The organism is Candidatus Microthrix subdominans (assembly GCA_016719385.1).
Taxonomy (GTDB): domain Bacteria; phylum Actinomycetota; class Acidimicrobiia; order Acidimicrobiales; family Microtrichaceae; genus Microthrix; species Microthrix subdominans.
Genome location: JADJZA010000008.1, coordinates 1 through 114,962, shown reverse-complemented (window position 1 = coordinate 114,962; position 114,962 = coordinate 1). Strand labels below are relative to the sequence as shown.

Here is a 114,962-nt window from a genome sequence, read left to right as displayed (position 1 = left end):
AAGGGCCGCAAAGAATCGGATCGACACTCTCGCTCGCGTTGCGACTGCGCTCGATCGGCCCTTGATGCTGTCGTTCCCCGTGAGATCCCGGATCAGATGACCGACGCTATTCAGGTTGCCTGATCACGTGGGGCGCCGCCTTGTCTCTGTACCTCGTCGGGCCCATAAACCGAAGGTCGCAAATTCAAATTCTGCCAGTATTACCAACGACATCGGCTGAAAGCGTGGAATCTAAACGGTTCAAGACTATCTCTATCTTCATAAGCATTCGGTGCCTAGCTGGCCGATTCACCATATGTCAAACCTGTGTCAAGCCATCCTGGGGGCGCAGAAACTTCCGGCCTTTAGATAGATCGATGTGCTGTCGTTGGGTGGACCTCTAACGACAGACCTAGCGATGCTCCCATAGCCCCGGATGCCCCGGCTTGCATGGAGGAGCTTCTGCCACACCCGTGCCGGTTCCGTGACGCCCTGGCTGTCCTGCGCCCCACCTCCGTGGCCCGAGGAGAGGTCGCCGCATGCCCAAAGGTTGCGAGACCGGCAACCCCGCTCGCCATGTAGCGTCTGAACATGACAGAGCAGTCTCCTGCCGGCTGGCACCCCGACCCATTGGGGCGCCACGAACTTCGATACTGGAATGGCGGTCAGTGGTCGGAGCACGTGTCAACCAGTGGGCGGCAGGCGATCGACCCTCCGGTCCAACCACAACCCCGGGCGGCGGGTAAGCATGGCCGAAAGGTTACGAAGCAACTACGCAAATTGGGCGTCTCGGCAAGTGCGCAACCTGGGGGCGGCACGTTGTTCACGGAGCGGGTGCTGGTCTTCAACCAAAACGCCAAGCTCCTCGAGGTCAACGCTGAGTACACCATCTACAGCCAAGGCGGCACGGTAGTCGGCGCTGTTCGCGAGGTTGGACGGACGTTCATGAGCAGGACATCAGGACCCTCTCGTAACCGGCAATCGCACAACTTCGAGGTCGTCGACACGCACGGCAAGGTGCTCCTTCGTCTGAACCGTCCGGCGAAGGTTCTCAGGTCAAAGATGTCCGTGTTCAGTGAAGACGGCGAGGCCATCGGCGAGATCGCTCAAAAGACGCTCGACTTCGCTGGATTCTGGAGCTTCGGCACGAAATTCACCCTTGAGTCCCACGGCCACCCGGTGGGTTCGATGATCTCGGACGGCCAGGAGGGCTGGGAATGTGTCATCGAAGACCCAGCCGGCAACCAGGTCGCGCAGATTACACGGTCCTGGGCGGGCATGACGAAGGAGATGTTCACCAAGGCCGACAATTACGTACTGCAATTCCGTCGGCCGCTCGAGGAACCCCTGCGCTCCCTCGTGATCGCCGGCGCCGTTGCTCTCGACACAGCGTTCAGGCAGAAATAGAGCTCTCCTGCTCGTGGGTGCCGAGCGAGGCGAGCAGTGACCACGGTACGGGGGCCGCACCCATTTCGAGTGCCCTAGTTGTTCGGGTCCTTCGCGACAAGGATGGTGCTGTCTTTTGGTGGGCGCCGGTGACGACGGCTCCCTCGTCGGGCTCATAACCCGAAGGTCATAGGTTCGAAGATTGCCCCCGCCGCTGACGAGAAGGCCCGGAGCTCGTTGGGATCTCGCCCGTTCTGGTTCCCCACCTCGACGACTTCCTCGTGCATCAACTCGCGCTCAGTTCCGAGGTCTTGGGCGACCAAAACGTCTAGGGACGACTCAATGCGACAACCTGATCTGGTGACAGGCTGACCTCGAGGGGCGTGTCCACCCACGGGTTGGGAATGTTTGGCAATACATGTTGATCAAGCTGTTCGACAAGGGCCTTGATTACCGAGTGTGCATGTTCAGTTCGGTTTCCCATAAGTGGAACTTTGTCCCGAAAGCTCTTTACGGGTTCATGGATCGCCAACGGTTTCAGTCGATTGTGGAGATCGAAGAACTCCGAGCGGAGTTCCTTCGCGCTACTGTCCAGCATCCGCATTGCGACTTCAGAGCTGCCCTCTTCCGCTAGGCATATCGCAGCAAGAGCATCAAACTTCGTTTGGGATAGAAGGGCCCGAACGAAGAGCACAAGCTCTTCTTCGAGCTTGCCTTCGCGGGCCAACCTTTCGACTTCGTCAGCCCAAGGCTGACTCTCTCCGTGCTTCTTCTCGTACTCGATCTGTTCCCGCTCAAGTTGCTCTTTGAAGCGCCGGACCCACCTACGGCGAGACGCGTAAAGCGCTTCGATCCGCGCCCGCTGCGCGGCGAGCTCCAACCGAAGGTACGGAGGCAGCGGACCGTACTGGACGGCATGGCCGGTGGTGACGAGGAAGGCCTCTGCGGCGTCACAGATGCCGTGGTCAGTGTCCTCGAGGCGCGCTTCGATCCGGTCGACGGCGGCTTGAATTGACGCAAGCGCTCTCTCGAGTCGCGCTTGCTGTGCGACCGCCGCCGCAGCAGCGATCGCTACGGGGATGAGTATCGGAGCCATCGCCACCAAAGTGGTTCCGCTCGCTGCGGCACCGGCGACCCCTCCGGCTACGGCACCTGCGCCCCCTCCCACAGCGGCAGCCGAATCCGATACCACCCTGCCGTGCTTGACTATCTGGCCTGTTGTGCTGCTCACCGCTATTGCGGCGTCGCCTGTTGCCGTCTCCATGAGCTTTAGCGAGCCATTCGAAAGGCCCTTCATCACCGTCGGTGGGAAAACTACCGACAGCCCTACCCCAAGTTCCGCCGACTTTCGAAACAGCGCAGCGGCGGCGGGTGAGGCCTCTGCGACTGCCTTTAGAGCAGGGAACATTGTTGCTGACAGGACAGGAGCGACGGACTCCAGCGGCTTGTAGCTAGCTAGGGGTTCGAGTCGAAGTAGAGGCCCTGCAAGTGCCTCCACGTCCTCACCCGACGTCGTTGCGACAAGGTCATCGATGGAGACTTCAACAACTTCGAGTTCCTGCGTTGGCATCCGCCGACAATAGGGACCGGAAGGTACGAGAAGCGAGGGCGGCGAAGACAGGATTCCGGATCAGGTCGAATGGATAGGTCGCTGAGCAATGGACTCGAGCGGGCAGTTACGGAGTGACGAGTTCGGCGCGGACCACCACGCACGTCGTAACCCGTACCATGTGGTGGGCTGAACCGGAGGTGAGCAACGTGACAACAGCTATCCAAGTAGACCTCAGCGTCGACCTGAACACCATGGATGAGACGGGGCTGCCCTGGGCCTTTCTCGATGAGGCGCCAGATCCGTCGCTCATTGTGGCGGGCCACCACATCGTGGTCGGCTCTGGCGCTGCGACGGCTGTTGCCATCGTGGTCGATATCACCGGTGAAGGTATCGTCCACGTGCAGCCAATGCGCGGCTCGGTGGCCTCGAACGCTCATCTACTCGACGTCGACCGTGCATCGAGCGTCTAATTGGCTGCTCGGCGATGCTGGCTTCGTGTGGATGAGTTTGACGGACGATCTCGGTTGCTCGTCGGGCTCATCCACCCGAAGGTCGCAGGATTCCAGACTGACCCGATATGGACGGAGCGTTTCTAGGCCGTGTGATCGTGGATGGATTGGCCCGACATTTCGAACGTTCGGCGATCGACTGGGACCAGTTCACGCTGTCGAGCCCGTCTCAGCTTCGTTTTTGCCCCCGTTGACGTTGCGCCCTCACCAGCAGACAGCCGTCACCGACGTCATGGAGGGGTTCAAGAGTTCGGCAAGTAGGACGGACTGCCCCCTGGGGAACGCCAATTCACAACATCGCACACGCAACGCCGGTTCGCTGTAAGAATCCGAACCTGATGTCCACAGGATCTCAACCGGCGGCCGAGCCGGTTTCGCTGCCACGGGCGTTGGCTATAGCGGCGATGATGGGTGCTGCAGGTGCGGTGGTGGCGCTGGCGTTTGTGGCGGTCGTCTCGGCCGGCCAAAGCGTGTTGTGGCCGGACCCACTCGATCCGAGTGCGTTCTCCGGATCGATCAAGATCGTGATCGCCCTGACACTCGGCGGACTTGTGGTCGGGATCATCCACACATTGGTGCCCAGCGCGCAGGAGGACAACGTCTTCGTTGCTCTTGCGACGGGTCGGATCCAAAGCGACGCGATCCCGGGCGGTGTAGCGATCGCCGTGGTGTCGCTCATCGCTGGGTTCAGCCTCGGACCGGAGGTTCCAACCGGCATGGCCGCTGCGGGTATCGCCGCGTTTGCCGTCTCGCGACGGCTCGTGCGGCGAGCAGACTCGGATCTTGTGATGAGTGCGGCGATTTCCGGTGCATGGGGTGGGCTGTTCACCGCCCCGTTCACGGCGCTCTTGTTGAGCATCGAGTTGGGTGTGGGACGCAACGTGATGCGATGGGCGCGCCTTGCGGCCGATGCCACTGCCGCGATCGTGGGATTCGCGATCTTCTTCGCCGTCAACGCCGGCTGGGCGAATCTGATCCGGTCGCTGGATCTCCCTACGTTCGAGTTTGGGCTTCCCGAACTCGCCATCGCAGTGGGTTTCGGGGTCTTCGGAGCGATCATCGGCACGGTCTTCAAACTGTCGACCGTGGGGACGCAGAAGCTGGCAGCACCCCTCGCGGGGCGGCCGGTGTTGCGTTGCACCGGCGTCGGGCTGATCCTCGGCCTTGTCGGGATGGCGCTCCCGCTCACGTTGTTTCTTGGCACCGAAGGCCTCGTCGATGTCACCAGCCACCCGGCCGAACTTGGCATCGGTCTCATCCTGGTGAGCGCGCTCGTGAAGATTCTGGCGACGACGGGCGCGTTGTCGTTCGGCTTCGTCGGAGGACCGATTTTCCCGTTGCTGTTCGTCGGGGGCAGTCTCGGTTCGGTCGCCCACCTGGCGATCCCGGGTATCCCCCTAGGTGGCTGGTGTCTTTCGGGGTGGCCTGAGGGCTGGGCCGGTGGTGGCTGGCTGTGACAGCCTTTTGGGTTTCGGCGTCTTGCTGTGTGGGGCTGGGTGGTTTCTCTTGGTCTTTTGTTGTGCGGTCCTCCGGTGTCCTCCAGTCGCCACTTTCGTTTGCTCGACTCTGGCCGCCGCCCCGAACATCAGCCTACTTTGGTCTGCCCGTAGTCCGCACGCGTGGTTGTCGTTGCCGGGCAGCCAACGTGCTTTGTCCGCGCTGTCGTCCGCCCGTTTCGTGGTGCCGCCTCACGAAGCGGACTGCCACAACGTGGGGGTGACACCTCGACTCGACCCCCCAACAACCGCCTCAGCCTCTCCCCGCGCGCGGGGCGCGCCGCGCCGTCGCCGGCTGTCGGTCCCCGCACCCGCCCCTCTCCAAGCGATCACAAACCCACTGCACCGTCGCCAACAACCCTCTACCCCCAACCATCACCCGCAAACTCACGACGACTCCCAACGTCACCTAAATCCCAAACAGGTTTCGCGCTACGCCAAAACAACACCATCACCACCAACAATCCTCCCCAAGCACCCAACAACACTCCCCCCCCCCCCACCCAAACATCGCCCCGCACCCCAACACCGCCACCCACACAGCCACCTAGGGCTCGCAGTGGCGCGATGATGGCGGCCGTTCCATCGGCGGTGATTCCGGTGCCGCTGAGCATCGCCACCCTCACCGTGCTGATTGCAGGCATCCCAGCCACCGAGAGCACCGTGGTGTTCGCTGCGGCGATCGTGGCGTTGGTCTGCAGCCAGGCGATCGCACCGATCCTGGAGAAGTCGAAGCCGAAGCCGACCGCTGCATAGCGGGGGTGAGTTGCGACGCCAGACTTGGGTGCGGATCCCGCCACCTCCCACGGTGGGGTCGATACTTGTTGCAGTGCTCGATGTACTCGCCGAGCCGGGCTCGAAGTTGGTTTTGATGGGTGGTTCATGCCCTGCCCTTGGGCGAGAACGGGCGCTGGCAGCCTAGGCAGTGCGGTTCAGCTCCATCGGTGCAGGTCCTCGATGGTGTCGATGTCGTCGCGGTGGCCGGCACGCTGGACTACGGTCACCTCGTCCGGAGAGCGGGCAAGAAGCATGCGGGCGCCGATGTCTCCCGACGTTGGGCGAATCACCCAGGCCGAACACCACCGCTCCGCAGGCGCAAGTCGGCAAGCAACGGCCTAGAATCCCAAGGGATTCTGGGCCTGTTTCGTTCTCGTCACGTTGGAAGAGTCGTAGTCACTGGGCGCTGGACTCTCCCCCTGCATGGTGAATTGGGGTAGCAGGTAGGCCAAGCCGGGGCTGCAGGGTCGAAACATAGCGCTTGTGCGATCATCGCAAATGTGCGATGGTGTTTCTCGTGGCTGAGGTAGAGGCACATGACGAAGTAATCGAGTGGCTCGATGGCCTCAACCAGTCCGACTGGCACCGGACATCGGTGGTGATCGACCGTCTCGCCTCCGTCGGGTCGCAGGCTCGGATGCCGTTCTCCAGGAGTTTGGGGGAAGGGCTATTCGAGGTCCGGTTTACCCTCGGCTCAACCGCTCGACGCATCAGCTACCGCTTCACGAGGGACGGACGCATCATCTTGCTGACGACGTTCCGCAAGCAACGCAATAACGAACGGGCCGAGGTTGACCGGGCCCGCAAGGTCGCTCGGAACTGCGCCGAGAAGAATCCGTAGAAGGAGACCACGATGGCGAACAACTCCCGATGGGAAGACATCAAGAATGCAAAGGGCAAGCCCTCAGCTGAGGTGCGTGCGGAGGTCGAGCAGGACCTTGACCTTGGCCAACTCATGTACGACCTGCGTACCGAGGCTGGGTTGAGCCAGCGTGAGTTGGCTGATCGGATGGGCACGACCCAGTCGGTTATCTCCCGGCTTGAAGAGGGCGGCGGCGCAAAGAATCGGATCGACACTCTCGCTCGCGTTGCGACTGCCCTCGATCGGCACTTGGTGCTGTCCTTCCCCGCCGAGATCCCGGATCAGATGATCGACGCCGTACGGGTTGCCTGAACGGCTGGGGCGCAGCCTTGTCTCTGTAGCTCATCGGGCTCATAACCCGAAGGTCGCAGCTCAAGTCCTGTTCCCGCCACCAAATCGGTACGCAAGAGGCCCCGCTTCGGCGGGGTCTCGTCGCATCCGGGTTTGACCGGGTGCGAGGCGGTCCCGAAGGCGCTCAGCTGGCGGTCAGCGTCGCCGACCGGCGGGCTCTTAGCTCGGGGCTCGGGGACGGCGCGCTCGCCGGTGCACTCGGCACCGCTCTTACGGCAGTCTCCCCCAATTGCTCAGCGGCTTGCTGCCCACGGCATCAGCTTGATCACGATCGAGCGAGAGGAACGTCAGAGTCGGATCTTCTTCTTCTCGCCCATTCCGAAGATCCCGTCGAGGCTGGTGGTGCGCCCGGCGGCGGTGATCTGTCCCTGGAACCGCCCGTAGGGTGCGTGGTATTCGGCCAGCGAGTGGCGCGGGCCGACGTGCAGGGTACTGGGAACCTCCGGGGTGAAGGTCACCTCCACCAGACCGTCGCGATCAGAGATGTGCCAGGGACCCTCAACGCCATCGGGCCGGTCGAAGGTGACTGCTGGCAGTCGGTGGAGCCCGCCGTCGCGCCACAGCACGTTCTCGTTGTTCACGTCGGGGTTCAGCGCCTGGTTGCGGGTGAGGTTGAACCCGAGCAGGGAACCGCCCTCATGGCGGGCACCGGTGACCCAGTCGTAGATCTGCGGGGACGGGTACTCCCCGTGGTGGTCATCGAGGATCAGAAACGACCGATCCTCGTCGAACGTGATGGTCTCCTCGCCGATGCTCAAAACGCCGGTGAACGGCACCAGAACCTTGTTCGTGTACAGGATCCGGTCTGAGGGGAACGGATGGCAGACGGCGAGATGGCGGGTGTCTTCGTCGATCAGGCCGGTGCCGGTCAGCGACATCAAGGGCAGGCTGTTCCTCCCAGCGTGGTGACCGTCGAGGTCAATCCTGCCATCGGCAAGCGCGTTCGTGATCGTGAGCGCGCTGCGACGGCTCCCGCCCCGGGACACCGACCGTTCCAGCCCCCGAGCCACCTCAACGCTCCGGGCTGGCACCTTGTTGATCCATCGCAGGCGGCGTCCGCTCGCCTGGTGCACGGCGATCACCATGACGATCCCGACGACCTTGGCGTTGTAGACCGCGCCCAGCACGAACCACTCGTCGTTGCCGAGCTGGAACGCCTCCCACTCCTTCGTTCGGAAGTCTCGCCCCCAGTTCGCCATGCGGCCTCGCCACCCCGGCGTCTGCACGATGTCGCCCAAGTTGAGCTGAGGGACGGGGCCATCGAACGAACCGAGCTGGTGCCGGCCATCGATGACCAGGGCAGCCGGTGGGGGCAGCAGCGCAGGCGGAAGGGGGGTCGTCACGTCATACCGCCATCATCAACCAGAGCCGCTCGACAACAGCGTTCACGGAGCGACGAGTTCGGCGGTCACCTTCCGCAGGTCGGTCAGCGTCCGCTCGGCGGCGCCCGAGGCGATCGAGGTACGTGCCGCTTCCAACGCCTCGCCCAAATCGTCGTGCAATCCGGACACCACGAGCCCGGCGGCAGCGTTCAACAGGATCAGATCGGCGTCGGGCCCCGGCTTGCCGGCCAACACCTCGGTGATGATGCGGGCGTTGTCGACCGGGTCTCCCCCACCGATCTCGTCGCCTGAAACCTCGGTGATCCCGACCTCGGACGCATGCAGCGTGCGCCGCTCGACCCGGTCGGCGCTGACGTCGACGATCTGGGACGGGGCCGAGGTGCTCAGCTCGTCCAGCCCATCCTGGCCGTGCACCAGCCACACCCGGTCCACGCCACGGCGGCGCATCACGTCGGCGAGCAGCTCCAACCGGGACGGGTCGCTCACCCCGATCACGGCCCGCTTCAGCCGTGCCGGGTGGGCGATCGGGCCCAACATGTTGAACACGGTCGGGATGCCCAGCTCGGCCCTCACGGTGGCGGCGTGGCGCATCGCCGGGTGAAACATCCGTGCAAAGGCGAAAGCGATGCCCACCTGGGAGACGCATGCCGCCACCTGGGGACCGTCGAGCTCGACGGCGATGCCCAGCTCGTCGAGCACGTCGGACGATCCGCTGGTCGAGCTGGCCCGGCGGTTGCCGTGCTTGCACACCTTGGCGCCCGCACCCGCCGCCACGAAGCTGGCGGCGGTCGACACGTTGAGCGCCCTGGTGCGGCGGCGGGGCGAACCGCCGGTGCCGACGATGTCGATCACGTTGTGCTGGGACAGCTCGAGCGGCGCTGCGGCATCCAACATCGCGTCGACCATGCCCGACATCTCGGCCGCCGCCTCACCCTTGCCCCGCAAGCCGAGCAGAAAGCCGGCCAGCTGGGCGTCGGTGGCCTCGCCGGCCAGCACAACCGCCATCGCATCGCGGCCCTCGTCGGTGGTCAGGTCGGAGCCGTCAACCAGCCGACTCAGGAGGGTCGGCCAGCCGCCGTGAATGAAGAGGTTGCTCACAGCTCGATCCTACGGGAAGCGCTGTTGCGGCCGGTTGAGGCGCTCGTGGCTGGTGATCATCAGCTTTCGTAGTCCTCGACCGTGGCTTCCGAACGCTCGCTGGCGAAGTCGGGGTCCAGGTCGAACTCGCGCCGAGCGCGGCGCTGACGGAGCAGGTCCCAGCACTGGTCCAGCTCCACCTCGATCTGGGCGACCCGCCGACGGTCGGCGTCGGAGGCGGTGCCGTCAGACTCCTTGTGGCGGAGCTTCTGCTCCTCCTCGGTGAGCGCATTGATCGCTGCAAGCTGCGAGTTCTCGGCCATGGCCATCCCCCTGATCGATCGAAGTGGGTGAAGCGATTTTAACGAGGCACCGGGTCGACTTCGCGGGCGGGGCGTCCCCTGCCATGATCGGGCGATGGCGAAGCGACCCAATGTGCTGGTGGTGCTGTCCGATCAACAGCGACCCGACTCCTGCGGCGTGTTTGGACAGCGCCTGGACGTGACCCCCAACCTGGACGCCTTGGCGGCCGACGGCGTCGCCTTCGACAACTCATTCACCGTGCAGCCGCTGTGCGGACCGTCCCGGGCGGCGTTGCAGACCGGGCTGATGCCCACCACCACCGGGTGCTGGCGCAACGGCAGGTCGCTCCCCCAAGATGCGACAACGCTGGCGACTGAGCTGGCATCGGCCGACTACTGGACCGGCTATCTGGGCAAGTGGCACCTGGCCTCCGACGGCGGTTACCTGCCCAAGCCGGGCACTGGCGCCACCCGGTTTGGCAACCGCCCGGTGCCCCCCGAACGTCGGGGCGGCTACAAGGACCTGTGGCTCGCAGCCGACTCGCTGGAGGCGACCTCGCTCCCCTACCGGGGCCACCTCTTCGACGGCGACGGCAACCGGGTGGAGCTGACCGGGTTTCGGGTCGACGCCATCACCGACCTGGCCCTCAAGGCCCTCGAGGACCAGGCGGACGACGAGCGGCCGTTCTTCATGTTTGTGTCGTTTCTCGAACCGCATCATCAGAACAACCGGGGCCGCACGATCGGACCCAAGGGGTGGGCCAAGCGGTTTAGGGACTACGACGTGCCCGCCGACCTTCAGGGCACCCTCGGCGACTGGCGCTGGAACTACTCGGAGTACCTGGCCTGCTGCGCGTCGATCGACGCCAACCTGGGTCGCCTCACCGGCGCCCTCAAGGCGCTGGGCGAGCTGGACGACACGATCGTCGTCTACTCCTCCGACCACGGCAGCCACTTTCGCACCCGCAACGCCGAGTACAAGCGCTCGCCCCACGATGCCTCGATCCGGGTGCCGCTGGTGGTGCGTGGACCCGGCTTCCGCAGCGGGCAACGCAGCGATGCGATGGTCAGCAGCCTCGACCTGTTACCCACCCTGGTGTCGGCCGCCGGCGGCGAGCCGGTACCCGGCGACGGGCACCCGTTACAGGAGTTTCTCGACGGGCGGGCCACCCGCACGTCGGCGCTGGTGCAGATCAGCGAGTCGCAGGTGGGGCGGGCGCTGCGCACCGAGCGCTACACGTACGCGGTGACGGGAACCGGCTTGGGACGCCTCGCCCGCTACCGGGACTCGGCCGCCGACGCGTACGAGGAGCACGTGGTGTACGACAACGTCGACGACCCGGCCCAGAGGCACAACCTGGCCGGCACCGCTGCGACCGCCGAGCTGCGACGGTCGCTGGCCACCCAGCTCGAAGATGAGATCGAGCGCCTGGAGGGCACCCGCCCACGCATCCTCGTCGGATCGAGCTAGAGGGAGCAACGCCATGTACCGCCCCAACACGATGCCGGCGCACGGCGAGAAACTCCTACCCGAGGACGTCGCCACGTTGGGGCCCGATGGGGCCGACCTGGCGATGGCCTACCTGGCCCACCGCGAGCACAACGAGACGACGCCGCTGCACGAGCTCAGCGGCCTCGCAGCCGAGCTGGGCGTCGGGGCGGTGTACGTCAAGGACGAGGGATACCGGCTGGGGCTCGGCAGCTTCAAGGCGCTGGGCGGCTCCTACGTGGTCGTCCGCCTGGTGCTGGCTGAGGCCTCGCGTCGGCTGGGCCGAAAGGTCGATGTCGGGGAACTCGAGAGCGAGGCGGTCCGTGCGGTCGCCGCCACGATGACGTTCGCCTGCGCCACCGACGGCAACCACGGACGGTCGGTGGCCCAGGGCGCCGAGCTGGTCGGCGCCGAGGCGGCGATCTTCATGCACACAGGCGTCAGCGACCAACGGGTGGCGGCGATCGCGCGTTTCGGCGCAACGATCATTCGAGTGGACGGTAGCTACGACGACTCGATCGTCGAGGCGGCCCGGGTGGCCGACGCCGAAGGCTGGACCGTACTGTCCGATACCTCGTGGCCCGGCTACGAGGAGATTCCGGCGATGGTGGCCCAGGGCTACACAGTTCTGGCGCGCGAGTCGCTTGACGAGATGGCGGCGCCGCCCACCCACGTGTTCGTCCAGGCCGGGGTCGGCGGCTTTGCTGCTGCCGTCGCCGGGCACCTCGCCGCAGTGCTCGGGGCGGACCGTCCCCGCGTGATCGTCGTCGAGCCCGAGCGGGCGGCCTGCCTGTTCGCATCCAACGAGGAGGGCAGCATCGTCACCGTGCCCGGCGCCGAGCCGACCGTGATGGCGATGCTCGAGTGCTACGAGCCGTCGCCGCTGGCCTGGCGGGTGCTCGATCGGGTGGCCGACGGCTTTCTGACGCTGGACGAGGCGGAGTCACCGGCGGCGATGAAGCGCCTGGCCCGGCCGGCGGAGGGCGACCCGCCGATCGTCGGGGGCGAGAGCGGCGTGGCGGGCCTGGCCGGGCTGCTGCAGGTGGCCGATGACCCGGAGCTGCGAGAAAGCGTGGGGATCGACGCCACATCCAGGGTGCTGGTGATCAACACCGAGGGGGCGACCGACCCCGGGCTGTACACGGCGCTGGTGGGAATCACCCCGGAGCAGGTGCTCGCTTAGGCGTCGTTACCCACTGTCGGCTGTCGGCCGACCACCCAGACCGCCGATGCGGCCAGGAAACAGAGCGCCCCGACGAACGTGCCGGTGTCGGCCCATGACGGGTTAATGACGTTGCCGCTGGTGGTCAGCACCGAACCGACCGCCGAAATGCCAAACGCAACACAACCGGCGGCGTTGATCCAGGTGCTCCACCAGTCTCGGGAGCGCGGTTCGAAATAGTGTTTGTTGCGCAGCAGCACAAAGCACAACAGTCCGCCGCTGATCAGGAAGGCCAGCGAGCCCTCGGCGTTGGGCGCCCAGACGAAGTCCCGCTCGGCCGAGAGTTGCCGGGTGTGAAGCGCAGCACCGGTGCTGACATTGAACAACACGGTGCCAAAGGACTGGGCGGCGGCTGCCAGCCACACGGCCCGGACGCCGCCACGGGGTCCGATGCGGGGCTCGCTCAGCAGCAACTGCATGAAGCCGGCCGCTGTGAAGAACCATGCGCCGATGAAGAAGCTGGTGTTGGCGCCCGTCGTGCCGAGCCACTTACCCAACCCGGGGGCGGAACCCAGGGCGAACAGCGAGGATCCGATGATGAACGTCCACGACTGCATGCGCAGGGTGGGACGGAATACCAGCGGGGCAGTCGCCGACTCACTGAGTGTGGTTGTGGCGACGTCGTCGTGGGAGCCCGAGCTCATGGAGATCTCCGTTGGTAGGGGGGCCAGGTGGGCAGAATGACGAAGGGGGTGCCGACGGCATCGCTGCCGACGACACCCCCATCGCTCAGCTCGTCAACCTCAGTGGGCGAAACCGGCCTTGGTGGCCTGGGGCCGGGCGCCGGCCTTGAGGTGCTCGACCACCTGCTCGATGGCCAGGCCCAGCTTGTAGGCCATGTCGCGGCTAAAGCCCTCACGAACGACGACCCGCAGCACGGCGACGTTCTCGGCGTCGGCGGGCATCGTGTACGCCGGCACCTGGAACCCGAGGGCCCGCAGCTCGTGGGAGATGTCGAACACGGTGAAGCCGAGATCGTCGTCGCAGTTGAACGACAGCACCGGGATGGCGCTGCCGTCGGTGATGACGTTCAACCCGTCGATCGTGGCGATGTGCGCCGAGATCATCATGGCGGTGTCGCGTAGCGCCTCCATGATGCGGGTGTAGCCCGTGCGACCCAGCCGGATGAAGTTGTAGTACTGGGCGACCACCTGGTTGCCGGGACGGGAGAAGTTGAGGGTAAACGTGGGCATGTCGCCGCCCAGGTAGTTGACGTGGAACACCAGGTCCTCGGGCAGGTACTCCTTGGAGCGCCACACGACGAAGCCGATACCCGGGTACGTCAGGCCGTACTTGTGGCCGCTGACGTTGATCGAGACCACCCGCGGGTTGCGGAAGTCCCACTCCAGGTCCGGCTGGAGGAACGGCACGACGAAGCCGCCGCTGGCGCCGTCGACGTGCATGGGCACATCGGGGCCGCCGGACTTGGCCAGGTCGTCGAGCACCGCCGAGATCTCGGCGACCGGCTCGAGCTCGCCGGTGAAGGTCGTCCCCAGGATGGCGAGCACACCGATGGTGTTCTCATCGACGGCGTCGCGGATCTGCTCGGGGGTCACCACGTAGCGGCCCGGCTCCATCGGCAGGTACTTGGGCTCCACGTCGAAGTACTTGCAGAACTTCTCCCACACCACCTGGACGTTGGTGCCCAGGATGAAGTTGGGCTTGGAGGTGTCCTTGCCCTCGGCCTCGCGCTTGGCGCGCCAGCGCCACTTCATCGCCAGTCCAGCCAGCATGACCGCCTCGGAGGAGCCGATCGTCGACACGCCGGTGGCGGACGTGGCATCGGTCTCGGACAGGTCCTCGGCGTGGAACAGGTCCGCCACCATGTTGACGCAGCGGGTCTCGATCTCGGCGGTCGAGGGGTACTCGTCCTTGTCGATCATGTTCTTGTCGAACGTCTCCGACATCAGCCGCTCGGCCTCGTCGTCCATCCACGTCGTCACAAACGTGGCCAGGTTCAGCCGCGAGTTGCCGTCAAGCATCAGCTCGTCGTGGATGAAGCGGTAGGCAACCTCCGGGTCGTTCTCCTCCGCTGGCATCCGCAGGCTGGGGATGGGCTGGACGCTCAACCGTTCGGTGAACGCCGGCTGGACGAGGCTCGGGTCGGCTGCTGGTTCTCGGCTCTTCACTGTTACTTCTCCCTTTGTTGTGAGTACTTGACGATCAAACGGTTGGAGCGGGGCTCCTAGACGACCACCAGCGGATACAGGCGGTCCATCGTGTACACCCGGTTTCGCCAGGCGGACAGGGTCGATGCTGCCAGGCTGACGAGCAGGATGCCGATCAGCACGGCGATGGCGATCCACAGCCGCGAGTCGACCGAGACCGCCACGCTGAGCTGGCGGTACCCGTTGACCGTGTAGGTCATCGGGTCGAAGATGTGCAGGGCCTGGATGGGCCCGGCGGTGGTCTGCACCGGATAGATGCCGCCGGAGGACACCAGCTGCAGCATCAGGAACGCCAGCGTGACGACCCGCCCGACCGCCTCCCCGAAGATGGCGTTGAACGCCTGGATCATGGCGATGAAGGTGGCGGACGCGAGTACGGCGAAGAGCCACATGCCCACCACGTGCGTCGGTCTGAGCCCGATGACGAGGACAACCCCGTACAGGATCGTTGCCTGGATGAAGCCGACCACCAACGCCGGCCAGTACGAGGTGAACACCGCACGGGCCAGGCCGACGCCCGCCTCGACGGGCCGTGCCCGCAGCGGGGTCAGGATCATCCAGACGATGATGCCGCCGACGAACAGCGACAGCGACATGAAGAACGGGGCGAAGCCGGTGCCGAAGGTGTCCGCCTCGTTGAGGGTCTTCTCCTTCAGCAGCACGGGCGAGCTGAGGGCGGTGGCCACCCCGTCGCGCTGGGCCTCGGTCCAGTTGGGCACCTTGCCCAGGACGGTGGTGAAGCCCTTGTCCAGCTTCTCGGCACCGGCCGACAGCTCCTCGATGATCGCCGCAAACTCGGCGGCGCCGTCGACCAACTCCTCGCTTCCACCGGCCAGCTGGTTGACGCCCTCGTCCAAGGTGGCGATGTCCTGGCGGAGCGCATCCGCTTGGGCGCGCACCTCACCGATCGCAGCGATCGCATCGGCATCACCCTGATCGACCAGGCCGGACAGCGAGGCGTTCACCTCGTTCAGACGTCCCGAGGCCGCTTGAAGCTCGGCCGCCACGTCCTGGGCAGCGGGAAGATCAATCGCCTGCAGCTTGGCCACGGCGTCGTTGAGCTGTGCGGTGACCTCGGCGTTGATCCCGGTGATCTGGCCGGGAACCGGGTTGGCGCCCACCTTGGCCTGAAGCTTGGTGGTGACGTCATCGACCTTGGCGACCAGGTCGTTCACCTTGGCGTCGAGCGCAGCGGTATTGGCAGCCGCCGTCTTCAGCGGCTCGGTCAGCTCTTTGGAGCCGGTCGACAGCTTGCCGGCGGCGACCTTGGCATCATCGAGGCCCTTGGCCAAGTCATCGGCGCCGCTGTCGACCTCATCGAGCACCGGTTCGCTGCCCTTGACCGCGGTCAGCACCTCGCCCAACGACTGCTTGGCGATGGCGGCGTTCACCTGGTTGATCACCTGGGCGGCCGCATCCTGCCCGATGATCGTCGACAGGTAGCTGTTGGCGTCGTTGAAGTAGAAGGTCATCTTCGCCTGGCGGGGTTGCTCGCCCGTCGGTGATGCCACCGCTGCGCTGAAGTCCTCGGGGATGACGATGACGAAGTAGTACTTGCCGCTCTCGAGGTCGGCCATGGCCGCCTTCTCGGTCTTCACCTGCGTCAGGTCCAGCTGTCCCGACGAGATCAGCTGCTTGGACACCTGCGCGCCGGCATCGAGCGACTCGCCGGCCAGGGTGATGCCCTTGTCGACGTTGACAATCGCCACCGGAATCTTGTCGACCTCCCCGAACGGGTTCCAGAAGGTCCACAGATAGAGGGCGCCGTAGAGCAGCGGCATCAAGATGACGGTGACGATTGCCAAGCGGGGCAGGGAGAAGTGAAAGTAGCGACGAGCGTCGCTTCCGATGGAGAGACCGGCAATCATGCGTTGGCCTCCTGGCCGCTGGTGCTGTAGGCGGGAACGGCCGACATGTTGTGTAAATCGACCACCTTGATGTTCCAATCGGCCGGGGGACGGTTGGTCCCTCCGACGATGATCGACTGGTGCTCGCCCAGCTCCACCAGGCGACGCAGAACCTGGGACTGGTCGTCATCGCTCGTCACATCGTCGAGGCGCCCGACGACGAGCAGGGGCGGCTTACCGATGTTGGCGAGGGCGATTTTCAGCAGCAGCTGTTGAACCACCGGAAGGTTCTCGACGAAGTCGCCCAGTTGCGGAAGCGGCACGTCGCCGAACGTCTCGGCGCACAGAGCCTCGAGGGCGGCGTCGTCGGCATTGGGCACCCACTTGAAGAAGGGTGAGTTCCAACGGAGGTACTCGGTCACGATGCTTCGCACCGTGACCGCCGGGGCGATCTCGTCGATCTCGTCCAAACAGCAGACCGCCGAGTCCTTAAACGTGGCTCGCGGGTCGTTGGTATGACCCATGATCGTCAGGGTGCCGGCGGACAGGTGCATGCGGCCGCTCAGGGCCAACAGCAGCGCGGTGCGCGGAACGCTGGCCGGGGCCAGCAGCATGGTCACCCCGCCGGCCTCCAGGTCGAGGTCGAGGGGGCCGAAGATGTGGCCCCGCTCCTCGGTCAGCGTGATCTGTATGGCGGTGACCAGCGGAGTGGGCCCCGTGGCCGGGCTCTCGTCCTCGGCCGCTTTTTCGGCGTCCACGATCGGTCCCTTCTCTCGTCCGGATGGCGTCATGCTCGGCGTGCGCTCGACAGGGCTCAGACGGCCATACCGGCGAGCAGCGCCTGGGTTCCGTCGCCGCCCATCGTGTCCAGCTGGCTGGCGAGCATCGCCCGGGGCTCGTTCGCCTCGGACAGCGCCTCGAGGTCGAACGACGTCCAGTTGAACGCGCTGTAGGAGCGGAAGAAGAACTTGCCCCGGTTCAGGTCGGCCATGTTGGTCCACACCGTGTACTCGGTGGGGGGAGCGGAATCGTTGCCCCCGATGCCCTGGAACTTCATGCCCTCGCCACCCTCGGTGGAGGGGTTGGTGGTGGCGCCGCGGGGCCGATCGAAGTTGTCCATGATGCGCGACAGTGTGAGCATCGCCTTGTCCGGATCGCTGACCTTCTCGGCGAAGTTGGCGTAGAAGGTGGCGCGGATGAACCGGCCGACCGAGGTGTTCGACCCGGGCAGCGAGGCGGTGGCGATGCCGGAGTCCGGCTGGTGCACGTCGAGCGAGCCGAACTTGGCCGAGCTCTGGTCGACGTTGGTGAGGTGCGTCCAGTTGCCAAGGTTGGTCAGGTGCCAGGGGAAGGTTGGCCCGTTGGTCATCACGCCCACCGGGTTGTCGTAGACCTCGATCTCGCCGTCGAGCCACTCGATGACGATCGCCGCGCCCGTCTTGTCGTGCACGACCAGGTGGAAGGGAAACACCGCGTTGCCGACCAGGGCGATGCGGGTGAGGTAGACGTGCTCCTTCGCCAGCTGCTCCTTGGCGTCCGCCACGGTGGAGCACTGGCTGAGGATGAAGGTGCCGAGATCCCAAGCCTGGATGGCCTCGACCGTGTTGGCGACCGCCTCGCCCGGCGCGCCGGAGGTGGGGTAGGCCAGCAGGCTGAAGGTGACGCCCTCGGTGTTCATCCCCTCGCAGACCTTGAGGTCGTTCTGGGTGAGCGGCTCCTCCTTGGTGGGCATGCGCGCCGGTGCGGTCACCCCGAGGAAGCCGTACTTGGACGTGTACTTGAAGGGTTCCAAGTCTGGAGCGTCGCTCACGAAGTCCATGCCGACCGGCACGTAGGCCAAAACCCAGGGCTCATCGACGTCGAGCTCCAAGGTGCGCCCAAAGTAGGTCGCGCCCTTGCTATCGGTGTACTGAAGGGAGGTGCACATGAGGGGGGGGGTGGCCCTTCTCGACGACTGAAGCCCGGAGGAAGCGTCCTCCAGCGCATTGTCAGGCTAACACGTTACGAACGTCACAAACGTACTCTGTACGAACCGCGCCAACGGGGGAGTTCACTTCCGGGAACTTTACATGAGCACCTCAGGCGTGAGCTTCGAAAAAGTCCCACATCACTGCCGTGGCGTCGATCTCGGTCGACACCGGGCCGAGCAGGCCCTCGTAGGCAGCCATGCCGACGCTGCCGGGCCAGGTGTGTTCGCCGCCGTCGATTTCGAACAGCTCGACGTCCAGGCCGTCGTCGCACCCAGGCCACACCCGCCGGGTGACGCCGGGCCCGGCCCCATCCCCCGCAGGCTTTTCGACCGGTTTGGCCTCGCACCCGTCCCGTTCGGCCCATGCGGTCGAGGAGTCGAGGGCGCCGGGGCGGTCGAGCATGAACGTCAGCCCGGCGGTGGTCTCGGCGCTCAGGCCAAGGTTGGCCGGGCCCGACCCGATGCCGCCGTCGAACGGAATGAACCGGTCGCCCGTGCCATGGAAGGACACCACCGCCTTGGCGGCATCGGCACCGCAGCCCTGGGGGTTGTACAGCCCCGACACCGTCGCCAGCACCGCAATGCGGTCCGGCAGTTCGCAGGTGACGATCGAGGCGAACACGCCGCCGACGGCAAAGCCGGTGGCCAGCACCCGGTCGGTGTCGATACACGCGGCCGCCTCCACGTCGTCGAGCATGTCGGCGACAAACCGAACGTCGTCGGTCCAGCCGTCGGTGTCGACGTAGTTCCAGGTGAGCAGCGTGCCGGCGCCGTTGACCGGCTCGGGGGTGACGACCACTGCGCCGAACTCGTCCGCTGGGACCTTGCCGTCGGCGTCGGGCTTGGTCAACCCGCTGAACTCGGTCTCCATCTCGGCCGGCGAATAGGCGGGGAAGTCCAGCACCAACGGTGCCGCCGTCTCGTCGCCGCCGCTGGAAGAACCGGCGTCGGGGACAAGGCGGAGGTAGGTGCGCTCCTCTCCCCCGCTGGTGATCGTCACGGTCGACTCGCCGGGTTTAGGCCGTGGCGACTCACAGCCCGCGGATCGAGTGCCCTCGTCCTGGGGATCGGCCGAAGTGCTCGTCGATGAGGCGGTCGATGCGGTTGCCGCAGCCGGATTGGAATCGCCGTTGGCGGCCGAGTCGTCGCCGCCACCACCACATCCCGCTGCGACCAGCATCATGGCCGCCACCGCAGCGAGAGGTCGTCCGCTGCAGAAGAGGCTCATGGATCGCGACCGTACTCCCGGCCGGCACCGGTCCCGCAGGCCGCCCGGCACCATCTCTGGGGAGGGTTGAGGTCACCTGTTGGTCACTATCCAACCCAGAAGGCCCAACGCCACCACGGCCGAGCGCTTAGCGCTGTGCGACTACCTGGACGGGCTCGATGAGGCCGCGTGGAGCGCGCAGTCGTGGTGCGAGGCCTGGACCGCGCACCAGGTCGTCGCCCACCTGTCCACCTCCACCACCACCGGGCTGTGGGACATGATCCGCGGGGCGAGCAGAGCGCGAGGGGACTTCGACCGGATGGAGCGCGAGCAGGCGGTGCACCTGGCCGCCGACGTTGCCGCGTCCGAGCTGATCGCGCAGATCCGGGCGACGGCGTCTTCAATGAAGCGGACGCCGATGAGCAGCCCGTTGGACCCGCTGACCGACATCATCGTGCACGGCCAGGACACTGCCGGGTACCCAACGGCGAACTGGTGCTACAGGCGGGGCGGATCAAAGCCGACCATCCCATGGCCTACGCGGATGTCTTTGTGGCGGCTACCGCCCTGTCGCTCGATGCGACGTTGTGGACCGGCGACCCCGAGCTGCTGATCGACGGCGCCGGCTGGCGATGGCGTGATCTCCGCGTAGGTTCTGCTTAGCGGGTCGGTGAGGGACGCTCCGTGAACACGCCGACCAGGCCGCGCAGCACGAGCGCAGCACCGGGCACCAGCAGCCACAGGCCGAGAACAAACCCGTTGGCGACCAGCAAAAGCCCCAGGCCGAGGGTCAACGGCCACAGCGACGACTCCACCGCGTGGCTGGGTTCGGCAACCGTCTTGGCGTCGACCTCGACGTCGCCAGGGCGGTTGCGCCGAGACACCCACATGCCCAGCGCGCCCAGCCCGGCACACGAAAACAGCATCGTGGTTCCGGCGGGTTCGAAGGACGTGAACACGTAGATCGTGCCGAGCACCACGAAGAAGGCGCTGATGCCGGCAAACGTCCGGAACTCGAATGGCACCACACGGTCGGCGCGAGCCTCGCTCATGTTCCGTCCCCGCTGGTCGCATCGCCGGGCGCCTCGACGTCGTCGACCAGGCCGACCGCCCCGAGGGCGCCGGGGATGACCGACCGGTGCTCGGCCGCCTTGGCCAGCTCGCGATGGCGCTGGTCGAACACGGGCCGCTCGCTGGTGATCGGCGGAAGTGGTCCGTCGAAGTTGTGCGGCGGGGGCGGCGACGTGGTCGCCCACTCCAGCGTGTAGCCCTCCCACGGGTCGTCGCCGGCGACGTCGCCGTGGCGCCAGGACCGCCAGACGTTCCACAGCAAAAAGCTGATCGACGCGAATTGAAAGAGATAGCCCACCGATGAGATGACGTTCAGCGTCGTAAACCCGTCGGTTGCCTCGTAGCTGGCCACCCGCCGGGGCATGCCGGCCAGGCCGAGCATGTGCTGGACCAGGAAGGTCATGTGGAAGCCGATGAAGAACAGCCAGAAGTGCCACTTGCCCAGTGTCTCGCTGAGCATCCGGCCGGTCCACTTGGGAAACCAGTAGTAGATGGCGGCGAACACCCCGAACACCGACCCGCCGATCAGCACGTAGTGGAAGTGGGCGACGACGAAGTAGCTGTCGGTGACGTGGAAGTCGATCGCCGGCGAGGCCAGCATCACGCCGGTGACGCCACCCATCAGAAACGACACCAGAAACCCGACGGAAAACAGCATGGGCGTCTTGAAGCTGATCTGCCCGCCCCACATCGTGCCGATCCAGTTGAACATCTTCACGCCGGTGGGCACGGCGATCAGCAGGCTGACCGCGCTGAAGAACGGCAGCAGCACCGCCCCGGTGGCAAACATGTGGTGCGCCCACACGCCGACCGACAACCCGGCGATCGCCAGCGTGGCGAACACCAACCCGATGTACCCGAACAAGGGTCGTCGGGAGAACACCGGAATCGTCTCGGTGATCACGCCGAAGTACGGCAGGACCACGATGTAGACCTCGGGGTGGCCGAAGAACCAGAACAGGTGCTGCCACAACAGCGGCACTCCTCCTGCGGTTGGGTCGAACACGTGGGCACCGAAGTGGCGCTCGGCGAACAGCATGACCACCGCTGCGGTCAGCACCGGGAAGGCCAACAGCACCGCCACGCTGGTGACCACCATGTTCCAGGTGAAGATCGGCATTTGAAACATGCCCATGTCCGGATGTCGCATGGCGATCACGGTGGCGAGCACGTTGACCGCGGTCAGAATGCCGGAGAAGCCGACCAGCGCCACCCCGGCCAGCCAGACGTCACCGCCAAGTCCCGGCGAGTAGATGCCGCTGCTCAGCGGGGTGTAGCCGAACCAGCCGAACGCCGCTGCGCCGCCGGCGGTAAGAAAGCCCGACATCATCGTCAGGCCGCCGCCGAGAAACAGCCAGTAGCTGAACAGGTTGAGTCGCGGAAAAGCCATGTCGTCGGCGCCGATCTGCAGAGGCACCATGTAGTTGGCCAGACCAAAGGCAAACGGTCCGATGAAAAGGAACAGCATCAGGCTGCCGTGCATGGTGAAGATCTGGTTGTACGCGTCGTTGGACACCAGCGTGAGCTCCGGCTGGGCCAACTGGCCGCGCATGACGCCGGCGAGCAGGCCGGCGATAAGGAAGAACGCAAACGAGGTGACGATGTAGCTGAGGCCGATCACCTTGTGATCGGTCGACGTCAGCCACTTCAGCCACCCCGACGGCTGAGGTTGCGGCCGCTCGCCAGAGCGGGCCACCTGCGAGGGCGGTTCGGGCGGCGGGACGATCGCATCTTCGAGCAGTGTCATGTCAGCCACCCTGTTCGCTGTTGGTCGATCCGCCGTTCGATCCGTCGCTGAGCGCAGGATCGTCCACCTGGTGTTGGGCGATCCAGGCCTCGTAGTCGTCCCGGGACACCACCTTCATGACGAACGACATGCGCCAGTGATCGAGCCCACAGAACTCGGCGCAACGTCCCTTGAACTCGCCCTTCCGGTTGAGGTTGACCTCGATGGAGTTGTCGACCCGCTGGATCAGGTCGCGCTTCTCCAACAGCTCGGGCAGCCAGAACGAGTGGTTGACGTCGCGGGTGGTGAGGTTGAAGCGAACCGTCGAGTCGACCGGCAACACCAGGACCGCTGGATCCTGGCCGGCGGCGGTGGAGCGGGCGCCCTCCTCCGGGTAGCGAAACTCCCACTGCCACTGGTAGCCGATGACGTCGACGACGACGTCGGGGTCGTCGCTCAATGCGTTGACGTCCACCTGGGTCACGACGGAGACGGCGAACAGCCCGATGACCACCAGCACCGGGATGGCGGTGTAGATCACCTCGAGCGGCACGTGGTATTGCTGCTGGGAGGGCAACTCGTCGGACCGGCGACGAAACTTGAGGGACGCGAACAGGATGAGGAACATCGTCAGCCCGCCAATGATGGCGGCGGCGACGATGAACACCCACCACAGCGTGAGGGTCGAATCGCCCTGGGTGCTGACCGGTTCGGGCATGCCGGCGTTGCCACACCCGGCAGCGAGCGCGGCGACACCGAACGCCAGCGCGCCGACCGGGACGACTCGCCGCCATCGCCGAACGGCCGGTCGCGGCGAGCTCACGTCGCCGCTCCGCCGCGCAGCGCTGGGATGCGGCCCTCGTTCGCCGACGCCGAGCCGAACGGGCCGCGTCGAAGTCGGGCACGGGTGGCCGAACGATCGGCGACGAACCATCGCCGGGCGGCCAGGCCGACGGCGGTGATGCCGACCACCTCGCCCAGCACCCACATCAGGCTGGCGCCCATCCGCTGGTCGGCCAGCGCATCGAACCCACCGATCCCGGCGGCGCGCTGGGCCGCCGCCCCGCCCACCAGCGTGCTGGCGCTCAGCAGCGCCATGATGCCGACGCTGTGCAGCGGCAACGACAGGAACACCAGGCCCATGCGGGCCGGGTAGGCGATGCGATGCGGGCTGGGGTCGGCGCCAACCAGCGGCCAGGCGAACATCGTGCCCGCCACCAACAGATGGGCGTTGAACGCCTGGTGGGCGACGTGGGAGTTCATCATCGCCGGGAACACCGGGGTAAAGAACACGGCGACCATCGTCGCCAGGTAGATCGGCAGCGTCACCGCCGGGTGCGACACGATCCGCACCGGCGCCGATCCGGATATGTTGCGCAGGCGGCGCCGGGTCGATGGCTTGGACGTCCGCAGGGCCAGCGTGAGCGGCGCGGCGGCAACGATGCACAGCGGGACGAACATGCCCAGCGCCACGTGCTGAACGGAATGAAAGCTGAAGCGCTGCATCGCCAGGCCTTCGACCGGTCCCTGGGTGACCGCAACGGCAACCGCAACGCCAATACCCGCCCAGATCGCCCTGCCCAACGGCCAGGAGCCACCCCGCCGATGCAGCAACAGCGCCGAGGCGCCATACCACGCGGCGGCAGCAATCACCGCCAGCGCGGGCAGCCAGCCGAAGCCACCGGAGCCGGAGATCGAACCGCACCAGTACCGCATTGCTGCCATTGAACCACAAGCGACGGCAAAATCTGACCGATTCGACACATTTGAATTTGATTTTCATCGACGCCGATTCAGCATCGCACTATGTTGCTTGCCATGGCGGATCTCGCCCCGGACTTCACAACGGCATCGGCTGACATCGGCGTTAAACCGACCATTCGCCGACCCACCCCGGCTGCCGTGGGCATGGCCGTGTGGCTGGGCTCGGAGGTGATGTTCTTCTCCGGCCTCTTCGCCGCCTGGTTCACCCTTCGCTCCGCCAACGACCCGTGGCCGCCGGCCGGAATCGGGCTGGAGGTGTGGCGTACCGCCATCTTCACGGTGTTGCTCGTTGCATCGTCGGGCACGATGATCCTCAGCCACCGCGCCGCCGAGCGTCGCCAGATGAGGGCGGCCATCGGCTGGGGCGGACTCACGCTGGCCCTCGGCATTGCCTTCATGGCCAACCAGACCGTCGAGTACCTGGGCAACGGCTTCACGATGGACAGCGGCGGCGCGTACGGCAGCATCTACTACCTGCTCACCGGCTTCCACGGCCTGCACGTCGTGTTGGGCCTGGGACTGCTGGTGTTCTACCTGACGGCGCTCCGCACCGAAACCGACACGCCCGGCTTTCGCCTGGCCACCGACTGGTACTGGCACTTCGTCGACGTGGTGTGGGTGGCCGTCTTTCTCACCGTCTACGTGATCGGCTGACGACGGTGCCACGGCGTGTCTGGGCCCAGCTCGCGCTCGGGGCAACGATGGTGGCGGCGGTGTTCGCGCTGACCGGCGGGGTCGGTGCCGTCGCACCGCCGAATGCCCCACTCCCTGCCTCAGCCCTTCCGACGGCAGGGACTGCCGACGATGCGCTGGTGAAGGCCGGCCGCGACCTGTTCGTCACCGGCTGCGCCACCTGCCACGGGGTTGACGCCAAGGGGCGCACGCTCGAGGGCGGGGTGAAGGCGCCAAGCCTGTACGGGGTCGGTGAGGCGTCGGCCGACTTCCAGATCCGCACGGGCCGCATGCCCCTCGCCAGCCCGAACGCCCAGGCGGTTCGCAAGCCCACCGCCTATCCCGACGACGAGATCGAGGCGCTGGTCGCCTACGTCGGCACGCTCGTCGGTCCCGGCGGCCCCGGGCCGGCGATCCCCGAGGTCGACGTCAGCAACCCGGACCTGGCCCTGGGCGGCGAGTTGTTCCGGGCCAACTGTGCGGCCTGCCACAACGCCGCTGGTTCGGGCGGTGCGCTCAGCCAGGGCCGGGCCGCTCCGACGCTGTGGGACGCATCGGCGACCGAACTGGTCGAGGCGATGCGCACCGGCCCCGGGCAGATGCCCGTGTTCGGCCCCGACACCCTCTCCCGCTCGGAGGCCGACAACATCGCCGCCTATGCCCTCACGCTGAACGACCGCGAGGGCCGGGGCGGCTTCGATCTGGGAGCGGTCGGGCCGGTGCCCGAGGGGTTCGTCGCCTGGGTGGCGCTGACCACCGTGCTGTTCGGCGCCATGCGCTGGATTACCCGTAAACCAAGGCACGCCAAGTCCGGCGATGATCGGGGCGAGCAGTGAGCGATCACCCGGACCACAGCTCCACGGGCAGCACCGCCAACGGCGACATGCCCACCGACGGCGACGCGGCGGTCGATGGCGACGAGGCGGTCGATCCGACGCTCGTTCCCCGGGCCGAGGACGCCCACCTGATCATCGGAGGCCGGGTCACGGTGCCGGTCATGGCCTTCTCGATGGCGATCGTCGCCTCGATTGCGCTGGCCTGGGTGTACGCCATCGGGGGGCAACCGCAGGCGGAGGGGATCTTTTTGGCGCTGGCGCTGGCCGGCATCGGCATCGGCCTGGTGTCGTGGGCGCACCGCTTTCTGCCCGCCGAGGAGGTCGAGGAGTACCGCGAGCCGCTCGCCTCACCGCCCGAGGAGCTCGAAGCCCTGGAGGACGACCTGGAGCTCGCCGAGGAGGACGTGGGCCGACGCAAGATCCTGGTGCGCATGCTCGGCGGGGTGGCCGCTGCGTTCGGCGTCGCCGTGCTGTTTCCCTTGCGGTCGCTGGGCCCGCGTCCGGGTCAGGGGCTGACCACCACTCCGATGGCCAAGGGCGTGCGGCTGGTCACTCCCGAGGGCCAGCCGGTGAAGCCCGGCGACATCGCCACGTCCGGTGTGCTGACCGTCATGCCCGAGGGCCACCTCGACGATGCCAACTCGCCCACCCTGTTGATCCGCCTGACCGCCGAACAGCTCGGCCCCCAGACCAGTCGGGAGGGCTACGGGCTGGGCACCCTGGTGGCGTTCTCCAAGATCTGCACCCACGCTGGTTGCCCGGTCGGCCTGTACGAGTCCAACCAGGGCTTGTTGTTCTGCCCATGCCACCAGAGCACGTTCGATGTCACCAAGGGCTGCAAAGTGATCTTCGGCCCGGCCCCCCGGGACCTGCCCCAGCTGCCGATCGGCATGGACGACGAGGGATATCTCGTGGCCGAGGGCGACTTTGAACGGCCGGTCGGGCCCGGCTTCTGGACCCAGGACCGCGACTCGTGAGCGCCCCAAAGCCCGTGCTCACCGTGCGGCTGCTCACCTGGTTCGACGAGCGGCTCGGCGGGGCGAAGTACACCAAAAAGCTGCTTGACAAGGTGTTCCCCGACCACTGGTCGTTCCTGTTCGGCGAGGTGGCGCTGTACAGCTTCGTCGTGCTGTTGCTCACCGGCACGTGGCTGTCGTTCTTCTACGAGCCGTCGTTTCAGAGCGTCGTGTACAACGGCAGCTTCGAGAAGCTGCAGGGCGTCGAGATGTCGGCGGCGTACAGGTCGGCGATCTCGCTCAGCTTCGACGTGCGTGCCGGCCTGGTGATGCGCCAGATCCATCACTGGGCGGCGCTGATCTTCGTGGCGGCGATCGTCGTACACATGGCCCGTATCTTCTTCACCGGCGCATTTCGCAAGCCCCGGGAGATCAACTGGGTGGTCGGCGTCACCATGCTGCTGCTGGGCATGGTCAACGGTTTCGCCGGCTATTCGCTGCTCGACGACCAGCTGTCGGCGGTCGGGCTGCGCATCGCCAACTCGATGATCCTCTCCATCCCGGTCGGCGGCACCTGGCTGTCGTCGCTGGCGTTCGGGGGCCCCTACCCGGGACCCGACACCCTCCAGCGCCTGTTCGTCGCCCACGTGCTGTTGATACCGGCCCTGCTCGCCGGCCTGATCGGCGTGCACCTGGCGTTACTGATCCGGTCCAAGCACACCCACTTCCCGGGCAAGCGGGAGCGCGAGGACAACGTGGTCGGCCAGCGCCTCTGGCCCACCTACGCCGCCAAGGCGGTCGGGCTGTTCTTCCTCACCGCCGCCCTCCTCGCACTGCTGGGCGGCGTCGCACAGATCAACGCCATCTGGAACTACGGGCCCTTCCGGGTGGCCAACGTGTCGTCGGCCTCCCAGCCCGACTGGTACATGGGCTGGCCGGACGGGGCGCTCAGGCTGTTCCCCAACTGGGAGATCCGCCTCGGCGGCTTCACCGTGGCCAACGTGTTCTTCCCTGGCGTGCTGCTGATCGGGGCGGTGTTCACGCTGATCTACCTGTGGCCGTGGATCGAGGCCCGCAAGTTCGGCGACGGCGAGGCGCACCACGTGCTCGAGCGGCCCCGCGACAATCCCCGCCGCACCGGGATCGGCGTGGGCGGGCTGACCTTCCTCGGCGTCCTGCTGGTCGCCGGAAGCTCCGACGTGATCTCGATCACCTTTGGCCTGTCGGTCAACGCCGTGATCTGGAGCCTGCGGATCCTGCTGTTTGTGCTGCCGCCGATCACTGGGCGCATCACGGTCCAGCTGTGCCGGGAACTGCAGGCCCGGGATCGTGCGACGGCGGTGGTCGAGACCGGGGCAGCCGGGGATCGCCCCCAGGTGGACTCGACCGGCTGAGGCGGGCTTCCCCGGTAGCGCAGGGCTCAGCCTGTTGAGGCGAGGGCCGCACGGCGCTCGCGCCGCCTGCGGCGCACCAAGCGCTGACGTTCCACAGCGGTGGCACCGCCCCACACGCCCTCTTTCTCGCGGACGGTGATGGCGAACTCAAGGCAGTCCTGACGCACCGGGCACTCCGCGCACACCGCCTTGGCCCGTCCCGCTTCCTCGTCGGAGGGAGGGTAGAAGATGCTCGATTCGAGGCCTGCACACGAGGCGCTGCGTTGCCAACTCTGCATGGTCAGAACATTACGGTCCCGTAACGACCAGCTCAAAATTTCTTACGAAATAAGGTCGACCGGTCGGCAATTTGATGACAGAAACGCACCAGACACTCGGGGCCCACCCTGGGTTCTGCCCCAACCGGACCGCCCCGGACCGGCGGTGCCGGCCGCTCAGTCCTGCCGCAGGTCGGCGATCAGCTCAGCCGCGGTGCCCTCGCCCAGGTTCACCGACGCCTGGTACTCGGGGTGGTTGACCGCCAACTCCACCGGGCCGGAGGCAAACGTCTCGACCTGGGCGGGGGTCAGCTCGAAGCCGATGTAGTGGACCGAGGCGGTGATCTCCTCGCGGGTCAGCTGGGCCTCGTGTTCGGCCTCGGGCGTGTCGACGATGACCGACCCGTCGGACAGGCGCAGCTCGATCGAGCGCTCGATGCCGACCAGCTTGGGCAGCCAGGTGCGCAGGTCCTCATCGTTGGTCAACTCGACGAACAGGGTGGCCGACAGGTTGCCCGGCTGGGGGATGAGCGGGTTATAGGTCTCCAGTTCCTCGATGATCTGCGCGTCGGTCTCCATGCGCTCCACCCGGGCCATTTCCTGGATCTGAAAGCGCATCGTGTCGCGGTTTTCAAACATCAGCGTGATGAACTCGCCGACACCAACGCGCCGCAGCTTCTTGAGGGCGATGATCCTGGTGCGGAACTCGTCGCGCTCGTCCTCGTAGGCGGCGTTGTCGACGATGTCGTCCAATGAGAGGGACCTGCTCATGTGATGCTCCTATCGGGAGTTGGTGTTGGAGTGGGTTGGCTTTGGTCGAATGGGAGGGAAGGCAGAACCGACCGTGAAACACCAGACCGCGACCGACTGAGTCGATCGCGGTCCGCGTGAATCATGTGTTCGAGAGGGACCCGTGCGGCGTCCCGGTTGTGAGGGGCGAGGCCCCAAACGTCAGCTGACGTTCTCGAGGCCCTTGCCAAAGCGGCCGGCGTGGCTCTTCTCGGCGCGTGCCAAGGTCTCGAGCCACTCGGCAACCTCTTCGAAGCCCTCGTCGCGGGCGGTTTTGGCGAAGCCGGGGTACATCTCGGTGTACTCATAGGTCTCGCCGGCGATCGCCGAGCGCAGGTTGTCCTCGGTGCTGCCGACCGGCTCGCCGGTGGCGGGGTCGCCGGTCTCGGCGAGGAAGTCGAAGTGACCGAACGCGTGACCGGTCTCACCTTCGGCAACCGAGCGGAACAGAGCGGCGACGTCGGGGTAGCCCTCGATGTCGGCCTTCTGGGCGAAGTACAGGTAGCGGCGGTTGGCCTGGGATTCCCCGGCGAACGCCTCCTTCAGGTTGGATTCGGTCTGTGATCCCTTGAGTTCTGCCATAGCTGGTCCCTCACTCTCCGGTGCGTTGTGTGGCGAGGCAGTCGCGGCACCGGCCTCGAAAGACCACCTCGGTTTCCTCGACCCGAAAGCCACCCCGCTGACGGGCTGGTACACGAATCTCGGTTGTGTTGGCAGTGACGTCCCGAATGGCACCGCAGTCGTCGCACACCAGGTGATGGTGGGCCTCGACGTTGGGATCGAAACGAGCCGACCCGGTGCCCAGGTCGATCTTGTTGATCTCCCCCAGCTCGGTCAGCTCCGCCAGTGTTTGGTACACGGTGCGCAAGGACACCGTGGGCATGTCATCGATGATGTCGGCGTAGACGCCCTCCGCTGTCGGATGACGTTCGTTGCCGTGCAGGACGTGGAAGATGCGCTGGCGTTGCGGGGTGACCTTGCGCCCCTTGCTGCGAAACAGCGTCGTCATTGCTTCCGGCGACCTCATTGTTGGCAAGTTAACACTGCATTGCTGAACAGCCAAGCATGCTGCCCAACAATGATTGTTGATTGAACTCCCCCGAGCGGACGGCGCCTACCCAACGTGCGGGCCGACCGAACGAACCCGGCGATCGAAGACCGCACGAAACACTCCCGGAACGGTTGCGACGGTCCTGGCCAGCGCGCGGCTTTGAGCATCGGCATAGATCTCGGGGCGACCTCGCTCGATACCGGCGACGATGGCGGCCGCCACCCGTTCGGGCGGCACCGGTTGGATCGATCCGGCGATCGCCGCCGTCTCGGCCGGCTTGAACTGTTCCTCCTCGGCGAGCATCGGGGTGTCGACGTCGGCCGGGTAGGCGCAGGCAACGTTCACCCCGTGGGGTGCCAACTCGGTGCGCAGCGATTCGGTCAACCCGCGCACGGCAAACTTGGCGGCGCCGTAAGCCGAGTAGCCGTAGATGCCGACGATCGCGGCCGCCGAGGAGACCGCAACGATCGACCCGCTCCCCCGCCGGATCATCGACGGCACCACCGCCCGGATCGGCCACAGGGTGCCGTAGTAGTCGACGTCGATCATCGAGGTGAACACCTCGTCGCTCAGCTCGGTGAACCGGCCGGGCCGGGTGATGCCCGCCGACGTGACCAGCACATCGACCTCTCCCCGCTCGGCGACGATTCCCCCAAATCCGTCGACGACCGCTTCCCGGTCGGCAACATCGACCGACACAGTGCCTACCGAGACGGGGCCGACCGAGGCGGCGCCGCCCAGCGCCGCCTCGATCCGGTCGGCGGCAGCCCGAAGTCGGTCGGGATCCCTGGCGAGCAGCGTGACGCGGGCGCCCCGGCGGGCCAGTTCCAGCGCCGTTGCCTCGCCGATGCCGCTCGATCCACCGGTGATCACCGCGTGCGCCCCCGTCACCGTCATTCCTGGTCGTCTCATGCCTCAGATGGTCGCACCTGCGCAGCCTCCCGCGGCTACCGTCTGCGTCGGCCCCATCGTGGCGCACCAGGAGGCATTCGATGAGCACCAATCAACCCGGACCGGGTACCGCAGGGAAGCCCAAGTCGGACGGGATGGCGCTGCTCAAGCAGTACGGCCCCCCGGCGGTCCTTCTCATTCTGTTGGTGTGGTTCATCGTGCCCAACACTGAGAAGGTCTCGGTGGACATCTTCTTTGTGACCGTCAAGGCTCCGCTGATCGTCGTGCTGATCGTCACCGCCGTAGTCGGCGCGCTGATCATGTTGCTGTTGCAGCGGCGGAACCGAAAGCGCGCCTAACCGCCGGCCGAACCCCGGCGGCTAACCGTGGCCGAGGACGATGGCCATGCTGAGGGTGACGACGACCAGCAGTGCCACGACGACGAAGCGCCAGTCGCGCTCGCGGGTCCACAGCACGACCAGGGCGAGAACCCGAAACAGCGGCGTCGCCGCGAGCACGAGCACCCCAAGGGCCATCACCAGGTCGGCGGTCGACCCCGAGGTCAGCGCAAACAGCTCGATGCCCGACGACCGGTGCGACCCGGACGCCACCTTCAACCCCAGGCCGATGGCCATCAGCGCCACCGCAAGGCCCAGCCCCACGCGCAACAGCAGCTGCACCGCCCGCTGATCGCGGTGGATCACCTCCTGGGAGGCGGCCGACATCGACAGCGGGTCAGCGGCCAACGTCCACCCCAAATGCCTTCAACGCCATCTGCACTGACACCAACACCAGCACCGCAACCAACAGCCTCCGCAGCACCGTCGGCGACACCCTCGACGAGGTCGCCGCCCCGATCAGTGCGCCGCCCACGACGCCCAGCGCCACCGGCGCCGCTGCGTAGGGCTCGACGTAGCCCCGGGCGAAGTAGATGAACAGGCTGGCTACCGCGGTGACACCGATCATGAAGTTGGACGTGGCGGCCGCCACCTTGATCGGCACACCCATGCCCTCGGTCATCGCCGGCACCTTCATGAACCCGCCACCCACGCCGAGCATGCCCGACACGGTGCCCGCCACCAGCGAGGCGGCGGCGCCGAGCGCCAGGCGGTTCGCCCCGTAGCGCACCAGCTCACCACGATGTTCGTCGTAGTAGGCACCGGCGAGCGTGCCCGGTTCCTCCCACCCGATCGGCTCGGCATCCGGTTCGGAATCGCTCGCTTCCGCGTCAACGCGCTCCGGCTTGCGTCCGCCCCGCACTACGGTCAGCGCCGTCGCCAGCATCAACACGGCGAACAGTCCGGAGAGCAGCGACGGTGAGACGAGCACTGCGATCAGGCCACCCATGATCCCGCCGATCGTCGTCGCCACCTCGAGGGTCATCCCCAGGCGCATGTTGGCCAGGCCCCGCCCCACATAACTGCTGCCCGCAGCGGTGGAGGTGGCCACGACCGCGACCAGCGAGGTGGCGACCGCCACCCGGATGTCGAAGCCAAACCCCAACACGAGCACCGGCACGATGATCAGCCCGCCGCCGATCCCAACGATCGAGCCGAGCCACCCGGCGAAGACCCCCAGCAGCGACATCGCTGTGATCGCCAGCAGCGACAGCTCCATCCCGGGTCAGCTTGCCTCGGCGGGAAACGTGCATACCGGGTGCGCCGTCGTGATGCGCACCCGATCCCCTGCTGCATAGCGGCAGCGGCCGGGGACCCGCACGGTCAGGTTGACCGGCAGTTCGTCCAGCGCGACGTGCAGCCGCAGGTCGGCCCCGTGGTAGGACAGCGCCTCGACCACCCCGATCGCGCCGGGTTCGTCAGGCGCCGCCGTCTGTTCGACGCTGAGTTCCTCCGGCCGGATCAGCACCTGGCAGGGGCCTTCGGCGCCGTGCCAGGCGTCGACGCTCAGGCGACCGAGCGCGCAGTCCACCTCGGCACCCGTCGGCGTGTTCAGGGCTTGGCCGGGAAGCACGGTGGCGTCGCCGAGAAACCGGCCGGTGTCCAGGTCGGGCGGGCGGTCGTAGACGTCGCGCGGGTCGTCGGCGGCCACGATGCGACCGTCGCGGATCACGATCAGGTGGTCGGCCATCGCCAGCGCCTCGGACTGGTCGTGGGTGACCAACATGGCGGTGGCACCGACACGCCGCAGCAGGTGATGGACCTCCTCGCGCAGCTCGACGCGCAGCTTGGCGTCGAGGGCCGAGAACGGTTCGTCGAGCAGGATCAGCTTGGGCTCGGGGGCGAGCGCCCGGGCCAGCGCCACCCGCTGCTGCTGACCACCGGACAGCTGGTGTGGCTTGCGGTCGCCCAACCCGGTCAGGCCGATGAGGTCGAGCAGCTCGTCGACCCGATCGCGACGGGCCGAGCGGGACGTGCCGGTCAGCCCGAAGGCGATGTTGCGGGCGACGCTGAGGTGCGGGAACAGCGCACCTTCCTGGGGGACGATGCCGATGCCCCGGGAGTGGGGCCGCACGGGGGCGGTCGTCGGCGAGTTGAGCGTACGACCGGCCAGGGTGATCACGCCATCGCTGGGGTTCTCAAACCCGGCGATGCAGCGCAGCAGCGTGGTCTTGCCCGACCCGGACGGGCCCAGCACGGTGGCGAAGCTGCCGGACTCGACCTCGAGGCTGGCCCGGTCGAGGGCGACGGTGGCGTCGCCCCGACGCGCCGGGAAGGTCTTGGACAGGTCGCGGACGCTCAGCACGGGTCGGTCATCGTATCGACGTCGTCGTCGACCGACCACGTGATCGCCCCCGCTTCGGCCAGGATCGGGTCGACCCGGACCGGGGCACCACGCGCCGAATCGGCCCGGGTCGGATCGGCGCTGCGAAGCGCATTGCGGACGAGCAGAGCCACCGGCACCGCGCCGAGCAACACGAGCATGGCGGCGTAGGGCGCCGCCGCGGTGAAGTCGAGCGCCTCGCCGTTGGTCGTCGCCCACAGCTGGGTCGACAGGGTCTGGCTGTTGAACGGGATCAGCATCAGCGTCGTCGTCAGTTCCTTACTGGCGTCGAGGCCGACGAGGATCGCCCCGGCGACGAACCCGGGTAGCGCCAGCGGCAGGGTGACCCGGGCGAAGGTCCTTGCCGGGCGGGACCCCAACGAGGCGGCGACGTCGTCGTAGAGCTGCCGGGACGCCTCCAGGCCCACCCGCTGGTAGCCGACGGCCAGCGGCAGAAACAGGATGACGTAGGCGGCGACGAGCACGACCGGCATCTTGTACAGCGATGGCGCTAGGCGGGTGGCCAGGTAGACGAGGGCCAGGGCCAGGATGGCGCTGGGGATGGCATGGGCCACCCACACCGCTCGCTCGGTGAGCACCGATCGCAGCGATGGACGGCGCCCTACCCACCAGCTGACCGGAAAGGCGACCGCGGTGGCGATCGCCGCCGCCGCCAGCGCGTAGCCGGCCGTGCTCCCCAGGGCGCTGCCGACCTGCCCCCAGTCGGTCGTCACCGTCCGACCGGTGTTGGTCAGCCCGCGGGCGGTCATCACCAGCGTCGGGCCGAGCGCGAGCAGGGGCACGCTCAGTGCCACCACCATGACGGGCAGGTGCCAACGCCCGAGCTGGAGTCGCGCCGGTGGGCGGTCGAGGCCTCGTGCGCCGTGCAGTGCGGTGCCGGAGCGCGAGATCAGCCGGGTGCCGAAGAGGACGAGTATCGACAGACCGGCGAGCAGCAGCGACAGCGAGCGGGCGGACTGGTAGTCGCCGTAGTCCAGCATTTCGGCCATCACCTTGGTGGTCAGCGTGCTGCGTCCCAGCTGCACCATCGCCCCGTATTCGGCGAGCACGTGCAGGGCCACGATCAAAACGCCGGCTGCCAGCGCCGGCCGCAACGCGGGCAGCGTCACGTGCCAGAACCGGCTGGTCCAGCGAGGTCTCAGGTTGGCCACCATCTCCTCTTGGGCGGGATCGACCGTGCGCAGCGCCACGACGCACGGCAGAAACACGTAGGGGTACAGGCTGAGCGCCAGCACCAGCGACGCACCGAAGAAGCTGGTCACCCAGGTCAGGCTGGGCGCATAGACCAACTCGGCGGCGAAGACAGCGTAGGAGCTGACGAAACCGGGCACCGCCAACGGGAGGGCCAACAGCACGGTCCAGGCTCGTGGAAAGGCAATGGACGTACGCGCCACCAGGAGCGCCGCCAGCACGCCGAGCACGACGGTGAGGACGGTGACGACCAGCACCAGCTGAACCGTCTGCAGCGCCGCCGACGTGGTGGCCTCGTAGCCGAGCTCGTCGGCCAGATCCCCAAAGGAGATGCCGGTGACGAACAGGTAGACGACCGGGGCGATCGACAGCGCGGCGACAGCGACCGCGCCGCACGCGATCGCCGTCGTCCCAAGCCGTGGACCCCGCAGGGTCATCCGCTCGACATTCCCAACTGCTTCAGCAGCTTCTGGGCCTGGTCGGAGTTGGCCAGCTCATCCATGTCGAAGCTGGGCGACTCAATATCGTCCAGGCTGCCGGCGATCGAGCTGTCCATCCCCTTCGCCACCGGATACTGGGCGCCGGACACGTCGATGTCGGCGTCGGCGATCAGCTTCTGGCCGCCCTCGGGAGAAGTCAGCCAGGCGAGGAACTCCTGGCCCTCGTCGATCTGGTCGCTCGCCTTGAGGATGCCTGCGCCCGAGGAGAGGATGAGGTTGCCGGGGTCCTCGGTCGGGAAGTGGTAGATCTTCGACGTCATCGTGTCCGGCCCGCCCGACTCGTCGGCCAGCACCCACCAGTAGTAGTGGTTGGACAGGCCCATGGCGTGCTTGCCCGCCTCGACCGTGTCCCGCACGTTGCCGTTCTTCTGCTCGTTGACGCCGTTGGCCTTCACCTTTTTGAGGAACTCGGTGGTCTTGGCCTCGCCCTCGGTGGCCAGCAGGTACTGGGTGGTGGCGACGAAGGCGCCGGACGGCGCCCAGGCAAACTCGCCCTTGTACTGCGGGTCGACGATGTCGGCCAGCGTCTTTGGCAGGTCGGCCTCGTCGATCTTTTCCGGGTTGTAGTACAGAACGCGGCTGCGGGCCGCGTAGGCCACCCACAGGCCGTCGCTCGAACTCAGGCCGGGCCGCACCTGGTCGAGGGTCGATTTGTCGACCGGTTCGAGCAGGTTGGCGGCGCCAAGCTGGGCGATCGGCCCAGGGTCCTCCGACAGGAACACGTCGGCCCGCGACGCCGCACCCTCCGCCTCGATCTGGCCGACGGTGGCACCGTTCTGGATGTCGAAGCGCACGCCGGTCTCGGCGGTGTAGGCGGCGGTGAGACCCTCAACCAGCTCGGCGTGCTGGTCGGTGTACATCGTCAGCGTGACGCCGGAGTCGTCGCCCGAAGCCGAGCCGGAATCGTCGCCACCACACCCGGCGGCGATCAGCGCCATCGCAGCCACGCCCACCAGCGCCGTCCGCATACGTCGACGGTTCGATCTCTCCACGGTCAACCTCGTTCCATGCTAGAAAAACGACCGCGTGCACGAGGGTGACGCGGCTTTAGGGAAGCCTAACTAGCGGCGAAAGCGTCGAACGAGTCGGCCCGGTCGCCGTAGGCGCACACGTCTAGCGTGAGGAACCCTTTACCCCGGAGGTTGCCGTGAACGTCAGAAGAGCTTCGACCGGCCGCGCATGGTCGACCGCCATCGCCGCCGCGCTCCTCATGTCGGTGTCGGCCTGCGGTGGCACGACGGCCACCGACCAGGCATCCGACAATCGGGGCTCCGACGACGACACCGCCGGATCGTCGACCACCGACGCAGCGTCCTCCGAGCCCGAGCCGCTCTTCGCCGACGAGTTCGACACCTCTGGGTCCGTCGATTGGGACGTGTGGCAGCCGATCATCGAGAAGCGCCACGACTCCCGCCAGACCGACCGCGAGAAGAACGTGCGCGTCGAGGGCGGCAACCTGGTGATCGAGGCTCACAAGGAGCAGTACAAGGACGCCGAGTACACCTCGGCGATGATCCAGACCAAGGAGTCGTTCCAGTACGGACGGTTCGAGGCTCGGATGAAGCTGCCCGATGCCGAGGGCACCTGGCCGGCGTTCTGGCTGGTCAACGACGACCAGTGGCCCGACTTTGGCGAGATCGACGTGATGGAGCATTTCGCCCGCACAACGGCAAACAAGGGCGATCCCCAATCGATGGGTTACGTCGAGTCCAACCTGCACTCCACTCCCCCGGCGGCGATCGAGGCGCTGACCGACTGGGGACGGGCGACCTCCACCCCGGTCGACGTCACCGAGTGGCACACCTACGCCGTCGAGTGGGCAGAGGGCGAAATCCGCTTCTTCATCGACGACGAACAGACCGCCGTGCACGAGCGACCTGACGGCGACGAGCCCACCTGGCCCTTCGACGACCACCCCGAGGTGATCGTGTTCGACATGTTCATGGGCGCCTATGCCGGCCCGGTCGACGCCGATGCGCTGCCGCAGAAGCTGCTCCTCGACTGGGTGCGAGCCTGGCCACTCGAAGACTCATGAAGTCGACGTAAATCCGGCCATGTACGTATGTACACTACGTACATGGCCAATAAGACGATCAGCCTTCCGGACGACGTGACCCCGATCATCGAGAGCCTCGACGTGCCGTTCTCGACGTGGGTCGCAGATCAGCTCCGCCGCCATGCCGCAGCGCAGGGTGCGCTGAGCCTCGGCCAACAGTTGCTGGCCGACGCAGCGCTGGCAGGGCCCGAGCGTCCCACCGACGAGGAATCGCGGGTGGCGATGGAACGAATGGAGCGGTCGGCGCCGTGGTAGCCCGCGGCGGCGTGTACTGGATCGAACTCGACAAGCGTCGACCATGCATCGTGGTCTCATCGGTCGACGTCCTGGCCGTTGACGTCTGGCAGACCCACGTCGTTCCGCTGACCTCGAGGGTCGGGCGGGCAGGCATCGCTGGCAACGTCTTGCTCCCGGCTGTTGCGACCGGGCTCCCCAAAGACTCGGTAGCCGTACCGCTCGGGCTGGAACTGATCGATCGGTCGTTGCTGGCTGCGCATGCGGGCCGGATACCTCAGGTTTTGCTCGACGACATCGACGACGGTCTCCGCACAATTCTGCAATTGTGACGATTCCCCATTGCCTATCAGCGATCGTTTATCTATCGTTGATAGGTAGCGGGTCGACGGGCGATCCGCATCGAATGAGGGGGCCCACCATGCACACCGCCGTCGACGAGATCGCACCGGACACGTTCCGGCTCTCCACCTACATCCCCGACGTCGGGCCCACAGGCATGACGTTCAACCAGTTCCTGATCCGCGACGAGCAGCCGATGCTGTTTCACACCGGTCACCGCCAGCTGTTTCCACTGGTGTCCGAGGCGGTCGGCACGCTGGTGCCGCTCGAGGACCTGCGCTGGATCGCCTTCGGCCACATCGAGGCCGACGAGTGCGGCTCGATGAACCAATTCCTCGCCGCTGCGCCCGGCGCCCAGATCACCCACGGCGCCCTCGGTTGCATGGTGTCGCTCAACGACATGGCCGACCGGCCGCCGGTACCCCTCGAGGACGGCCAGGTGATCGAGCTCGGCAGCCACCGGGTGCGCCACATCGACACCCCGCACGTGCCCCACGGCTGGGAGGCCCGCCTGATCTTCGACGAGACCACCGGCACCCTCTTCTGCGGCGACCTGATGACACAGCTGGGCGAGGCCGACCCACTGGTCGACAACGACGTGCTTGCTGCGGCCGCAGTGGCCGAGGACATGTTCGGCGCCACCTGCCTGACGCCTGCGACCGCCCCGACGATCCGCCGCCTCGCCGACCTGGGCGCCACCACCCTGGCCACCATGCACGGCTCGGCCTTCAACGGCGACGCCTCCGCCGCTCTGAACGCGCTGGCCGACTCCTACGACGAGCGCCTGCTCGTCGCAGGCTGACGCCGTCAAGCCCCATCCCACCCACCCCCCCCGAAAGACGCCATGACCACTCCCGCCCCACCGACCGACCGGCGCCGAGAACGCCACCTGGCCAAGCGGGCCACGATCGTCGCCGAAGCCTGGACGCTCGCGCGGCGCGACGGCCTCGCCGCCATCTCGCTGCGGGACCTCGCCGACCGGGTGGGCCTCCGTCAGCCGTCGCTGTACGCCTACTTCGATTCCAAGCTCGCCCTCTACGACGCCATGTTCGCCGACGGGAACAGGCAGCTGATCGAGACGGTCTCGGCGCTGCCCGAGCACGACGACCCCCACGAGGCGCTCGTCGATCTCGTCGAGGAGCTCACCCGATTTTCGGCGGCCGACACCGTTCGCCACCAGCTGCTCTTCCAGCGCACCATCCCCGGCTTCGAGCCGTCCGAGCAGTCCTACGCCGTCGCAAGAGAGTTCTACGCGATCGGCCAGGAACGCCTCGCCGCTGCCGGGGTCGGCGAACCCGGCGACCTCGACCTGTTCACCGCCATCGTGTCCGGCCTGACGCACCAGCAGGTTGCCAACGATCCCGGCGGCGACCGCTGGGTGCGCCTCTCGCGCCAGGCGGTCGAGATGTACCTCGCCCAGATCGAACGGAAGAGCCCAGCACAGCAGTCCAACTAGAAGAAGGCACCAAAATGACGACCGAGACCAGCGTCGACGTGACCAGGATCCCGAGGATCACCCACGACGAGGCGACGGCAATCACCGCCGTCGAGAATCGCAGGTTTGGCGAGCAGCTGCGGAGCCTCGGGCCCGACGACTGGATCGCCTCCACCGACTGCGAACGGTGGGACGTGCGGGCGATGGCCGCCCACGTCGTCGGCGGCGCCGCCGGACAGATCTCACCGCGCGAGTTTGTGCGCCAGGTCCGCACCGGTCGGCCCATCGTGAGGGAGATCGGTGCCAAGCACTGGTGGGACGGCATGAACGAGGTGCAGGTTCGGGAGCGCTCGGATGTGAGCACCGACGAGCTCATCGCTGAGTGGGACACCAACTCCGAGAAGGCCCGGATCGCTCGCAACAAGCTGCCCAAGCCGATCGGTCGCCTGCCGCTGCTCAACCTGCCCGAACCGGTCGGACGTCAGCCGCTGACGTACCTGTTCGACATGGGATTCACCCGTGACGTATGGGCGCACCGCATGGACATCGCCGCAGCGACCGGCCACCCGATGGACCTCGACGCCACGCACGACGGACGCATCGTCGCCGACATCGTCGCCGAATGGGCGGGCTACTTCGACGAACCCTTCACCCTCGAGCTGACCGGCCCCGCCGGAGGCACCTTCACCTCGGGCTCCGGTGGCGAGACCGTCCGGATCGATGCCCTCGAGTTCATGATGATCCTCGCCGAACGCACCGAGGGAACCGGCCTGCTCCAACACACCCTGCCGCTCTGACGTTGTCGGGCTGCCGAGCTGCGCGATCAGCTGGATTCAGTCGCGGCTGATGACGTCGCTGGTGAGGACGATCACGAAGTTGTGATCGTCGGTGAGCACGTTGAGGTACCCGGGGTCGACGCTCATGACATACCCGGTGATCCTGCCGTTGGTGGTCTCGATCCGCTCTCGCGGAACCCACGGTGTCTGCGTGGCCAACGCAACCCCCAGGGCGCCGATGGCGACCACCCAGCCGATGCGTTCGATGGTTGCAGCCAGGAGCCGCCGCAGCGGTGCGCCCGCTTGCCGACGGTGGATGAGCACCAGAACGCCGAACACCGCTGCGGTCGCCGGGAGCAACCACCAGGCGCGGTAGCTCAGGGTCAGCGACGTCAGGGTGGTCAGCGCCAGGCCGGCCAGCAGCACCACCGTTGGGCGACGGCCCTTGGGCGACCACAGAAAGGCTGCCATTAACAGCGGCAGGAGTGTGACGAGCAGCGGCGCAACCACCAGCCGAGCGGTCATGAACGACCCGAACAGGATTCTCAGCCCGTCCTCCAGGCCCAGCGTGGTGCTGACCAGAAAGGCCGTGTCCCAGTTGTACCCGGAGATGGCAAAGAGCCTGACGACCAGAAAGGCAAACGCCCACGCCGCCGCCGGTGCCGCCCCGCCCTCGCGAACCGCCCGCACGATCTGCGTCGAAGCGGGTGGCGCATTCTGCTCGTTGCCACGATCAATCGTCATCGCCGAAAGGTAGCCCCCGGGCTCGGGCGGTCTCACGCTGGCCCGAGGAGGCCGCTCGCCGTCACCTCCCCCCGGGCAGCACCTCAGGAATCACCGACGGTGCGGTGAAGCCACGGGGGTCACCGACTCGCCCACCTGGCGGCGCTCAAACCCGAAGGTGGCGCCGGTGGAGAACTCGGTGAGGGTGACCGAGTCGGGCTGCTCAGCGGGCTCGCCGTCGGGGTCGTCGGTGATATGCCAGGCCGCCGTCTCGCCGCCGACCCGCTCCAGCCGGGCGGTCGGCACCAGGCACACGACCGCTGCCCGCAGGATGGCGTCGCCGCCGGGCCCGGCAAGCAGCGCCGCCCAGGACAGCCCGTCCGCCTCGTCGAGCGCCGGGCACGGGCGCAAGCGAATAAGCAGCTGGTCGCCGGCCTGGGCGCAGCGTAGGTCGAGGTCGACGTAGCTGCGGGGCAGAAACAGCGGGTGGACCGCGAGCACGTCGGCCAGCCCGGCGAGGGTGGCCGGGGCGCCGAGCGTCGCGGCCAGCCGCTTGGTGGTCAGCCCGGCGATGCCGGCCGCCTGGGCGATGCCGATGGTGGTCACGTCGTCGGCGCCGACCCGTTCGGCCACCTCGACGAGGAAGGCCCGGGCCAGCAGCTGCCCCTGGAGCGCCACCTCGTCGGCGATCGCCGCCAGGGTGGCCGAGGCGAACCGCTCCATCACCAGGTCGACGTCGAGCGGCGCCGAGTAGTCGGCCCAACCGTCGTCGTCGGGCAGCGACGGGTCGGGCACGGCCAGCGGCACGTTGGCGGCCTGACTGGCGGCGAGCGCAACCGCACCGGGTGGGACGGGCAGCTCGTCGTTGGCCTCGTCGATCACGACGGTCCACTCGCAGTGCGGGGTCCGGTCGGTGGGCACCCGGGGCGGACGGTGCACCGGACGCATGCGGGCCCTGGGGTTGGTGGCGATGGCGGTGGCATCGAAGGTGGGGTCCTCGATGTCGTGACACATCGTCTGCACGTAGTCGTCCCCCATCGGCTCGACGTCCATCAGCGCGCCGCAGTGGCCCAGCTGGAAGCTGCCGTGGTGGTCGTCGTCGACCACGAAGCGAAAGTCCATGAACTCCGGCGGCGCACCGACGTCCAGCTGGATGCCCTTGAAGATCGTCTCGACCGTGTCGCCCTCGAAGCCGAGCAGCCGTTGCATGCGCTTGGTGTAGATCGGGCTGGCAGCCATCCACTCCCCGATCGCCACATCGGACATCGGCTCGCGCCCCAGGAGGGCGATCACGTGGGGCATGCCCGCCCGGTCGATCAGGTGACCGGCCAGCAGCAGCTCGCGCACCAGCTCGGCCAGCTCGCCGTGGGACCGGCCGGTCCACGGACCTGGCCTCAGCTCAGCCATCCCGGCGAGGCTCAGGGCTCGAAGTCCAGGCCGAGCAGCTTGATGGCGTTGCCCCGGGCGATCTTGTTGATCGTCCGCTGGGGCAGGTGCCCAAACAGCTCCTCGGCCACCGCCTTGCTGTTGGGAAAGGTGCCGTCCTGGTGCGGGTAGTCGGTTTCGAACAGCACGTTGTCCTCGCCGATCTGGTCGAGCATGTCGATGCCCACCGTGTCCTTGAAGAAGCAGGCCGAGATGTGCTTGGAGTAGTACTCCGACGGCGGCCGCTCGGAGCGCTCCTCGCCCTGGGCCCACTGGTGGGTCAGCCACGTGTCGTCGGCCCGCTCGACGAAGTACGGGATCCAGCCGATCTGGCTCTCGGCGTACAGCAACTGAATGTCGGGGAACCGGTCGAACACGCCGGAGAACAGCCAGTCGATCATCGATGCGACGCTGTTGCAGGCGATCAGGTTGGCGGCCACCACCGTCGGTGCGTCGGGCGACGTTGTCACCGTCTTGGTGCCCGAGCCGATGTGCATGCACAGCACGGTCTTCGTCTCGTTGCACGCCTGGAAGAACGGGTCCCAGTGCCGGGTGTGGATGCTGGGCAGGCCAAGCCACGACGGCAGCTCGGAGAACGCCACCGCCCGCACGCCCCGGGCGGCGTTGCGGCGGATCTCAGCTGCCGCCAGCTCGGGGTCCCACAGCGGCACGACGCACAGCGGGATCAGCCGCCCGCCGCTGCCGCCGGCCCACTCGTCGACCATGAAGTCGTTGTAGGCCTCGATACACAGTTGCCCCAGCGTGCGGTCCTCGATCTCGGAGAACATCTGACCGGCAAACCGGGGATAGTTGGGGAAGCACAGGCTGGCCTCCACATGGTTGAGGTCCATGTCGGCGAGGCGGGCCACCGGGTCGTAACAGCCAGGGGCGATGTCGTCGTAGGTGACCCCCTCCATCGTCACCTCCTCGGGCGGCATGCCCGGACAAGCAACCATGCGCTTGATCTGGTAGCGACGGCCCTCGAAGTGCCACCAGGCCGCCATCTCGTCGCCGTCACCCGGGGTCTCCACCCAGGCACCCTCGACCAGGGTCATCTCACCCTTCGGTGCGATGTGGATGCGCGGCGCCCGGTCGGCGTAGGCGGCGGGCAGACGGCTGGTCCACACGTCGGGCGGCTCGATGACGTGGTCATCGACGCTGATGATGCGGGGGATGACCCCCTGCTGCCGGGTGTTGTACGAGAGGCTCATGGCGTGGCTCCAGGGGTCGGACCGCTGCGATGCTCAACGCTCACGCGTCGTCCATCTTGGCGATGATCTTCTCCACCTCGGTGTTCAGCTTCGCACCACGGGGCCAGCCGGCGTAATGCGCAACGAACACCACGATGCTGCGCAGGTCCTCGGCGTCCAGTTCGCCCAGCCGGACCGCTGCGTCCAGCTGGAGCGATGCGACGTCCTCCATGCCACCGGCGACCGCCATGCCGATCAGCATCAGGCGCCGTTCCTTGATCGTCATCGTGCCCTCGGTCCACACGTCGGCGAAGAGGTGGTCGACCGTAGACTCGACAAACGCGCCCTCCACGTGGGGGATGTCCCACCCGTAGACGTCCTTCATCATCGCCAGGCCGCGCTGGCGACGATCGTCGGCGTTCGCTTGCCCATCGTCGCTCATCGGTCGTCTCCGTCATCGCTGGTGTCGCTGTGGGGCACGCCGAGGGCGGTGCCCAGTTGGTTGAGGGCCTGTTCGGCCACGGGCGTTTCGACGCCCAGCTCGGCACCGAGCCCGATCGCCAGGGCGAGATCCTTCTCGCCCAGCCCTCGGGCGTGTTCGAAGATGGGGCGCAGGCCGTCGTCCGCAGGCAGCGGCGCAGCGGTCCCGCGCAGCATAATCGCCCCGGGCCCGCCGGTCACCCGGTCGGAGTGGCGCACCACCTCGCCAAGCTTGGCCAGATCCACCCCGGCGGCCTCGGCCAGCCGTGAGGCCTCGCCGACCGCTGCGTAGGAGGCGAACGTGATCAGGTTACGGGCCAGCTTGGCCCGGGTTCCGGCGCCGATCGGGCCCAGGTGGGCCACGAGCGTGCCCAGGCGTTCCAGCGCCGGGGTGGCCAGCGCCACCGCCTCGGCGTCGCCGCCGACCATCAGCGCCAGGGTGCCCTCGTGGGCGCCCATCGCTCCCCCACTGACCGGCGCGTCGAGCACAGCCACCCCGTGGGGTGCGCACAGGGCGGCGATCTCGGCCGGGGTGTCGGCCTCGACCGTCGAGTGGATGATCACCACCGTGCCGGCCGACGCGGTCGACAGGATGCCGTCCGGTCCGGACAGCACCGAGCGCACCTGGGCGTCGTCGCGCACCATCAGCGAGATCACCGTCGCCCGCTCGGCCACCTCGGCCGGGGATGCGGCGACCGTCGCCCCCGCCTTGGCGAAGGGCGCGGTGGCGGCATTCGCGACGTCAAACACGGTGAGACCGCCCGGGTGGTCGCACCAGCGCTTCGCCATCGGCGTGCCGATCTGGCCCAGCCCGATGAACCCCAGGTGCGGGTCGCTCACGAGGGTCGGTCCCACAGGCCGACCGGCACGTCGCGGATCGGGTAGTGGCCGGGCAGCTGGCCCGGCTTCAGCGAACGGTCCAGGCGGGCCTGCATGCCGTCGGACAGCGTGCCGTCGCCCATCATCTCCATAAACAGCGATGCGGCGTTGCCGTAGTCGAACCAGTCGCGCTGGAAGGCCCACTGCCGGTCACCGCCGTAGATGAACCAGCTGCCGCCAATGCCGGGCACCTCGTAGGTCGATCCGTCCGGACGGGTGGCGTCGGCCACCTGGCGCCAGAACCCGACGACGTGGCCCTTGGTCTCGTCGATGATCAGCTCCTCGTACGGATACTGCCACCCGTCGAGGCCGCCCATCTCCTGGCCCAGCGCAATGTCGCGGATCTCGTCGCGGCCGACGGCCATGAAGTGCTCCTTGGGACCGAAGTTCCAGCCGTAGGTGGCATCCTCGGTGAAGCAGTCGGCCAGGCTGCGCCAGTCGCCCGACGCCTCAGCGTCCAGGTTGGCCTGAAGCCAATGCTCGACCATCGCGTCGAGCTCAGCACGGGGGTAGGCGGTCATTGGGGATCCTCCTGGGTCGGGTCTTCTTCGATTGGGTTCTCTTGGATGGACAGCGCATGGGTTGGGCAGTACTTCACCGCCGCATCGGCGGCGGCGCGAGCCTCGTCGGGCGGCCGCTCGTCGAGGATGGTCAGCTCGCCCCGCTTGGACACCTCGAACAGCTCGGGTGCCTCCCCCTGACAGGTGGCGTGGCCCTGGCACAGGTCGCGGTCGACCGCGATGCGCCACCCGTCGGTGCGGGTGGACCGCTGGACCGGTCCGGCGGCATCGACGTCAGCCGACGTGACATTGCCACCCGACCGCTCGGTCGCCGCTGTCGCCGTGGTGGGGCCGCGCCGCTCGTAGGTGGCCAGGCACGGCTGGGCCAGCTGCACCACCATCTTGGAGTGGTCGTTGCGGTAGGAGTCGAGGGGCTGGGCTGCCTTGAGGGTCCAGTCCTTCAATAGCACGCTGAAGATCGCCTTCAGCTGCATCATGGCGAAGTTGGCCCCCACGCAGCGGTGGCGTCCGGCGCCGAAGGGGATCCAGTTCCACGGGTTGGCCACGTCGGCGCCGGGGTCGGTCAGGTAGCGGCCGGGCCGGAACTCGTCGGGGTCCTCGAACGCCTCGGGGATCCGGTTGGAGATCGCCGGGCTGGCCGCCACCATCTTGCCGGGGGCCACGTGGCAGCCGCCCACCTCCAGGTCGATGTTGGACACCCGCAGCAGCAGGATCAGCGGCGGATGCAGGCGCAGGGCCTCCTTGATCGCACCCTCCAGGTGCGGCATCTCGCGCAGCGCCTGAAAGCTCACCTCGGTGCCGTCGGCGTACAGCTCGTCCAGTTCGGCCACCACCTTGGCCATCTCGCCGGGATGGCGCAGCAGCTCGATCAGCGTCCAGGCCGCCGTGCCCGACGTGGTGTGGTGCCCGGCGAACATCATCGAGATGAACATGCCGGTGATCATGTCGGCGGAGAAGCGGGGCGTACCGTCGTCGGTGATCGACATGAGAATGTCGAGCAGGTCTGAGTCGTCGCCGCCTTTGGCGGACCCATCGGAACGGTCGTCGTCATCAGTGGACCCGGCGGTTCGCCCGTCCATGATCTCTTGCACCAGCTCGACCAGCGCGACGCGGGCGGTGTCACGGGCACGGAAGCTGGGGATGTCGGCGTAGGGGTCGACGTAGGCCAGGGCGTCGGTGCCCCGCTCCAGGTCGTGGTACAGCTCGGCGAATCGGCCGTCGAGCTGCTGGCGAAACCGTCGCCCGATCAGGCACGACGACGACGTGTAGATCGTCAGTTCGGCGAACCAGTCGAGCAGGTCGATCTCGCCACGGTCGCCCCAGCGGGCGACCATCTCGTCCACCTCGCGCTGGATCGTCTCGGCGTGGCCGCGCATGTAGGAGTCACGCAGCGCCTGGTTGCGCAGCATCTCCCGACGCCGCTCGGGGGGCGCGTCGAACACGACGCCCTCGCCGAAGATCGGCGTCATGAAGGGGTAGGCGGCGGCCTGGTCGAGGTCCTCGTCCTTGGCCCGGAAGAAGATCTCGTTGGCCTCCGCACCGCTGAGCAGCACCACCTGCTTGTCGGCCAGCGTGAACTCGCCGACGTCGCCGCACTCGTCGCGCACCCGCTGCATCAGGCCGATCGGGTCGCGCCGCAGCTCCTCCAGGTGGCCGTTGGGCTCGTCGCCGCCCGACACCCGGGGCGGCTCGTTCAGCGTGCTCTGGCTTGTCACTTGTAGCTCCGGTTCTCGCTCACGGGCGCCTCGGGTTGAATCTCCACCAGCGTCAGGTGCGTTCCCTTGGGCACGGCCACCACGTACGTGATCACGTCGGCGATCTCCTGGGGCCTCAGCGCTCCGGCGTGGCGCAGGTGCCCCCACGCCGACCAGTGCGGCATCACCTCGTTCACCGTGTCCTCGCTCCAGGTGGTGCCCTGCTCGGTGCTCGACGGGCCGGGACGCACCATCGTCGCCCGCACACCCGTGCCCTCCAGCTCCATCTGCATGGCCCGGGCCAGTCCCTCCAGTCCGGACTTGGCCGCCACGTAGCCGGCCATGTGGGTCCGCTGGCGCACGACGACGTCGGAGGTGACAAATACCAGGTCGCCGTGACCGGCCTCCACCATCGGTCGGCCCAGCCGGTTAATCAGGCGGTGCGCCCCGGTCAGGTTGATCTGCACCGCTCGTACGAAGTCGTCCGGGTCGATGCCGAGGGCCGAAGCGGGGTACACGTCGCCGGCGTTGGAGACGACAACATCGATCGGACCGAAGGCCGCCAGGGCCTCTTTGGCAAACGCCTCGATCGAGGCATCGTCGGTGAGGTCGAGCGCCACGGCCGCCGCCTCACCACCGGCATCGGTGATCTCAGCGGCCAGGTCGTCGAGGCGCTCGGTGCGACGGGCACCCAGCACCACCGGGTGACCGGCGGCGGCCAGCGACTTGGCGGTGGCCGCACCGATGCCGGACGAGGCGCCGGTGACGACGGCGACCCGCCGCTCGGGATGGGGGGCAAATCTCGGCATTAGCGAACCTCAAAAGTGGTGGGGAGGGTGGCGAACCCGCGGACGTTCACCGAGTGCACCCGCTTGGCGTCCTCGGCATCGATCTCGTAGGACCCGATCCGCTTGGTCAGCTCCTCGAGGACCACCCGGGTCTCCAGCCGGGCCAGCGAGGCGCCCATGCAGAAGTGGCGTCCCACGCCGAAGCTGGCGATGCCGGTGGTGTCGCGGTCCAGGTCGAAGCGGTCGGGATCGGGAAACTGCCGGGGGTCCCGGTTCGCCGATCCGGCCAGCAGCAGCACCCGGTCCCCGGCGGGGATCGTCGTGCCGTGCAGCGTGACGTCGGTGGTGGTCACCCGGGCCAGCATCTGGCTGGAGGTGTCGTAGCGCAGCGTCTCCTCCACCCAGTCCGGGATCCGGGCGGGGTCGGCGAACACCTTGGCCCGCTCGTCCGGGTTGGCCCACGCCCAGTACCAGGCGTGGGCGAGCAGTTTGGTGGTGGTCTCGTTGCCGGCGACCACCATCAGGAACAGAAACGAGGTGATCTCGTCGTCGGTGAGGCGATCGCCGTCCGTCTCCACCTCACACAGCGCACTCACCAGATCGTCGCCCGGGTTGATCCGCCGGTCGGCGATCATCTCCGAGTAGTACACCGCCAGCTCGATCGCCGCCTCGACCCCTGCCTTGGGGACGTCGGTGACGCCCTCCTCGCGATGCACCAGCAGGTCCGACGCCCGGCGCAAGCGCTCCCGGTCGGCCTGGGGCACGCCGAGCATCTGGGAAATCACGTCCATCGGCACCTTGGCGGCCAGGTCGCCGACAAAGTCGAACGAGCCTGCATCCAGGCAGGACTCCAGGTGCGAAACGGTGAGCGCCCGAATGTTGTCCTCCATCGCCGCCACCCGCCGAGGGGTGAAGCCCCGGGACACCAGGCCCCGCATGCGGCCGTGCTCGGGCGGGTCCATCGCCAGGAAGGACATGGTCCGATGGGCGTTGGGGCCCGAGGCCGCCGGGTCGATCGACACACCGTGGGCGTTGGAGAACCGCTCCGAGTCGCGAAACCCTGCCATCACATCGTCGTAGCGGGACAGCGCCCAGAAGTTGCGCTCATCGTTTCGGTACACCGGCGCCTCAGAGCGCATCCGGGCGTAGGTGGGGTACGGGTCCTCGTGGATCTCGTAGGCATACGGGTCGTACACCACCGGCGTTGTGGTCAGGGTCATTGCAGGTCTCCCAGGATCACGGAGGTCGCCTCGGCGAGTTGGTTGCGAAGTTGGTCGTAGGGCAGGTGGCCGGTGCCCACCTCGATCAGCGCGCCGGACACGACGAACTCCAGGGTGCGCACCGCAGCGGGCGGCGCCGCGGCGCCGTCGTCCGGCCCTGCGAGGGCGGCGACCAGCCGCGTGTGCAACAACCGGCCGATCTTCAGGCGCAGCTCGTGCACCTCGGGGTTGTCCACCAGCAGCGCCACGGTGCAGGCGGCGGCCAGCTCGGTCTCGTTGGAGACGACCAGGGCAAAGTTGGCCAGCACCTCGGTCGCCCGCCCCGCCGCCGTGTACAACCCAGCCGCCGTGTCCAACCCAGCCGGGCCCTGCGGCGCCGCCTCGTCCTGTGCGCTGATGCGCCGCCAGAACACCTCGGCGATCAGGTGCTCCTTAGACGAGAAGTAGTTGTAGGCGGTGGCCGGGGCCACCCCGCACCGGGCGGCAACCGCACGAACGGTCAGCCCCGAGTAGCCGGTGGCGTGAAGCTCGTCCACGGCGGCATCGGTCAGCCGGTCCACCGTGAGCGAGCGCTTGGTGCTCAGGCGCCGCCGAGGCAGCTCTTGGACAGGCGTGGTGGACACGTGTCCAATCATGTAGTGTCAACCGTCACCCGTCAAGCGGGATGCTCACTTCCCCAACTCTGGAGAACACCCATATGGCCGAACGACAGCGATTCGCCGACCGCACAGCCATCGTCACCGGCGCAGGCGGAGGCATCGGCGAGGCCTACGCCCGGGCCCTGCACGCAGAAGGCGCCAACGTGGTCATCGCCGAGCTCAACGAGGCCGCCGGCCAGGCGGTGGCCGACTCGCTCGGCGAGCGGACCCTGTTCGTGCCCACCGACGTGGGCGACCCGGCCAGCACCGACGCCATGGCCGAGTCCACGCTGGAGGCCTTCGGCCGCATCGACCACCTAATCAACAACGCCGCCATCTTCGGCGACATGGAGCTGGCCGGCCTGACCAACGTCGATTACGACTACCTCAACACGTTCATGTCGGTGAACCTGATGGGGGCCCTGAACTGCACCCGGTCGGTCATGCGCCCGATGGGCAAGCCGAAGGGCCCGGACGAACGCCGGGGCGGGTCGATCGTCAACCAGTCCTCGACGGCTGCGTGGATGGGCATCAGCGGCTTCTACGGCCTGGCCAAGGCCGGCCTCAACTTCCTCACCGCATCGCTGGCCCACGAACTGGGCCACCGCAACATCCGCATCAACGCCGTCGCCCCCGGCCCCACCGACACGGCGGCGATGAACAAGCAGGTGCCCGTGGAGTTTCAGGACCCGTTGGTCAGCAGCCTGGCGATCAAGCGCCTGGGCACCCCCGCCGATCACGTCGGCCCGGTGCTGTTTCTGCTGTCCGACGAGGCGGCCTGGATGACCGGCCAGATCGTGGCGGTCGACGGCGGTCAGGTGACCCGGCTGTGAGCACCGAGCCCACCACCGAGATGTGGCACGAGGAGCGGCTGCTGATCGACGGCGAGCTGCGCAGCGCCGAGGGCGGTGCCACCTACCCGGTGGAGAATCCGACCACCGGCGGGCAGCTGGGCGAGGCCGCCGATGCCACCCCCGCCGACGTGGAGGCGGCGCTGTCCGCCGCCCGGCGGGCCTTCGACGAGAGCGGCTGGGCCACCGACGTCGACCTCCGAGTGCGCTGCCTCCGTCAGCTCCATCAGGCGCTCGTCGACCACGCCGACCAGCTCACCGAGCTGACGATCGCCGAGGTGGGTGCGCCCCGCTCGGCCTGCGCCACAGTGCAGCTCACCGCCCCCACCGAGTTTCTCCCCTACTACGCCGAGTTGGCCGAGGGCTACGAGTGGACCACGCCGCTCGGCGTTGCCGACACCCTGGGCGGCCCGGCCGAGCGCTGGACCGAGCGCAACCCCATCGGGGTGGTCGCCGCCATCACGCCGTGGAACGTGCCCCACCAGATCAACCTGGCCAAGATCGCCCCGGCGCTGGCCGCAGGCTGCACCGTCGTGTTAAAGCCGGCGCCGGAGACCCCGTGGTGCGGCCTGGCCCTGGGCCGGTTGGTCACCGAGCACACCGACATCCCGGCCGGCGTGTTCAACGTCGTCACCTCGAGCGATCCCGCCATCGGCGAGCTGCTCACCGGCGATCCCCGGGTGGACATGGTCAGCTTCACCGGCTCCACCGCCACGGGCCGCCGGGTGATGGCGGCCGCATCCACCAACGTCACCAAGGTGTTTCTCGAGCTGGGCGGCAAGTCGGCGTCGATCGTGCTCGACGACGTCGCCGACTTCGGCCTGGCCGCAGCCACCGCAGCGTTCGGCACCGCCACGGTGGCGGGCCAGGGCTGTGCGCTCACCACCCGGGTGCTGCTCCCCCGCTCCCGCTACGACGAGGGGGTGACCGCCATCGCCGAGATGATGGCTGCGATGGCCCCGGGCGATCCGGGCGACCCGGGCACGATGATGGGCCCGCTGATCAGCGACCGGCAATGGCAACGAGTCAACGAGTACGTGCGCGGCGCCGAGGCCGCCGGCGCCCGGGTGGTGTGCGGCGGCGGACGGCCGGCAGCGCTGCCCGATGGCCACTTCTTCGAGATGACCCTGCTCGCCGACGTCACGCCCGACATGGCGGTTGCATCCGAGGAGATCTTCGGACCGGTGCTGGTCGCGATTGCCTACGAGGACGACGACGATGCCGTTCGCATCGCCAACGACTCCATCTACGGGCTGTCCGGCGCCGTGTTTGGCGCCGACGAGCAGCGGGCGGTCGCTGTGGGTCGCCGAATCCGCACCGGCACCATGTCGATCAACGGCGGTGTCTGGTACGGGGCGGACGTACCCTTCGGCGGGGTAAAGCAGTCCGGCATCGGCCGGGAGATGGGCGTCGCCGGGTTCGAGGAGCACCTCGACACCACGGCGTTCGCCCGCCCCGCCGGCTGACCGGCAACAAACGCAGCGAGGGACCGATGGACCAAAACGAACCTCAGGACTTCGCCGGGCTGGACGGCGTTGCGCTGGTCACCGGCGGCTCCGGCGGGCTGGGCTCGGCCGTGGCCGTCATGTTGGCCCGGCGCGGCGCCGACGTGGCCATCACCTACCGCAACAACGCCGATCGGGCCGCCGAGGTGGTCGCCGCCATCGAGGCGACCGGCCGCCGGGGCTCGGCCCACCAGCTAGTGGCTGATGATGCCGAGGGCGCTGCAGCACTTGTCGAGGAGGTCTCGGCCGATGGCCTGCACACCCTGGTGCACGCCGCCGGACCGCTCATTCCCCAGCGCCACCTCAGCCGGATCAACCCAGGCGACCTCACACCGCAGATGACCGACGAGATCGCTGGGTTCTTCAACGTGGCCCAGCCCGCACTCCCCCACCTGCGCCGCAGCAAGGGCTCGATCGTGGCGATCACCACCGCCGCTACCCGACGCTTTCCCGTCCGCGATGGTTTGTCCGCCGCCGGGAAGGGCGCGGTCGAGCAACTGTGTTGGGGGTTGGCCGCCGAGGAGGGCCGGTTCGGCATTCGGGTCAACTGCGTGGGTCCGGGCATGACCACCGCCGGCATGGCCCAGGATCTGACCGCCTCGGGCGACCTGGCCGAGGTCGACTTCGCAGCGGCTACCGCCAACATCCCCCTGAAGCGCTTCGGTGATGCAGCCGATATCGCTGAAGCGGTATGCTTCCTGGCCTCCACCCGAGCGGGCTACATCTCCGGCCAGCACCTAGCGGTCGACGGCGGCTACGGCGTGTAGACGGATACTCGATGGCGCCCCGGCTTGTGCGCTGGCCCACGCGGCACCACACGAACCCGCTGGTGAGTCGGTCGGGTGACCGCGGCCGGGCATGGCCTTCGGGCCGGGACCCGGTCGAGGAAGGTCGGGGCTCCACAGGGCAGGATGCTGAGGCGACTCAGGCGGGGGCGACCTCGCGGACAGGGCAGCAGAGAACAGACCGCCGATGGCCCGGTTCGCCGGGCACAGGCAAGGGTGAAACGGTGCGGTAAGAGCGCACCAGTGCAGCGGGCGACCGTCGCAGCTGGCAACCCCCATCCGGTGCAAGGCCAAGCAGTAGGTGTTGGGGCTGCCCGTCCCCCGAAACTTCGGTTTCGGCACCTACGGGTCGGCCGCTCAGATGGATGATCACCCAGGGAGACGTCGGCGACGACCTCCCGGACAGAACTCCGCCTACAGACCGACTCACCAGCACCCAAGCCGGGACGGCGCCAATCCAACAGCACTGACAGCCCCGCCAGCACCTGGCCTCGTGGCTGGCACCCGGCGGGCGCCCGCCTTCCATCAGCAGAGCAACGCGTCGATCCTGGCGATCTGTTAGCCCCGCTGCATTACTGGCTTTCACAACACGCAGACGTCCACGCGCTGCGCCCGCACACGGCTGGCGCTGCCGGTGACCCACCCCCAACTTCGGGCGCTCCTGACGTCGACGACCTCGACAGCCGTTCAGCACGATCGAGTCAATCATGCAACTGATTGCGATTTCCTCAAATATCAGGACAGTCGACTGTCAAATTCTTCCAGACCGTGAACTATGCGGTCGAGATCGGACTCGCTGACACCAGCTTTAGATACATCGGCCCACTCCTGAAGCGGGAAGGTGTTGGCCATTTTGATCCGCCCGTCAGAAATGAGGAAGAAAGGAAAGCTCTTCGAATCACCATAGCTTTTCCCCGGATAGTATCCGAGCCGCCAACCACCTTTAATTTTATACTTCGTGCCAAGGAGCTTGCGATGGACCAGCACCTCCACTGGCTCAACCCCGGGGTGCCCCAGTTTGTCCATGCGCCCCAAGATTGCGGATATCAACGCTTCACCCCTGTCGAGCAGCGCTGCACGATTGCGCCGTACTTCAGACTCACGGGAGGCTCGATCTTGCCCCGCTGCTGAGTCAAGGCCTGCCTTCATTTTTCTGGCGATACGGTCTGCATCGGACATGGTTCAAGAGTATCTAACCGCGAGGCTGCACGCCCGCAGGCCCCTCATGGCTGCGTCAGAGTGTCGTCGCGGTGACCGAAGCGCGTCAGCAGGTGCGCGGTCACCGACTCGGAGTTGGGTTGTGTCGGAGGGACGACGAGCCGCTGCGGAGGAACCGGTGCCGCTATCAATGGCAGAGTCCGAGTTCTTCGTTGGGCACCGGGCGTTCGGCAGTACCGGTTTCGGCTCACCCGCCCGGCGGGGATGGTTGGCATCACGGCCTCAGATCACCTGCCGTCGATACGAGTGCGGCGTCAGGCCGAGTTCCTGCACGGTGTCGGGCCGCTGGCTGCGCTCGACTTCTTCGCTGGCGTGGGCGAGTGCCTCGCCGGGGACCAGGTGGAATGGTCGCTCTACCGGCTCGACCTGTTCGTAGACGTTCAAGGCTGGGACCTTCACGGCGATGACCACCACCAGTTCGGGTGCCGGGCGGAACGCCGAGACCTGCACGAGCACGACGGTGACTTCGGCGGGTTCGAGCCCGGACGGCTCATTCCCAAGACCGTCTGCGCCCGCATCCTGCCAGTTTGATGCGGAGCGTCTCGACTACTGACCCGCCATCTAGGGCAAACGCCGGTCCGCAACGGTCGCGAACGTCGCGGTCCCGGCTCCGTGGGCACCCACTCTCAGTCCCTCGCGGGGAAGGGACTGGGTCAGTTGCGAGCGAGCCGGTCGCTGACGAGTCGGTTCAGGCTGACGCCCTCTTGTGCGGCGGAGAGAGCCAGCTCACGGTGAAGGGACTCGGGAACGCGAACGTTGAACTTGCCTGAGAATCGCCGCTCGGCGATCGGCTCCGGGATCGGGTCACCGTTCGCCGCCAGGTCGGCGACGATGTCGGCGACGAGATCGACCAGACCCCGTAGCGCTGCGGCTTGGTCCGCATGAAGCCACGATAGTGACGGGAACTCAGCAACGGTGGCAACGAACTCGTCGTCCTCAGCAGACCACAGGACTCGATAGGCATAGTGCTTGTTGTCGGTCATTTCTGCACCTCCTGCAGCTTGTCGATGGCCTTGAGTGCTTGGCGGACTTGGTACGGCTTCGCCTTGCCGCCCTTGGATTTCTGGATGTTCAGTCGCGGGTCGCCCGACCAAGGCGTCTTGAATACGGCGTGGGATGTCCCGCTCTGGCGTGCTTCCCCGAAGAAGTGGACGCACGCCGAGTGGAGGTCGTAGTACGAGATGTTCTGCGGTGCGTTACGCATAGCGGCCACCGTTTTGTCGATCTTGACCACTCTCGGATGGTATCACTATCAGTACCATCCAGCAACGGGGAGGCAAGTCCACCCAAGCAGTTGAGGATCCGGGAGTTCCGCCGACTCCGCCGGGAACACGAACGGCTCGAAGGCGATGATGACGCCGTCGTCGCCGGGTGAACTGCGTGTACGCAGCGCCGCAGCGCCGGGTCAGGGCTCGAGGACCAGCTTGCCGACAATGTCCTTCGCTGCGAAGCGCCGCTGAGCCTCGGCGATTTCGGCCAACGGGTAGGTCTCGGCCACGACCGGCTCGACGCCTCCGGCGACGGCGATTGTGGCCAGCTCGGCGAAGCCGTCCCGCGTGTGCATCGTCGAACCGATGATCCGACGGTGGTTCAGGTAGAGGCGGCGGATGTCGAAGGGCACGACCGGACCGGCGATCGCTCCGGCGCTCACCAGACGTCCGCCGTCGCGCAACCGGTCGATCATCGCCCCAAACTCGTCGCCACCCACCACGTCTACCACGGCATCGACGGGCGCGATCTCCGAGATGTCCTGCCCCCGAACCGACACCTCCGCCACACCGAGTCCCGACACGAACTCGCGTTTGGAGGCGCTCGTGTGGGCGACCACCTCGCAGCCACGGTCGACCAGCAGCTGCACCGCCGCCATGCCCACTCCCCCGGACGATCCGGTCACAAGCACCCGCTCGCCAGCGACACACTCGGCCCGGTTGATCATGCCCAGCGCCGTGCCGTAGGCGGTGGGAAGGCATGCCAGCTGCACCGCCGACAGGGGCGAGCCGCCCACATCGTGAAGCTGCCGCTCGGCGCAGACGTGGAACTGGCTGAACCCGCCGTCCACCTAGCTGCCTGCGATGTCGGCCGGCTACTCTCCCTCGTAGCGAAACGCTGGATCGACGATCACCCGGCGGCCGATCCATCCGTCGTCGACACCGCCGCCCACCCGCACCACCTCGCCGGCGATGTCGATTCCCTGGATCCGTGGGAACGCCAGTAGCACGCCCTTCCATCCGACAACCGCCCGCGGGTCGGCTGCGGTGCCGTAGGCGCCCTCCCGAGACCAGATGTCGGTGTTGTTGACGGCCGCTGCCGCCACTCGCACCAGCACCTGACCGGCACCCACGTTGGGGATCGGCCAGTCGTGAACCACCTCGATGCACTCCGGTCCGCCGTGACACGTCGTCACCGCTGCGGTCATCGTTCGGGGATCGCTCACCCGAGGAGCCTGCCAGACGGAGGCCACACGCGTCGGTCGCCGCCAGGCGGATATGGCCCTCGGCTTGTGCGCCGGGCCAGCCGGCACCACACTGAACCCGCTGGTGAGTCGGTCGGGTGACCGCGGCCGGGCATGGCCTTCGGGCCGGGACCCGGTCGAGGAAGGTCGGGGCTCCACAGGGCAGGATGCTGAGGCGACTCAGGCGGGGGCGACCTCGCGGACAGGGCAGCAGAGAACAGACCGCCGATGGCCCGGCTCGCCGGGCACAGGCAAGGGTGAAACGGTGCGGTAAGAGCGCACCAGTGCGGCGGGCGACCGTCGCAGCTGGCAACCCCCATCCGGTGCAAGGCCAAGCAGTAGGTGTTGGGGCTGCCCGTCCCCCGAAACTTCGGTTTCGGCACCTACGGGTCGGCCGCTTAGATGGATGATCACCCAGGGAGACGTCGGCGACGACCTCCCAGACAGAACTCCGCCTACAGACCGACTCACCAGCACCCAACCGGAACGGCGCTATTCCAGCGCCAAGGGCAATGTCCGGCAGCGAGGAAAGCGGGACAACAGCCGAGGGGTCCAGGGGCCGAATGGCGTCCCTCGCCCGTCGCCCCATGAGGCGCTCCTCACCATTTCTCCGTACCGGTCGTGTCAGTTAATCCGTGAAGCGAGGTTGGCAATCGCATCGACAGCGTGCCCGAGCTGCTTCTTATTAATCGTCACACGGCGACCACGAATATCCTTCTTGCCGGGGGTGAGTTGGCCGATCGGACACCCGCGCGCGGCGGCGACGACGCCGGTCGTGCCGAAGTCTCGAACGCTAAGCATTCCGTCGGTAATATCCGTGAATTCGAAGATTCCTGGATGGGTTTTCATGAGGGACCCGACATCGTCTTCGATCGACCGGAGAACGGCGGCGTACCCGGACGCGTCTCCCATGTATTGGGTAATCCGATTTCGAACGACGAGCTTCGTGCTCGGAAGCTGTCGGCCAGCCCCTTGAAGCCGACTGGCGAAGTTGTGGTTCGCATAGATCGGTGATGGCAGCATAAGTCCATGGATCAGAGAGAACGCATTTTGGACTGCGCGACGCGAGGAGTCGTCGGCCATAACAGGTAGGACCAATGAGTCGGCGACCGAGAGTGCTACCTGCGTATAGATGGAGAAGCTCGGGTTCGCGTCAACGATGGCGATTGTGTATGTGTCGGCCAGAGGTGCGATGAGATCGCGCAGCCAATCAACGATCGCAAGCCAGGTGTCCGTTCCAGGAATCTGGTTGTTTGCCAGAGTCGACATCGCGTTCGCCTGAAGCTCGAGCAACGGATCTCCGCAAATCAGATCGAGGTTCTCCGGGATCTGACTATTCAACGTTGCAGGCGTGGTCACGAAGTCCTGTGAATTGAACACCGGCGGGGTATATGGCGATGGCAGACGAGTTTCAAAGTACCCACCGATCGTCGATCGTGGGGTCTGCCCTTGCCTTTGAAAAAGGTGGTCGGAACCGTTGTTGACGAGTCCGCCTAGGAGCAACTCGGACAGGTTTGCTTGGGGACACATGTCGATGACCAAAATGCGCTCATCCGGGTGTGACTCGGCGTAGGCGCAGGAGGTCTGAAACGCGAGACTGGTCTTTCCCGTCCCACCCTTGTTATTCCAGAATCCGATTGTCTGCATAGGTACCTCTTGGGTCTATCACGACGCTTGATACGTCCTATGAGGACCATAGCATAGTCCTCACGGGACGCATCAAGCAACCTACCCGACCGGTGAGGGGACCAGGGTCCCAGTTGTCAGTTCAGATCGGGCAGTCACCCCTTCGGCTGCCGCCTAGAAGAGTTCGCGGCCAGTTGAGCAGGAAGGGCAATCACTGCACGGCATGCGTCGATGAAGCCCCTACGGGTCATCGAGTCTGGCTCCCCCTTTTCAAAGCCTTTAACCTGAAGTTCATCAAGCCGGGGCGTATCAGCCTCCCCTTCCTCAGCCACTAGTTCTTTCACGAGCTCCGCGTCGGCTTCCTGCTGAACCTTTCGTTGCTTCTGCTCGTTGTCTATCTGAATTCCTGCAGCTTCGTACTTCGCTTTGGTGCCCTGATACCAGCCGAGGCGCACAGCTACCGACGTGACGTTGAACGTTCCGACAACCGGCAGCGACGGGTCGCCGATCAACGTAATTGCCAGCGGGCTCGACTTCCGCAATGACGCCACGCGAGGGATCTCCTCGCTTCCTAGGTTCAGTCGCGTAACCAGCCGCTCGATACGGACAAGGAGGTCCGACACGGCGACAAGATTTTCGCTATCGCCCACCAGGGGCATTGTGAGCACAAGCTCATAGGGTGCGTCATCCCCGGCAGTGGGCAGGCTGGAATGGGTATCAAACACCAAGTCCGCTCTACCAGCCGTCGGATCATGCCGGCTCACCAGGGCAGTACGTTCGATACCGGTGGAATCGAGGTGGAGCACGACAGATGTGCCTGCGGCTGGCATTACTTCGCCGGTGACTGAGGCGGCGGCCGTGCCCAACGACTCGACAGTGATCGGGTGCCAACGGGTGTCGAACAGCAATTGGCCTGCGAAAGACCGGCGGACTTCTGGGTACTGGGCGCGCATGTCGTCTGACCAAGCCGCCTCCCCGGCGACAGCGAGGTCAAGCCGGTTCTGCGTGACGTAGGACTGGTACCCGTAGCGTCGCAGCTTGTGAAAGTGGGTCATGCTCCGCGGCTGGAGCTCCCGCAATCCGAGCCCCCGAAGATGCTCGTTAATCTCATCCAACTCGACATGTCCATCGTGTTCGAGGAAGAGCCGATAACCCTCTGCCCCGTCGATCGGTCGCGCTTGTGCAGCCATGAATAGCAAATGTTAGTCGAGGCCGATTCACCTGTTGTTCCATGGAGGAGGGAAAGCCTGGCAGAACTCTGATTTGGCCGGAGTTCTTCGTCATGGAAGCTGCTGTGCAGTCGAATGGAGAGGGATCCAATTGCGAGGACGCTCGATAGTGAGCGTTGGCACGAGAAGATCGAAGTATCGAGCGGGACGACTCGCGGTGCCGGGGTAAACGAGCTAAGCGGAACGGGAACTACTCACCGAGGAGGAGGCCCTTCAGCGAGACCTCGATGCGGCGGTTCTTGGCCCGGTTGGCGGCGGTGTCGTTGGGGAAAGCCGGATCGGAGGAGCCCTTCCCAACGACGGTGACCCGTGAGGCGTCCACTCCCTTGTCGACCAGGTAGGTCTTGAACGCCTCCGCCCGCTCCTCAGACAGCTTCTGATTGGCGGCGGCGTCGCCCGAGCTGTCGGTGTGGCCGGTGATCGTCATCTGGGTCTGGTCGAAGCGGCTCATGATGGCCACGCCCAGGTCGGCCAGGCTGAAGAACGACTCGGGCAGCTCGGCCGACTCCGCCGGAAACACGAACGGCTCGGCGACGATGATGACGCCGTCGTCGCTGGGCGAGCTGGACTTTTCGACCTCGTACAGGTTGAAGACGTTGTCCGGGCCCAGGATCTCCTTGGCGGCGTTGATGCGACGGTTGCCGTCGGCGTAGCTGGGCACCTTGCCGACCAGGAAGAGCTTGCCGCCCTGGTAGACGCCCATCCGTTCGACCCCTTCGGGGAGGGGCACCTTTGGTGTGCTCTTGGGCGGCTTCGGCGTGGACACGAACTCGTCGGTCGACGACGCAGCATCCTTGGAGTCGTCGGCGGGCTTGGAGTCGGGCGTGTTGGACGCCGACTCCCCGGTCACCGCCTTCACCTCGATGTCGTCGACGCCGTCGACGCCGGCCAGCACGTCGGGAATACGCCCGGAGTCGTCCGCGTCGACGCCGGACACGGTGATGGTGCCGTTCTTGCCCGCCTGCACCTTGGCATCCGCGATGCCCGCCTTGTCGAGAGCCGCCTCGGCACGGGTGACCACCTCGCCCCCGTCACCGGAGTTGTCGTTGCCCACAGTCACGATCGTCACCCCGATCAGCACGACGAGCGCCGCGACGCCGATGCCCAGGACCGTCCATCGGCTCGGGCCGCCACCGCCAGCGCCGTCACTGCCGGACACCCCAGCTTCTGGCTCCATGCGTGCCTCTCCCCCACGTCCGACGGCGGCGCCGCTGTGCGGCTCGCCAATCCGACTTCTGGGCGAAATCGTACGGCGCAAGGAGCCGGACCGTCATGCGGGTGCCGACAACTCGCTGTGGGTGGCGGGCATCGATACCCACGGTGGCCGCTCTGGCGGTGAGCTCAGCCGTCGAGCAGGCGGCGGGCCGCCTCGATGACCACCCGCCTGGTAGTGAGCTCGACCTGCTCGGCGGCGTGCTCGTCCGGCGTCTCGGACGTGAGGCGGTTGGCGATGACGCCGGCGACGCACCCGGCCCGCAGACCCTGGGTGGCACACATGGTGAACAGGGTGGCCGACTCCATCTCGTAGTTGAGCGCCCCCATCGACCGCCATGCCTCCAGGCTGCCCTCGAAACGCCCAACCACCCGTCCGGAGAAGGTGTCGTAGCGCTCCTGGCCCGGGTAGAAGGTGTCCGACGAGACGGTCACCCCCACGTGGGGCTCGACGCCCAGGGCCCGGGCGGACTCGACGAGCGCGGTGGTGCAGGCGAAGTCGGCCACCGCCGGGAACGCAATCGGGGCGAAGTGCTCGCTGGCACCGTCGAGGCGAACCGACGCCGTGCTGACGACCAGGTCGCCGATGTTGAGATCGTCCTGGATGGCACCGGTGGTGCCCGCCCGGAGGAAGGTGCGGATGCCCAGCTGGGCCAGCTCCTCGACTGCGATCGAGGTGGACGGGCCGCCGATGCCCGTCGAACACACGACGACCGGGCGGCCGTCGAGGTGGCCGAGCCACGAGACGAACTCCCGCTGGCTGGCCAGCGCCCGGGGGCGCTCCATCATCGAGGCGATGCGCTCGACCCGTCCGGGATCGCCGGGCAGGATTGCCACCGTGGCGCCCATCAGCTGGGGCCGAGACAACCCGAGGTGAAAGACGTCGACCATCGTGGGCAAGGTAACCCCGCTGCCCTATCCGGCAGCCGCGTCGCCGACGACCGCCAGGCCGCCGTCGCGCTGGGGAACGAACAGCCGCCCCTTCCAGGCGGTGACCGGCGCCTCGACGCAGCCGCCGACGTTGACCGACCAGCGCTCCTCGGGGCCATCGCTGCTGAGGTCCCACGCACGGACCAGCCCGTCGCAGCTGCCGAGCACCATCGCATCGTCGACCATCACCGGCGTCGCACGGGCGGGTGCCTGGATCTTTCGCACCCACAGCACCTGGCCCGTGGCCCGGTCGAAGCCGACCAGCTCGCCCTGCTCGCCGGCGACGACGACCAGGCCGGCGGTGATGACCGGCGCACCGACCACCCCGTCTTCGCTGAGGCCCGGATCGGTCTTCGACCACACCAGCGGATCGTCGGGGCGCGTCGGGTCGAGCTTCATCACCCGGCCCAGCTCCTTGGTGCGGCCAGTGCCCCGGTGTCCGGCGGTGGCCAGGTAAATCGCCCCGGTCTCGTCCAAGGTGAGCGAGGTTTTGACGGTGTCGCCCGCCCAGAAGCGCAGCACCCGGGTGGGCCGGCCGCCGCGATCGAGCGGCGACAGGTCCCAGCCGGTGAGCAGCCCGCCGCCGTTGACCACCCAGGCGATGGACCCGTCCATGGCGATCGAGGCGTCCACCCCGGTCTGGCGGTCGCCGAGCACTGCGGACAGCTCGTCGTCCCAGGTGGGGATGTTGGCCTCGAGTTCGGGGCTCACCCGCACCCGGCCGCCTTTGCCCATCGAACGGTTCAACTTGATGACGTGCAGGTTGGAGTTGCCCCCTCCGACGACCAGCCGGTCGCCGATGAGGAGCGGCGAGCCGCTCCAGTCGGTGCCCCACTGCGAGGGGCTGACCGACGAGGCGCGAAGGCTCCACACCACATCGGGGGTTCCGCCCCGGTCGAGGGCCACCACCCGCAGCTCGCCGTCGTCGCCGCCGACGTACAACAGGGGTAGCCGTCGGGGTCGAGGGTGGGGGTGGCCCGGATCGGCCGCGAGGTTTCCAGCGGGCTGAGCAGCTGCTCGCCGGTGTCGGCGTCGCTGAAGCCGACCTTGCCGTCGAGGCCGGCGGTGATCGCCCAGGTGCGACCCTCGCGTTCGGCGATGAGCGTCTGCGAGCTGGGGCCGGCGCCGGAACCGGCCGGATCGTGACGGGCGGCCACCCGTGGGTTGGCCGGAAGCGGCCCGGACCCGTTGAAGCTACGGCTCGGGTTACCCAGAAAGGTCAGGACCCCGGGCACCTTGGCCGACCACTGGCGACCAAAGGAACCAGCGCCGGTGGAATCGCCGCCATCGGCAACCGGGACCGAGCCCACAGGCCCCTCCCCGGTGGCGGCACCGGCACGGTCCACCTCGGAGCCCTTCGACAGTGGCCAAGCGATCAGGGTGATGGCCAACGCACCGATGACGAAGAACACGCGGGGTGGCTTCCAGATGGGCACCTCCCACCAAGGGGCCGGCGGATCGCCCGCCGCTCGGCCGGACGGGGCGTAGGCGTCCGGCTCGTACCCGGCGTGTTCGAACTGATCAGCCGACACCACCTCGGGGACCTGGAGGATCCACTCGTAGCCGTTCCAGGCGTAGTCGCCATCCACGTGCTGCTCGTGTGCGTATCCGTCATCGACATAGGCACCGTCGGCGACCTGTCGGTCGACGACGCGGTGATCCACCACGCCATCGTCGACGAAACCGTCGTCGGGGTAGCCCTCGTTGATGTAGCCGTCGACTGAGTGGTCGTAGGGCCGCTGGCCCGTCTCGACCCACGAACCGTCCACCTGGGGATAGACGCCGCTCAGCGGATCGTCGAAGTCCTCCTCGGTGAGATCGACCCAGCGGCCCGGGCGCACAGGCGCGCCGACAACGACGGGCGACCAGGCCCGCCCTTGCGCGGGACGACCCCGTCTCGCAGCGTCGCTGGGACGCCGAGAGCCGTGGGGTTCGTCGGAAAACTGAATGGAGTCGCGTGTGTCCATGCCGCCTGCCCCGCTGCTTCGCCGACGATAGCGGTGGGGTTGGCGGGGTTCGCGGACCCTCCGCCCTCTCGGTTCGCAGCCCCGGGCTGTAATGGCGCACCCGCCTTGGCGGGCGCCGTACCCTGGCACCATCCCCCGACGGGCCTGCCCAACGCGCTGCTGCGGGCGGGGAACGTGTTTGACGACGTGGCAGGTCAGCGATGAGCCAAGAGGCATCCTTCAAGCGATCCGAGGCGTTGCAGGCGCTGCGGACCCGACACTTCGACCTGGTGGTGATCGGGGGCGGCATCACCGGTGCGGGGGTCGCCCTCGACGCCGCAGCTCGCGGCCTGCGCACCGCGCTGATCGACGGCGGCGACTTCGCATCGGGCACATCGTCGAAGAGTTCCAAGCTGGTGCACGGCGGGTTGCGCTACCTCCAGCAGGGCGACGTGGCCCTCGTGTACCAGGCGCTGCACGAGCGTCGACGGCTGCTGGCCAACGCCCCCCACCTGGTGGACATCCAACCGTTTCTGTTGCCGCTGTTCGCCAAGGACGGGCTGATCCCCAAGAAGCTGTCCCGCACGCTGGGCGCCGCAATGTGGGCCTACGACGCCACCGGCGGCTGGCGCATCGGCAAGTTTCATCAGCGGATCGACACCGCCGAAGCGATCGCCCACATGCCCACGCTGCCCGCCGACAAGATCGGCGGCGCCTACATCTACTACGACGCTGCGGCCGACGACGCCCGGCTGGTGCTGACCGTGATCCGCACCGCAGCACTCGACTACGGCGCCGTGGCCGCCAACCGGGTGAGGGCACTGGGGCTGCGCAAAACGGCCGGCCGCATCATCGACGGCGTGGAAGTGGAGGCCGACGGCGAGCGCTTCACGATCGACGCGGACACCGTCATCAACGCAGGCGGCGTGTTTGCCGACGACGTGCGGGCGCTCGACGAAGCGGCCCACCCCCGCTCGATCACCCCGGCCAAGGGCATCCACCTGACCGTGCCCTGGGACCGGGTGCGCAACGACATCGGCGTGATCCTGCCGGTGAAGGGCGACCGACGGTCGGTGTTCGTCGTGCCGTGGGGCGACCACACCTACATCGGCACCACCGACACCAACTACGACGGGCCGATCGACGACCCGCAGTGCACCCCGGAGGACGTCGCCTACCTGCTGGGCGCACTCAACGCCTGGACCGGCGCCGGCCTGACCCACGCCGACGTCACCGGCACCTGGGCCGGGCTGCGACCGCTGGTGACGAACGGCGGGTCCGGCCGCACCGCCGACCTGTCCCGTCAGCACAGCGTGCTGACCTCGCCCAGCGGGATGGTGACGGTGACCGGCGGCAAGCTGACCACCTACCGCCAGATGGCCGCAGACGCCGTCGACGAGGTGGTGACGTCGCTGCTGGGCGCCGACCGGCCCGACGTGGCCAAGCGTTCGCCGACCGCCCGGCTGGCCCTGCGTGGCGCCGACGGCTGGGACAGGATCGCCGACGCCGCCGTGGCCGCCGGGTTGGACCGGGCGACCGGCGACCACCTGGCCCGGCGCTACGGCGGCGAGGCCACCGCACTGATGGCCGACATCGCCGAGCACCCCGAGCTGGCCGAACCCATGGTGGAGGGCCTGCCCTATCTGCGGGCCGAGGCCCGCCACGCCGCCCGGGCGGAGATGGCCACCACGCTGGTCGACGTGCTCAGCCGCCGCACCCGCGCCCTGCTGCTGGACCGCAACGCCACCCGCCGGGCCGCACCTGCGGTCGCCGCCGACGTCGCCCCGCTGCTCGGCTGGGACGAGGCCGAGATCGCCCGCCAGGTGGCGGCGTTCGAAGCGGTCGTCGACGCCGAGCTGGCCGCCGAGACCGACCAGGCCCTGCCGCCGGGCGTTCCCGCCGGCACCCGCGCCTAGCGCCCCCCTCTCCCCCCTCTCGAAAGGACCCGCTTCACCATGGATGTTTCTCCACCAGCCGCTCCCCTCCCCCTCGGCGCCGGTGCGCCGACGCCCGGCATCGCCCTGGCCGGAGACCCGGCCCAGGCCCGCTCCCGCTTCGGCCTGGAGCGCCCGCTGCCCGAGGGGTTCGTCGAGCGGCTGGCCGCCACCGGCGTGGAGGTGGACGTCTCTCCCGCCACCCTGGCCGAGCACTCCCGCGACTGGTGGCCGATCGGCCTGGTGTGGGCCACCGAGGGCGAGGTGCCGGCCCTCGCCGGTGCGGTGGCCCGGCCCACCGACGTCGATGGCGTGGTGGCGGTCGTCAACGCCTGCGCCGCCGACGGCGTGCCGGTCACCGTCACCGGCGGCCGCTCCGGCGTGCTGGGCGCATCGGTTCCCCTGCTGGGCGGGGTGGCCCTGGACATGTGCGGCCTGGCCGGCATCGGCGCCGTCGATGCCACCTCCGGCATCGTGTCGGTGCTGCCGGGCACGTTTGGCGACGTGTTTGAGGCCGAGCTGCGGGCCGAGCACCAGCTGACCGTGGGGCACTGGCCCCAGTCGATGGCCCTGTCGACCGTCGGCGGCTGGGTGGCCTGCCGCGGCGCCGGCCAATTTTCAACCCGGTACGGCAAGATCGAGGACCTGGTGGTGGGCCTCGACGTCGTGTTGGCCGACGGCACGCTGATCACCACCGGCGGTGCGCCCCGCGCCGCCCAGGGACCCGACCTCACCCAGCTGTTCGTCGGCTCGGAGGGAACCCTGGGCGTCATCGTGGGCGTCCACCTGCGGGCCCGCCCGCTGCCCGCCACCGAAGGGCGGGCCGCCTATACCTTCGACACCCTGGACGCCGGCCTCGACGTGATGCGACGCACGGTGCAGCGGGGTGCCACCCCCGCCGTGCTGCGCCTGTACGACGCGGTGGAGGCCGACCGCGGCTTTGGCACCGGCGACGTGGCACTGCTGCTGGCGCTGGACGAGGGCGACCCCGCCATCATCGAGGCCACCCTGGGCGTGCTCGACGACGAGGCCACCGCACAGGGCACCACCGCCGACGTGGCGCTGGTCGAGAAGTGGATGCAGCGGCGCAACAACGTCGCCGAGCTGGAGGACCTGGTGGGCAAGGGCTTCGTCGTCGACACGATGGAGATCAGCGGGCCGTGGAGCGTGATGGCACCTCTGGCCCGCGACGTCGTGGCAGCGCTGGCCGCCGTGCCCGGCACGCTCGCCGCCTCGACGCACCAGTCCCACAGCTACCTTGACGGGGGCTGTTTGTACTTCACCTTCGCCGGCGGGGTGGAGCCCGAGCAGCGCACCGCCTACCACCAGCAGGCGTGGGCGGCGGCCACCCGTGCCGTGCTCGACGGCGGCGGGTCGCTGTCGCACCACCACGGCATCGGCATCGGCCGGGCGTCGTTCATGGCCGACGCGCTCGGCGGCGGCTTCGACGTGCTGCGGGCCGTCAAGGACGCGCTCGACCCCGAGAACCTGTTGAACCCGGGAGGGCTCGGCCTGGGGCCGGTGCCAGCCGAGGTCGACAGGGCAGGCGGTGCCGCATGAGCGAGCAGTACGAACCCATCGAGCCTGCCGAACCCGCCCCCGGGGCGTTTGCTGCCCTGCGCATGGACGCCATCGTGCGCGGCGGTGCCGTCACCGCCCTGCTGTGCGGCCCGCTGGCGATCGTCAACTCGTTGGCCCAGTCCGGCCGAGACAACCCGTCGTCGGGGATCGGCGCGCTGTTCTCGCTGCTGATCCTGATGTCGGCCGGCGTCGGCGGCTGGGTTGCCGGCGGCCGCGCACCCGGACGGGCCGTGCCCAACGGGGCCGCTGCGGCCGCCGCCGGGTACCTGGTGGTGCAGGCGATCGGCCTGTTGGTCGCCACCGTTTCCGGTGGGGTCGACGGCCTGGCCCTGATCGGCATCGTCTATCTGTCGCTGCTAATGGCGACGTGCGGCATGATCGGGGCTGCGATCGCCAACCGCCAGCACCGAGCCGGGCAGGCAGAGGAACAAGGGGAGCCAACGTGAGCGTGTTGATCATCGACGTGGGGACCAGCTCGATCCGGGTGGCGCGGGCCGCCCCCGACGGTTCACTGAGCGGCGAACGGCGGGTCCCGGCGCTGCCGATCACGCCGGTCCCGGGACTGGTCGAGTTTGACGCCGAGGAACTCGGACGCTCGGCGCTGCGTCTTGCCACCGAGTCGATCGAGGCCGACGGCGCCCCCGACGGCGTGGCGATCACCAACCAGCGGGCCTCCACCGTGGTCTGGGATCCGTCGACGGGCCGCCCGGTGGCGCCCGGCCAGGGCTGGCAGGACCTGCGCACGGTGGGCGACTGCCTGGTGCTGGCCGCCGAGGGGCTGCGGCTGGCGCCGAACCACAGCGCGACCAAGATGGCCAACCTGCTCAACGAGTTTGACCTCGACCGCTCCCGCGGGCTGCTGTGCGGCACGATCGACACGTTCCTGGCCTGGATCCTGTCCGGCGGCGCCACGTTTGTCACCGACGCCTCCAACGCCTCGATGACCGGCCTGACCACCACCGCAGCCGACGCCTGGAACTCGGCGGTGATCGACAAGCTGAACATCCCGCTGGCGTCGCTGCCGACCATCGGCGACTCGCTCGGCCACCTCGGCAGCCTCGATCGCCTGGCCGGCGCTCCCCCGCTGCTCGCCGTGCTGGGCGACCAGCAGGCGTCGATGATCGGCCAGGGCGCCGTCGTGCCCGACGCGGCCAAGGCCACCTTCGGCACCGGGGCGATGCTCGACGTTTGCACCCCGGGCGACCGCCCGACCGAGCCCCGCACCGCCGCCGGGTGCTTCCCGATCGCCGGCTGGTCGGTAGGCGGCACCCGCACCTGGGCGCTCGAAGCGATCATGTTGTCGGCGGGCACCAACGTCGAGTGGCTGCGCGACGACCTTGAGCTGTTCGGCGACGCAGCCGACTCCGACGCGCTGGCCGCCTCGGTGGACGACGCCGACGGCGTCGTGTTTGTGCCGGCCCCCCTTGGGCTGGGCACGCCTCACTGGGACTACGGCGCCCGCAGCGGCCTGTTTGGGCTGACCCGGGGCACGACCAAGGCCCACGTCACGCGGGCGGTGCTCGAAGGGGTCGCCCAACGGGGCGCCGAGCTGCTCGCCGCGGCCGAGGCCGACTCTGGGGCCGACATCGACGCATTGCGCATCGACGGTGGCATGTCACTCAACGCCACGTTCGTGCAGGCGCTGGCCAACGCGATTGCCCGGCCGGTCGAGGTGTCGCCCGTGCTCGAGGCCACCGCCCGCGGCGGCGGCCTGGCCGCCGGCGTTGCGCTGGGATGGTTCGATTCGGTGCCCGCGCTGGCCGAGCTGTGGAAGCCCGCCGACGTGGTTGAACCCACCGGCGAATTCAACGGCGAGCGCTGGGCCGAGGCGGTCCGCCGGGCCGGCCACTGGCACCCCGACCTGTCCGCCATCGAGTTCTAGAAAGCTTCAGGCGCCGCCTTCTCCAGCGTCCACCAATTGGCAGGATGTCCGAGACGCTGTCACACACGCGAACAGCCCACCGTCGCCGTCGGCCACCACAAGAAAAACCTCGAGCGGGGGTTGGTCGCGTACCTCGTCGAACCGAACTGCCGTCGTGGTCATGTCCAAACTGTTTGCGGATCGCCTCAGCACGTCCCCCGTCCCGATGTCGAGCGCATAGCGGTTTCCGCTTCCGATTGCGGATGCCTCGACCTCCTTCGAAGCATCCGAGGCTGTTGATCCAACCTTGAGTTGGTTCCAGCGTTGGCCGGAATCATCCCAACGGAGCGTCGGCTGGTGTGTGACCACATCCCCTTCAATCTCGGCGGAGCCGTTGCTACAGCCCCCAAAAGGGGCTGATCCCGAGACCTTCGTCGAGCCGCCGGGAAGGTCCACCCATTGATCACCCTGGGGTTGCAACAGCTGGAATTCCACCTCGCTCGGCTTGCCATTGGCGACCGCCGTCACGGGGGTGCCAGCAACCGGAGCCTGACCGGCGCCCGACGTTCTCAGTGCCACCGGTCCGTCGTTCAGGACGCAGACCGGAGCGCTGGGGCTAGGCAGCGTGCGCTCGATTGTGCCGTCCGGGCCAATCCAATCAACCGAGTCGTCGGTCTCCACCACCATCTGGTTTCCGACCACCCCAGCGAGCCGTGCACCACCGATGGAGTCGGATTCCGTTGCTCCCAGCTCGACGGTCCAGCTCTCGTTCCCCTCGGCATTGAACGAGCGGAGCACGCTCGTTCCTCCGTTCGGACAGCGCGCGTCGACCATCGTGTCGCAGAGCACCCCGGACAGGACGATGTCGTCGTTGAAGCCAAGCATGGTCCTCACCACCAAGCCCCCCAGACCCGTCGTTCGACTGAACTCACGGCCATCAACCGTGTGCCACAGAGCCGGGTCCTCCCCGGCGCTGGCCACCCATCCGTTCCCTCCCGCCAAGCCGACCGCAGATGGAGCACCTTCGGAAAACGGAGTAGTCCCCTCGGTCGGGGTCGAGGCACCCTCACCGCCGCCGCAGCCAGCCAGCAGTGCGCACGCCCCGATCAGCAGGGGTACCCCCGCTCTCGACCCGCACCGTTTCGAGACGAACCTCATCGACCGAACCTACACACGGGGTGAGGAAGCGTGGCGTCGTTTAGCAGCCGGCGTCGGGCTCCTCGCCGGCGATCGTCCGGTCGAGCTGGCCGGTGTGCAGAAAGCGCCGGCGACGGTCGGCGTCGTCCAGCCCGAAGCGGCCGACCGCCCAGAGCAGGGCGCCCAGGCCGATCAGCTCGCCGACCAGCAGCCAGATGCCGGCGCTCAGCTCGGGCAGCGACTGGCCAAACGCGCCGGCGCCGCCGAGTGGCCACCAGAACAGCTCGGGGCGGGCGATCGACCCGTCGAGCACCAGGTGCACGAACATGCCGATCGGGAGGCCCAACCAGCGGCGCCGCACCAGGCGCTTGCGCTGGGTGACCGCCATGACGACGATGAGCGCCACCACCGGCGCCAGCAGCGTGTGCAGCGGGCCGGTGCCCAAGGGCAGCTCGACGACGGGCAGAACCGCGCCCAACATCACCAGGCGGTAGTCGAGCGCCGGGCTGCGGAAGATCGTCCACACCGCCACCCAGGCGACCCCGGCGTAGAACAAGACCATGGTGGTGCCGGGCCGCTCAGCGGGCCAGGAGCCGTCCGCACTCCGGGCAGCTGACCTGCTGATCGGCGGGGGCACGCTTGATCGTGTCCAGGTCGACGGCGGGCAGGCTGAGGTGGCAGCCCGAGCAGCGCCCGCCGGACAGCTGGGCAATCGCCACCCCGCCGAAGCGTGTGCGCAGCTGGTCGTACGAGGTGAGCAGGGCGTCGTCGAGCGGCTCGGCCAGCTCGGCACGACGAGCTGCGAGGGAGTCGAGGTCGGAGTTGATCACCTCGGAGGCGGCGTCGAGGCGGGCGGTGGCCGCCTCGCGCTGTTCGGCGGCCTTCGACGCGACGTCGAGCAGCTTGGCCCGTTCGGCGTCGACCGGTTCGAGCTGCTCCATCACGTCGAGCTGCTGGTCCTCGACATCGCGCCGGTGTCGCTTCAACGAGTTCAGCTCGCTCTGCAGGTCGGTCAGTTCCTTGGGCGCCCGCACGGTGCCGCCGTACAGGGTGGCCTCCACCTCCTCGACGTGGGAGGTGATCGACGAGATCTCATCGTCGAAGCGCTTCTGTTGGCGCCCCAGCTCGTGGCGCTGCTCGTCCAGCGTGGCCAGGGACTCGGCCGCTTCGTCCTCCGCCCGCTTCGCTGCGTCCACCTCGATCCGTTCGGGGAGGTTGGCCATCCGGTGACGGAGCTGATCCGCCTCGGTGTCGAGCGCCTGCAGGGCGAGAAGATCGTGCACGCCCTAATCCAACCCGATGACGGCCGCCGTGACAATTGCGGCGCAACGGGTATGGGTCACCCCAGGCTCCCACCGAAGCGGGCGGCGGGGGCCGGCGGGAAGCTCACCTCGGGCAGATCGGCGTGCAGCTTGGTCATGAACGCCTGCCAGATCTCGGTTGGATAGGTACCGCCGGTCACTCGAATGCCGCCGACGCTGCGCATCTTGTCCTGGCTGGTCTTGGGGTTGCCCATCCACACCGCAGTGGCCATGTAGGGCGAATAGCCGACGAACCAGGCGTCGGCGTAGTCCTGGGTGGTACCGGTTTTGCCGGCCACCGGCTGTCCCCAGAGGCGAGCCTTGGTGCCGGTGCCCCGCTCGACGTTGGCCTCGAGCACCTGGGTGACGAACCGGGCCACCTCCGGCGCCATGGCGGTCGACGGCGACGGCTGATGCTGAAGGATCACCTGCCCCTGAGCGTTCTCCACCTTCTCGACCAGGTACGGGGCGCTGTATTGGCCGTCGGCTGCGAACGCCGCGTAGGCGGCCGCCATCTTCATCGGGGTGACTTCCTCGGTGCCCAGCGGCATCGAGATGTTGGTGTCGATGCCGGTGATCCCGAGCTTGCCGACAAAATCGACCACCTTGCCCAGACCCACCCTCCGCCCCAACCGCACGAACGCGCAGTTGCTCGACTTCACCGTCTGTTCCTGCAGGCTGGTGGTTGCACCCGACGAGCCGTCGTAGTTGCTCACCGTGTAGGGGTTGGGAACCCCGCCCGGGTTGGGGAACGAGCAGGGTCCCGTGCCGTCGATGATGTCGTTGGGCACCTGCCCCTGGCTGAAGGCGGTCGCCAGCACGAACGGCTTGAACGACGACCCCGGCTGACGCCCCGGTTCCTGGGTGGCGGCATTGAACTGGTTCTCCCCACCGAGCGGACCGCCGACGAGCGCCTTCACCCGGCCACTGCCGGGTTCGACGGCCGCCAACGCCGACACGAACCGGCCACCGGTGTCGGGCGTCTTCGCCCGCACCGCCTCCTCAGCGTCGCCCTGCGCCTTGGGATCGAAGGTGGTGTAGACCTTCAGCCCACCCTTGTACAGCAGGTCCTCACCGATCTGCGGGTCGGCGATCAGCGTGCGCTTCACCTCTTCGACGAAATAGTTGGTGCCGATCGTCTGATTCTCGGTCACCCCGACCGGCACCGGGGTGAGAGTGGTGGGCAACGGTGCGGCGTTGATCGTTTCCTCGATATCGGGGGTGATCACGTCCAGCTGACGGAGCCGCTTGGCCACCAACGCCCGGCGGGACTTGGACGTGTCGGGGTTCTTGATCGGGTCGTACCTCGTCGGGTTGGGGATGATCGAGACCAGCAGGGCGATCTCGGGCCACTGCAGCTGATCGACCTCCTTGTTGAAGTACGTCTGGGAGGCGGCCTGCACGCCGTACGCCCGGTTGCCCAGGTAGACGATGTTGAGATAGCGCTCGAGGATCTGGTCCTTGGGCATCTGCTTCTCGAGACGAATGGCCAGCGCCGCCTCCTTCACCTTGCGCTCCACCGTCTGCTGGGTGCCGAGCAACGACTGCTTCACCAACTGCTGGGTGATCGTGGAGCCACCCTGGGAAATGTCGCCCGACTGGGTGTTGGCCACCAGCGCTCGCAGGGTGCCGCGAATGTTGACACCGTTGTGCTGGTAGAAGTTGCGATCCTCGATGCCAACGACCGCTTCCTGAAGCTGTTTGGGCATCTTGGACAGCGGCACCAGCTCGCGGTCCTCGGCCCGACGCAGGATGGCCAGCTCGTTACCGTCGGCGTCGTAGACGACCGAGCGGGAGTTCAGCTGCTCCAGGATGATGTCGGGCTGTTCGGGAACGCTGGCCAGATGGGCGGTCGAGCCGACCTGCTGGGCGAGCATGCGGGTAGCAACCACGGTGCCCGCCACGCCGACCGCCATGGTCACCAGGATACGGAGGATCGTGCCCGATTTGGAAAGAAAGGTGCGCCACACAGTCTTCCCATGGTACTTGCGGCGTCGACGACCCCCACAGCGGGCGGGCTGTGGGGCCCTCAGCTAGAAGTCGTCGTCGAAGCCGACCGTACCCTCGACGCCCACCTGATAGGAGGCAACGGTGCGTTCGAAGAAGTTGGTCAGCTCCTGCACGTCCTGGAGGTCGAGGAACCCAAACGGGTTCTGCGAGCCCCACTTGGGCGCGTAGCCCAGGGCGCCGAGGCGCTGGTCGGCGACGAACTGCAGGTACTCGCGGGTGTCGGCCAGGCTCAGCCCGGTGACGCCCTGGCTGAGCAGGTCCTCGGCGAAGGCGTACTCGCACTCGACCGCTTCGGTCATCATCTGGCGCACCTCGGCCTCGAGCTCGTCGTCGAAGAGGTCGGGCTCCTCCTCGCGCACCTGCTCGACGACCGCCAGGGCGAAGTTCATGTGCATCGACTCGTCACGAAACACCCAGTTGGTGCCGCTGGCCAGGCCGTTGAGCAGCCCCTTGGAGCGCAGGAAGTACACGTACGCAAATGCGGCGAAGAAGAACAGCCCCTCGATGCAGCTACCGAAGCAGATCAGGTTGAGCAGAAACGCCCGGCGCTCCTCACGGGTGTTCAGCTCGTCGAGCTCGGAGATCGAGCCGATCCATTTGAAGCAGAAGTCGCCCTTGGCCTTGATCGACGGGATGTTGTCGATGGCGGCGAACGCCTGGTTGCGCTCCTCGGGGTTGGGCAGATAGGTGTCGAGCAGCGTCAAATAGAACTGGACGTGCAGCGCCTCTTCGTAGAGCTGACGCGAGAGGTACATGCGGGCTTCGGGGCTGTTGATGTGCTGGTACAGGTTGAGCACCAGGTTGTTGGACACGATCGAGTCGCCGGTGGCGAAGAACGCCACCAGGCGGCTGATCAGGTGCTGTTCGGCCGGGGTGAGGCGGGTGTTGAGGTCGGTGACGTCGTCGGCGAAGTCGACCTCGTCCACCGTCCAGGTGTTGCGGATGGCGTTCTGGTACATGTCGTAGAACTCGGGGTAGCGCATGGGGCGCAGCGTCAGGTTGAACCCCGGGTCCAACAGAGCGGCCCCGCCGGTGGCGCGCTGCTCTGCGGTCGCCGGTGCGGTCGGCTCCAGCGCCGGCGCCGCAGCGCCGTCGATGTAGGGGGTCTGGCTTGCAATGGGCGTTTCAGACAGTGCGGTACTGGTCATGGACATGGGCGCGGTTGCTCCTTCGAGGGTGATGGTGTGGTTGGCGTTCGGCGCTACTGGCAGGAGTCGCAGGACTCGGGGTTCTCCAGCGAGCAACTGACCGCGTCGCCGTCGGTGCTGGTCGACTGCGAGGCCGCCTTGGTGGTGTTGGTCTGGTTGATGCGGGTCGCCGGACGTGACCGCAGGTAGTAGGTGGTCTTCAGCCCCTGCTTCCAGGCGTACAGGTACATCGACGACAACTTGCCGATGTTGGGGGACTCCATGAACAGGTTGAGCGACTGGCTCTGGTCGATGAAGGCGCCGCGGTCGGCGGCCATGTCGATCAGGCTGCGCATCGGCAGCTCCCACGTGGTGCGGAAGCGCTCCCGGATATCGGCCGGGATCTCCTCGATGTGGGCGATCGAGCCCTCGGAGCGCTTGATGGCGCCGGTGACGTCCTCGTTCCACAGCCCCCGGCTTTGCAGCTCCCGCACCAGATAGGTGTTGACCTGAAGGAACTCGCCCGAGAGGGTCTCCCGCTTGAACAGGTTGGACACCTGGGGCTCGATGCACTCGTAGCACCCGGCGATCGAGGCGATCGTCGCCGTGGGGGCGATGGCGATCATCAACGAGTTGCGCAGGCCGACCTGGGCGATGCGGGCCTTGAGGGCATCCCAGCGGTCGGGGTCGGTCGGGGTCACGCCCCACAGGTCGAACTGCAGGTCGCCCTTGGCGGCCCGGGTTTCGGCGAATGCGCTGTGGGCACCGGAGGCCTCGGCCAGCGTCGCCGAAGCGGTCAGGGCATGGAAGTAGATCTCCTCGGAGATGCGAGCGGACAACACCCGGGCCTCGGGCGAGTCGAAGGCCATCTTCAGCTTGAAGAACACGTCCTGGAGGCCCATCAGGCCCAACCCGACCGGGCGCCACTTGTCGTTGGAGTTGCCGGCCGCGTCGGTGGGATAGAAGTTGATGTCGACCACCCGGTCGAGGAAGGGCAGCGCCAGGGCCACCACGTCGCCCAACCGCTCAAAGTCGAAGGCGAGTTCGCCGGCGCTGTTGGGCCGCACCATCGCCGACAGGTTGACAGAGCCCAGGTTGCACACCGCTGTCTCGGCCTGGTTGGTCACCTCGAGGATCTCGGTGCACAGGTTGGACAGGTGCACCACGTTGCCGGGGGTGCCGGTCTGGTTGCACTTGGTGTTGGAGGCGTCCTTGAAGGTCATCCAGCCGTTGCCGGTCTGGGCCAGGCTGCGCATCATCTTGGCGTACAGCTCACGGGCCGGAACCTGGCGGACATAACGCCCCGCCGACTCGGCCTCGGCATAGGCGGCGCGGAACTCGTCGCCGTAGAGGTCGACCAGCTCGGGCACCTCCTTGGGGTCGAACAGCGACCACTGCCAGTCCTTCTCCACCCGCTCCATGAACAGGTCGGGCACCCAGTTGGCGACGTTGAGGTTGTGGGCCCGCCGGGCGGCGTCGCCGGTGTTGTCCTTGAGGTCGAGGAACTCCTCGACGTCCGCGTGCCAGCTTTCGAGGTAGACGCACGCGGCGCCCTTGCGGCGACCGCCCTGGTTGACCGCCGCCACCGAGCTGTCGAGGGTCTTGAGGAACGGCACGATCCCGTTGGACAGGCCATTGGTGCCCTTGATCAGCGAGCCACGCGCACGGATGCGGGAGAACGACAGGCCGATGCCGCCGGCGTGCTTGGACAGGCGGGCCACGTCCTTGTATCGGTCATAGATGGCGTCGAGTGAGTCCTCCGGGCTGTCGAGCAGATAGCAGCTCGACATCTGCGGGTGGGAGGTGCCCGAGTTGAACAGCGTGGGGCTGGACGGCAGGTACTCGAGCGCCGAGATCAGGTTGTAAAACTCGATCGCCTCGCTGGTGCTCGTCGCCAGGCCGCAGGCGACGCGCATGAGGAAGTACTGCGGGTTCTCGGTGACCTTGCGCTCGGTCGGGTGGCGCAACAGGTAGCGGTCGTACACGGTGCGTAGGCCGAAGAACTCGTAGTTCCAGTTGCGCTCCGGCGCGATGGCGGCGTCCAGCTCGGCTGCGTTGGCGGCGACGAACTTCGACGTTGTTGCGCCGATCAGGCCCTCGGCGGTGCCGAGGGCAACCGACTCGGAGAACGATCCGACGCCCAGGCGGGCGACCTCCTCGTCGATGATCACGCCCAGCAGGCGGGCGGCCAGACGGCTGTAGTTGGGCTCCTCGGAGATCAACGCCGCCGCGGTGCGCACCGCCAGGTGGTCGAGCTCCTCGGTGGTCGAACCATCGACCAGCCCGGAGATGGTGCGCAGCGCCACACGCATCGGGTCGACGGCGTCCAGGCCGTCGGCGCAGCGCTCGACGCGGGCAACGATCTTGTTGAGGTCGATCGCATCGAGGCTGCCGTCCCGCTTGCGTACCCGCATTCGCGGCATCTCGCCCAGAGTGGCGTCGCCAAGCCCGGACGGGTCGTCCAGGGCGATCGAACGAAGGTCTTCCTGGATGGCCATGTGCTCCCCTACCCCTACATCTTGTGGTGAACTGCCGTCCTGAGGTCTGTTGACCCCACATCTTGGGTGGCAGGCATGTAATTACAGCCATGGAACTACGGACGTGTCAACGGTAACGGTGGAGAATCTCCAAGACCCTTGCGCTGTCGCTGAATATGAGATGGGACCCGGCCGGGCATCTCCGCCAGACTGGAACCCATGGCCCCCCTCAACTCCGACTCCACTCCCCAGGACGGGCACTACCCGACCGTGCCGTCGAGGGCCGACTACCCCGAACTCGAACGGGGGATCCTGGCCCGCTGGGCCGCCGACGGCACCTTCCAGGCATCGATCGACGCCCGCAGCCCCGACGATGAGTTCGTCTTCTACGACGGCCCGCCCTTCGCCAACGGACTCCCCCACTACGGCCACCTGCTCACCGGCTACGTGAAGGATGTCGTGCCCCGCTACCAGACGATGCGGGGCAAGCGGGTGGAGCGCCGCTTCGGCTGGGACTGCCACGGCCTACCCGCCGAGATGGAGACCGAGCGCCAGCTGGGCGTGGCCGGCCACGCGGCGATCAACGAGTACGGCGTGGACCGCTTCAACGACGCCTGCCGCACGTCGGTGTTGCGCTACACCGGCGAATGGGAGCGCTACGTCACCCGGCAGGCCCGCTGGGTCGACTTCGACAACGATTACAAGACGATGGACCTCACCTACATGGAGTCGGTGATCTGGGCCTTCAACCAGCTGTACGAGAAGGGCCTGATCTACGAGGCCAAGAAGGTGATGCCCTACTCCTGGGGCGCCGAGACCCCCCTGAGCAACTTCGAGATCCGCCTCGACGACGCCATGCGCCCCCGCCAGGACCCGGCACTCACCGTGGCGTTCGCGCTGACCGCGCCCGACGCCGCCGTCCTCAGCCAGGCCGCCGGCCTGGCCGGGCCCGACACCCCGGTCGTGCTGCTCGCCTGGACGACCACCCCCTGGACCCTCCCGGCCAACCAGGCCCTCGCCGTCGGCGAGGACATCGCCTACGACCTGGTCGAGCTGAACGGCGTCGTCCACGTCATCGGCAGCGACGTGCGGGACAACTACGAGCGCGAGCTGGGCGAGGGCACGCTGGTGGGCGCCGTCACCGGCGAGGCGTTGGTCGGCCTTCGCTACGTGCCGCTGTTCGACTACTTCGCCAGCGAAGCGGACGAGCGGGGCGCCTTCCGGGTGCTGACCGCCGATTTCGTCGACACCACCGACGGCACGGGCATCGTGCACATCGCCCCCGGCCACGGCGAGGACGACCAGCGCCTCGGCACCGAGGCCGGGCTGGAGATGATCTCACCGGTCGACGAGAAGGGCCGCTACACGGCCGAGGTGACCGACTGGGCCGGCACCAACGTGCTCGACGCCAACCCGCTGATCATCGCCGCCCTCAAGGAGCGCGGCGTCGTTCTGCGCCAGGAGACCTACGACCACAACTATCCCCACTGCTGGCGCACCGACACCCCGATCATCTACCGGGCGGTGTCGTCGTGGTTCGTCGAGGTCACCGCCATCCGCGACCGCCTGGTCGACCTGAACCAACAGATCAGCTGGATCCCCGACCATGTGCGCGACGGCCAGTTCGGCCAGTGGCTGGAGGGCGCCCGCGACTGGTCGATCTCCCGCAACCGGTTCTGGGGCACGCCGATTCCCGTGTGGCGCAGCGACGACCCCGCCTACCCGCGCATCGACGTCTACGGCTCGCTCGACGAGCTCGAAGCCGACTTCGGGGTGCGTCCGGACGAGCTGCACCGCCCCACCATCGATGAGTTGGTGCGTCCCAACCCGGACGATCCAACCGGCAAGTCGATGATGCGTCGGGTCGCCGAGGTGTTCGACTGCTGGTTCGAGTCCGGGTCGATGCCCTTCGCCCAGGTGCACTACCCCTTCGAAAACGCCGAGTGGTTCGACGAGCACAGCCCGGCCGACTTCATTGTCGAGTACATCGCCCAGACCCGCGGCTGGTTCTACACCCTGCACGTTCTGGCCGGTGCGCTGTTCGACCGTCCTGCGTTCTCCAACGTGATCTGCCACGGCGTCGTGTTGGACCACGAGGGCCGCAAGCTGTCCAAGCGACACCGCAACTACGCCGACCCCGAAGAGGTGATGGAGTCGATCGGTTCGGACGCGCTGCGCTGGCACCTGATGAGTTCGCCGGTGATCCGTGGCGGCGACCTGAAGGTGTCCGAGGACGGCGCCGAGTTCAACGAGGTGGTGCGGCTGGTCCTCAACCCGATCTGGAATACCTTCAGCTTCTTCACCACCTACGCCAACATCGACGGCTATCGGGCCCGGTTCCGCGCCGACGCCACCGGTGCGCTCGACCGCTACCTGTTGGCCAAGACCGCCCAGTTGCGCGACGCAATGACCGAGGCGCTGGACACCTACGACATCCCCGGCGCCTGCAACCAGGTCACCAGCTACCTCGATGCGCTCACCAACTGGTACGTCCGACGCTCCCGCGACCGGTTCTGGGCGCCGGCATCGGGTCCCGATGCATCGGGCGCCGACAAAGCCGACGCCTACGACACGCTGTACACGGCGCTGAGCACGCTGTGCCGCCTGGTGGCACCGCTACTGCCCATGGTGGCCGAAGAGGTGTTCACCGGCCTGACCGGGGAGCGGTCCGTGCATCTGACCGATTGGCCCGAACCGGACGAGCTGCCGGCCGACCCCGAGCTGGTCGACGCCATGGACCGGGTGAGGGCGGTCGCCTCCGCCGTGCTCTCCCAGCGTGAGGACCGGCGCCTGCGCACCCGCCTGCCGCTGGCCGAGCTGGTCGTTGCCGGTGCAAGCGCCCACTCCTTGGAGCCCTTCACCGGCCTGATCGCCGACGAGCTCAACGTCAAGACGGTGCGCCTCGAGGACGACGCATCCGCCTTTGCCCAGGCCGTGCTGCGCCCCAACGCCCGCCTGCTCGGGCCCCGCCTGGGCAAGTCGGTGCAGCAGGTGCTGGCCGCTGCGCGTGCCGGCGACTGGGCCACCGGCCCCGACGGCACGGTCGAGGCTGCCGGCGAAGTGCTCGCACCCGAGGAGTACGAGCTGGCGATGGTATCGACCGGCGACGACGACGCACGGGCGACCACCGCCGTGCGCATGGTCGATCCCGAGGGGCACGCCGTCGACCTGGGGCTGGTCGTCAGCCTGGACCTGACGCTGACCGACGAACTGATCGCCGAGGGACGCTCCCGCGATGTGGTGCGCGCCATCCAGCAGGCCCGCAAGGACGCCGGGTTCCGGTTGACCGATCGTATTCGCGTGTCGGTGGCCAGCGACTCGCCCGAGCTTGCGGCGGCGATCGAAGCTCATCGCGGTCACATCGCTGCGGCGACCTTGGCCGACGAGTTCGAATTCGTCGAGGGCGACCGGGTCAAACGCCTGAGCCGGAAGGTGGACGTCGACGGGGCGCATCTGGCCTTCGAGGTAGCTCAGCTGGGGTGAACCACCCAGGGTGGCTGGCCGCTGACGGACCGTCGAAACTTCCTCCTGCACGACCAAATCTCGCTGTCAAAGTGCTTGTAGGTGCCGTTCCAACCTACGTACGATGAGCGCGACACCGCGACGATCGACTGTCATCCCACCTCCAACCGTGTAGCAGCCCGTCGTCGTGGTTGATGGCTCACTCAAACGAGCCGCGACAGGGGAGGCACACCGGTGCCTCCCCTGCCTCGCGCCGAGGTCCCCACCCGACGGTTCGATTTTTGGCGGTCTGGGTACTGATCACCCGTGGGACTACGCCGGACATCATCGAACGCCGCCCGTCGGGGCGGCCTGGCCATCGGCGGGGGCTTTATGGCCGTGCTCGTCGCCTTGGCCTGCGCCGTCGTCCTCATGCTGAGCGGCATCATCCCGGTGTTCGGGCGGTCCACGACCGTCGACCGCACACAGACGCCGGTGTTGCAACGGATCGCCAAGCTCAATCAGTTCACGGCTGCGACCGGCACGTTTCAGGTGATCGTCGACATCGAGGACGACGTGGGAGGCCTGCCATCCATTCTCGCCGGCGAACGCACCCTGATGGTGGCCTCCGGCGAGGTCGAGGCCGAGGTTGACTTCACCGGCCTCAAGTCCGACGCCATCGTGGTCGACGATGCCGACGGCTCCGTCGTGGTCACCATCCCTCCCCCCACGCTGACCTCGGCCCGCATCGACAACTCAAAAACGCGCGTCTACAGCCGGGAGCGCGGGCTGCTCAACCGGGTCGAGGACTTCGTCTCCGACCAGCCGGTCGACGACCAGGCGCTGTACGTCGAGGCCGAGAACCGGATGGAGGATGCAGCCGCTGCCAGCGACCTGTCCGGCCTCGCCCGACGCAACACCGAGGACATGTTGGTGGCGATGTTGGGCTCGGTCGGCTACGACGACGTGACCGTCGTGTTTGACTCAAACGACGCACCCCGGCGGTCGGAAGAGGCGGTCGACCCTGGCGCCAACGGCTGACGGTCTCTCGACCGACATTGATCTAGACGGGCAGCGCCTCAAGCTGGTCGTTGAGCACCCCGACCGGGCGGCCGGCCGACAGCACCATCGCCACCTGGGAGGCAGCGGCGTGACGGCGGGCCTCGACCTCGCCGATACCCTCGTCGGGCGTGGAATAGGCGAGCTGGTCGAGCGACCAGCCCACGGCGCTGACCGGCGTACCCGGAGCGGTCGACGCGGCGGCGCCCCGAACCTGGGACTCGGAGACCAGCCCGACCAACTGGCCCGATTCGTTGGCCAACGGAAAGTACTCATACGCCGGGTTGGGGTCGACCACGTTGGCGAGAAACCACCCCGACGGTGCCCAAGCCGCCTGGGCGGGGGCCACCGGCCCCATCCGATCGCCAACACACCCCAGCACCGGCGCGCGCTTGGACCACACGTCCGAGGCGATCACCAGGAAACCGCCGACGACCAGCGCCCACCAGGCGGACAGCCCAAGAAGCGGACGGCCCCACCACAAGAACAGCGCGCTCACGCTCATCAGCGACAGCCCGAGGGACAACCCCGAATAGCTGACCGCCCGCTGGGCCAGCGACCGGTTGCCCGAACCCCACCAGACCAGCGCCATCATCACCCGGCCGCCATCGAGCGGGAAGCCGGGCAGCAGGTTGATCACCACCATCGCCACGTTGGCCCAGGCCAGGGCCCCCAGGATGTCGGCGCTCAGCCAGGCCTCGGCGCCGATGGCAAACCGGTGACCCGCCACAGCGGCGACCGCACAACCGGCGGAGGCCAACGGCCCAGCCAGCGCCACCCAGAATTCCGACACCGGATCGGGCGGGGCGGATTCAAGCTCGGCGGCGCCACCGTAGAACAGCAGCGAGATCCGCCGAACACCGATCCCAAAATGCCGGGCAGCGATCGTGTGGCCGATTTCGTGGAGAAGTACCGAGGCCAGATACCCGACCACGAAGCTGAGCCCCATCGACACGGCGGTCGAGGTTTCAACGCCGGCTCGGCTCACCAGCGAGGTGGCGGTGATCCAGGCGATCAGCCCGCCGACGAGCAGCACTGACCATTGGATGTACAGCGGCACCCCAAAGAGGCGCCCGATTCGCAGGCTGGCTCGCACGGGCACATTCTACGGGCAGCGCGCTACCACCGGGCGTTCGCCCTGTGAGGAAGCTTGGTCGGCTCAGTGCACTTGGGCTGCGGGTTCGGGGGCGCTGATTTCGCCGACCGCTCGCACATCGGCCGGCGACAGGCGATCATGTCGCCATGAGCTTCTATACCGACCGCATCCTGCCGCCGATCATCGATCGCGTGCTCAGCACCGGACACGTGAAGAAGCACCGTTCCCACGTCATCCCCGGCGCGGTCGGCACCGTCGTCGAGCTGGGCTTCGGCACCGGCACCAACCTGGAGTTCTACGACGTCGACGCTGTCGACGAGGTGCTGGCGATCGACCCGGCCAGCGGTGCCCGCAACCGGGCGGCCGCCCGCATCAGCAACTGGCCCAAGCCGGTCCGTTGGGTCGCCCTCGACGGCGAGCACCTCCCCATGGAAGACGCCTCGGTCGACACCGTGGTGGCCGCCTTCACCCTGTGCACGATCCCCGACGTTGCGTCGGCGCTGGCCGAGGCGCGCCGGGTACTCAAGCCGAACGGTCAGCTGCGCTACCTGGAGCACGGTCTGCACGACGACTCCCGGGTGGCCGCCCGCCAGCGGCTCATCGAGCCGGTGTGGAAGGTGTTCTCCGGAGGATGCCACCTCACCCGCGACCCCGATGAGCTCGTGCGGGAGGCGGGTTTTGAGCTGATCGAGTCGACCCGTCACACCATGCCCGGACCACCCATCACCAACGCGCTCTATGAGGGCGTCGCCGTGCCGGCCGGGCACTCCTGACTGTGTGGGCCTTGTGGCACGGCTCTCAAACTCAGCTCCTCTGAATCAGACGACCGTTGTCGGTTGGCCGACTCACACCCAAGACCTTCCGCAGCCAACACCTTGAGGGCTCCGCAGTCACCAAGTCGCCTTGCCGAGAAGGAGACCACGGCAGTGCATGATCAGGAACAGCGTCCCGACATTGGCGACAATGAAGGCCTTCCGTCATGCCACCCGTCATGTTGTGTCACTAGTGCTCGCCGCGAACCAACAATGACCCGTGTGACCAAAGCGCCGGTGTGACAAAACGACAGCCCTGAGGACTTGGTCCGCCAAACGGGGAACGACCGGGGTGGAGGTGGAGGCTGGCTACGAGCGAGCACGCCGAGCTCCCGGATCAACGCCAAATGAGCAGCCGACTACGGATGGAACACCGACTGCCGAAAGGAGCGACGACCTTCTGGGGTGAAGGAGTCGGGACGATAGACCGAATCGTGTAGCGTCCACCGTGTTGAGGAGTCCGCCCAAAGGGTAGGTGATGAGGTTGTCAGCAACAGCATCGGCTCTGACTATTACGGACCGCATGACCGAGCGGGCACGCTCGGTTGACGCGCGCGCCGCCACGCGCCCGGATATTCTCCCGCAATATGACGGCTACGCCCAGTACCCGCGCTATTTGCAGCGCGCCAAAGGCGCGTATGTCTGGGATGTCGATGGAAATCGGTACATCGACTTCTGCCTTGGCTACGGTCCGGTCATTTTGGGTCACGGCGACGAACGAGTAAATGGCCGAGCCGCCGCCGCGACGGCGAATGGTGGGTGCTTCGCGCCGCTATGGAGCCCGCTACAAATCGAGCTAGCCGAGCTACTGACGAGCGTGATACCCGGTGCTGAGATGTGCCTTATGCTCAAGACCGGCTCTGACGCTACATCAGCCGCTGTTCGACTCGCCCGTATATACACTGGCCGAAGTGCCGTTTTGCGATGGGGATACAATGGTTGGCACGATTGGTCGGTCGAGCAGGCGGCAGGAGTGCCGACATCAGTCAGGGAGAATAGCAGGGCGTTCGACTTCAACGACCTCGACGTCCTGGAATCGTTGCTTAGCCACGGCAACGACAAGGTTGCGTGTGTAATCACAATGCCGTTTTGGGACGATCAAGTTGAGGCATCGCACCTGTCGAGTATAGGAGAGGTAGCGAGGCGCAATGGTGCCCTGTTCGTTCTTGATGAGATGAGGTCGGGCTTCCGGGTTGCGCTCGGTGGTGCGCAGCAGTACCTCCACGTCCAAGCTGACCTAGCTGCGTACGGCAAGGCGATGGGGAATGGACACCCGATCTCGGCGTTGGTCGGACGTAGGGATATTCTATCAAAACTGAGCGACACAAAAGTTTCGTCAACCTACTTTGCTGAGCCCGGATCCATGGCAGCAGCTATCGCGACGATCGAGATCCTTCGTGATACGGATGCTCTAGACCACGTATGGCGACTTGGCGAAGTGTTTCAGAACGGACTCAAGACTCTGACGTCACGGTTCGGATCGGCTATCGAAGTGGTCGGCTACCCACCGATGCCGTTCATGCGTTTCCAGTCTGAGGACGCGACGACACGCTTCGCGGTCGAGCAACATTTCTATTCCAAGACCACCGCCGCTGGCCTCTTGTTGCATCCAAATCACCAATGGTTCTTGTCAGCCGCACACACGACAGGTGATATCTATCAGGCGCTGGAAGTAATCGAGCTGGCTCTTGAAACGCTCTAGCCGCAGGCTGGGCCATGGGCCTGACCTGATGTCCGTCATCGTTCTCGCTCACTTCGATGCGCTGACTGGAGCCGAGTAGGTGGAGTGTCAGGAGCTATTGGAGTTGCTGTTGGCGGCCGCTAGAAGAGTAGACGAGGCGATCAAACCGCTTGCGTGCCAGTACGCGGCGGTCCCAGACCCATCGCAACAAGCAGCGAACGCGGCAGACGCTTTGGCAGAGTCGGCCGCGCTCAATGTGCTCCTGAGCGCGGACGTGCGCGTACTCTCGGAAGAGGCGGGCTGGCTAGGTCAAGGTTCGGCCCTAGTTGTTCTCGATCCAATTGATGGCACCGACAACCTGACTCGGGGGATCCCGTTCTCGGGCCCTTCGATCTGGGCCAGAACCAAGCAAGGGGCCTGCGCGGCAGTGGTTACCAACGTATTCACGGGGCACACATTCTGGGCTACCTCAGGATCCGGTGCCTTTCGAGACGACCAGCGTCTAAGCGTAGCGAAGTCTCGCGTCCCCGACGTCATGATCGTGGGTGGCGAGTACCAGCCCCTCCATGGCCTGTTTGGACGCGATCTCGGCGCTACTGCGCACTCGTTGTGTGCAGTAGCTGAAGGTAGGCTGGCTGGATACCGAACCCCCGCCCACTGCCCTGATCGTTCCTGGGATCTCATGGCTGGCCTAGTTATTGCAGGCGAGGCGGGCTGCATCTTGGGTGGTATTGAAGGCGACAGAAATCCTATGGACGATCCCCTCAGTGAAAATTGGGTTGTGGTCGCCCCGGAGATGGCGTTCGCCCGTTTGTCGAGTCGGCCACTTTGACAGCCGGTCAGCCGAGTGTGGGACACGTATCTCAGGCCACTCACCACTCTATGAGCCACCAATTGCGACCGCGGTCAGAGTCGAGTGGAGGGGATCAGCTCAAGTCCCCTGAGCGGACAGGGTCACGACAGTGGTAACCTTCGCGAATGAACAGCGAGACTGCCGATATCGACATGAACGACCCGCCTCGCCTTGTCACCATAGAGACGACGAGTCGCTGTAACGCCCGATGCGTCTTCTGCCCCAACAATGCTCTCAGTCGTGATAAGGGCTCTATGTCGACTGAGTTGTTTGAAAAAATTATCGAGGATTGCAAACAGTTTCCCCTCTACGAGATCGAGCCATTCTTGCAAGGAGACCCTTTTTCAGACCCACAGATTTTGGACCGCTTGGAGTACATTCGAGGACATCTCCCCGATACTAGGCTGCGTCTCTATACAAATGCCTATGGACTGAACGAAAGGAAGGCAGACCGACTTGCGTCTATTGGACTCGATGACCTAACGATAAGTATCAACACGCTCGATTCGGCGCGTTACGAGGCAATGATGGGCATTCCGCTCGCTCGAACTCTCGCAAACGTAGAGTACTTGTTGTCCGATAGGATTCGCGGGCAACTTGGGGCACAAATTACGCTACGAATGACCTGCTTCGATGACACAAGCCTGCATGAGCAAGACGAGTTCTTGCGATTTTGCGAATCCCGCGGAGTAGAATCAAGTATCAGTGGCCTATACAATTATAAGGGTCATATCTACAGCGACCTGCCGGTGCCGAGTTACGGGTGTGAGCATGTCACAAGGCTCGACATTCTCGTAGACGGTTCAGTCACTCTCTGTTGCATGGATCACAATGGCGAATACGGCTGGGGGACCGCGCGAGATCTTTCAGTCCTGGAACTCTACAATCACCAAGTAGCGCGGCGGTATCGCGATTTGCACCGCACAGGTAGGCGCGAAGAAGCGGACCCCTGCGGCACCTGCAACATGTTCTGGCCGCTCCTGGACGGCCTAAGCCCAGAACAAGAGGCGCTGACTCGGGCTGAGTTTGAAGCGTACGTGGTGAAGAACGTGCCGATTGGTCGTCGCCGCCCAAGCGGCTCAGCCACACTCGGCAACCTTCACTCACAGCAGGTGTCAATCGGTCGACGAACGGGTGACTCTTGAACACGACTCAGGGCGCTGGTGAGGTCGTAGAGTCCACAAAATGGGGCGATACCACTATGAGGACTCGCTCCCTGTGACTGATCGATGGCGCGAAATCTGGGGATTAAGGAGCGGGTACGAAAATTTAGCTGCCCTCGAACGCGCCATTCAGTTAGATGGTTTCGACAACGTCGGCGACGCCATCTCGGTTGACGATTGGCGCAGATACGTGCTTTCAATGGCTGAGCGAATGAAAATTCAGTCAGGTGCATCCGTGTTCGAAGTCGGATGCGGAGCTGGCGCATTTCTGATCCCCCTAGATGAGTTGGGAACGAGCATCGGAGGGATCGACTACTCACCAAGTCTTATCGATGTCGGGCGTTCACTGCTTCCCTCTGCTCGGCTCGAAACGAGCGATGCGATCGATCTCGATGTGGATGAGGCGTATGATCACGTGTTTTGCCATAGTGTCTTTCAATATCTGGAGACCCATGATGTAGCTCTTCGGGTCTTGAGTCGGATGACTCGAAAGGCGCGCAAGTCAGTAGGGATCCTCGATGTCTCGGATGCATCCCTTCAAGAGCAGTCCGTTTCGGCGCGTCGCGCTTCCGGCAGCACTGACTACGATACGAGGTACGCTGGACTAAGCCATCTCTACATCGATAGATTATGGTTCACGGACGCAGCGGCTGAGTTCGGGTACACCGCCGAGTTTTACGATTCAGACCTGCAGGGGCATCGGAACTCGCCCTATCGATACAGTGTCGTTTTGGTGCCAGCCTCTGAGTCGCTCCAGCCTCCGAATTGGCACCGGACGGGAAAAGGGTAGATCGTTGGTGAAGCGTGGAGTGTTGGTAGGTTACGGCGTTATCGCTGAAGGGCATGCAGATGGGTACGACTTCAATCCCGGCCTCCAGATTGCCTCGATCGTGGACAAGACGCCCAGTCGCAGGATAGCTGGCTTGCGTAGGTTCCCTTATGCATCAGCGTATGGGACTATCGAGGAAGCCCTGGATGCAGAAGGTCTTGATTTCGTTGACATCTGTACTCCACCAGCTTCTCACTCAGATATTCTCGCCGCCTGCCTCGAACGCGACCTATTCGTGATATGCGAGAAGCCTCTTGTGTGCAGCGGTGAAGAGGCAATGCGACTGATGGAACAAATGGGCACCAGCTCCGGAACGGTCTACCCGGCCCACAATTACGCATTTGCACCAGGTATACGCAGACTTAACGAAGTTTGCACTTCAACAGTCGGCGAGGTACAGAGCGCCACCTTTGAGATCCGTCGTGTCGGTCACGCTCGTGGAGTATCCGAATGGAGGCCCAACTGGCGGCGAGAGTTGGAAGTTTCTGGTGGGGGCATAGTCCTCGATCACGGTCCTCACAGCATCTACCTCGCGAGTCGGCTCCTAGGTAGAAGCCCGTCAGCCGTGAGGTGCGTGCTGTCGTGTCCCACACTCGGCGCATTCACCGACACGGAAGATGAAGCGAGGCTTCTACTCGAGTTCGGAGCAGTGACCGTTGAGATTCTCCTCACCTGGAGGGCTGACCGACGTTCGACTTCCTACAAACTGTGTGGTGCTCACGGTGAAGTGGCGCTCGATGGCGATACCATCAAGTCTGTACAAGGTAGCCACCTTGTCAGCGAGTCCATCCCATCCGAGTTTGACGACCCGCGCCACGGCAATTGGTTCGCTGCCCTCCTAAACGAGGCCAGTGGCTACATGGAAAGACGCGAACGCCCCGAGCGACTTCTTTCAGAAGCCTTCTCCATCATGGCCGTGCTCGACGCCGCCTACCTTTCTGCTTCGGAGAATGGCCGACGTGTTGAATTCTGAGAAGCCATCCAGGTCAGGAGTCGAGCACAGAAATCACAGGGCTCGTTGTGGCGGGCCTTCGACGTTCAGCATCCGCCGCTACAACTCGCCCGACGACACCGAAGTGCTTAGGGACCTGATCAACCGGTCCCTGCGAGGACTTTCCGGTCATCTACACAGTAAAGTTGCGTTCGATCGCCACGAACGGCACTTGCGCTCCGATGCCTTCGCACTTGAATTAGACGCCATGTCGTTCTGGGTCGTCGTGGACGTCGGTAACAGCGTCAGGGGTTGCGGCGGATGGGCGGCCGACCCATCCTGCACCGCAGCACGGATCCGCGAAGTATTCGTCGATCCAGACGCAAGCCGCTGCGGCGCAGGGTCACTCTTAGTGTCCGAAGCAATCATCGACGCCAGGTTGGCCGGTTTCGAGCTGATTTGGGTCTCATCGAGTCAATACGCTGTTCCCTTCTACGAGTCACTCGGATTCGTCACCAACGGGCCTCCATCGACGGACAACCTCCCATCCGTGCCGATGGTACTGAATTCCTAGTGGGTCATGCCTGTTCGTTCTTAGGGGTACGTTTCTCTAATTGAGATCGCGTGATCGTTCGGACTCTGAGATTGTGCCCCCAGCCTCGTGGAGTCCTACACCCGTGAGCTGAACTACGAAGTCTGTGACGCAGCGACGATCCGCCGCCAGAGACGCGGGTCGTTCGGATCCGCAGCCAGCCCAATGGACCCGCCCTCGATCAGGACAACCTCTCACAGAGTCCTTCTTCGACGGCTTTCAAGGATGGACCATCTCTGAACGCCTACGCTGAGCAACTATGGAGCTAGCTGCCGCTGACCTAACCAAATTCCAGCGAGACGGGTGGCTCGTGTTGCCACGTGTCATCTCGAACACCGAGGTGGCTGCCATAGATAGGGCAGTCGACGCGGTCGGGCATTGGGCCAGCCATGGCGGCCCCGGACTTCATCACTTCGAAGCAACTGACTGGGGCCCTGTACTCGCGCGAAGCGAAGACTTCGTACCCCACTCGGCCGTACTTGCCGGTCTTGCATTCCATGTCCGTATTCGATCAGTGTTGGGGCAGCTATTTGGTGAGACGCCTGCCTTGTTCAAGGAGAAGATCAACTACAAGCACCCGGGCGGCGGGGGATTTGCCCCACATCAAGACGCTACTGCATACCGATTCGCCGACTACCACATATCAGTAATGGTACCCGTCGATCCTTCCACCCAAGCCAATGGATGCCTGCACGTGGCTTCAAGTCTGCCTGGGGCTGGCATTCTGCCAAACGATCGCGGTCGTATCGACCCCTCAATCGTCGCAAGCCTTAAGTGGCGACCCTTGGAGCTGGAACCGGGCGACCTCCTATTCTTTCATAGCTACGTACCCCACCGTTCCGACGCTAATACCACCAGACAGCCTCGACGGACCGGATACATTACATACAACGCGGCTTCGGCTGGTGATTTCAGAAAGCGATATTATATAGATAAAAGAGCCGAGTTCGAGTTAGAAGGAGGCGACTTCTCAGGGCAGCGAGTGCGAATGTCCATCTCAGACGACTTCCTCGGGCGCCCTGTGAACAAGGACGGATCCTACCTAACCTCAAGGCCGTCAGCTCACGAGATCGAGGGTGATTTCGGCGGTTAAGGCGCAACTTCGGAATCTTGCCCTTCACTACTCCAGAGAGCGACGTAGAGTCGATGAAGTGCAGCACCATTGCCTGCAAAAGCTACCAGCAGAAGCCCCTGAGCCGGAAGGCCCAGTGCCAAGCCAATCACTATGATCGCATTACGCGTACCTCGGCCGCCTATCGACTCCGGTGTGGTGATCCCGTTGGCGCTCGCGACCGCCCGAACATACGAGGGCATTATGGCGCCAAATATTGCTATAAGGCCGACGGCTACCGTAAGCCAACTACCAGCCCCAAAGACCGGCGAAGAAGCCGACCCTCCCACTAGGCCAGACGCATTCAGTGTCATTGCCATGAGTATGGACGCATCCACGTACCGATCGATGATCCCGTCGAGAATGTCACCTCGATTCGACGCGGTTCCTTGGGCGCGGGCAACATCGCCGTCTACGTAGTCTGCAAAGTCGCCTAGGAGGAACGATATCGTCGCAAGCAGCCATTGATCGCCCAGCACAAGTGCAGGTGATGCTAAGCCTCCTAGGAAGAGACCCAGGAGCGAAATGCGATCGGCAGTGACAATTCGTTTCTGAGCAAGGTAGGCCGCCACGGGCCCAGAGAGACGCCGAACGATGGCATCGAACCAATTTTCGCTTCCGATAATCACGATACGGCTTCTCTCCTAGCTAAGGTGGGTGAAATCCTCTGGCATCACTGGAGTTGCTTGAGCTAGACCGCCAAGTCTGCTCGGCAAGTGATCCGGTGAATGATCTCGGTAGTCGACACTACCGTGCTATACGGAACCAGGTGCATGATGCCTAGCGCCAGCGGCACTCCATATGAATGTTGGAGACTCGCATCGTCGATGTCGTCGCCGTGGACTACTACATCGATCGAGTACTGACCCAAGAACTCTTCAGTAATGACCAACGGTGCAGATGGTATTACCGTGTCGCAGTAGCGGCACCCCGCCATGGTTAGGACGGGCAGTCGCTTATACAGCGCAACGTCATCGTCCCCATGCACTCCGACGATGAGCTGATCACCCATTGAGCGGGCGGTCCTCAGAAGACTGACGTGGCCCGCATGAAAGAGATCTCCAACTATGTCCGCGTATACAATAGTCTCCGGCATACTGGTGAGTGTAGTACGTCCACGATGGGTTCTGGCCAAGCTGATGATCCAGTCGCAGGGTATCGACCTTTGTTCGTCATCAAGATCTGGTAGTCGTCGCGGAGCTTGCCGGAGCCGGACCGCCGGTGGGCGGCCAAGCGCGTCGCTCTAGGGCTCAAGTTGATTGAATATCTGGAGCCATTGATCCGGATGAACAAACGCAACGACCGTCTTCTCGGGTACTTCGGCACGGCTGAAGGCCCGCAGTAGGGTTCTATGAGAGTACCTAGGTCGAAGCGAGCGGAACAGACTCCCTCCCTTGCCGCCGAAACCGAGGGCCACCAAATCCTTATAATGATTCATCGCTGAGTGCACGATCAGCGGGGATGGTCGCGCCGTGAGCTCCAGGATGCCTGCGTCTACCTTCGGGACCGGTCGGAAGTCGTGCCTTGATATCTTACCAACGAGACGCCAATCATGAGTCGGCCAGCTTTGGACCGTCGCGAGACTCCATCGCCCATAGTCGCCTGCCCGTTTCCGCGCGAATTCTAGTTGTGTAATGACCACCGCCCGTTCGAGAGTCCGGGCTGCCAGTGCCCATCTCATGATTTCATTAGTACGGGAGAATGGAAGGTTTCCGGCCAAGGTGAACGGGGTAGCGGGGACACTCGAACCCAGGAAGTCACCGAGATGCACTTGAACGTTCGGCAATTGGCTGGTTGCCTTAGAGGCGGCCTTGGCGAACTCTGGATCCAGTTCGAAGGCATCGACATTGTCTGCGAAATTCGCTAGTTCGGCCGTAAGGGTGCCTCGGCCCGCTCCTACCTCGACGAGCAAGTCGCACGTATTGGTCCCTAGCGCGCCAAGATACTTCTTCACACCAGAGGAGGTCAGGAGATTCTGCGACAGTTGGCGTCGCCTGCGGTCTTTTGCGGAATATGCCATGTTTGCCATTGTACCGCAGTTACGCTGGCAACTAAAGGTTGGCCGTTGTCAACTGCCCATCCGGTGATCATTGTGACTTTCCCCAGTCGGCTCGCGGTCCGACAGTGATGGTTGGCGGTACCCTGCGGACGTAAAACGTCATGGCGGGTCCGCAGACCCGGCTTTATCCAAGAAACAGCGACTGACAGTCGCACGAGCGCCAAACGTCATTAGATCGAGCGGCAGTGAAGCTCCATCGAGTCCGCGAAGAACGGCAAGATGAAACAACGGCCATGCCTCTCCCGTCCATAGCACTGAGACGGCAACATCGGGCTGACGTAGCTGGTCTGTTCGAACGCTCGCTTCTTGTCGTAGCGCTCCTGCTTCGCCTGCCAGCGGCCGCCAATCGACCGGGAAGCTCTCTCGCTTGCCGGTCGAGCTGACCATCTCCACCACCGGATCTCGCATCTCAACAATGGCCAATCGCTCGGACCTTATGACCAGTTCCAGCACCTCGTCGTTGGCCTTCACCACCTCAATAGTGAGCGTCGGTGAGGCTTCGAGCATCCACTCACTGGAGATGTGCCGAGCTATCTGCTCAATGCCCTTGTCGCTGTACCTCCGGGCTTGGCGTTGGTCGTAGGTGTAGTCCCGTCCGAAGTCGTCAAGTCGGCCGAGGTGGCTGTCGTAGTCGCTGGCGTATCCGAGTGAGTACCCGGCTGCAGTGACGGCAAGGTCTTGGTCGAGGCTCAACAGGACGTGTTTGAGCTGGTTGTAGGCGAGGCGCGGGTCACCGGCGCCGAGGACTTCGAGGATTGCGGTGGTGTGGGCCAGGTTCCCGATTGTCACCCCGTCTCGGTGTTTGCGCATGGTGAGCAGTTCGTCGTGGACGGCCTTGTAGAGCCCGGTTCCGGTCTCGGCATCAGGGTCGTTGGGTTGGTCCCCAGCCGTTCCTGCCTTGCTCAGCTCGTCCTCGCCCGGTTGCTGGTGCCGCTCGATGGTGTCGTTGTCGGGTGTCATTTCCATGTCACGACTGCCGGTGGGTTCTTCTGTCCAATGGGTTCTGTTCACAGATTCCGATTGGAAGGACCAGAGACATGTCAGAACTTGTACCACGTTCTCGTGGGGAAGTAGTGCCCAGTGTGGGGGGCCGGGATGGTGGCCAGGGACCGGAGGACGGGCCGGACGTTGACCCAGATCGAGCGTCATGCGGTGGTGCGGGCTGCTTCGGTGCAAGCCCACACTGCGGTGCAGGCGGTCAAACTCCAGGCGGTGGATCAGCTGACGCGGGAGGCCATGACCGGGCAGGCCATGTTGTCTCGTTGGGCGGCGACGTTGGCCCAGGGCGATGCCTTCATGGCTGACGATCTGCGGTTCTTTGCAGATGTTGCTCGGATGGGCAAGGGCGAGATCATCGCCTCGACCATCGAGGACCTGAACCGGGAGGGACGCCGATGATCCCCCTCCTCATCTTGGCCGTCGGGCTGCTTCTGGCCGTGGCGGTGTTGGCCTACCTGTTGGGCTTCCGGCTCGGTGGTGGTGGGTATGCGTCGGAGGCGATGCGGATTCGGGCTGAGGCCATGCGGGCCCAGCGGGAGCTGCATGGGTTGACGCGGTCGGCTTTCGTTGCCATGGCCGAAGAGGCCGAGCGTCGGGGCAACGTCCATGACGGTTTCCCGGACGTCTGAGCGGGTTCGGTCGTGTGGACCAAGTTGGTCCGCCAGGTCGTACAGGCCGCCATGGTGGTACTCATCGTGGCGGCCTATGCCCGGGCGGTGTGGGTGTTGGTGGAGCCGATGTTGCCGACTGCGACCGTGCTGGTCGTGACGGCCGGGATCGTCGGCTGGCTGCTGAGAGGCCGCCGGTAGCACCCACCAGGTAGTGGGTTGGTCCGGTCGGTGTTGTGGAATGAACAAACCTCATTGACTGCTGCGTAAGCGCAGCGTATACCAGAAGAAGGCAAGTGCTGCGTATGTGCAGCAGTCCGGCACGGCTGGTGGCTATGCCCAGCGGTGCAGTCAAACAACAACAACTGGAAGGAGGGTGCATGGGAAATGGAAAGAACAACGGACACGGAAGTGGCGGGAGTGGTCATCGGAGGGTGGGATCGAAACGTCGGACGCCACCGGATCTGCGCAAGTTGAGTCGGGCGTTCATTGCGTTGGCGCAGACCCAGGCAGAGGCTGAGGCTCAAGCCCAGGCGCTCCGCGAGCGGCGTGAGACGGCAGATACGGATGGTGCGGCGGATTCGCGTGGTGCAGATCGGAAGGCGTCGTGAACGGCGCTGAGCTGGTGGTGCTGGCAGGTGGCGCGTCGACAGTCGGAGCGGCATCGTGGATGCTGCGTCCCGGGTCGCTGGAAGACGCTGCGTTCACTCGGCTGGATTTCGGGCGAGACCTCGTTTCCTCAAGCGTGGAGGCGTTCGTGCGGTCGCTGGCCGCCGAACGGCGACAGGCTCCGCTGGTATTCGAGCTGTCCGGCCAGGCCGGGAAGGTCGAGTACCGGGTAGGGGCCACTCCCCCAGTGCTGGCGACCCTCACGGATCGGTTGGAGGCGTTCTGTCCGGCGGTGACGACCAGCCCAATGACACGGCGACTTCCCAAGGACGGTTGGGGCTGGTCGGTTCGTTTGGAGACGGCCAATCGGGCGCTAAGAACGGATCAAGGGGAGGTGGCGGCCCGGTCGGTGCTCAGTGCACTTGGTCGGCTGGCCACCAAAGAATCGGTCACGGTGCAGTGGCTGGTCGGTCCTCGCCTGCCCGCGGTGGCGGTGCCGAACAGTGTCGACGAGCTTCCGTCCGGCTCAATCACCCAGCATGGCCGCCAGATCGTTGGCGGTGGTCGGCCGGTGGACGGTGAACGTCGGCGGGCGCTGCGCACAAGGTGACACAGCCGGGTTTCCGGGCCGTCGCCCGGATTGCGGTGAGCGCTGGAAGCCGAAGCCGAGCCAAAGAACTGGCGCTGGCGGTGCTGGGAGGCCTTCGGGTGTTGGAAGGTGCCGGGGGTGAAGATGACGCTGGTGCCGTGTTCCTACCGGCGAATTGTGCAGGTGCGCGAGCCGTGGGCATGGCCGCTGCGTCTCAACGTTGAGGAGCTGGCCGGGCTGCTGTGTTGGCCGTCGGGTGACGGGCCGTTTCCTGGGTTGCCCCAGGCTCGGAGCCGTCTGCTGGCAGCGTCGTCGTCAGTGGCTCGTTCGGGGCGGGTGGTGGCTGAGAGTCGGATGCCAGGTGAGCGACGGACCTTGGCGCTTTCGGCGACGGACTCGCTGTTGCACACCCACTGTTTGGGGCCGACCGGGGTCGGCAAGTCAACCCTGCTGCTCGGCCTGATCTGCCAGGACATGGCTGCCGGACGAGGCGTGGTGGTCATCGAACCCAAAGGTGACCTCATCGACGACGTGCTGGCACGAGTGCCACGGGATCGGCTGGACGATGTGGTGGTGTTGGACCCGACCGATGCTGAGCGGCCGGTGGGGTTGAACCCGCTGAGAGTTGGGGCTGCGGTGCCGGAGTTGGTGGCAGATCAGGTGCTGGCGGTGTTTCACGGTCTGTACCGGGACAACTGGGGCCTCGCACCCAGGACATCCTGCACGCCGGGCTGCTCAGTTTGGTGGGCCGGGATGAGGCCTGTCTGCCGATGCTGCCGGTGCTGTTGACCAATGCCGCATACAGGCGTCGGGTGATCGGCGGGCTGGAGGACCGGGTGGCGCTGGGGCCGTTCTGGTCCTGGTACGACTCGATCTCCGAGGAACAACGCCAACAGGTCATCGCACCGGTGATGAACAAGCTCCGTCCGTTTCTCCTGCGGCCACGACTTCGGGCCGTGCTCGGACAGACCCGCCCGGCCTTCGCCCTGTCCGAGGTGTTCACCGAACGGAAGATCCTGCTGGTGTCCCTCGCCAAGGGGACGCTCGGCTCCGAAGCCGCCGGACTGCTCGGGTCGCTGGTGTTCAGTCAGCTGTGGCAGGCCACCCAGGCCCGCTCGGCCATTGAGGCACGTCGGCGGCACCCGGTGATGTGCTTCATCGACGAGTTCCAGGACTACCTGCACCTGCCAACCGACCTGAGCGACGTGTTGGCTCAGGCCCGCGGACTGGGACTGGGATTGACATTGGCCCACCAGCACCTGGCCCAGCTGACACCGTCGGTACGCCAAGCCGTCCTGGCCAACGCCCGCAGCCGGGTCTGTTTCCAGCTCGGATCTGACGACGCCCATGCGGTGGCCAAAACCACCACACGGCTCGATGCCGAGGACTTCATGGGACTGGAGCGTTTCGAGGTCTACGCCTCGCTGGCCGCTGGCGGGCAGATCACCGACTTCGGTTCGGGGCGAACCATCGCTCCACCGGCATCGATCAGCGACCCGAGAGTGGTGCGACGCCGGAGCCGGGAACGCTACGGGCAGGACCGCCAAGCGGTTGAGGACCAGCTGGCCGACGCTGTCGGCCAGCCACCAGATAAGGGTGGGAATGGGATCGGGCAGCGCCCACGGAGGCAGTCGTGAGGTGTCCGGTCGCCCGTCCGGTCGTGTGGTCAACCCCGGGCCGGGGAACCTGTGCTGGCACCGCCAGGGTCACCCCCGGAGGAGCCGACTGGTATGCACTCTGGAGGTTGTCTGTGAGTGCTCGCCGGGTCGGACCGAGAGCCCTGTCCAGACTGAGCGACGGACTCACCCAGCGGGACCGCGACATCCTGGAATCCGTCAGGCGGTTCCGGCTGCTCGGCGCACGGCAGATCGAACGGCTGCACTTCACCGGGCACGCCACGCCGCTGACCGCAGCCAGAGCAACCCGCCGGGTACTAGCCCGCCTGGCCCGTGACCGACTGCTGGTCCGCCTCGACCGACGGGTCGGCGGGGTGCGAGCTGGATCGGCCGGACATGTCTACGGAATCGGCCCTATCGGGCACCGACTGCTCGAAGGGGACAGTCGACGACGCTGGCGTGAGCCGTCGGCCGGGTTCGTTGACCACACCCTGGCAATCGCCCAGCTGGTCGTCGACGCCCGAATCGCCGAGACGGCCGGAACCCTGGAGTTGGTCGACCACCAGACCGAGCCGGACTGCTGGCGCAGCTTCCAGCGAGGACTGGGCGGTGTCGAGACACTCAAACCCGACCTGTACATGGTGACAGCCACCAGCCAGTCGGAGCTGTTGTGGTTCATCGAGGTCGACCTGGGCACCGAATCCGGTAGCGCGATCGGGCGGAAGTGCCGGACCTACCACGACTACTGGACCACCGGTACCGAACAACACCATACCGGCGTGTTCCCCAAGGTGCTGTGGATCACCCCCAGCGAACGACGGCGGGAGTTCTTGGAGCGGACCATCGCCGGGCTGCGGACGGTCGAGCGGGAGCTGTTTGTCGTCACCACCACCGACAAGGCGGTGGAGGTGTTGTCCGGAGGTAAGCCGTGAGGCTGCCCAGGAACCAGATCATCGAGGGCGACGTCCGCCACGTGCTGCCCACCCTGCCGGAATCGTCGGTCGACTGTGTCATCACCAGCCCGCCCTGCTCGCGCTGCGCAACTACGGCACCGACGACCAGATTGGGCTGGAAGCCTCAGTTGAACGCTGGGTCGAGCAGCTCGTTGACGTAGTCGAGGCCAGCGGGCGGCTACTCAAAGCCGACCGGGAGTCTGTGGCTCAACCTTGGCGACAGCTACAGCCGACATGAATCGGTCGGAGCACCCGCCAAGAGCCTGCTGCTCGGACCGGAACGAATCGCCCTGGAGCTCACCAAGCGGGGGTGGACCGTCCGCAACAAGATCGTCTGGGCCAAAACAAACCCGATGCCCTCCTCGGTGAAGGACCGGCTCAGCTGCACCTGGGAGAGCATCTACCTACTCACCCACAGCCGGCACTACTACTTCGACCTCGACGCCATCCGAATCCCCCACCGCACCACTCGAACAGCCGGCAGCACGGCGGACAGATCAGGTGGAGAAACCACGGGAACGGCTTCGCTGTCCAAACCGGACTGGGCCGGGCCGCTGGCCGGGAACCAATCCGGGCTGAAAGCCGCCAAGGCAGCCGGGAGGGCCGGACACCCGCTCGGCAAGAACCCCGGGGACGTCTGGCACCTGGCCACCTCCAACTTCCGAGGCGCCCACTTCGCCACCTTCCCCGAACAGCTCGTCACCAGACCGCTGCTGGCCAGCTGCCCCGAACGGGTCTGCACCAACTGCGACAAGCCGTGGCGACGTGGCACCCACCGCCTGGTAGGGCACCTGGCAGTGGCTGGGAGCTGGAACCGGGCTGTGACTGCGGCGGCGAGCATCGGCCCGGCATCGTGCTCGATCCATTCCTCGGAGCCGGAACCGTGGCAGTCGCCGCCCGGCGGCACGGTCGGGACTGGCTCGGCATCGAACTCAACCCTGGCTACGCCGAGCTGGCACGGACACGAATCGAGAAGCAGCGACAACAGCCGCCCGCAAAGGCGGCCTGAACAACAACCACGAATACGCAAAGGAGACAACGAAATGGAGAACCAACCACGACAACCACACGAAGATGACCAACAACACGGCCAGCGCCGACATCCGGACGGGGCTATGGGCCTCGGGGACGGGCAGGAGCAGGACCGAACCGACCAACGAGCCGAAGGATCGGACTGGCCGACACCCAAGATCTACGCGGCGTCACTGTCCGACTACAACGCCGGAGTGCTGCACGGAGCCTGGATCCGGGCCGACCAAGACGAAGACGAGATCGAGGAGGCCATCACGGCCATGCTGGAACGATCTAGCCAACCCGGAGCCGAAGAGTGGGCCATCCACGACTACGAAGGCTTCGGCGGCATCCACCTGTCCGAATACGAACAGACCGACACCATCGCTCGAATCGGAGCAGGGCTGGCCAAACACGGACCGGCCTTCGCCCACTGGGTGGGCTGTGTTGGCACCGGTGAGCAGGAGCTGGACGAATTCGACCAGCACTACCTCGGGCGCTGGGACTCGATGGAGGACTACGCCGAGCAGCTACTCGATGACCTCGGAGTCGATACCGAGGGGCTGGGGCCGGAGATGCTGCGGCCGTACATACGGCTCGATATCGAAGCGTTCGCCCGAGACCTCGCCTGTGAGCTGCAGGTTGGCCAAGATGGGGACGGTGTGCATGTGTTCGACTGCGACTACTGAACTTTGATTGATCGCTTCCGGAACCGACCCCGAACCACACTGCCCTATTCTGGTGGCATGGGCGAACGAAAGCTGACCGAGCCATTCCGGGAGTCAGGCGACTGGTACCTGCCGAACAACAAGGAGAACTCCCTGTCGGGGAACTCATCTATGAGCCGGGCGAGTCGCTGAGGCTAGAGCTCGTCGGCAGGTTCCGCCGCGACCCAAACGAAGCTTTCAATCTGGAGTCTGTACCCACGATCCTGGGCGAGCTATCCAACCAGTACGTAACTCTTTACCAATGCGAGCGCACCAACCTTTCAGTTAACATTCCCGGCAAGGGCCGTTCCGTCTTCCAGCCTAGGTTCGCCCTCTTTGGAGCACACGACAAATCACTCGAACAGCCCGACGTCAGCTGCCTCATTGTACGGATACCGGAGTTGGAAGAGTGGCTTCTGCGCTGCGGTCTGTCAGGTCTGCGGCCAGCATGCACACAACAGAGACAGGTAGTGACGAATTCGGCGGCGCCATGTTCAAATATGAGCCACGCAACAACACGGCCATCCAAATCAACGGAACACTATTGGAGTTGGTTCCCGGAGTTAAGGTGTCAGGAATAGGCCCAAGCTACTGTTGGCTTTGCCAGCCTCCAGGAGCAGGTCCAGCTTCGATTCGTGTTTGCCGAGGAGATTCCCTTCACTGAGGCGCTCGACCGCTACCTTTCGCCGCTCGTCGACTTCAGCAACCTCGTAACTGGCAGCAGTAGCAGGAGTACCAGTATCAGCATCAAAGAAGATCTCGATATTGGTCAAGGCAGAACGATCCCTCAAACTTTCCCGGTCGTATTCAACAACGGTTGGTTAGGCGAGCCGTCTGATCTTGGCACGACCTCGAGGATCGACCAGTATCTCGTGGATCCTCACGGTCTGAGCCAAGAACAGCTCATAGAGCTTGTCCAGAGCTGGTTCGCGAGTTATCAACAGTACGAGCGTTCGATGCACCTTACCTTCGGCATCGAACGAGCGCCCACAGGGACCTACGCAGAAGTCCGTTTCGTGACGCTATGCCACGCAGCGGAGGCTCTGCACCGCGATTCCGAGCTCTCTCAATTCAATTACACCGAGGCAGAATACAAGCAGCTCAGGATGAAGCAATCACGCATGTGCAGGACGAGGATCTCAAGGCGTTCATGAAGGGCCAACTGAGGTTCGCAAGGGACGTCACACTCCGGCAGCGCATGTTCGCGCTGCGCGAGGCTGCCGTCGGGAGCGACTCTGAATTGTTCCCAGATCGCGTACTTGGAGCGATAGTCAAGACGCGGAACACTGTCACCCATGGGCGCAGCAAAGACGTCCGGACCAAGGTTGACACCTTTGATATGTATTACTTTCTGAATATCTGTCGTGGCTGATTAGAGGCGTGATACTACGAAACCTTGGATGGCAACACGGCGAAATTGTAGCTCTTCTAGCATCAGATTCAAGAGTCGGTCGGCTTAACGAACGACTAGCCGCAGGAGAAATCTCATGCCTGAAGCGGAAGCGTCCGATTCGGACGGGATTTGAGGACCATACTCGCTGCCTGCTTCGACTGATCCACGAATCGCGGCTCTATATGGCGAATCCACGTCGCGACGATCGACTCTTCAACTTCCGGTTCCAGGCGCGTCCTGATGCCTATTCTACTCGGGCGGGTCCGAACTAGGCAGATCGAACAGACCGGTCTGAGTACTAAGGCGTCCACGGCTGTCTCCCAGCCCAGAGTCCGGGCTCTACCATCTGAACAACCTGAAACAGGTCTCGGGTGTCAATGACGAGACCACCGTCCTCGGCAAATAGTTCAAGGTCCTCCGGCGCGCTCTCGAAGGCCTTCGGTCGCGAAGCTGGAGGTTCGTTGATGAGATGATTGACGATCAGCCATCTCCTGCTTGGCGACACCGTGGTCTCGCGTTCGTACCTGGCTGCGAATCGTGCAAGCCGCTGGAAGTCGCTTGTCTTGGCCCCTCCCCCTCGTAGCCAGCACCTCGGAGAGCAATCCACTCTTCACGATTGGGCTCACGGATCTGAAGATCCTCCAGCTTCTGACCTCGTTCAGAGTCCAGGTCACGGTCTGCGTCGATAACGTCGAAGCCAAGGTCCGGATGGCTTGGGCGGCAGCATCGACCAGTTCCGTACCTTGGTTGGTCAGCATCCGCCTCGGACCGCTATCGGCGGCCAGGTTGGCGGTGGAGTTCGGCGGAGAGCGGCTTAATCTGCTCGTCGAATTCGGATTCAGCTGCGCGCTTGTCGTTCTGATCCGTCCTATCTGCTGCCCTCACGTAGCGCTCCTCAATGGTAGACCACTCATCGTCGCTCGACCAATCCAGCTCCTGAGGAAATCGCTCAGGTGATCGTTGACGCCATCTGGGTATTAGTGTGTTCAACCATCGGGCCAAGTTCGGCACGTATGACGGCAACAGGAGTGCCTCACTTCCACCCGAACTAGGAACGACTGCTGCGAGAGTGCTTTCCGCCCAACACCATCGTTGTAGATGCCCAACCCTGGTAGCCCTCCGCCGATTCCCATGTTGGTGCCTGATCCGCTGCAAGGAAGAACGCCTCCTTGTGCTCTGACCGCACCATCCCGTCATGAAGCTCCGAAGTGAGCTCAACAAGATCCGCAACTTCATGGGCGGTGGAGCTTGCACTCGGCGACGACCACGTCACGGCACCAGTTGAGTCTTACGGCGCCCGGGAACTGTTCCTCTTCGAGGAGGCGAACTCCGCGCGAAGATGTACGGCATCTCTTCGATGCCGCCACCCGGGACGCTACATACACCTGGACTGCATCACCGCAGTCGTCTTCGAGAAGACATCACGCATGAAGCGTTCTGAACCGTCGTCTTGGCTGACCAGGTTTGACTGAGTCGAAACGATAATGTCGTACTCTATGCAGCTAAACTCAGAAGAGTGATTGAAGAAGTCCACCGTTGGAGCGACATCAGTCAGCCCATCAAAGATTGGCAGAAGGCTATCGCGGGCGATTACGGCAACTCTTGGCCGCGGCTGTGCCCCAGGATCGTCTCGTTTGCCATCTGCGCAACATATCAGCGAGGTGTACCTGAACGTGCCGGGATTATGGCGCTGTCAAGCGTCCACACAAACGCCACTCCCGATCTCGGGAAGATCCAGCCATCGAGGTCGACTCGGATGGTGTCGGTGTGTGTCTTGGCTGGGGCTCGTTCGATGCGAGTGGGTCGGATAGATGGGACGAGGTCGAGTGTGCTGACGTTGGCGATGCCGCAGCCCGAGTAGTCGAACTGGAGGTTGAGGTTCCTGGTGGGCTGCTCGATTGAGAAAGAAGAGCATGTTGGCGTTGGAAGCGATGGTGGTGCGGTAGGTGTGGGAGATGGTGACGGGTTCGGCGGCCCGCATAGCGTCATCACCGACGACCACGGAGTACGTCTGACCGTGCTTCCGTGCGGAGCGGCGAATCGGTCGCTGGTCGCCGTCAACGGTGAAGGCCAGCGCTCGAATGCTTCGGTGGTTGCAGCGTCGACGTTGCTGCTGGGGCCGATGTACCAGCCCGTGGTGCCGTCGTTGGAGTTGGCGAGTTCGTCGTATTCGGCTCGGTCCGCTGTGCAGACGAAGCGGCGCTGTTGGTGTCCAGGGATGGTGGTGTACTCCCAACGGACGGTGACGGAGAACAGGTTCGGGCTACTTGAGCTGGTGGGACGTCGTTTGGACGTCCCACTCCCCATGGGGAGTGGTGCCAGTTGGATGGACAAGTTGGCGTCATGCCAGCGCTCAGCGGCTCGGATGGCTTGGTCACGGATGTCGGTGTAGATCTCGTGAGCGAACTCGGCGCTGTTGAGGCGGAGCGCCAGGCTGTTGGAGATTATGCCGTCGAGCAATTCCAGGGTGGCGACGCGTTTGGGGTCGTCGTGGTTGGCGGCGAAGGCCTGGAGGACGGCGTCGCGATGACGGGAGCCTGTTCGGTGAGGATGGAACGGAGGCGATGTTCTTCGAGTTGGTTCTGTACTCGGCTGAGGTAGGCGTCGAGCCAGACCGAGAGGACGCTCGCGCCGACCAGGAAGCCACCGAGTCCGGTGAGTGGGAGCAAGCCGTACCAGGCGGTTGCGTCTTGGATGCAGATGGCCGAGGGCGATGAGAGCTGCTCAGCTACGACCAGCAGGACCACGCTGAGGAGGTCTTGGTCTTTCGTAGTTGGGAGATGGTTTCATTCATGTGTATGAAACCATTGTAGCAATGTTTATACGCAAAGAAGAGGCACCTGTGTCACTCCTTGAGCGCTTGGGTGCCTCTTCTTGGATGTCGAGAGCGGCTCAGGGCTACTCAAGGACATCTCGTTGTGCGGCGTATCAGCCGCTGCCTCCTCCAACCATGGTGCTCACCTCCTCTCGGTTCGTGGCTCGTCAGCCGAGCCGTTGGCGATCTCGACGGCAATGCCCTTCAGCGCCGCCACCAGTCCTGGTCCCACATGCGGGCTCCTTCGTGTCGAACAACACGAGTGACCTTATCAGTGAGGCTATGGGCTTGGCGGGTGGTGTCGGCTGAGATCGGCCGTCGTGGCCCGAGACCGAACCAGAGACCGTGCAGTTGCTGAGGCGTTCGGTGCTCAGGTGCGAGAGCTACGGCTGGAGCAGGGCATGACGCAGGAAGGCTTGGCGGAGGCGGCCGAGGTACATGCGACGTTCGTGTCGAACTTGGAGCGTGGGTATCGGGTGCCGTCGCTTCCGACGGTGCTGCGGGTGGCGGCGGGGTTGGGCGTCAGCGCGGGCAGGCTTGTCGACGGGATCGAAGCCTGAGCTGACCTGGCAGAGCATCCTGAGATTGCCTGTTGCGCTGGGAGGAATCAGCGCCATCCTCACCCACCGTCACCTCCAGCGGAGGGCCCAGGGGCTCCAGGATGTTCGAGGTTCGTCGTCCAGAGATTTGGTCCGAGCTGGCTTCGCTGCGCCGTGGGCTTGCCGAGTTGAAGGCAGGCCTGGCGGACCAGGTCACCACTCAGCAGCTGGTAGTAACCGACGGGGACGGCGTGGAACGTGTAGCGGTCCGGGCCGACGAGACAACCGGGTCGGTGCTGGTTCAGGTGGATTCGGCCGCTGGTGAGACGACTGGCGTGGAGCTGTGCGCGGTGGAGCCAATTGACGATGGTGGTCCGCAGATGTTGGGGCGCTCTGTATCGGGCGGGCGAGGTGGCGGGCTCGTGGCCAAAGGCTAACCGGAGCCGCTGGTGCTCGGGACTGGGTGTCACTTCGTTGTCACGACGGGAGCGCCCGGAAGTGTTCAAATGCGACCCAACTTGCATCAAATGTGGAGATGGTGGTTGGTGTTGTCAATTCTACTGCTCAACGTACGCAGTCGTTCGTAGTAGAATATGAAGGAAAGGGAATGACATATGGATGAGAACAAGCCAAACGACTGGGAGCATTTCTTCGGGCGAGGCGGGAGGAGCTGGGCTAGTCATCGGGCGGCTGGCGGCAGAGTGTGAGATGAACGACGCCACCATTGTGCGGATCGAGAACGGACGGTTCGCTGCACCCAAGCCGGACAAGTTGTCACGGATCACCGAGGCGTTTAGGGGCTGAGGCCTGTCGGATGTATGTTCGGCCCTGGCCCAGGTTCCCCGCCCCAAGCGATCTGCCGCACTTCATGCCGTGTCTGCGGACCAAGTACCGGGGATCTGCCCAGCACTGCGGTCGAGGAGATCGAACGCTACGCAGCCCGGCTGGCCAAACGACATGGTGTGGCCCTTGCTGGCCCCAGCACCGGGGAAGACAATCCCGACGAACACGAGGGCCATGCGAAACGAAAGAGAACATCGCGAACCATCAGCGGACGCAACCGGGAAGCGCGCGCCGGACTGCGAGCCGTCATCCCCGCAGAGCGATGCACCAAGGCGAAGCGCTGCGGTGCCGGCTGGGCTGCAAGCCAACCGGCTGCGCCAGCACCCGACATCGACTGCCCGACACTTCCCAGCGACATCATCTTGGAGATGCCCCGCATTGCGGTCGGGTGGACGACGGAAGGCTGCCAACCAGCGGCACGACACGCACTGGGACGGACGGCGCTGGATCATCACGCTCAACGGATCGGAATCGCCGCTGCGACGCCGGTTCCGGCTTGTTTCACGGTTCAAACACATCATCGACCACCACGCCCGCATCAATCTGTACGGACCAGACGGCGACCGGGCGGCGGGACGGCGGACCCGAACAAGCAGCCAAACTACTTCCGCTGCCTACTGCGCTGATGCCCAAACGGGTGGAGTCAAACGACTCTGGGGTGAGGCCGCAGTCCATTCCAGCCCTGGCCGCTCCTTCGGTGTCCACCGCTGCCATGCGGTTCCGGCGATCAGCCTCGGCGTTCAGGAGCCCACCCCACGCTGCGGCGGGGTGACCAGCTACCAACGATTCAAGGTGTATCGACCTTTGGAGGTGGCGGCGTGAGCGCTGCGACAACAACCGCCAATCAACCCGACGATGGGGCCGCGCGGGCCCTTATATATCTCCGGGTGTCGACAAGAGACCAGCCGAAGCTGGACAGGACGTGGAAGGCTACTCCATCCCCGCCCCGAGGCCTGCCGTCGGCGAACCGAAACGTTGAACGCCGACGTGGCGGGACGAGGTTCGTTGACCGAGGCGGAAGTCAGCCCGAAGCTCGAACCGACCAGAACTGCAACGGATGCTGGCCCACGTGTCAGATCCCTCCATTGACTACCTGATCGTCCACAAAGTCGACCGGCTGGCCGCAGCCGATCCGGCGACGTCACCATCCACATGGCGCTCAAGCTGCCGAGGTGCGGCTGGTGTCGTGTTCGAGAACATCGACGGGGCACCATCGGGCATGTTGCTGCGGCATCGCAGCTCGATCGCCGAATTCTACTCACGGAACCTGGCGAGCGGTCATCAAGAGATCGGTCCAGAAAGCCAAAGCTGGTGGGACGATCAGCGAAGGCCCCTATGGCTGTGGCAGATGTCGGAAGGTGGTCAACGGCCAGGAAGTCCGAGCGGTCGACATCGACCCGCAGCGCTGGGCCGCTGATGCTTCGCGTTCGAGGCCTACTCTGGCGGCGACTGGACCATCCGAGACCTGCTCGAAGAACTCACTCAGCGAGTCTGGCCACCCACCCCAGGACCGAGACGCCGTCAAGCCGCTGGTGGTGTCGCACTTCCACCGACTTCTCCGGCATCCGTATTACAAAGGCTGGGTGCGCTACAAAGGGCGTCGAGTACCCGAACGGGCAACACGAAGCCCTGGTTGACAACGCCACCTGGCAGAAAGTCCAAGACCAGCTCGATGCCAAAAGAGCCCGCTCCCGGTGAGAAGGGCGCAAAGCACCATCACTACCTGAAGGGCACCGTGTTCTGCGGGGACTGCGGCGGCCGACTGATCGTGTCCGGGAACAACCAACCGACACGGCACCACATGCCCGTACTTCATCTGCGTCGGACGGCAGCGAAACGGACCGCCTGCGCCCAAGCAGCATCCTGATCTCCGAAGTCGAAGACCTGGTCGCCCAGCACACCGGACGATCCAACCCAGCCAGAAGACCCTCAGTGAGCTGGGACCTGATTGTTGAGGAACTCGCCGTCCAGCGAGACGAATCGAGACCGAGCGCTCAGCAGGGCAACGGCGGATCCAGCTCAAGACGAACGGAAGAAACTGCTCGAAGCCCACTACGCCGACGCCATCGGATTGGACCTACTCAAGTCCAGAGCAGACCGGATCACGCGAACTCGAACAGACCGAAACACGGCTCGATGCTGTGGATGTCGCCCGACACCACCGTCAAGACCAACCTGGGCCACGCACTGACGTTTGTCGGTGACTGGACCAGGCCTACCGGACGGCTGAGGGGCGACATTCGGCGGCAACTCAACCCAGTCGATCTTCGAGAGAAGATCTGGATCGACGGCACCGGAATGATAACCAGCCGGTTCCGCCGAACCGTTTCAGGACACTACTCGGCGACGACGTGGGGGTGCCTGCACGGATCGGGCCGAAAAAGACTGGGGCTGAGCCGGACGAGATTGACCGGCAGTGGGAAGCGTTCAGTGCCCGGTAGGAGGCCGAGGTGACTGCGGGAGCCAGGCACGTCGCCTCGCGGGTCTACGCCACCGTGACGTGCCGCCACAGCGGGTGCTGGCGGCCGTTAGGGCCACGCATAAGAACAAACCGATAACGGAACCGGGGACGGCAACTGGGGCGGAAACAACAAACCCCGCCGGTAGACCGCGACGAAGTTTGAAATCCGAGACTCTGGTGGGCCCAAGGGGACTCCAGACCTCTGACCTCTGCCGTGTGAAGGCAGCTCTAACCAGCTGAGCTATGGGCCCCGAAGCAGCAAACCATGCAGGCTCAGGTCACCACGCCAGGTCGGAACCACCGTGGCCGAGGGCGATTACGACTCGACGCAGTACTCGACAGCCAGCCTGACCAGCCCCGACCCGTCAGGGCGCCGATCTGCACTATCCCGGCGAGGCCGACGATGCGCCCTTCGTTGGGCTTGGCGCAATCGACCAGCGTGTTCCCCAGCGCAGCCGGGGTGGCCGACGACGGGGTCCTTGACGCCACCGCCGGCAAACGCACTGAACACGACGATCCCCGGGAGGCACCGCCACCATCGCCGGAACCGGCGACGAGAACAACGGTCCGTGCACGCCGTCGCGGCCACGTCCACCATGTCACGTCCGCCGTGATCGTCCGGCACCTCGACCACCGTGCGGCGCGGACGTTCGGCACGACCGGTGGCCGATCGACGGTCGCTTCGGCGTCTCAGCCCCGAAGCGACCATGGTCGTAGGCTCGCCGACGCCAGGCGTCACCCAACACCCGGAGGCCTCGTTGACCTCACGCATCCGCCGCTCAGCCACCCGTTGTTCGGCGTGGGACAGCCCTCCGGCCGCGGGCGACTGCTGCCTGTCGGGATGGGGCGCCACGCCGGCTCGATACATAGCGCGAATGGTGTCGTCGCCGCCCGGCGATCGACCCCAGGACCAGTACAATCGCGCTCCCCCACGCTGTGATTGGTCGCCATTGCCCCAGGATACGCCGAGGAAGAGGTCGGTTTGGTTCGGTCTTTTGCTGCGGGCGTGATGCCGCACTGGCGAGAACGCCGTTGACTTCACAAACTGGCAGTTGTGACAGATGACCGGGTGGATCAGGGGCTCCCCGGTCACGGCTGGACAGAGTGCCGTATCATCTGCCCATGACACCGTAAGGTTCTGAGATGTGCTTCTTGGGTTGAGCGGTGCTCCGTTGACGCCCATGAACCCTCCTTCTCCCATCACCGCCGCTCCGACCGCCCGTCACGAGCTGAGCGGAGACGACCTGCCACCCGGGTGGGGACCCGACGGCGCTTGCCGAGCCGACACTACGCCTGCGACGCCGACGCGAAGCTCCGGTGACCGCAGTGGGCGGCGCCACGGGGCCGTCAACGGCGGCGCTGAGCCACACCGGCGTTCGGCGCGTTGCCGCCGAGGCCGCCGCATCCAACATCGGCACCTGGATGCAGAACGTCACGCTGATTGCGCTGGCCAACCAGCTGGCGCACTCCGGCGCCTTCGTCGGGTTGGTGTCCTTCGCCCAGCTGGGGCCGATGCTGCTCGCCTCCCGGTCGGCGGGGTGCTGGCCGATCGCTTCGACCGCCGCCACATCATCATGGCCGGGTCCGCCGTGCAGGGCAGCCCTGTCGGTGGTGCTGGCCCATCGTCGCCTGGAACGGCAATCCGCCGCCCTGAGCGCTGGTGCTGATCGTGCTGGGCATCGGCATGGCCAACGCCCACAATCGCCCCGTCAACGGCGCCGCTCCTCCCCACCTGGTGGACCGCCGGGACCTGTCGGTGCGATCGCGATCAACTCGGCTGCGATGAACGGATCGCGGGTGCTCGGCCCGCTGCTGGCCGCCCTTGTCTCCTCGCTGGGCACCGGCTGGATCTTCATGATCAACACCGGCAGCTTACGTGTTCGTCATCGCCGCAGTCAGGCCGCCAAAGGTGGCGTTTGCGCCTCCCGGACCGATGGGGCAGTCGGGCCAATGGGCCCGCTTCCGCGAGGGCTGGACACCGCCGGGAGATCCGGTGCTCCGGCGGTGCTGGGCGTCGTCAGCCTGTTCTCGCTGTGCTCGCTGGTGTTCATCACCAGCTGCCCGGCCTGGCCGAGAACCAGCTGGGCATCACCCGGCAGCGCCTTCTACCGGCTGTTTGCCGCCTTCGGGTTAGGGCGGCCGGCGGCGGCGCCATCCCTGCTGGGCACTGTGCTGGGCGGACCAGGCCGCTGCACCGGTGCCGCTCTTCGCCCTGCCCGCCATCAGTCACGCTCCGCAGCGTTTGCATTCACCCCGACCCGGTGGCCGCCCACTTCATTATCTTTGCGCTCGGCTTCTTCTGCTTCACCCTGGTGACCGCGCTGTCGACCACGCTTCAGGAGGAGGTCGACGACGAACACTGCCACCGGGGTGATGGGCCTGTGGATGATCGCCTGGGCCGGGCTGGTGCCGGTGGGCAGCCTGCTGGCGGCCCGGTGATCGACAAGGTGGGTGGCGCTCCGGTGCTGCTGTTTAGAGGGCGGTGGTCGCCCTCGCACTCCAAGAAGGTGGGCAACCTCGACCGCAACCAGCTTCCCGAGCGCCGACCAGCGCCCGCCCACTGCCAACGACGGGCCGGCTGCTCGGTCCCGCCGCGGCTGCCCTCGGCCCGCGCCACCTCCCTGCCTCCAAGGGCCGAGGCTCCAGCACCGCCGCCGCATCGTACGGTGGGACCTCAGCGATCCGTCCAGGGCGTCGGTGCCGACGGCAACCACCTCGATCCCGGGGCTGCGGGCCTGGGACACCATCTCGTGATGCAGCGCCTCGGCGTCGCTCCCCAGCTCAGCCATCTCGCCGGGCACCGCCACCAGCGGCGGGCGGGCAACGCCCCGGCGCAGTCAGCGCTGCGCTCATCGACGTGGGGTTGGCGTTGCCGGGCGTCGTTGATCAGCGTAGGCCCCACCGGGAGGTGGCCACCTCCATGCGCCACGGGCCGATCGTCGCTGCGCCCAGCGCCTCGGCGGCCGACTCGACCGAGATGCGGCGTCGCCGGGCGACCGCAGCCGCCGCCAGCGCGTTGGTGACGTGATGCTCGCCGGCGATCGCCAGGTGCACCGAGGCCGACCCCACGGGCTGGTCAAGAGGACGGCCGCAGGTCGTCGCCCGAGGGCGATGTCGCCCGCCCGCACGTCGCCTGCCGCGCGCCGAAAGGTGAGCACCGTGGCGTCGCTGCGCGCGGCCATGGCGGCGACAGACGGATCGTCGGCGTTGAGCACCGCCGTGCCGTCGGGCGGCAGCGCCTCGATCAGCTCGCCCTTGGCCGCGGCGGCACCGGCCAGGTCGCCAAAGAGTTCCAGGTGCGCACCGGCACCACGGTGACCGCCCCCGCAGGTGGGCCAGCTCACCTGGCGCGGCGATGTGGCCCCGGCCCCTGGCGCCCATCTCGACGACCAGCGCCTCGACGTCGTCCGGCGCATTGCACAGGGTGAGCGGCACGCCGATCGTTGTTGAAGGACCGTTCGCTCGCCGAGGGTGACCAACCTGGTGGCCAGCACCCCCGCCATCAGGTCCTTCCGGTGGTCTTTCCGACCGACCCGGTGACCCGATGACGCTCCCTGACGCCGGGGCCCGGGCGAAACCTGCCAGATCGTTCCGGCCGCCCCAGTGTGGGCCGAAGGCAGCAGGCGGGCAGCGAGGCCGAAGCCCCGGGTTGTCGGCGCTGCGCTCCGACAGCGCCGCCGTCGCCCCGGCGGCCAGCGCTGCGCCGATGAAGTCATGACCGTCGCGCTCGGCGACCAGCGGAACGAACAGGTCCCCGGGCCGGGCCGGCGGGAATCGGTGGCCCGCTCGATGGTCGCATCGGGCCGACGAGGGTGGCGGAGCGGCTCGGTCGCAGCAGGTACCTGCATGCGGCAAGTCTCCCGACGACCCACCGGTCTCCGCCCGTGAACGCGCGTAAAGTCGGCATCGGTGGCGGTGCGCGGGCAGCGTCCCACGCCTCCCCTCGACCGATTGACCGCCAGGCGCGGACGGTAACCGCCGCCGCCCGAGTTCGGCCTCCGCCCGCGCACCGACTCGGTGAGCGGTCCCCACCGGCAGACGCCCTGCACCGAGTCGCGTCGACCTCCCCGGGCGGGTGCGCCTGGTGGTGCTCTTCGGCGCCAGTCCGCCGAGCACGACGTGTCGCAGGTGACCGCCCGCACCGTCATGAAGGCCCTCGACCCCGATCGTTACGACGTTCGTCCGATCGGCATCGCCCGCGACGGGCGCTGGCTGCAGCTCCGGCGCCTCCACGGCACTCGGCGGCGCCGAGGCCAGGCCTGCGTCTCAGACACGTCGACGATCGGCCGCACCTGCGCCACGCGCACCCGTCGTCGCCATCAGCGACCGACACCGACCTGGCGACGTCGTGCTCCCGCTCCTCCACGGGCCCAACGGCGAGGACGGCACCTGCGGGGCTCCTCGAAGATGGCGGCCGTCCCCTACGTCAGCGGCGGCGTGTTGCGGTCAGCCGTGCATCGATGGACAAGGGCGTGGCCAGAGCTGTGCGGTCATGCCGGTATCCCTCAGGCCCGGCTAGGTGGCGCTGCACGAGCGTGAGTCGACGTCGCGCTCGCCTCGGCGATCGAGCAACTGGGCCTGCCGATCTTTATCAGAACCCGGCCAGCAGGGCCGCTCGGTGGGTATCTCAAGCTGGCGACCGCCGACGAAGCTGGCTTCGGCGGTCGCCGACCGCGCACTCGACCACGACAGGTACATCGTGATCGAGGAGGCCGTGACCAGCCGGGAGATCGAGCTTGGCGTGCTCGGCAAGCCGGCCCCGGGTCTCGCTGCCCGGCGAGATCGTCACCGGCGCCGGGTTCTGCGACTACGAGGACAAGTACGTGACCAGCTCGGCCGAGCTGGTCATTCCGGCGGAGCTGCCCCGAGGCGATCGAACAGGCCCGCGCTTGGCGCTCGTCGCCTACCGGGCGTTGCGCGGCGCCGACCTGGGCCAGGTGGACTTCTTCTACGAGTCGCCCGGTGGGGGCCTGCTCCTCAACGAGATCAACACGATGCCGGGTTTCACACCGGCATCGATGTTCCCGTGGTTGTGGCGGGCCAGCGGCCTCCCCTGCACCGAGCTCATCGACGAGCTGGTGCGCGCCTGGCGCTGGGCGCCACGCACTGCCAGGTCCGCCGACGGTAGCCAGAGCTCGCTCCCCATCGTAATTGCGTTTTTGGTCGGGCGCTCAGCGCGCCGGAGTCACGCGGCTGCGGCGCGACCAGATCGGCGCGGCGCGTTGATGGCCTTTGCGACGCTTGAACGTGGGCGTGTCACCACCGGCACCCCCTTGTTGACGGCCTGCGGCACCTTGTGTCGATGGGATCAGTGAGTCGGCCGTGAGCTGCGGGTGCGTTCCTCGCCAGCGTCCAGCTTCACCTTGGCGTTGGCACGGTTGGGCTCCAACCGGACCCCGCTCCATCGGGGTGCCGAGGAGACGCAGCGTCTGCGGCCCGGTCTTGACGTTTTCGAGTGTTGGAATCGTCCATTCCGGCCCGGCGGATCCATCGGAATCTCCGCGGGAACTCAGCACCACGTCGTTGAAGTAGGCGGGGTTGTCGATCACCACCACCGAGCAGAAGGTTCGGAGCATCTCGACGGTCTGCACCACCATGTCGGACGCACAATCCGATCGCAAACGCAGGCTCGAGGGCGGCAAGCGCGCAGCCCCCGATGGTTCATGGGTCATCAGCAACTGGCCCAGAAAGTTGGGGTCGATCCGATCAATGCCGCCACCCGCGTCCACGATGGTGTGACGAGGCAACGTCAAGCGTCAGCATGACCGCAGCGTCACCGGATTGCGAATCAGCGTCGATCAAGCGAGACCGGACCGGACGACCGTTGGGTCAACAGACCCGCCAGAGAGGTTGCCAGCATCGGCGTACGGCTCCGCCCTTCGTGGAGGACACGGTGATGACCTGCGAGGCCATCCCCGGGGCGAAGCCGCATTACGGGCGCGGCGATAGGGGTGACCTGCATCAAAAGAGCAGGCTGTCCGACACCGTCAGAGCCGGTTCTCCAGTTTCGGCGCCACGTCGGGGCGGGGCGCTGGTTGGATGCTCGGCGTGCCGAGGGATTCTTTCGAGGGTCGAGGACCTCCAGCTGGCGTCGGCATCGAGGGTGAGGAGCGACCCGACGCACGGTGTCGGAGAGCTCCTGCAGCCTCGTTGCCCAACTCGATGACATCAGGAATGTCGCTACCGCATCCGCCGTCTCTGGCGACGGTTGCGGTCACGCTGCTCGGCGATCAGGATCGCCCCAGCGCGTGGGATTCGTTTGAGATCACCCGCTTAGGCGGCGCCCAGATCATTTGTAGTTGTTACCAGGACCGGGCGAGCACCATCACCACGGCGATGCCGGTGACTCAGGCGGCAGATCGGCCATCGACCAAAATTTTGCTGCGCGCTGCGTGGCACGCCTCGCTGCGCAGCAGCAGTCGGAGTGGTCGGAAGTCGGCTGATGGGGCCTCCACGATCGCCACCGACACCTTGATGGCGGGTTTGGTTGTTGAGTGGATCACAGCCACGTCGGTCCGGCCGGTAATTACCTCGGCAGGACATCGCAACACCCTGGCCTTCGTCGTCTGCGAACGTCAGGCCACCGGCCTCAGTGGCGCCGCTGCCGTCTCCCTGCGTTCGGCTGCCCGGACCGTCCGTTGAGTCTTTTTAGGTCAAAAGACCCACCGGCCACAGGCAGCAGACTGACGCCACCGGCATCGGACAGAAACGCAGGAGCAAGGAGACAGCATTGGCCTCCCCGCACCCGGATATCCCATTCTCTGCCCAGGGCTTCCAGCCCGTCAGGGCGTGTTAGGCGTCAGGGAATCGTCGGACGCCTCGCCGGCGACCCCGCCTCAACGACCGCTTCCTCCTCAGCCGGGAGACTCGGCTGAGGCCGAAGTGCCACTGCCTCCAGCCGAGATTCGGCGAGATGGCTCGGGCAAACCCGAGGCCTCGCCGTCGCCCTGCTCGGCGGCTTCAATGCGCCGCCCAGGCCTCCTCGGCTTCACGCTGGGGCCCTCACCCTCGATACCCAGACCGATGCTGGTGCCCTCGTCGTCGTAGGCGTGCTCGCCGCGGTGCTCCACCTGTTGCCTCTGGCGGCCACGATACCCTCGGCGGCCTGGGGGATCGACAGGCTGATCCGGCGACGCACCAGGTCGAGATCGATGATCTTGACCAAGGGCTCCTCGCCGGGGTGACAACTTGCTCCGGGCGGAGTCGACGTGATGCTAAGGACGTCTCGGAGAT

General features: G+C 66.1%; 110 protein-coding genes, 1 tRNA gene, 2 other RNA genes and 3 pseudogenes. 59 read left to right on the top strand and 57 right to left on the bottom strand.

Features of this window, described 5'->3' with window-relative positions:
• Nucleotides 1–570 precede the first annotated feature (570 nt).
• Nucleotides 571–1,386: a DUF2510 domain-containing protein gene (locus IPN02_14950; protein ID MBK9298099.1), complete on the top strand. Its 816-nt coding sequence runs from the start codon at nt 571–573 to the stop codon at nt 1,384–1,386.
• 307 nt (nt 1,387–1,693) lie between these two features.
• Here IPN02_14950 and IPN02_14945 read toward each other — a convergent pair whose 3' ends face one another.
• Nucleotides 1,694–2,935: a hypothetical protein gene (locus IPN02_14945; GenBank protein ID MBK9298098.1), complete on the bottom strand. Its 1,242-nt coding sequence runs from the start codon at nt 2,933–2,935 to the stop codon at nt 1,694–1,696.
• Between the two features lie 179 nt (nt 2,936–3,114).
• Between IPN02_14945 and IPN02_14940 the strand changes: the two genes are divergently transcribed.
• From IPN02_14940 to IPN02_14920, 5 genes are all read left to right on the top strand, one after another.
• Complete coding sequence (locus IPN02_14940) at nt 3,115–3,387, top strand: hypothetical protein (GenBank protein MBK9298097.1); 273 nt, start codon at nt 3,115–3,117, stop codon at nt 3,385–3,387.
• A 590-nt stretch (nt 3,388–3,977) separates the two neighbouring features.
• Nucleotides 3,978–4,883, top strand: a complete 906-nt coding sequence (locus IPN02_14935) for a chloride channel protein (GenBank protein ID MBK9298096.1) — start codon at nt 3,978–3,980, stop codon at nt 4,881–4,883.
• A gap of 609 nt (nt 4,884–5,492) precedes the next feature.
• The gene (locus IPN02_14930; protein ID MBK9298095.1) at nt 5,493–5,678 is read left to right on the top strand and encodes a hypothetical protein; all 186 of its coding nucleotides are present in this window, start codon (nt 5,493–5,495) and stop codon (nt 5,676–5,678) included.
• 538 nt (nt 5,679–6,216) lie between these two features.
• Nucleotides 6,217–6,540 carry a type II toxin-antitoxin system RelE/ParE family toxin gene (locus tag IPN02_14925; GenBank protein ID MBK9298094.1) on the top strand — a complete coding sequence of 108 codons (324 nt, stop codon included), beginning with the start codon at nt 6,217–6,219 and terminating at the stop codon, nt 6,538–6,540.
• 12 nt (nt 6,541–6,552) lie between these two features.
• Nucleotides 6,553–6,873 (top strand): helix-turn-helix transcriptional regulator, encoded by a 321-nt coding sequence (locus IPN02_14920; protein ID MBK9298093.1) that lies wholly within the window; start codon nt 6,553–6,555, stop codon nt 6,871–6,873.
• A gap of 326 nt (nt 6,874–7,199) precedes the next feature.
• Here the strand turns inward: IPN02_14920 and IPN02_14915 are convergent, their stop codons facing one another.
• From IPN02_14915 to IPN02_14905, 3 genes are read right to left on the bottom strand one after another with little or no spacing between them, the layout of a single operon-like run.
• Nucleotides 7,200–8,255: a DUF2804 family protein gene (locus IPN02_14915; protein MBK9298092.1), complete on the bottom strand. Its 1,056-nt coding sequence runs from the start codon at nt 8,253–8,255 to the stop codon at nt 7,200–7,202.
• Nucleotides 8,256–8,297: 42 nt separating this feature from the next.
• The gene (gene trpD / locus IPN02_14910) at nt 8,298–9,353 is read right to left on the bottom strand and encodes an anthranilate phosphoribosyltransferase (GenBank protein ID MBK9298091.1); all 1,056 of its coding nucleotides are present in this window, start codon (nt 9,351–9,353) and stop codon (nt 8,298–8,300) included.
• 59 nt (nt 9,354–9,412) lie between these two features.
• Nucleotides 9,413–9,655: a DUF2630 family protein gene (locus IPN02_14905; protein MBK9298090.1), complete on the bottom strand. Its 243-nt coding sequence runs from the start codon at nt 9,653–9,655 to the stop codon at nt 9,413–9,415.
• A gap of 94 nt (nt 9,656–9,749) precedes the next feature.
• Here IPN02_14905 and IPN02_14900 point away from each other — a divergent pair, with 94 nt between their 5' ends.
• Nucleotides 9,750–11,105: a sulfatase-like hydrolase/transferase gene (locus tag IPN02_14900; protein ID MBK9298089.1), complete on the top strand. Its 1,356-nt coding sequence runs from the start codon at nt 9,750–9,752 to the stop codon at nt 11,103–11,105.
• 13 nt (nt 11,106–11,118) lie between these two features.
• Nucleotides 11,119–12,306 carry a diaminopropionate ammonia-lyase gene (locus IPN02_14895; GenBank protein ID MBK9298088.1) on the top strand — a complete coding sequence of 396 codons (1,188 nt, stop codon included), beginning with the start codon at nt 11,119–11,121 and terminating at the stop codon, nt 12,304–12,306.
• On the opposite strand, the gene IPN02_14890 is transcribed toward IPN02_14895, so the two are convergent.
• From IPN02_14890 to IPN02_14865, 6 genes are all read right to left on the bottom strand, one after another.
• Nucleotides 12,303–12,926: a hypothetical protein gene (locus IPN02_14890; protein ID MBK9298087.1), complete on the bottom strand. Its 624-nt coding sequence runs from the start codon at nt 12,924–12,926 to the stop codon at nt 12,303–12,305. The two genes, IPN02_14895 and IPN02_14890, sit on opposite strands and share 4 nt — an antisense overlap.
• Before the next feature lie 162 nt (nt 12,927–13,088).
• Nucleotides 13,089–14,474, bottom strand: a complete 1,386-nt coding sequence (locus tag IPN02_14885; GenBank protein ID MBK9298086.1) for a glutamate decarboxylase — start codon at nt 14,472–14,474, stop codon at nt 13,089–13,091.
• A 56-nt stretch (nt 14,475–14,530) separates the two neighbouring features.
• A complete protein-coding gene (locus tag IPN02_14880; GenBank protein MBK9298085.1) occupies nt 14,531–16,381 on the bottom strand; it encodes a YhgE/Pip domain-containing protein in 1,851 nt (616 codons plus the stop codon).
• The gene (locus IPN02_14875) at nt 16,378–17,118 is read right to left on the bottom strand and encodes a hypothetical protein (protein ID MBK9298084.1); all 741 of its coding nucleotides are present in this window, start codon (nt 17,116–17,118) and stop codon (nt 16,378–16,380) included. Before IPN02_14875 ends, IPN02_14880 begins: the two co-directional genes overlap by 4 nt.
• 56 nt (nt 17,119–17,174) lie before the next feature.
• The gene (locus tag IPN02_14870; GenBank protein ID MBK9298083.1) at nt 17,175–18,287 is read right to left on the bottom strand and encodes a linear amide C-N hydrolase; all 1,113 of its coding nucleotides are present in this window, start codon (nt 18,285–18,287) and stop codon (nt 17,175–17,177) included.
• A 151-nt stretch (nt 18,288–18,438) separates the two neighbouring features.
• The gene (locus IPN02_14865) at nt 18,439–19,557 is read right to left on the bottom strand and encodes a hypothetical protein (protein MBK9298082.1); all 1,119 of its coding nucleotides are present in this window, start codon (nt 19,555–19,557) and stop codon (nt 18,439–18,441) included.
• Nucleotides 19,558–19,636: 79 nt separating this feature from the next.
• Between IPN02_14865 and IPN02_14860 the strand changes: the two genes are divergently transcribed.
• The gene (locus IPN02_14860) at nt 19,637–20,149 is read left to right on the top strand and encodes a maleylpyruvate isomerase N-terminal domain-containing protein (protein MBK9298081.1); all 513 of its coding nucleotides are present in this window, start codon (nt 19,637–19,639) and stop codon (nt 20,147–20,149) included.
• A gap of 46 nt (nt 20,150–20,195) precedes the next feature.
• Here IPN02_14860 and IPN02_14855 read toward each other — a convergent pair whose 3' ends face one another.
• The 4 genes from IPN02_14855 to IPN02_14840 are packed head-to-tail and all read right to left on the bottom strand — an operon-like array spanning nt 20,196 to nt 24,058.
• Nucleotides 20,196–20,588: a cytochrome c oxidase subunit 4 gene (locus IPN02_14855; GenBank protein ID MBK9298080.1), complete on the bottom strand. Its 393-nt coding sequence runs from the start codon at nt 20,586–20,588 to the stop codon at nt 20,196–20,198.
• Nucleotides 20,585–22,354: a cytochrome c oxidase subunit I gene (gene ctaD, locus IPN02_14850; protein ID MBK9298079.1), complete on the bottom strand. Its 1,770-nt coding sequence runs from the start codon at nt 22,352–22,354 to the stop codon at nt 20,585–20,587. The genes IPN02_14855 and ctaD overlap by 4 nt, the downstream gene beginning before the upstream one ends.
• 1 nt (nt 22,355) lies before the next feature.
• Complete coding sequence (coxB, locus tag IPN02_14845; protein ID MBK9298078.1) at nt 22,356–23,156, bottom strand: cytochrome c oxidase subunit II; 801 nt, start codon at nt 23,154–23,156, stop codon at nt 22,356–22,358.
• Nucleotides 23,153–24,058, bottom strand: a complete 906-nt coding sequence (locus tag IPN02_14840) for a cytochrome c oxidase assembly protein (GenBank protein MBK9298077.1) — start codon at nt 24,056–24,058, stop codon at nt 23,153–23,155. The genes coxB and IPN02_14840 overlap by 4 nt, the downstream gene beginning before the upstream one ends.
• Nucleotides 24,059–24,151: 93 nt before the next feature.
• Here IPN02_14840 and IPN02_14835 point away from each other — a divergent pair, with 93 nt between their 5' ends.
• Genes IPN02_14835 through IPN02_14820 form a run of 4 tightly spaced genes read left to right on the top strand, consistent with a single transcriptional unit; the run spans nt 24,152 to nt 27,955 of the window.
• Nucleotides 24,152–24,751: a heme-copper oxidase subunit III gene (locus IPN02_14835; protein ID MBK9298076.1), complete on the top strand. Its 600-nt coding sequence runs from the start codon at nt 24,152–24,154 to the stop codon at nt 24,749–24,751.
• 5 nt (nt 24,752–24,756) lie between these two features.
• Entirely contained in the window at nt 24,757–25,605 is an 849-nt protein-coding gene (locus IPN02_14830) for a c-type cytochrome (GenBank protein MBK9298075.1), read from the top strand.
• Nucleotides 25,602–26,582, top strand: coding sequence for a ubiquinol-cytochrome c reductase iron-sulfur subunit (locus IPN02_14825; protein MBK9298074.1), 981 nt, complete (start codon nt 25,602–25,604; stop codon nt 26,580–26,582). Before IPN02_14830 ends, IPN02_14825 begins: the two co-directional genes overlap by 4 nt.
• Nucleotides 26,579–27,955, top strand: coding sequence for a cytochrome bc complex cytochrome b subunit (locus tag IPN02_14820; protein ID MBK9298073.1), 1,377 nt, complete (start codon nt 26,579–26,581; stop codon nt 27,953–27,955). The genes IPN02_14825 and IPN02_14820 overlap by 4 nt, the downstream gene beginning before the upstream one ends.
• A gap of 26 nt (nt 27,956–27,981) precedes the next feature.
• Here the strand turns inward: IPN02_14820 and IPN02_14815 are convergent, their stop codons facing one another.
• From IPN02_14815 to IPN02_14795, 5 genes are all read right to left on the bottom strand, one after another.
• Nucleotides 27,982–28,233: a WhiB family transcriptional regulator gene (locus IPN02_14815; protein MBK9298072.1), complete on the bottom strand. Its 252-nt coding sequence runs from the start codon at nt 28,231–28,233 to the stop codon at nt 27,982–27,984.
• A gap of 156 nt (nt 28,234–28,389) precedes the next feature.
• A complete protein-coding gene (locus IPN02_14810; protein ID MBK9298071.1) occupies nt 28,390–28,983 on the bottom strand; it encodes a DUF3501 family protein in 594 nt (197 codons plus the stop codon).
• 180 nt (nt 28,984–29,163) lie between these two features.
• The gene (locus tag IPN02_14805; GenBank protein ID MBK9298070.1) at nt 29,164–29,583 is read right to left on the bottom strand and encodes a rubrerythrin; all 420 of its coding nucleotides are present in this window, start codon (nt 29,581–29,583) and stop codon (nt 29,164–29,166) included.
• Between the two features lie 10 nt (nt 29,584–29,593).
• Nucleotides 29,594–30,010: a transcriptional repressor gene (locus tag IPN02_14800; GenBank protein ID MBK9298069.1), complete on the bottom strand. Its 417-nt coding sequence runs from the start codon at nt 30,008–30,010 to the stop codon at nt 29,594–29,596.
• A gap of 105 nt (nt 30,011–30,115) precedes the next feature.
• The gene (locus tag IPN02_14795; GenBank protein MBK9298068.1) at nt 30,116–30,964 is read right to left on the bottom strand and encodes an SDR family oxidoreductase; all 849 of its coding nucleotides are present in this window, start codon (nt 30,962–30,964) and stop codon (nt 30,116–30,118) included.
• Between the two features lie 80 nt (nt 30,965–31,044).
• Between IPN02_14795 and IPN02_14790 the strand changes: the two genes are divergently transcribed.
• Nucleotides 31,045–31,302, top strand: a complete 258-nt coding sequence (locus IPN02_14790) for a LapA family protein (protein ID MBK9298067.1) — start codon at nt 31,045–31,047, stop codon at nt 31,300–31,302.
• Nucleotides 31,303–31,323: 21 nt separating this feature from the next.
• On the opposite strand, the gene IPN02_14785 is transcribed toward IPN02_14790, so the two are convergent.
• Genes IPN02_14785 through IPN02_14765 form a run of 5 tightly spaced genes read right to left on the bottom strand, consistent with a single transcriptional unit; the run spans nt 31,324 to nt 36,344 of the window.
• A complete protein-coding gene (locus tag IPN02_14785) occupies nt 31,324–31,689 on the bottom strand; it encodes a DUF1634 domain-containing protein (protein MBK9298066.1) in 366 nt (121 codons plus the stop codon).
• Entirely contained in the window at nt 31,679–32,560 is an 882-nt protein-coding gene (locus IPN02_14780) for a sulfite exporter TauE/SafE family protein (GenBank protein MBK9298065.1), read from the bottom strand. The genes IPN02_14785 and IPN02_14780 overlap by 11 nt, the downstream gene beginning before the upstream one ends.
• A gap of 6 nt (nt 32,561–32,566) precedes the next feature.
• A complete protein-coding gene (locus IPN02_14775) occupies nt 32,567–33,685 on the bottom strand; it encodes an ABC transporter ATP-binding protein (GenBank protein MBK9298064.1) in 1,119 nt (372 codons plus the stop codon).
• On the bottom strand, nt 33,640–35,313 hold the full coding sequence (locus IPN02_14770) for an iron ABC transporter permease (GenBank protein MBK9298063.1): 1,674 nt from the start codon (nt 35,311–35,313) through the stop codon (nt 33,640–33,642). Before IPN02_14770 ends, IPN02_14775 begins: the two co-directional genes overlap by 46 nt.
• Nucleotides 35,310–36,344, bottom strand: a complete 1,035-nt coding sequence (locus IPN02_14765; GenBank protein MBK9298062.1) for an extracellular solute-binding protein — start codon at nt 36,342–36,344, stop codon at nt 35,310–35,312. The genes IPN02_14770 and IPN02_14765 overlap by 4 nt, the downstream gene beginning before the upstream one ends.
• Nucleotides 36,345–36,523: 179 nt before the next feature.
• Between IPN02_14765 and IPN02_14760 the strand changes: the two genes are divergently transcribed.
• From IPN02_14760 to IPN02_14735, 6 genes are all read left to right on the top strand, one after another.
• Nucleotides 36,524–37,411: a glycoside hydrolase family 16 protein gene (locus IPN02_14760; protein MBK9298061.1), complete on the top strand. Its 888-nt coding sequence runs from the start codon at nt 36,524–36,526 to the stop codon at nt 37,409–37,411.
• A gap of 42 nt (nt 37,412–37,453) precedes the next feature.
• Entirely contained in the window at nt 37,454–37,687 is a 234-nt protein-coding gene (locus tag IPN02_14755) for a hypothetical protein (GenBank protein MBK9298060.1), read from the top strand.
• On the top strand, nt 37,681–37,998 hold the full coding sequence (locus IPN02_14750; protein ID MBK9298059.1) for a type II toxin-antitoxin system PemK/MazF family toxin: 318 nt from the start codon (nt 37,681–37,683) through the stop codon (nt 37,996–37,998). The genes IPN02_14755 and IPN02_14750 overlap by 7 nt, the downstream gene beginning before the upstream one ends.
• Before the next feature lie 89 nt (nt 37,999–38,087).
• A complete protein-coding gene (locus tag IPN02_14745; GenBank protein ID MBK9298058.1) occupies nt 38,088–38,810 on the top strand; it encodes an MBL fold metallo-hydrolase in 723 nt (240 codons plus the stop codon).
• A gap of 42 nt (nt 38,811–38,852) precedes the next feature.
• Nucleotides 38,853–39,464, top strand: coding sequence for a TetR/AcrR family transcriptional regulator (locus IPN02_14740; GenBank protein MBK9298057.1), 612 nt, complete (start codon nt 38,853–38,855; stop codon nt 39,462–39,464).
• Between the two features lie 14 nt (nt 39,465–39,478).
• The gene (locus IPN02_14735; GenBank protein ID MBK9298056.1) at nt 39,479–40,240 is read left to right on the top strand and encodes a maleylpyruvate isomerase family mycothiol-dependent enzyme; all 762 of its coding nucleotides are present in this window, start codon (nt 39,479–39,481) and stop codon (nt 40,238–40,240) included.
• A gap of 36 nt (nt 40,241–40,276) precedes the next feature.
• Here the strand turns inward: IPN02_14735 and IPN02_14730 are convergent, their stop codons facing one another.
• The 10 genes from IPN02_14730 to IPN02_14685 all read right to left on the bottom strand — a co-directional run bounded on the left by IPN02_14730 (nt 40,277) and on the right by IPN02_14685 (nt 49,762).
• The gene (locus tag IPN02_14730; protein MBK9298055.1) at nt 40,277–40,963 is read right to left on the bottom strand and encodes a hypothetical protein; all 687 of its coding nucleotides are present in this window, start codon (nt 40,961–40,963) and stop codon (nt 40,277–40,279) included.
• 90 nt (nt 40,964–41,053) lie between these two features.
• Nucleotides 41,054–42,349 carry a hypothetical protein gene (locus IPN02_14725; protein ID MBK9298054.1) on the bottom strand — a complete coding sequence of 432 codons (1,296 nt, stop codon included), beginning with the start codon at nt 42,347–42,349 and terminating at the stop codon, nt 41,054–41,056.
• 11 nt (nt 42,350–42,360) lie between these two features.
• A complete protein-coding gene (locus IPN02_14720) occupies nt 42,361–43,578 on the bottom strand; it encodes an amidohydrolase (protein ID MBK9298053.1) in 1,218 nt (405 codons plus the stop codon).
• Between the two features lie 40 nt (nt 43,579–43,618).
• On the bottom strand, nt 43,619–43,999 hold the full coding sequence (locus IPN02_14715) for a carboxymuconolactone decarboxylase family protein (protein MBK9298052.1): 381 nt from the start codon (nt 43,997–43,999) through the stop codon (nt 43,619–43,621).
• A complete protein-coding gene (locus IPN02_14710; GenBank protein MBK9298051.1) occupies nt 43,996–44,892 on the bottom strand; it encodes an NAD(P)-dependent oxidoreductase in 897 nt (298 codons plus the stop codon). The genes IPN02_14715 and IPN02_14710 overlap by 4 nt, the downstream gene beginning before the upstream one ends.
• Entirely contained in the window at nt 44,874–45,437 is a 564-nt protein-coding gene (locus tag IPN02_14705) for a nuclear transport factor 2 family protein (GenBank protein MBK9298050.1), read from the bottom strand. Before IPN02_14705 ends, IPN02_14710 begins: the two co-directional genes overlap by 19 nt.
• A complete protein-coding gene (locus IPN02_14700; GenBank protein MBK9298049.1) occupies nt 45,434–47,152 on the bottom strand; it encodes a cytochrome P450 in 1,719 nt (572 codons plus the stop codon). The genes IPN02_14705 and IPN02_14700 overlap by 4 nt, the downstream gene beginning before the upstream one ends.
• Nucleotides 47,149–47,940, bottom strand: a complete 792-nt coding sequence (locus IPN02_14695) for an SDR family oxidoreductase (protein MBK9298048.1) — start codon at nt 47,938–47,940, stop codon at nt 47,149–47,151. Before IPN02_14695 ends, IPN02_14700 begins: the two co-directional genes overlap by 4 nt.
• Nucleotides 47,940–49,139, bottom strand: coding sequence for a cytochrome P450 (locus tag IPN02_14690; GenBank protein ID MBK9298047.1), 1,200 nt, complete (start codon nt 49,137–49,139; stop codon nt 47,940–47,942). Before IPN02_14690 ends, IPN02_14695 begins: the two co-directional genes overlap by 1 nt.
• Nucleotides 49,136–49,762: a TetR/AcrR family transcriptional regulator gene (locus tag IPN02_14685; protein ID MBK9298046.1), complete on the bottom strand. Its 627-nt coding sequence runs from the start codon at nt 49,760–49,762 to the stop codon at nt 49,136–49,138. The genes IPN02_14690 and IPN02_14685 overlap by 4 nt, the downstream gene beginning before the upstream one ends.
• Nucleotides 49,763–49,836: 74 nt before the next feature.
• Between IPN02_14685 and IPN02_14680 the strand changes: the two genes are divergently transcribed.
• The 4 genes from IPN02_14680 to rnpB (IPN02_14665) all read left to right on the top strand — a co-directional run bounded on the left by IPN02_14680 (nt 49,837) and on the right by rnpB (IPN02_14665) (nt 53,351).
• Entirely contained in the window at nt 49,837–50,610 is a 774-nt protein-coding gene (locus tag IPN02_14680) for an SDR family oxidoreductase (GenBank protein ID MBK9298045.1), read from the top strand.
• Between the two features lie 20 nt (nt 50,611–50,630).
• Nucleotides 50,631–52,094, top strand: a complete 1,464-nt coding sequence (locus IPN02_14675; GenBank protein MBK9298044.1) for an aldehyde dehydrogenase family protein — start codon at nt 50,631–50,633, stop codon at nt 52,092–52,094.
• Nucleotides 52,095–52,120: 26 nt separating this feature from the next.
• On the top strand, nt 52,121–52,900 hold the full coding sequence (locus IPN02_14670) for an SDR family oxidoreductase (protein ID MBK9298043.1): 780 nt from the start codon (nt 52,121–52,123) through the stop codon (nt 52,898–52,900).
• Nucleotides 52,901–52,963: 63 nt separating this feature from the next.
• Nucleotides 52,964–53,351: RNase P RNA component class A (gene rnpB / locus IPN02_14665), an RNA gene on the top strand.
• 302 nt (nt 53,352–53,653) lie between these two features.
• On the opposite strand, the gene IPN02_14660 is transcribed toward rnpB (IPN02_14665), so the two are convergent.
• Nucleotides 53,654–54,097, bottom strand: coding sequence for a hypothetical protein (locus tag IPN02_14660; GenBank protein MBK9298042.1), 444 nt, complete (start codon nt 54,095–54,097; stop codon nt 53,654–53,656).
• 243 nt (nt 54,098–54,340) lie between these two features.
• Between IPN02_14660 and IPN02_14655 the strand changes: the two genes are divergently transcribed.
• Nucleotides 54,341–54,667: a hypothetical protein gene (locus IPN02_14655; protein MBK9298041.1), complete on the top strand. Its 327-nt coding sequence runs from the start codon at nt 54,341–54,343 to the stop codon at nt 54,665–54,667.
• 122 nt (nt 54,668–54,789) lie between these two features.
• On the opposite strand, the gene IPN02_14650 is transcribed toward IPN02_14655, so the two are convergent.
• The 3 genes and pseudogenes from IPN02_14650 to IPN02_14640 all read right to left on the bottom strand — a co-directional run bounded on the left by IPN02_14650 (nt 54,790) and on the right by IPN02_14640 (nt 56,552).
• The gene (locus IPN02_14650) at nt 54,790–55,119 is read right to left on the bottom strand and encodes a type II toxin-antitoxin system HicB family antitoxin (GenBank protein ID MBK9298040.1); all 330 of its coding nucleotides are present in this window, start codon (nt 55,117–55,119) and stop codon (nt 54,790–54,792) included.
• Nucleotides 55,116–55,340: a toxin HicA gene (locus tag IPN02_14645; protein MBK9298039.1), complete on the bottom strand. Its 225-nt coding sequence runs from the start codon at nt 55,338–55,340 to the stop codon at nt 55,116–55,118. The genes IPN02_14650 and IPN02_14645 overlap by 4 nt, the downstream gene beginning before the upstream one ends.
• 201 nt (nt 55,341–55,541) lie before the next feature.
• A pseudogene (locus IPN02_14640) lies at nt 55,542–56,552 on the bottom strand (zinc-binding dehydrogenase).
• Nucleotides 56,553–56,674: 122 nt separating this feature from the next.
• On the opposite strand from IPN02_14640, the gene rnpB (IPN02_14635) reads away from it, so the two are divergent.
• An RNA gene (rnpB, locus tag IPN02_14635) (RNase P RNA component class A) lies at nt 56,675–57,062 on the top strand.
• Between the two features lie 150 nt (nt 57,063–57,212).
• Here the strand turns inward: rnpB (IPN02_14635) and IPN02_14630 are convergent.
• The 6 genes from IPN02_14630 to IPN02_14605 form a co-directional block, all read right to left on the bottom strand.
• The gene (locus tag IPN02_14630) at nt 57,213–58,235 is read right to left on the bottom strand and encodes a ParA family protein (protein MBK9298038.1); all 1,023 of its coding nucleotides are present in this window, start codon (nt 58,233–58,235) and stop codon (nt 57,213–57,215) included.
• Between the two features lie 134 nt (nt 58,236–58,369).
• Nucleotides 58,370–59,404, bottom strand: coding sequence for a hypothetical protein (locus tag IPN02_14625; GenBank protein ID MBK9298037.1), 1,035 nt, complete (start codon nt 59,402–59,404; stop codon nt 58,370–58,372).
• A 229-nt stretch (nt 59,405–59,633) separates the two neighbouring features.
• Complete coding sequence (locus IPN02_14620; protein MBK9298036.1) at nt 59,634–60,620, bottom strand: OmpA family protein; 987 nt, start codon at nt 60,618–60,620, stop codon at nt 59,634–59,636.
• 164 nt (nt 60,621–60,784) lie between these two features.
• Nucleotides 60,785–61,546, bottom strand: coding sequence for a uridine phosphorylase (udp, locus tag IPN02_14615; protein MBK9298035.1), 762 nt, complete (start codon nt 61,544–61,546; stop codon nt 60,785–60,787).
• A gap of 24 nt (nt 61,547–61,570) precedes the next feature.
• On the bottom strand, nt 61,571–62,296 hold the full coding sequence (locus IPN02_14610; GenBank protein MBK9298034.1) for a PQQ-binding-like beta-propeller repeat protein: 726 nt from the start codon (nt 62,294–62,296) through the stop codon (nt 61,571–61,573).
• Between the two features lie 32 nt (nt 62,297–62,328).
• Nucleotides 62,329–63,426 carry a hypothetical protein gene (locus IPN02_14605; protein ID MBK9298033.1) on the bottom strand — a complete coding sequence of 366 codons (1,098 nt, stop codon included), beginning with the start codon at nt 63,424–63,426 and terminating at the stop codon, nt 62,329–62,331.
• Nucleotides 63,427–63,752: 326 nt separating this feature from the next.
• Between IPN02_14605 and IPN02_14600 the strand changes: the two genes are divergently transcribed.
• Genes IPN02_14600 through IPN02_14585 form a run of 4 tightly spaced genes read left to right on the top strand, consistent with a single transcriptional unit; the run spans nt 63,753 to nt 68,928 of the window.
• Nucleotides 63,753–65,447 (top strand): glycerol-3-phosphate dehydrogenase/oxidase, encoded by a 1,695-nt coding sequence (locus IPN02_14600; GenBank protein ID MBK9298032.1) that lies wholly within the window; start codon nt 63,753–63,755, stop codon nt 65,445–65,447.
• Between the two features lie 39 nt (nt 65,448–65,486).
• The gene (locus IPN02_14595; protein MBK9298031.1) at nt 65,487–67,025 is read left to right on the top strand and encodes an FAD-binding oxidoreductase; all 1,539 of its coding nucleotides are present in this window, start codon (nt 65,487–65,489) and stop codon (nt 67,023–67,025) included.
• Nucleotides 67,022–67,492 carry a hypothetical protein gene (locus IPN02_14590; protein ID MBK9298030.1) on the top strand — a complete coding sequence of 157 codons (471 nt, stop codon included), beginning with the start codon at nt 67,022–67,024 and terminating at the stop codon, nt 67,490–67,492. Before IPN02_14595 ends, IPN02_14590 begins: the two co-directional genes overlap by 4 nt.
• Nucleotides 67,489–68,928 carry a hypothetical protein gene (locus tag IPN02_14585; GenBank protein MBK9298029.1) on the top strand — a complete coding sequence of 480 codons (1,440 nt, stop codon included), beginning with the start codon at nt 67,489–67,491 and terminating at the stop codon, nt 68,926–68,928. Before IPN02_14590 ends, IPN02_14585 begins: the two co-directional genes overlap by 4 nt.
• A gap of 6 nt (nt 68,929–68,934) precedes the next feature.
• Here IPN02_14585 and IPN02_14580 read toward each other — a convergent pair whose 3' ends face one another.
• The 6 genes from IPN02_14580 to IPN02_14555 form a co-directional block, all read right to left on the bottom strand.
• Nucleotides 68,935–69,792, bottom strand: a complete 858-nt coding sequence (locus tag IPN02_14580; protein ID MBK9298028.1) for a hypothetical protein — start codon at nt 69,790–69,792, stop codon at nt 68,935–68,937.
• 313 nt (nt 69,793–70,105) lie between these two features.
• Entirely contained in the window at nt 70,106–70,606 is a 501-nt protein-coding gene (locus IPN02_14575; protein MBK9298027.1) for a hypothetical protein, read from the bottom strand.
• 16 nt (nt 70,607–70,622) lie between these two features.
• Nucleotides 70,623–71,327 carry a hypothetical protein gene (locus IPN02_14570; GenBank protein MBK9298026.1) on the bottom strand — a complete coding sequence of 235 codons (705 nt, stop codon included), beginning with the start codon at nt 71,325–71,327 and terminating at the stop codon, nt 70,623–70,625.
• 56 nt (nt 71,328–71,383) lie between these two features.
• Nucleotides 71,384–73,315 (bottom strand): PBP1A family penicillin-binding protein, encoded by a 1,932-nt coding sequence (locus tag IPN02_14565; GenBank protein ID MBK9298025.1) that lies wholly within the window; start codon nt 73,313–73,315, stop codon nt 71,384–71,386.
• A 63-nt stretch (nt 73,316–73,378) separates the two neighbouring features.
• Complete coding sequence (locus tag IPN02_14560) at nt 73,379–74,428, bottom strand: ribonucleotide-diphosphate reductase subunit beta (protein MBK9298024.1); 1,050 nt, start codon at nt 74,426–74,428, stop codon at nt 73,379–73,381.
• 128 nt (nt 74,429–74,556) lie between these two features.
• Nucleotides 74,557–76,896 (bottom strand): ribonucleoside-diphosphate reductase subunit alpha, encoded by a 2,340-nt coding sequence (locus IPN02_14555; protein MBK9298023.1) that lies wholly within the window; start codon nt 76,894–76,896, stop codon nt 74,557–74,559.
• A gap of 282 nt (nt 76,897–77,178) precedes the next feature.
• Here IPN02_14555 and IPN02_14550 point away from each other — a divergent pair, with 282 nt between their 5' ends.
• Nucleotides 77,179–80,442 carry an isoleucine--tRNA ligase gene (locus IPN02_14550; GenBank protein ID MBK9298022.1) on the top strand — a complete coding sequence of 1,088 codons (3,264 nt, stop codon included), beginning with the start codon at nt 77,179–77,181 and terminating at the stop codon, nt 80,440–80,442.
• 285 nt (nt 80,443–80,727) lie between these two features.
• The gene (locus IPN02_14545) at nt 80,728–81,441 is read left to right on the top strand and encodes a DUF4230 domain-containing protein (protein ID MBK9298021.1); all 714 of its coding nucleotides are present in this window, start codon (nt 80,728–80,730) and stop codon (nt 81,439–81,441) included.
• Nucleotides 81,442–81,463: 22 nt separating this feature from the next.
• On the opposite strand, the gene IPN02_14540 is transcribed toward IPN02_14545, so the two are convergent.
• Complete coding sequence (locus tag IPN02_14540; GenBank protein MBK9298020.1) at nt 81,464–82,555, bottom strand: site-2 protease family protein; 1,092 nt, start codon at nt 82,553–82,555, stop codon at nt 81,464–81,466.
• Nucleotides 82,556–82,701: 146 nt separating this feature from the next.
• On the opposite strand from IPN02_14540, the gene IPN02_14535 reads away from it, so the two are divergent.
• From IPN02_14535 to IPN02_14500, 8 genes are all read left to right on the top strand, one after another.
• Nucleotides 82,702–83,328, top strand: a complete 627-nt coding sequence (locus IPN02_14535) for a class I SAM-dependent methyltransferase (GenBank protein ID MBK9298019.1) — start codon at nt 82,702–82,704, stop codon at nt 83,326–83,328.
• Nucleotides 83,329–83,845: 517 nt separating this feature from the next.
• Complete coding sequence (locus IPN02_14530; protein ID MBK9298018.1) at nt 83,846–85,069, top strand: aminotransferase class III-fold pyridoxal phosphate-dependent enzyme; 1,224 nt, start codon at nt 83,846–83,848, stop codon at nt 85,067–85,069.
• Between the two features lie 97 nt (nt 85,070–85,166).
• The gene (locus tag IPN02_14525; protein ID MBK9298017.1) at nt 85,167–85,880 is read left to right on the top strand and encodes a hypothetical protein; all 714 of its coding nucleotides are present in this window, start codon (nt 85,167–85,169) and stop codon (nt 85,878–85,880) included.
• Nucleotides 85,881–86,026: 146 nt separating this feature from the next.
• Nucleotides 86,027–87,046 carry a radical SAM protein gene (locus IPN02_14520; protein ID MBK9298016.1) on the top strand — a complete coding sequence of 340 codons (1,020 nt, stop codon included), beginning with the start codon at nt 86,027–86,029 and terminating at the stop codon, nt 87,044–87,046.
• A gap of 73 nt (nt 87,047–87,119) precedes the next feature.
• Nucleotides 87,120–87,854: a class I SAM-dependent methyltransferase gene (locus IPN02_14515; protein MBK9298015.1), complete on the top strand. Its 735-nt coding sequence runs from the start codon at nt 87,120–87,122 to the stop codon at nt 87,852–87,854.
• A gap of 7 nt (nt 87,855–87,861) precedes the next feature.
• Complete coding sequence (locus tag IPN02_14510; GenBank protein ID MBK9298014.1) at nt 87,862–88,866, top strand: Gfo/Idh/MocA family oxidoreductase; 1,005 nt, start codon at nt 87,862–87,864, stop codon at nt 88,864–88,866.
• Nucleotides 88,844–89,398, top strand: coding sequence for a GNAT family N-acetyltransferase (locus IPN02_14505; protein MBK9298013.1), 555 nt, complete (start codon nt 88,844–88,846; stop codon nt 89,396–89,398). The genes IPN02_14510 and IPN02_14505 overlap by 23 nt, the downstream gene beginning before the upstream one ends.
• A gap of 277 nt (nt 89,399–89,675) precedes the next feature.
• Nucleotides 89,676–90,509 carry a phytanoyl-CoA dioxygenase family protein gene (locus IPN02_14500; protein ID MBK9298012.1) on the top strand — a complete coding sequence of 278 codons (834 nt, stop codon included), beginning with the start codon at nt 89,676–89,678 and terminating at the stop codon, nt 90,507–90,509.
• Here the strand turns inward: IPN02_14500 and IPN02_14495 are convergent.
• The 4 genes from IPN02_14495 to IPN02_14480 form a co-directional block, all read right to left on the bottom strand.
• Complete coding sequence (locus IPN02_14495) at nt 90,506–91,156, bottom strand: CDP-alcohol phosphatidyltransferase family protein (GenBank protein MBK9298011.1); 651 nt, start codon at nt 91,154–91,156, stop codon at nt 90,506–90,508. The genes IPN02_14500 and IPN02_14495 overlap by 4 nt on opposite strands.
• Before the next feature lie 62 nt (nt 91,157–91,218).
• Nucleotides 91,219–91,623, bottom strand: a complete 405-nt coding sequence (locus IPN02_14490) for an adenylyltransferase/cytidyltransferase family protein (GenBank protein MBK9298010.1) — start codon at nt 91,621–91,623, stop codon at nt 91,219–91,221.
• A gap of 147 nt (nt 91,624–91,770) precedes the next feature.
• Nucleotides 91,771–92,556: a 23S ribosomal RNA methyltransferase Erm gene (gene erm / locus IPN02_14485; GenBank protein MBK9298009.1), complete on the bottom strand. Its 786-nt coding sequence runs from the start codon at nt 92,554–92,556 to the stop codon at nt 91,771–91,773.
• A gap of 129 nt (nt 92,557–92,685) precedes the next feature.
• Entirely contained in the window at nt 92,686–93,546 is an 861-nt protein-coding gene (locus IPN02_14480) for a hypothetical protein (GenBank protein ID MBK9298008.1), read from the bottom strand.
• A 168-nt stretch (nt 93,547–93,714) separates the two neighbouring features.
• Here IPN02_14480 and IPN02_14475 point away from each other — a divergent pair, with 168 nt between their 5' ends.
• The 14 genes and pseudogenes from IPN02_14475 (at nt 93,715) to IPN02_14410 (ending at nt 106,685) form a co-directional block, all read left to right on the top strand.
• Nucleotides 93,715–93,984, top strand: a complete 270-nt coding sequence (locus IPN02_14475; GenBank protein MBK9298007.1) for a hypothetical protein — start codon at nt 93,715–93,717, stop codon at nt 93,982–93,984.
• Nucleotides 93,981–94,214, top strand: coding sequence for a hypothetical protein (locus tag IPN02_14470; GenBank protein MBK9298006.1), 234 nt, complete (start codon nt 93,981–93,983; stop codon nt 94,212–94,214). Before IPN02_14475 ends, IPN02_14470 begins: the two co-directional genes overlap by 4 nt.
• Nucleotides 94,215–94,226: 12 nt before the next feature.
• Nucleotides 94,227–94,394: a hypothetical protein gene (locus IPN02_14465; protein ID MBK9298005.1), complete on the top strand. Its 168-nt coding sequence runs from the start codon at nt 94,227–94,229 to the stop codon at nt 94,392–94,394.
• A gap of 406 nt (nt 94,395–94,800) precedes the next feature.
• Nucleotides 94,801–95,412 carry a hypothetical protein gene (locus tag IPN02_14460; protein ID MBK9298004.1) on the top strand — a complete coding sequence of 204 codons (612 nt, stop codon included), beginning with the start codon at nt 94,801–94,803 and terminating at the stop codon, nt 95,410–95,412.
• Between the two features lie 117 nt (nt 95,413–95,529).
• On the top strand, nt 95,530–96,180 hold the full coding sequence (locus tag IPN02_14455; protein ID MBK9298003.1) for a type IV secretion system DNA-binding domain-containing protein: 651 nt from the start codon (nt 95,530–95,532) through the stop codon (nt 96,178–96,180).
• Complete coding sequence (locus IPN02_14450; GenBank protein ID MBK9298002.1) at nt 96,162–97,028, top strand: TraM recognition domain-containing protein; 867 nt, start codon at nt 96,162–96,164, stop codon at nt 97,026–97,028. The genes IPN02_14455 and IPN02_14450 overlap by 19 nt, the downstream gene beginning before the upstream one ends.
• Before the next feature lie 113 nt (nt 97,029–97,141).
• The gene (locus IPN02_14445) at nt 97,142–97,939 is read left to right on the top strand and encodes a replication-relaxation family protein (protein ID MBK9298001.1); all 798 of its coding nucleotides are present in this window, start codon (nt 97,142–97,144) and stop codon (nt 97,937–97,939) included.
• Nucleotides 97,936–98,969, top strand: a pseudogene (locus tag IPN02_14440) (site-specific DNA-methyltransferase). The gene IPN02_14445 and the pseudogene IPN02_14440 overlap by 4 nt, the downstream one beginning before the upstream one ends.
• Before the next feature lie 106 nt (nt 98,970–99,075).
• Complete coding sequence (locus tag IPN02_14435; GenBank protein MBK9298000.1) at nt 99,076–99,660, top strand: antirestriction protein ArdA; 585 nt, start codon at nt 99,076–99,078, stop codon at nt 99,658–99,660.
• 83 nt (nt 99,661–99,743) lie between these two features.
• Nucleotides 99,744–100,259 (top strand): hypothetical protein, encoded by a 516-nt coding sequence (locus tag IPN02_14430; protein MBK9297999.1) that lies wholly within the window; start codon nt 99,744–99,746, stop codon nt 100,257–100,259.
• A 54-nt stretch (nt 100,260–100,313) separates the two neighbouring features.
• Entirely contained in the window at nt 100,314–100,832 is a 519-nt protein-coding gene (locus IPN02_14425; protein ID MBK9297998.1) for a hypothetical protein, read from the top strand.
• Nucleotides 100,833–104,287: 3,455 nt separating this feature from the next.
• Complete coding sequence (locus tag IPN02_14420; protein ID MBK9297997.1) at nt 104,288–104,446, top strand: helix-turn-helix transcriptional regulator; 159 nt, start codon at nt 104,288–104,290, stop codon at nt 104,444–104,446.
• A 101-nt stretch (nt 104,447–104,547) separates the two neighbouring features.
• Nucleotides 104,548–104,862: a hypothetical protein gene (locus IPN02_14415; GenBank protein ID MBK9297996.1), complete on the top strand. Its 315-nt coding sequence runs from the start codon at nt 104,548–104,550 to the stop codon at nt 104,860–104,862.
• 1,463 nt (nt 104,863–106,325) lie between these two features.
• Complete coding sequence (locus IPN02_14410; protein ID MBK9297995.1) at nt 106,326–106,685, top strand: hypothetical protein; 360 nt, start codon at nt 106,326–106,328, stop codon at nt 106,683–106,685.
• A gap of 1,219 nt (nt 106,686–107,904) precedes the next feature.
• On the opposite strand, the gene IPN02_14405 is transcribed toward IPN02_14410, so the two are convergent.
• Nucleotides 107,905–107,980 (bottom strand) — tRNA-Val (locus IPN02_14405).
• A 1,066-nt stretch (nt 107,981–109,046) separates the two neighbouring features.
• On the opposite strand from IPN02_14405, the gene IPN02_14400 reads away from it, so the two are divergent.
• Nucleotides 109,047–110,045 carry a hypothetical protein gene (locus tag IPN02_14400; protein ID MBK9297994.1) on the top strand — a complete coding sequence of 333 codons (999 nt, stop codon included), beginning with the start codon at nt 109,047–109,049 and terminating at the stop codon, nt 110,043–110,045.
• A gap of 533 nt (nt 110,046–110,578) precedes the next feature.
• On the opposite strand, the gene IPN02_14395 is transcribed toward IPN02_14400, so the two are convergent.
• Entirely contained in the window at nt 110,579–111,073 is a 495-nt protein-coding gene (locus IPN02_14395; GenBank protein MBK9297993.1) for a hypothetical protein, read from the bottom strand.
• Between the two features lie 673 nt (nt 111,074–111,746).
• Between IPN02_14395 and IPN02_14390 the strand changes: the two genes are divergently transcribed.
• The 4 genes and pseudogenes from IPN02_14390 (at nt 111,747) to IPN02_14375 (ending at nt 114,371) form a co-directional block, all read left to right on the top strand.
• Nucleotides 111,747–112,268: a hypothetical protein gene (locus IPN02_14390; GenBank protein ID MBK9297992.1), complete on the top strand. Its 522-nt coding sequence runs from the start codon at nt 111,747–111,749 to the stop codon at nt 112,266–112,268.
• A pseudogene (gene ddl / locus IPN02_14385) lies at nt 112,249–112,485 on the top strand (D-alanine--D-alanine ligase). The gene IPN02_14390 and the pseudogene ddl overlap by 20 nt, the downstream one beginning before the upstream one ends.
• A complete protein-coding gene (locus IPN02_14380) occupies nt 112,466–113,044 on the top strand; it encodes a hypothetical protein (protein ID MBK9297991.1) in 579 nt (192 codons plus the stop codon). Before ddl ends, IPN02_14380 begins: the two are co-directional and overlap by 20 nt.
• An 847-nt stretch (nt 113,045–113,891) precedes the next feature.
• Nucleotides 113,892–114,371 carry a hypothetical protein gene (locus IPN02_14375; protein MBK9297990.1) on the top strand — a complete coding sequence of 160 codons (480 nt, stop codon included), beginning with the start codon at nt 113,892–113,894 and terminating at the stop codon, nt 114,369–114,371.
• Nucleotides 114,372–114,962 lie beyond the last annotated feature (591 nt).

Bases quoted from the DNA above. Each gene is read 5' to 3' on its own strand.
- IPN02_14420 (MBK9297997.1), top strand. From the start codon at position 104,288: ATGACGCAGGAAGGCTTGGCGGAGGCGGCCGAGGTACATGCGACGTTC.
- IPN02_14595 (MBK9298031.1), top strand. From the start codon at position 65,487: ATGGATGTTTCTCCACCAGCCGCTCCCCTCCCCCTCGGCGCCGGTGCG.
- IPN02_14780 (MBK9298065.1), bottom strand. From the start codon at position 32,560: ATGGAGCTGTCGCTGCTGGCGATCACAGCGATGTCGCTGCTGGGGGTC.
- IPN02_14745 (MBK9298058.1), top strand. From the start codon at position 38,088: ATGCACACCGCCGTCGACGAGATCGCACCGGACACGTTCCGGCTCTCC.
- IPN02_14655 (MBK9298041.1), top strand. From the start codon at position 54,341: ATGGTTGGCATCACGGCCTCAGATCACCTGCCGTCGATACGAGTGCGG.
- IPN02_14650 (MBK9298040.1), bottom strand. From the start codon at position 55,119: ATGACCGACAACAAGCACTATGCCTATCGAGTCCTGTGGTCTGCTGAG.
- IPN02_14625 (MBK9298037.1), bottom strand. From the start codon at position 59,404: ATGGCTGCACAAGCGCGACCGATCGACGGGGCAGAGGGTTATCGGCTC.
- IPN02_14670 (MBK9298043.1), top strand. From the start codon at position 52,121: ATGGACCAAAACGAACCTCAGGACTTCGCCGGGCTGGACGGCGTTGCG.
- IPN02_14790 (MBK9298067.1), top strand. From the start codon at position 31,045: ATGAGCACCAATCAACCCGGACCGGGTACCGCAGGGAAGCCCAAGTCG.
- IPN02_14880 (MBK9298085.1), bottom strand. From the start codon at position 16,381: ATGATTGCCGGTCTCTCCATCGGAAGCGACGCTCGTCGCTACTTTCAC.
- IPN02_14410 (MBK9297995.1), top strand. From the start codon at position 106,326: ATGCTGGCCCACGTGTCAGATCCCTCCATTGACTACCTGATCGTCCAC.
- IPN02_14535 (MBK9298019.1), top strand. From the start codon at position 82,702: ATGAGCTTCTATACCGACCGCATCCTGCCGCCGATCATCGATCGCGTG.
- IPN02_14680 (MBK9298045.1), top strand. From the start codon at position 49,837: ATGGCCGAACGACAGCGATTCGCCGACCGCACAGCCATCGTCACCGGC.
- IPN02_14555 (MBK9298023.1), bottom strand. From the start codon at position 76,896: ATGCGGGTACGCAAGCGGGACGGCAGCCTCGATGCGATCGACCTCAAC.
- IPN02_14690 (MBK9298047.1), bottom strand. From the start codon at position 49,139: ATGACCCTGACCACAACGCCGGTGGTGTACGACCCGTATGCCTACGAG.
- IPN02_14600 (MBK9298032.1), top strand. From the start codon at position 63,753: ATGAGCCAAGAGGCATCCTTCAAGCGATCCGAGGCGTTGCAGGCGCTG.
- IPN02_14905 (MBK9298090.1), bottom strand. From the start codon at position 9,655: ATGGCCGAGAACTCGCAGCTTGCAGCGATCAATGCGCTCACCGAGGAG.
- IPN02_14630 (MBK9298038.1), bottom strand. From the start codon at position 58,235: ATGCAGACAATCGGATTCTGGAATAACAAGGGTGGGACGGGAAAGACC.
- udp (MBK9298035.1), bottom strand. From the start codon at position 61,546: ATGGTCGACGTCTTTCACCTCGGGTTGTCTCGGCCCCAGCTGATGGGC.
- IPN02_14945 (MBK9298098.1), bottom strand. From the start codon at position 2,935: ATGCCAACGCAGGAACTCGAAGTTGTTGAAGTCTCCATCGATGACCTT.
- IPN02_14660 (MBK9298042.1), bottom strand. From the start codon at position 54,097: ATGTCCGATGCAGACCGTATCGCCAGAAAAATGAAGGCAGGCCTTGAC.
- IPN02_14580 (MBK9298028.1), bottom strand. From the start codon at position 69,792: ATGCTTGGCTTCAACGACGACATCGTCCTGTCCGGGGTGCTCTGCGAC.
- IPN02_14730 (MBK9298055.1), bottom strand. From the start codon at position 40,963: ATGACGATTGATCGTGGCAACGAGCAGAATGCGCCACCCGCTTCGACG.
- IPN02_14800 (MBK9298069.1), bottom strand. From the start codon at position 30,010: ATGACGACGCTGTTTCGCAGCAAGGGGCGCAAGGTCACCCCGCAACGC.
- IPN02_14735 (MBK9298056.1), top strand. From the start codon at position 39,479: ATGACGACCGAGACCAGCGTCGACGTGACCAGGATCCCGAGGATCACC.
- IPN02_14930 (MBK9298095.1), top strand. From the start codon at position 5,493: ATGGCGGCCGTTCCATCGGCGGTGATTCCGGTGCCGCTGAGCATCGCC.
- IPN02_14895 (MBK9298088.1), top strand. From the start codon at position 11,119: ATGTACCGCCCCAACACGATGCCGGCGCACGGCGAGAAACTCCTACCC.
- IPN02_14920 (MBK9298093.1), top strand. From the start codon at position 6,553: ATGGCGAACAACTCCCGATGGGAAGACATCAAGAATGCAAAGGGCAAG.
- IPN02_14530 (MBK9298018.1), top strand. From the start codon at position 83,846: ATGAGGTTGTCAGCAACAGCATCGGCTCTGACTATTACGGACCGCATG.
- IPN02_14865 (MBK9298082.1), bottom strand. From the start codon at position 19,557: ATGAGCCTCTTCTGCAGCGGACGACCTCTCGCTGCGGTGGCGGCCATG.
- IPN02_14755 (MBK9298060.1), top strand. From the start codon at position 37,454: ATGGCCAATAAGACGATCAGCCTTCCGGACGACGTGACCCCGATCATC.
- IPN02_14550 (MBK9298022.1), top strand. From the start codon at position 77,179: ATGGCCCCCCTCAACTCCGACTCCACTCCCCAGGACGGGCACTACCCG.
- IPN02_14375 (MBK9297990.1), top strand. From the start codon at position 113,892: ATGACATCAGGAATGTCGCTACCGCATCCGCCGTCTCTGGCGACGGTT.
- IPN02_14450 (MBK9298002.1), top strand. From the start codon at position 96,162: ATGCTGCCGGTGCTGTTGACCAATGCCGCATACAGGCGTCGGGTGATC.
- IPN02_14855 (MBK9298080.1), bottom strand. From the start codon at position 20,588: ATGAGCGAGGCTCGCGCCGACCGTGTGGTGCCATTCGAGTTCCGGACG.
- erm (MBK9298009.1), bottom strand. From the start codon at position 92,556: ATGGCAAACATGGCATATTCCGCAAAAGACCGCAGGCGACGCCAACTG.
- IPN02_14715 (MBK9298052.1), bottom strand. From the start codon at position 43,999: ATGAGCGACGATGGGCAAGCGAACGCCGACGATCGTCGCCAGCGCGGC.
- IPN02_14415 (MBK9297996.1), top strand. From the start codon at position 104,548: ATGTTCGAGGTTCGTCGTCCAGAGATTTGGTCCGAGCTGGCTTCGCTG.
- IPN02_14725 (MBK9298054.1), bottom strand. From the start codon at position 42,349: ATGGCTGAGCTGAGGCCAGGTCCGTGGACCGGCCGGTCCCACGGCGAG.
- IPN02_14470 (MBK9298006.1), top strand. From the start codon at position 93,981: ATGATCCCCCTCCTCATCTTGGCCGTCGGGCTGCTTCTGGCCGTGGCG.
- IPN02_14675 (MBK9298044.1), top strand. From the start codon at position 50,631: ATGTGGCACGAGGAGCGGCTGCTGATCGACGGCGAGCTGCGCAGCGCC.
- IPN02_14590 (MBK9298030.1), top strand. From the start codon at position 67,022: ATGAGCGAGCAGTACGAACCCATCGAGCCTGCCGAACCCGCCCCCGGG.
- IPN02_14805 (MBK9298070.1), bottom strand. From the start codon at position 29,583: ATGGCAGAACTCAAGGGATCACAGACCGAATCCAACCTGAAGGAGGCG.
- IPN02_14950 (MBK9298099.1), top strand. From the start codon at position 571: ATGACAGAGCAGTCTCCTGCCGGCTGGCACCCCGACCCATTGGGGCGC.
- IPN02_14765 (MBK9298062.1), bottom strand. From the start codon at position 36,344: ATGCGGACGGCGCTGGTGGGCGTGGCTGCGATGGCGCTGATCGCCGCC.
- IPN02_14705 (MBK9298050.1), bottom strand. From the start codon at position 45,437: ATGACCGCCTACCCCCGTGCTGAGCTCGACGCGATGGTCGAGCATTGG.
- IPN02_14435 (MBK9298000.1), top strand. From the start codon at position 99,076: ATGGGCCTCGGGGACGGGCAGGAGCAGGACCGAACCGACCAACGAGCC.
- IPN02_14815 (MBK9298072.1), bottom strand. From the start codon at position 28,233: ATGCAGAGTTGGCAACGCAGCGCCTCGTGTGCAGGCCTCGAATCGAGC.
- IPN02_14900 (MBK9298089.1), top strand. From the start codon at position 9,750: ATGGCGAAGCGACCCAATGTGCTGGTGGTGCTGTCCGATCAACAGCGA.
- ctaD (MBK9298079.1), bottom strand. From the start codon at position 22,354: ATGACACTGCTCGAAGATGCGATCGTCCCGCCGCCCGAACCGCCCTCG.
- IPN02_14575 (MBK9298027.1), bottom strand. From the start codon at position 70,606: ATGGTCTTGTTCTACGCCGGGGTCGCCTGGGTGGCGGTGTGGACGATC.
- IPN02_14740 (MBK9298057.1), top strand. From the start codon at position 38,853: ATGACCACTCCCGCCCCACCGACCGACCGGCGCCGAGAACGCCACCTG.
- IPN02_14505 (MBK9298013.1), top strand. From the start codon at position 88,844: ATGGCCGACGTGTTGAATTCTGAGAAGCCATCCAGGTCAGGAGTCGAG.
- IPN02_14840 (MBK9298077.1), bottom strand. From the start codon at position 24,058: ATGGCAGCAATGCGGTACTGGTGCGGTTCGATCTCCGGCTCCGGTGGC.
- IPN02_14490 (MBK9298010.1), bottom strand. From the start codon at position 91,623: ATGCCGGAGACTATTGTATACGCGGACATAGTTGGAGATCTCTTTCAT.
- IPN02_14795 (MBK9298068.1), bottom strand. From the start codon at position 30,964: ATGAGACGACCAGGAATGACGGTGACGGGGGCGCACGCGGTGATCACC.
- IPN02_14480 (MBK9298008.1), bottom strand. From the start codon at position 93,546: ATGACACCCGACAACGACACCATCGAGCGGCACCAGCAACCGGGCGAG.
- IPN02_14770 (MBK9298063.1), bottom strand. From the start codon at position 35,313: ATGACCCTGCGGGGTCCACGGCTTGGGACGACGGCGATCGCGTGCGGC.
- IPN02_14620 (MBK9298036.1), bottom strand. From the start codon at position 60,620: ATGGAGCCAGAAGCTGGGGTGTCCGGCAGTGACGGCGCTGGCGGTGGC.
- IPN02_14720 (MBK9298053.1), bottom strand. From the start codon at position 43,578: ATGAGCCTCTCGTACAACACCCGGCAGCAGGGGGTCATCCCCCGCATC.
- IPN02_14645 (MBK9298039.1), bottom strand. From the start codon at position 55,340: ATGCGTAACGCACCGCAGAACATCTCGTACTACGACCTCCACTCGGCG.
- IPN02_14500 (MBK9298012.1), top strand. From the start codon at position 89,676: ATGGAGCTAGCTGCCGCTGACCTAACCAAATTCCAGCGAGACGGGTGG.
- IPN02_14810 (MBK9298071.1), bottom strand. From the start codon at position 28,983: ATGAGCAGGTCCCTCTCATTGGACGACATCGTCGACAACGCCGCCTAC.
- IPN02_14520 (MBK9298016.1), top strand. From the start codon at position 86,027: ATGAACAGCGAGACTGCCGATATCGACATGAACGACCCGCCTCGCCTT.
- IPN02_14695 (MBK9298048.1), bottom strand. From the start codon at position 47,940: ATGCCGAGATTTGCCCCCCATCCCGAGCGGCGGGTCGCCGTCGTCACC.
- IPN02_14835 (MBK9298076.1), top strand. From the start codon at position 24,152: ATGGCGGATCTCGCCCCGGACTTCACAACGGCATCGGCTGACATCGGC.
- IPN02_14870 (MBK9298083.1), bottom strand. From the start codon at position 18,287: ATGTGCACCTCCCTTCAGTACACCGATAGCAAGGGCGCGACCTACTTT.